This is a genomic window from Bdellovibrio sp. BCCA (assembly GCF_037996825.1).
Lineage (GTDB): Bacteria > Bdellovibrionota > Bdellovibrionia > Bdellovibrionales > Bdellovibrionaceae > Bdellovibrio.
Genome location: NZ_JBBNAC010000001.1, coordinates 570,681 through 684,452, shown reverse-complemented (window position 1 = coordinate 684,452; position 113,772 = coordinate 570,681). Strand labels below are relative to the sequence as shown.

114 protein-coding genes and 1 tRNA gene (1 of these 115 cut by a window edge) are annotated in these 113,772 nt (G+C 44.6%); 52 read left to right on the top strand and 63 right to left on the bottom strand.

The features are described from left to right. The first annotated feature begins 2 nt into the window (after positions 1-2). The gene (locus tag AAAA78_RS03435) at positions 3-296 is read left to right on the top strand and encodes an HU family DNA-binding protein (protein ID WP_295905738.1); all 294 of its coding nucleotides are present in this window, start codon (positions 3-5) and stop codon (positions 294-296) included. A 48-nt stretch (positions 297-344) separates the two neighbouring features. Here AAAA78_RS03435 and AAAA78_RS03430 read toward each other — a convergent pair whose 3' ends face one another. From AAAA78_RS03430 to epmA, 3 genes are all read right to left on the bottom strand, one after another. Next, entirely contained in the window at positions 345-644 is a 300-nt protein-coding gene (locus AAAA78_RS03430; RefSeq protein WP_340590307.1) for a hypothetical protein, read from the bottom strand. A 150-nt stretch (positions 645-794) separates the two neighbouring features. Continuing rightward, entirely contained in the window at positions 795-4,652 is a 3,858-nt protein-coding gene (locus AAAA78_RS03425) for a tail fiber domain-containing protein (protein ID WP_340590306.1), read from the bottom strand. 146 nt (positions 4,653-4,798) lie between these two features. Further along, positions 4,799-5,902, bottom strand: a complete 1,104-nt coding sequence (gene epmA / locus AAAA78_RS03420; protein WP_340590305.1) for an EF-P lysine aminoacylase EpmA — start codon at positions 5,900-5,902, stop codon at positions 4,799-4,801. Positions 5,903-6,246: 344 nt separating this feature from the next. Between epmA and AAAA78_RS03415 the strand changes: the two genes are divergently transcribed. Beyond that, on the top strand, positions 6,247-7,386 hold the full coding sequence (locus AAAA78_RS03415) for a hypothetical protein (protein WP_340590304.1): 1,140 nt from the start codon (positions 6,247-6,249) through the stop codon (positions 7,384-7,386). A gap of 7 nt (positions 7,387-7,393) precedes the next feature. Here AAAA78_RS03415 and AAAA78_RS03410 read toward each other — a convergent pair whose 3' ends face one another. Further along, on the bottom strand, positions 7,394-7,633 hold the full coding sequence (locus AAAA78_RS03410; RefSeq protein ID WP_340590303.1) for a hypothetical protein: 240 nt from the start codon (positions 7,631-7,633) through the stop codon (positions 7,394-7,396). 218 nt (positions 7,634-7,851) lie between these two features. Here AAAA78_RS03410 and AAAA78_RS03405 point away from each other — a divergent pair, with 218 nt between their 5' ends. The 8 genes from AAAA78_RS03405 (at position 7,852) to AAAA78_RS03370 (ending at position 17,990) form a co-directional block, all read left to right on the top strand. Beyond that, complete coding sequence (locus AAAA78_RS03405) at positions 7,852-9,276, top strand: TldD/PmbA family protein (RefSeq protein WP_340590302.1); 1,425 nt, start codon at positions 7,852-7,854, stop codon at positions 9,274-9,276. Positions 9,277-9,295: 19 nt separating this feature from the next. Beyond that, positions 9,296-10,615 (top strand): TldD/PmbA family protein, encoded by a 1,320-nt coding sequence (locus AAAA78_RS03400; RefSeq protein WP_340590301.1) that lies wholly within the window; start codon positions 9,296-9,298, stop codon positions 10,613-10,615. Between the two features lie 8 nt (positions 10,616-10,623). Then, entirely contained in the window at positions 10,624-10,944 is a 321-nt protein-coding gene (locus AAAA78_RS03395) for a DUF4286 family protein (protein WP_340590300.1), read from the top strand. A 177-nt stretch (positions 10,945-11,121) separates the two neighbouring features. After that, positions 11,122-11,589, top strand: coding sequence for an actin-binding protein (locus AAAA78_RS03390; protein ID WP_340590299.1), 468 nt, complete (start codon positions 11,122-11,124; stop codon positions 11,587-11,589). Positions 11,590-12,050: 461 nt separating this feature from the next. Further along, a complete protein-coding gene (locus tag AAAA78_RS03385; protein ID WP_340590298.1) occupies positions 12,051-12,791 on the top strand; it encodes a hypothetical protein in 741 nt (246 codons plus the stop codon). Positions 12,792-12,829: 38 nt separating this feature from the next. Then, positions 12,830-14,008: an MFS transporter gene (locus AAAA78_RS03380; RefSeq protein WP_340590297.1), complete on the top strand. Its 1,179-nt coding sequence runs from the start codon at positions 12,830-12,832 to the stop codon at positions 14,006-14,008. A 75-nt stretch (positions 14,009-14,083) separates the two neighbouring features. Beyond that, on the top strand, positions 14,084-16,957 hold the full coding sequence (gcvP, locus tag AAAA78_RS03375) for an aminomethyl-transferring glycine dehydrogenase (RefSeq protein WP_340590296.1): 2,874 nt from the start codon (positions 14,084-14,086) through the stop codon (positions 16,955-16,957). A 46-nt stretch (positions 16,958-17,003) separates the two neighbouring features. Further along, a complete protein-coding gene (locus AAAA78_RS03370; protein WP_340590295.1) occupies positions 17,004-17,990 on the top strand; it encodes a glycosyltransferase family 9 protein in 987 nt (328 codons plus the stop codon). On the opposite strand, the gene AAAA78_RS03365 is transcribed toward AAAA78_RS03370, so the two are convergent. Beyond that, on the bottom strand, positions 17,950-19,521 hold the full coding sequence (locus tag AAAA78_RS03365) for an FAD-dependent oxidoreductase (RefSeq protein WP_340590294.1): 1,572 nt from the start codon (positions 19,519-19,521) through the stop codon (positions 17,950-17,952). The two genes, AAAA78_RS03370 and AAAA78_RS03365, sit on opposite strands and share 41 nt — an antisense overlap. Positions 19,522-19,662: 141 nt before the next feature. On the opposite strand from AAAA78_RS03365, the gene AAAA78_RS03360 reads away from it, so the two are divergent. The 3 genes from AAAA78_RS03360 to AAAA78_RS03350 all read left to right on the top strand — a co-directional run bounded on the left by AAAA78_RS03360 (position 19,663) and on the right by AAAA78_RS03350 (position 24,302). Then, positions 19,663-20,679 (top strand): small ribosomal subunit Rsm22 family protein, encoded by a 1,017-nt coding sequence (locus AAAA78_RS03360; protein WP_340590293.1) that lies wholly within the window; start codon positions 19,663-19,665, stop codon positions 20,677-20,679. Next, complete coding sequence (locus AAAA78_RS03355; protein WP_340590292.1) at positions 20,676-20,942, top strand: YheU family protein; 267 nt, start codon at positions 20,676-20,678, stop codon at positions 20,940-20,942. The genes AAAA78_RS03360 and AAAA78_RS03355 overlap by 4 nt, the downstream gene beginning before the upstream one ends. A 318-nt stretch (positions 20,943-21,260) precedes the next feature. Further along, complete coding sequence (locus AAAA78_RS03350) at positions 21,261-24,302, top strand: hemagglutinin (protein WP_340593626.1); 3,042 nt, start codon at positions 21,261-21,263, stop codon at positions 24,300-24,302. Here the strand turns inward: AAAA78_RS03350 and AAAA78_RS03345 are convergent. The 3 genes from AAAA78_RS03345 to AAAA78_RS03335 form a co-directional block, all read right to left on the bottom strand. After that, positions 24,296-24,847: a transporter substrate-binding domain-containing protein gene (locus tag AAAA78_RS03345; protein ID WP_340590291.1), complete on the bottom strand. Its 552-nt coding sequence runs from the start codon at positions 24,845-24,847 to the stop codon at positions 24,296-24,298. The two genes, AAAA78_RS03350 and AAAA78_RS03345, sit on opposite strands and share 7 nt — an antisense overlap. Before the next feature lie 185 nt (positions 24,848-25,032). Further along, positions 25,033-25,512, bottom strand: coding sequence for a DUF4423 domain-containing protein (locus AAAA78_RS03340; protein WP_340590290.1), 480 nt, complete (start codon positions 25,510-25,512; stop codon positions 25,033-25,035). A gap of 107 nt (positions 25,513-25,619) precedes the next feature. Further along, entirely contained in the window at positions 25,620-26,123 is a 504-nt protein-coding gene (locus tag AAAA78_RS03335) for an SAM-dependent methyltransferase (protein WP_340590289.1), read from the bottom strand. 61 nt (positions 26,124-26,184) lie between these two features. On the opposite strand from AAAA78_RS03335, the gene gcvT reads away from it, so the two are divergent. The 3 genes from gcvT to AAAA78_RS03320 all read left to right on the top strand — a co-directional run bounded on the left by gcvT (position 26,185) and on the right by AAAA78_RS03320 (position 27,809). After that, the gene (gene gcvT, locus AAAA78_RS03330; RefSeq protein ID WP_340590288.1) at positions 26,185-27,267 is read left to right on the top strand and encodes a glycine cleavage system aminomethyltransferase GcvT; all 1,083 of its coding nucleotides are present in this window, start codon (positions 26,185-26,187) and stop codon (positions 27,265-27,267) included. A 10-nt stretch (positions 27,268-27,277) separates the two neighbouring features. Further along, positions 27,278-27,667, top strand: a complete 390-nt coding sequence (gene gcvH / locus AAAA78_RS03325; RefSeq protein WP_295901474.1) for a glycine cleavage system protein GcvH — start codon at positions 27,278-27,280, stop codon at positions 27,665-27,667. Positions 27,668-27,726: 59 nt separating this feature from the next. After that, positions 27,727-27,809, top strand: a tRNA-Leu gene (locus AAAA78_RS03320). A 65-nt stretch (positions 27,810-27,874) separates the two neighbouring features. Here AAAA78_RS03320 and AAAA78_RS03315 read toward each other — a convergent pair. Then, complete coding sequence (locus AAAA78_RS03315; RefSeq protein WP_340590287.1) at positions 27,875-28,276, bottom strand: hypothetical protein; 402 nt, start codon at positions 28,274-28,276, stop codon at positions 27,875-27,877. A gap of 162 nt (positions 28,277-28,438) precedes the next feature. Beyond that, a complete protein-coding gene (locus tag AAAA78_RS03310) occupies positions 28,439-29,188 on the bottom strand; it encodes a TfoX/Sxy family DNA transformation protein (RefSeq protein ID WP_340590286.1) in 750 nt (249 codons plus the stop codon). Between the two features lie 136 nt (positions 29,189-29,324). On the opposite strand from AAAA78_RS03310, the gene AAAA78_RS03305 reads away from it, so the two are divergent. Next, the gene (locus tag AAAA78_RS03305; RefSeq protein WP_340590285.1) at positions 29,325-29,855 is read left to right on the top strand and encodes a hypothetical protein; all 531 of its coding nucleotides are present in this window, start codon (positions 29,325-29,327) and stop codon (positions 29,853-29,855) included. Here AAAA78_RS03305 and AAAA78_RS03300 read toward each other — a convergent pair whose 3' ends face one another. Further along, complete coding sequence (locus AAAA78_RS03300) at positions 29,856-30,938, bottom strand: DUF748 domain-containing protein (protein WP_340590284.1); 1,083 nt, start codon at positions 30,936-30,938, stop codon at positions 29,856-29,858. Positions 30,939-31,222: 284 nt separating this feature from the next. On the opposite strand from AAAA78_RS03300, the gene AAAA78_RS03295 reads away from it, so the two are divergent. The 5 genes from AAAA78_RS03295 (at position 31,223) to AAAA78_RS03275 (ending at position 37,992) form a co-directional block, all read left to right on the top strand. Next, positions 31,223-31,999, top strand: coding sequence for a hypothetical protein (locus tag AAAA78_RS03295; RefSeq protein WP_340590283.1), 777 nt, complete (start codon positions 31,223-31,225; stop codon positions 31,997-31,999). A gap of 203 nt (positions 32,000-32,202) precedes the next feature. Continuing rightward, positions 32,203-32,796 (top strand): hypothetical protein, encoded by a 594-nt coding sequence (locus AAAA78_RS03290; protein WP_340590282.1) that lies wholly within the window; start codon positions 32,203-32,205, stop codon positions 32,794-32,796. 179 nt (positions 32,797-32,975) lie between these two features. Continuing rightward, positions 32,976-36,152, top strand: coding sequence for an isoleucine--tRNA ligase (ileS, locus tag AAAA78_RS03285; protein WP_340590281.1), 3,177 nt, complete (start codon positions 32,976-32,978; stop codon positions 36,150-36,152). Continuing rightward, on the top strand, positions 36,149-36,895 hold the full coding sequence (tsaA, locus tag AAAA78_RS03280) for a tRNA (N6-threonylcarbamoyladenosine(37)-N6)-methyltransferase TrmO (protein WP_340590280.1): 747 nt from the start codon (positions 36,149-36,151) through the stop codon (positions 36,893-36,895). Before ileS ends, tsaA begins: the two co-directional genes overlap by 4 nt. 2 nt (positions 36,896-36,897) lie before the next feature. After that, complete coding sequence (locus AAAA78_RS03275; protein WP_340590279.1) at positions 36,898-37,992, top strand: DUF2914 domain-containing protein; 1,095 nt, start codon at positions 36,898-36,900, stop codon at positions 37,990-37,992. A 1-nt stretch (position 37,993) separates the two neighbouring features. On the opposite strand, the gene AAAA78_RS03270 is transcribed toward AAAA78_RS03275, so the two are convergent. Continuing rightward, positions 37,994-38,602 carry a hypothetical protein gene (locus AAAA78_RS03270; protein WP_340590278.1) on the bottom strand — a complete coding sequence of 203 codons (609 nt, stop codon included), beginning with the start codon at positions 38,600-38,602 and terminating at the stop codon, positions 37,994-37,996. A 227-nt stretch (positions 38,603-38,829) separates the two neighbouring features. On the opposite strand from AAAA78_RS03270, the gene AAAA78_RS03265 reads away from it, so the two are divergent. Next, complete coding sequence (locus tag AAAA78_RS03265; RefSeq protein WP_340590277.1) at positions 38,830-39,303, top strand: DUF2846 domain-containing protein; 474 nt, start codon at positions 38,830-38,832, stop codon at positions 39,301-39,303. Here the strand turns inward: AAAA78_RS03265 and AAAA78_RS03260 are convergent, their stop codons facing one another. After that, the gene (locus tag AAAA78_RS03260) at positions 39,304-40,572 is read right to left on the bottom strand and encodes a trans-sulfuration enzyme family protein (protein WP_340590276.1); all 1,269 of its coding nucleotides are present in this window, start codon (positions 40,570-40,572) and stop codon (positions 39,304-39,306) included. Positions 40,573-40,676: 104 nt separating this feature from the next. Further along, a complete protein-coding gene (locus AAAA78_RS03255; protein ID WP_340590275.1) occupies positions 40,677-41,243 on the bottom strand; it encodes a HutD/Ves family protein in 567 nt (188 codons plus the stop codon). Between the two features lie 50 nt (positions 41,244-41,293). On the opposite strand from AAAA78_RS03255, the gene AAAA78_RS03250 reads away from it, so the two are divergent. Both AAAA78_RS03250 and AAAA78_RS03245 read left to right on the top strand, forming a co-directional pair. Then, the gene (locus AAAA78_RS03250; protein WP_340590274.1) at positions 41,294-42,214 is read left to right on the top strand and encodes a GNAT family N-acetyltransferase; all 921 of its coding nucleotides are present in this window, start codon (positions 41,294-41,296) and stop codon (positions 42,212-42,214) included. 9 nt (positions 42,215-42,223) lie between these two features. Continuing rightward, the gene (locus AAAA78_RS03245; protein ID WP_340590273.1) at positions 42,224-43,210 is read left to right on the top strand and encodes an alpha/beta fold hydrolase; all 987 of its coding nucleotides are present in this window, start codon (positions 42,224-42,226) and stop codon (positions 43,208-43,210) included. On the opposite strand, the gene AAAA78_RS03240 is transcribed toward AAAA78_RS03245, so the two are convergent. Continuing rightward, positions 43,207-44,103 (bottom strand): aminoglycoside phosphotransferase family protein, encoded by an 897-nt coding sequence (locus tag AAAA78_RS03240; protein ID WP_340590272.1) that lies wholly within the window; start codon positions 44,101-44,103, stop codon positions 43,207-43,209. The genes AAAA78_RS03245 and AAAA78_RS03240 overlap by 4 nt on opposite strands. Before the next feature lie 108 nt (positions 44,104-44,211). Between AAAA78_RS03240 and AAAA78_RS03235 the strand changes: the two genes are divergently transcribed. Beyond that, positions 44,212-44,748, top strand: coding sequence for a TetR/AcrR family transcriptional regulator (locus tag AAAA78_RS03235; RefSeq protein ID WP_340590271.1), 537 nt, complete (start codon positions 44,212-44,214; stop codon positions 44,746-44,748). Positions 44,749-44,755: 7 nt separating this feature from the next. On the opposite strand, the gene AAAA78_RS03230 is transcribed toward AAAA78_RS03235, so the two are convergent. After that, on the bottom strand, positions 44,756-45,664 hold the full coding sequence (locus AAAA78_RS03230) for a carboxymuconolactone decarboxylase family protein (RefSeq protein ID WP_340590270.1): 909 nt from the start codon (positions 45,662-45,664) through the stop codon (positions 44,756-44,758). Between the two features lie 287 nt (positions 45,665-45,951). Here AAAA78_RS03230 and AAAA78_RS03225 point away from each other — a divergent pair, with 287 nt between their 5' ends. Then, positions 45,952-46,281 carry an RNA recognition motif domain-containing protein gene (locus AAAA78_RS03225; RefSeq protein WP_295901529.1) on the top strand — a complete coding sequence of 110 codons (330 nt, stop codon included), beginning with the start codon at positions 45,952-45,954 and terminating at the stop codon, positions 46,279-46,281. A gap of 55 nt (positions 46,282-46,336) precedes the next feature. On the opposite strand, the gene AAAA78_RS03220 is transcribed toward AAAA78_RS03225, so the two are convergent. After that, complete coding sequence (locus AAAA78_RS03220) at positions 46,337-46,585, bottom strand: hypothetical protein (protein ID WP_340590269.1); 249 nt, start codon at positions 46,583-46,585, stop codon at positions 46,337-46,339. Between the two features lie 123 nt (positions 46,586-46,708). Between AAAA78_RS03220 and AAAA78_RS03215 the strand changes: the two genes are divergently transcribed. The 3 genes from AAAA78_RS03215 to AAAA78_RS03205 all read left to right on the top strand — a co-directional run bounded on the left by AAAA78_RS03215 (position 46,709) and on the right by AAAA78_RS03205 (position 49,169). After that, the gene (locus tag AAAA78_RS03215; RefSeq protein ID WP_340590268.1) at positions 46,709-47,908 is read left to right on the top strand and encodes a TCR/Tet family MFS transporter; all 1,200 of its coding nucleotides are present in this window, start codon (positions 46,709-46,711) and stop codon (positions 47,906-47,908) included. 121 nt (positions 47,909-48,029) lie between these two features. Further along, positions 48,030-48,647: a PAQR family membrane homeostasis protein TrhA gene (trhA, locus tag AAAA78_RS03210; protein WP_445291992.1), complete on the top strand. Its 618-nt coding sequence runs from the start codon at positions 48,030-48,032 to the stop codon at positions 48,645-48,647. Positions 48,648-48,749: 102 nt separating this feature from the next. Continuing rightward, the gene (locus AAAA78_RS03205; protein WP_340590267.1) at positions 48,750-49,169 is read left to right on the top strand and encodes a hypothetical protein; all 420 of its coding nucleotides are present in this window, start codon (positions 48,750-48,752) and stop codon (positions 49,167-49,169) included. Here the strand turns inward: AAAA78_RS03205 and AAAA78_RS03200 are convergent. Both AAAA78_RS03200 and AAAA78_RS03195 read right to left on the bottom strand, forming a co-directional pair. Next, positions 49,166-49,693 carry a cytochrome b/b6 domain-containing protein gene (locus AAAA78_RS03200; RefSeq protein ID WP_340590266.1) on the bottom strand — a complete coding sequence of 176 codons (528 nt, stop codon included), beginning with the start codon at positions 49,691-49,693 and terminating at the stop codon, positions 49,166-49,168. The two genes, AAAA78_RS03205 and AAAA78_RS03200, sit on opposite strands and share 4 nt — an antisense overlap. 22 nt (positions 49,694-49,715) lie before the next feature. Next, positions 49,716-49,976: a PepSY domain-containing protein gene (locus AAAA78_RS03195; RefSeq protein ID WP_340590265.1), complete on the bottom strand. Its 261-nt coding sequence runs from the start codon at positions 49,974-49,976 to the stop codon at positions 49,716-49,718. An 88-nt stretch (positions 49,977-50,064) separates the two neighbouring features. Here AAAA78_RS03195 and AAAA78_RS03190 point away from each other — a divergent pair, with 88 nt between their 5' ends. Continuing rightward, positions 50,065-50,709: an NUDIX hydrolase gene (locus AAAA78_RS03190; protein WP_445291972.1), complete on the top strand. Its 645-nt coding sequence runs from the start codon at positions 50,065-50,067 to the stop codon at positions 50,707-50,709. On the opposite strand, the gene AAAA78_RS03185 is transcribed toward AAAA78_RS03190, so the two are convergent. From AAAA78_RS03185 to AAAA78_RS03160, 6 genes are all read right to left on the bottom strand, one after another. Next, positions 50,699-51,682: a hypothetical protein gene (locus AAAA78_RS03185; protein WP_340590263.1), complete on the bottom strand. Its 984-nt coding sequence runs from the start codon at positions 51,680-51,682 to the stop codon at positions 50,699-50,701. The two genes, AAAA78_RS03190 and AAAA78_RS03185, sit on opposite strands and share 11 nt — an antisense overlap. Before the next feature lie 66 nt (positions 51,683-51,748). Then, positions 51,749-52,756: a hypothetical protein gene (locus AAAA78_RS03180; RefSeq protein ID WP_340590262.1), complete on the bottom strand. Its 1,008-nt coding sequence runs from the start codon at positions 52,754-52,756 to the stop codon at positions 51,749-51,751. 647 nt (positions 52,757-53,403) lie between these two features. Beyond that, the gene (locus tag AAAA78_RS03175) at positions 53,404-53,679 is read right to left on the bottom strand and encodes a hypothetical protein (RefSeq protein ID WP_340590261.1); all 276 of its coding nucleotides are present in this window, start codon (positions 53,677-53,679) and stop codon (positions 53,404-53,406) included. Continuing rightward, positions 53,676-54,257, bottom strand: coding sequence for a hypothetical protein (locus AAAA78_RS03170; protein WP_340590260.1), 582 nt, complete (start codon positions 54,255-54,257; stop codon positions 53,676-53,678). The genes AAAA78_RS03175 and AAAA78_RS03170 overlap by 4 nt, the downstream gene beginning before the upstream one ends. Continuing rightward, a complete protein-coding gene (locus AAAA78_RS03165; protein ID WP_340590259.1) occupies positions 54,202-54,564 on the bottom strand; it encodes a helix-turn-helix domain-containing protein in 363 nt (120 codons plus the stop codon). The genes AAAA78_RS03170 and AAAA78_RS03165 overlap by 56 nt, the downstream gene beginning before the upstream one ends. Before the next feature lie 118 nt (positions 54,565-54,682). Next, positions 54,683-55,129 carry a hypothetical protein gene (locus tag AAAA78_RS03160; protein WP_295905691.1) on the bottom strand — a complete coding sequence of 149 codons (447 nt, stop codon included), beginning with the start codon at positions 55,127-55,129 and terminating at the stop codon, positions 54,683-54,685. Between the two features lie 234 nt (positions 55,130-55,363). On the opposite strand from AAAA78_RS03160, the gene AAAA78_RS03155 reads away from it, so the two are divergent. Further along, positions 55,364-57,070: a hypothetical protein gene (locus AAAA78_RS03155; RefSeq protein ID WP_340590258.1), complete on the top strand. Its 1,707-nt coding sequence runs from the start codon at positions 55,364-55,366 to the stop codon at positions 57,068-57,070. Between the two features lie 232 nt (positions 57,071-57,302). Continuing rightward, complete coding sequence (locus AAAA78_RS03150; RefSeq protein WP_340590257.1) at positions 57,303-58,931, top strand: SGNH/GDSL hydrolase family protein; 1,629 nt, start codon at positions 57,303-57,305, stop codon at positions 58,929-58,931. A gap of 83 nt (positions 58,932-59,014) precedes the next feature. On the opposite strand, the gene AAAA78_RS03145 is transcribed toward AAAA78_RS03150, so the two are convergent. Further along, a complete protein-coding gene (locus AAAA78_RS03145) occupies positions 59,015-59,929 on the bottom strand; it encodes a hypothetical protein (protein WP_340590256.1) in 915 nt (304 codons plus the stop codon). A gap of 89 nt (positions 59,930-60,018) precedes the next feature. Then, the gene (locus tag AAAA78_RS03140) at positions 60,019-60,867 is read right to left on the bottom strand and encodes an NAD(P)H-hydrate dehydratase (RefSeq protein ID WP_340590255.1); all 849 of its coding nucleotides are present in this window, start codon (positions 60,865-60,867) and stop codon (positions 60,019-60,021) included. A gap of 25 nt (positions 60,868-60,892) precedes the next feature. Here AAAA78_RS03140 and map point away from each other — a divergent pair, with 25 nt between their 5' ends. From map to AAAA78_RS03120, 4 genes are all read left to right on the top strand, one after another. After that, positions 60,893-61,648 (top strand): type I methionyl aminopeptidase, encoded by a 756-nt coding sequence (gene map / locus AAAA78_RS03135; RefSeq protein WP_340590254.1) that lies wholly within the window; start codon positions 60,893-60,895, stop codon positions 61,646-61,648. Between the two features lie 65 nt (positions 61,649-61,713). Continuing rightward, positions 61,714-62,202, top strand: a complete 489-nt coding sequence (locus AAAA78_RS03130; RefSeq protein ID WP_340590253.1) for a GlcG/HbpS family heme-binding protein — start codon at positions 61,714-61,716, stop codon at positions 62,200-62,202. A gap of 116 nt (positions 62,203-62,318) precedes the next feature. Next, positions 62,319-62,711, top strand: coding sequence for a hypothetical protein (locus tag AAAA78_RS03125; protein WP_340590252.1), 393 nt, complete (start codon positions 62,319-62,321; stop codon positions 62,709-62,711). 246 nt (positions 62,712-62,957) lie between these two features. Beyond that, positions 62,958-63,473 carry a MarR family winged helix-turn-helix transcriptional regulator gene (locus tag AAAA78_RS03120; protein ID WP_340590251.1) on the top strand — a complete coding sequence of 172 codons (516 nt, stop codon included), beginning with the start codon at positions 62,958-62,960 and terminating at the stop codon, positions 63,471-63,473. Between the two features lie 51 nt (positions 63,474-63,524). Here AAAA78_RS03120 and AAAA78_RS03115 read toward each other — a convergent pair whose 3' ends face one another. Then, positions 63,525-64,742, bottom strand: a complete 1,218-nt coding sequence (locus AAAA78_RS03115) for a hypothetical protein (RefSeq protein ID WP_340590250.1) — start codon at positions 64,740-64,742, stop codon at positions 63,525-63,527. Between the two features lie 211 nt (positions 64,743-64,953). Here AAAA78_RS03115 and AAAA78_RS03110 point away from each other — a divergent pair, with 211 nt between their 5' ends. The 5 genes from AAAA78_RS03110 (at position 64,954) to AAAA78_RS03090 (ending at position 68,696) form a co-directional block, all read left to right on the top strand. After that, on the top strand, positions 64,954-65,256 hold the full coding sequence (locus AAAA78_RS03110; RefSeq protein ID WP_295901339.1) for a hypothetical protein: 303 nt from the start codon (positions 64,954-64,956) through the stop codon (positions 65,254-65,256). Continuing rightward, complete coding sequence (locus AAAA78_RS03105; RefSeq protein WP_340590249.1) at positions 65,253-66,152, top strand: SAM-dependent methyltransferase; 900 nt, start codon at positions 65,253-65,255, stop codon at positions 66,150-66,152. Before AAAA78_RS03110 ends, AAAA78_RS03105 begins: the two co-directional genes overlap by 4 nt. Further along, on the top strand, positions 66,128-66,811 hold the full coding sequence (locus AAAA78_RS03100; protein WP_340590248.1) for a flagellar brake protein: 684 nt from the start codon (positions 66,128-66,130) through the stop codon (positions 66,809-66,811). Before AAAA78_RS03105 ends, AAAA78_RS03100 begins: the two co-directional genes overlap by 25 nt. A gap of 69 nt (positions 66,812-66,880) precedes the next feature. Then, positions 66,881-67,171, top strand: a complete 291-nt coding sequence (locus AAAA78_RS03095) for a hypothetical protein (protein WP_340590247.1) — start codon at positions 66,881-66,883, stop codon at positions 67,169-67,171. Positions 67,172-67,640: 469 nt separating this feature from the next. Continuing rightward, positions 67,641-68,696, top strand: coding sequence for an HNH endonuclease (locus AAAA78_RS03090; RefSeq protein WP_340590246.1), 1,056 nt, complete (start codon positions 67,641-67,643; stop codon positions 68,694-68,696). 177 nt (positions 68,697-68,873) lie between these two features. Here the strand turns inward: AAAA78_RS03090 and AAAA78_RS03085 are convergent, their stop codons facing one another. Then, positions 68,874-69,659, bottom strand: coding sequence for a hypothetical protein (locus AAAA78_RS03085; protein WP_340590245.1), 786 nt, complete (start codon positions 69,657-69,659; stop codon positions 68,874-68,876). A gap of 86 nt (positions 69,660-69,745) precedes the next feature. Between AAAA78_RS03085 and AAAA78_RS03080 the strand changes: the two genes are divergently transcribed. Further along, positions 69,746-70,405 carry a hypothetical protein gene (locus tag AAAA78_RS03080; protein ID WP_295901354.1) on the top strand — a complete coding sequence of 220 codons (660 nt, stop codon included), beginning with the start codon at positions 69,746-69,748 and terminating at the stop codon, positions 70,403-70,405. Here the strand turns inward: AAAA78_RS03080 and smpB are convergent. Genes smpB through pal form a run of 6 tightly spaced genes read right to left on the bottom strand, consistent with a single transcriptional unit; the run spans position 70,350 to position 74,172 of the window. After that, positions 70,350-70,802 (bottom strand): SsrA-binding protein SmpB, encoded by a 453-nt coding sequence (gene smpB / locus AAAA78_RS03075; protein WP_295901356.1) that lies wholly within the window; start codon positions 70,800-70,802, stop codon positions 70,350-70,352. The two genes, AAAA78_RS03080 and smpB, sit on opposite strands and share 56 nt — an antisense overlap. Then, entirely contained in the window at positions 70,799-71,626 is an 828-nt protein-coding gene (rsmA, locus tag AAAA78_RS03070; protein WP_340590244.1) for a 16S rRNA (adenine(1518)-N(6)/adenine(1519)-N(6))-dimethyltransferase RsmA, read from the bottom strand. The genes smpB and rsmA overlap by 4 nt, the downstream gene beginning before the upstream one ends. Continuing rightward, on the bottom strand, positions 71,623-72,657 hold the full coding sequence (gene tsaD, locus AAAA78_RS03065; protein WP_445291991.1) for a tRNA (adenosine(37)-N6)-threonylcarbamoyltransferase complex transferase subunit TsaD: 1,035 nt from the start codon (positions 72,655-72,657) through the stop codon (positions 71,623-71,625). Before tsaD ends, rsmA begins: the two co-directional genes overlap by 4 nt. Positions 72,658-72,664: 7 nt before the next feature. Next, positions 72,665-73,333 carry a tetratricopeptide repeat protein gene (locus AAAA78_RS03060; RefSeq protein WP_340590242.1) on the bottom strand — a complete coding sequence of 223 codons (669 nt, stop codon included), beginning with the start codon at positions 73,331-73,333 and terminating at the stop codon, positions 72,665-72,667. After that, positions 73,330-73,641, bottom strand: a complete 312-nt coding sequence (locus tag AAAA78_RS03055) for a DUF4398 domain-containing protein (protein ID WP_340590241.1) — start codon at positions 73,639-73,641, stop codon at positions 73,330-73,332. The genes AAAA78_RS03060 and AAAA78_RS03055 overlap by 4 nt, the downstream gene beginning before the upstream one ends. 24 nt (positions 73,642-73,665) lie before the next feature. Then, positions 73,666-74,172, bottom strand: coding sequence for a peptidoglycan-associated lipoprotein Pal (pal, locus tag AAAA78_RS03050; protein WP_340590240.1), 507 nt, complete (start codon positions 74,170-74,172; stop codon positions 73,666-73,668). A 124-nt stretch (positions 74,173-74,296) separates the two neighbouring features. Here pal and AAAA78_RS03045 point away from each other — a divergent pair, with 124 nt between their 5' ends. Together AAAA78_RS03045 and AAAA78_RS03040 are read left to right on the top strand one after the other, a co-directional pair. Next, positions 74,297-77,230 (top strand): hypothetical protein, encoded by a 2,934-nt coding sequence (locus tag AAAA78_RS03045; RefSeq protein ID WP_340590239.1) that lies wholly within the window; start codon positions 74,297-74,299, stop codon positions 77,228-77,230. Positions 77,231-77,433: 203 nt separating this feature from the next. Beyond that, on the top strand, positions 77,434-77,946 hold the full coding sequence (locus tag AAAA78_RS03040) for a hypothetical protein (RefSeq protein ID WP_284604415.1): 513 nt from the start codon (positions 77,434-77,436) through the stop codon (positions 77,944-77,946). Positions 77,947-77,989: 43 nt separating this feature from the next. Here the strand turns inward: AAAA78_RS03040 and AAAA78_RS03035 are convergent, their stop codons facing one another. Next, the gene (locus AAAA78_RS03035; protein ID WP_340590238.1) at positions 77,990-78,544 is read right to left on the bottom strand and encodes a DUF4423 domain-containing protein; all 555 of its coding nucleotides are present in this window, start codon (positions 78,542-78,544) and stop codon (positions 77,990-77,992) included. A gap of 234 nt (positions 78,545-78,778) precedes the next feature. On the opposite strand from AAAA78_RS03035, the gene AAAA78_RS03030 reads away from it, so the two are divergent. Continuing rightward, positions 78,779-81,025 carry a tail fiber domain-containing protein gene (locus AAAA78_RS03030; RefSeq protein WP_340590237.1) on the top strand — a complete coding sequence of 749 codons (2,247 nt, stop codon included), beginning with the start codon at positions 78,779-78,781 and terminating at the stop codon, positions 81,023-81,025. Positions 81,026-81,053: 28 nt separating this feature from the next. After that, a complete protein-coding gene (locus AAAA78_RS03025) occupies positions 81,054-81,806 on the top strand; it encodes a helix-turn-helix domain-containing protein (protein WP_340590236.1) in 753 nt (250 codons plus the stop codon). A 36-nt stretch (positions 81,807-81,842) separates the two neighbouring features. Here AAAA78_RS03025 and AAAA78_RS03020 read toward each other — a convergent pair whose 3' ends face one another. Together AAAA78_RS03020 and AAAA78_RS03015 are read right to left on the bottom strand one after the other, a co-directional pair. Beyond that, positions 81,843-83,123: a beta-sandwich domain-containing protein gene (locus tag AAAA78_RS03020; protein ID WP_340590235.1), complete on the bottom strand. Its 1,281-nt coding sequence runs from the start codon at positions 83,121-83,123 to the stop codon at positions 81,843-81,845. Between the two features lie 91 nt (positions 83,124-83,214). Next, a complete protein-coding gene (locus AAAA78_RS03015) occupies positions 83,215-84,783 on the bottom strand; it encodes a L,D-transpeptidase family protein (protein WP_340590234.1) in 1,569 nt (522 codons plus the stop codon). A 207-nt stretch (positions 84,784-84,990) separates the two neighbouring features. On the opposite strand from AAAA78_RS03015, the gene AAAA78_RS03010 reads away from it, so the two are divergent. Further along, positions 84,991-85,902, top strand: a complete 912-nt coding sequence (locus AAAA78_RS03010; protein ID WP_340590233.1) for a S8 family serine peptidase — start codon at positions 84,991-84,993, stop codon at positions 85,900-85,902. On the opposite strand, the gene AAAA78_RS03005 is transcribed toward AAAA78_RS03010, so the two are convergent. From AAAA78_RS03005 to AAAA78_RS02995, 3 genes are all read right to left on the bottom strand, one after another. Further along, complete coding sequence (locus AAAA78_RS03005) at positions 85,899-86,333, bottom strand: SRPBCC family protein (protein WP_340590232.1); 435 nt, start codon at positions 86,331-86,333, stop codon at positions 85,899-85,901. The two genes, AAAA78_RS03010 and AAAA78_RS03005, sit on opposite strands and share 4 nt — an antisense overlap. A gap of 63 nt (positions 86,334-86,396) precedes the next feature. After that, positions 86,397-86,621, bottom strand: a complete 225-nt coding sequence (locus AAAA78_RS03000; protein ID WP_340590231.1) for a hypothetical protein — start codon at positions 86,619-86,621, stop codon at positions 86,397-86,399. Between the two features lie 21 nt (positions 86,622-86,642). After that, positions 86,643-87,551 carry a DUF2802 domain-containing protein gene (locus AAAA78_RS02995; RefSeq protein WP_340590230.1) on the bottom strand — a complete coding sequence of 303 codons (909 nt, stop codon included), beginning with the start codon at positions 87,549-87,551 and terminating at the stop codon, positions 86,643-86,645. A gap of 180 nt (positions 87,552-87,731) precedes the next feature. Here AAAA78_RS02995 and AAAA78_RS02990 point away from each other — a divergent pair, with 180 nt between their 5' ends. Beyond that, positions 87,732-88,934, top strand: a complete 1,203-nt coding sequence (locus AAAA78_RS02990; protein ID WP_340590229.1) for a hypothetical protein — start codon at positions 87,732-87,734, stop codon at positions 88,932-88,934. Positions 88,935-89,031: 97 nt separating this feature from the next. Here the strand turns inward: AAAA78_RS02990 and AAAA78_RS02985 are convergent, their stop codons facing one another. From AAAA78_RS02985 to AAAA78_RS02900, 18 genes are all read right to left on the bottom strand, one after another. Further along, positions 89,032-90,393, bottom strand: coding sequence for a hypothetical protein (locus AAAA78_RS02985; protein ID WP_340590228.1), 1,362 nt, complete (start codon positions 90,391-90,393; stop codon positions 89,032-89,034). Between the two features lie 123 nt (positions 90,394-90,516). Then, on the bottom strand, positions 90,517-91,185 hold the full coding sequence (locus tag AAAA78_RS02980; protein ID WP_340590227.1) for a hypothetical protein: 669 nt from the start codon (positions 91,183-91,185) through the stop codon (positions 90,517-90,519). Further along, positions 91,186-92,388 (bottom strand): pyridoxal phosphate-dependent aminotransferase, encoded by a 1,203-nt coding sequence (locus AAAA78_RS02975; protein WP_340590226.1) that lies wholly within the window; start codon positions 92,386-92,388, stop codon positions 91,186-91,188. An 11-nt stretch (positions 92,389-92,399) separates the two neighbouring features. Further along, on the bottom strand, positions 92,400-92,882 hold the full coding sequence (gene coaD, locus AAAA78_RS02970; protein WP_340590225.1) for a pantetheine-phosphate adenylyltransferase: 483 nt from the start codon (positions 92,880-92,882) through the stop codon (positions 92,400-92,402). Continuing rightward, positions 92,875-93,453, bottom strand: a complete 579-nt coding sequence (rsmD, locus tag AAAA78_RS02965) for a 16S rRNA (guanine(966)-N(2))-methyltransferase RsmD (protein WP_340590224.1) — start codon at positions 93,451-93,453, stop codon at positions 92,875-92,877. The genes coaD and rsmD overlap by 8 nt, the downstream gene beginning before the upstream one ends. Further along, positions 93,450-93,803 carry a response regulator gene (locus AAAA78_RS02960; RefSeq protein ID WP_340590223.1) on the bottom strand — a complete coding sequence of 118 codons (354 nt, stop codon included), beginning with the start codon at positions 93,801-93,803 and terminating at the stop codon, positions 93,450-93,452. The genes rsmD and AAAA78_RS02960 overlap by 4 nt, the downstream gene beginning before the upstream one ends. A 3-nt stretch (positions 93,804-93,806) precedes the next feature. After that, complete coding sequence (locus AAAA78_RS02955; protein WP_340590222.1) at positions 93,807-95,690, bottom strand: ATP-binding protein; 1,884 nt, start codon at positions 95,688-95,690, stop codon at positions 93,807-93,809. Positions 95,691-95,763: 73 nt separating this feature from the next. Beyond that, positions 95,764-96,447, bottom strand: a complete 684-nt coding sequence (locus AAAA78_RS02950; protein ID WP_340590221.1) for a hypothetical protein — start codon at positions 96,445-96,447, stop codon at positions 95,764-95,766. Continuing rightward, complete coding sequence (locus AAAA78_RS02945; protein ID WP_340590220.1) at positions 96,434-97,894, bottom strand: glycosyltransferase family 9 protein; 1,461 nt, start codon at positions 97,892-97,894, stop codon at positions 96,434-96,436. The genes AAAA78_RS02950 and AAAA78_RS02945 overlap by 14 nt, the downstream gene beginning before the upstream one ends. A gap of 56 nt (positions 97,895-97,950) precedes the next feature. Next, positions 97,951-99,546 carry a glycosyltransferase family 9 protein gene (locus tag AAAA78_RS02940; protein WP_340590219.1) on the bottom strand — a complete coding sequence of 532 codons (1,596 nt, stop codon included), beginning with the start codon at positions 99,544-99,546 and terminating at the stop codon, positions 97,951-97,953. Then, positions 99,546-100,151 carry a hypothetical protein gene (locus AAAA78_RS02935; protein ID WP_340590218.1) on the bottom strand — a complete coding sequence of 202 codons (606 nt, stop codon included), beginning with the start codon at positions 100,149-100,151 and terminating at the stop codon, positions 99,546-99,548. The genes AAAA78_RS02940 and AAAA78_RS02935 overlap by 1 nt, the downstream gene beginning before the upstream one ends. 9 nt (positions 100,152-100,160) lie before the next feature. Beyond that, entirely contained in the window at positions 100,161-101,225 is a 1,065-nt protein-coding gene (locus AAAA78_RS02930; protein WP_340590217.1) for a tetratricopeptide repeat protein, read from the bottom strand. A 147-nt stretch (positions 101,226-101,372) separates the two neighbouring features. Then, positions 101,373-101,798, bottom strand: a complete 426-nt coding sequence (locus AAAA78_RS02925) for a hypothetical protein (RefSeq protein ID WP_340590216.1) — start codon at positions 101,796-101,798, stop codon at positions 101,373-101,375. An 18-nt stretch (positions 101,799-101,816) separates the two neighbouring features. After that, complete coding sequence (gene fliS / locus AAAA78_RS02920; protein WP_295903247.1) at positions 101,817-102,224, bottom strand: flagellar export chaperone FliS; 408 nt, start codon at positions 102,222-102,224, stop codon at positions 101,817-101,819. 35 nt (positions 102,225-102,259) lie between these two features. Next, the gene (fliD, locus tag AAAA78_RS02915; protein WP_295903251.1) at positions 102,260-103,627 is read right to left on the bottom strand and encodes a flagellar filament capping protein FliD; all 1,368 of its coding nucleotides are present in this window, start codon (positions 103,625-103,627) and stop codon (positions 102,260-102,262) included. 172 nt (positions 103,628-103,799) lie between these two features. Then, positions 103,800-104,177 (bottom strand): hypothetical protein, encoded by a 378-nt coding sequence (locus tag AAAA78_RS02910; RefSeq protein ID WP_340590215.1) that lies wholly within the window; start codon positions 104,175-104,177, stop codon positions 103,800-103,802. Between the two features lie 57 nt (positions 104,178-104,234). Then, positions 104,235-104,462: a hypothetical protein gene (locus AAAA78_RS02905; protein ID WP_340590214.1), complete on the bottom strand. Its 228-nt coding sequence runs from the start codon at positions 104,460-104,462 to the stop codon at positions 104,235-104,237. Positions 104,463-104,636: 174 nt separating this feature from the next. Then, positions 104,637-105,470, bottom strand: coding sequence for a flagellin N-terminal helical domain-containing protein (locus AAAA78_RS02900; RefSeq protein ID WP_340590213.1), 834 nt, complete (start codon positions 105,468-105,470; stop codon positions 104,637-104,639). Positions 105,471-105,917: 447 nt separating this feature from the next. On the opposite strand from AAAA78_RS02900, the gene AAAA78_RS02895 reads away from it, so the two are divergent. Beyond that, positions 105,918-106,556, top strand: a complete 639-nt coding sequence (locus AAAA78_RS02895; RefSeq protein ID WP_340590212.1) for a transposase — start codon at positions 105,918-105,920, stop codon at positions 106,554-106,556. Between the two features lie 179 nt (positions 106,557-106,735). Here the strand turns inward: AAAA78_RS02895 and AAAA78_RS02890 are convergent, their stop codons facing one another. The 4 genes from AAAA78_RS02890 to AAAA78_RS02875 all read right to left on the bottom strand — a co-directional run bounded on the left by AAAA78_RS02890 (position 106,736) and on the right by AAAA78_RS02875 (position 111,682). Beyond that, positions 106,736-107,560, bottom strand: coding sequence for a flagellin N-terminal helical domain-containing protein (locus AAAA78_RS02890; RefSeq protein WP_340590211.1), 825 nt, complete (start codon positions 107,558-107,560; stop codon positions 106,736-106,738). Positions 107,561-108,056: 496 nt separating this feature from the next. Next, positions 108,057-108,983 carry an N-acetylmuramoyl-L-alanine amidase-like domain-containing protein gene (locus tag AAAA78_RS02885; RefSeq protein WP_340590210.1) on the bottom strand — a complete coding sequence of 309 codons (927 nt, stop codon included), beginning with the start codon at positions 108,981-108,983 and terminating at the stop codon, positions 108,057-108,059. A gap of 113 nt (positions 108,984-109,096) precedes the next feature. Then, on the bottom strand, positions 109,097-109,879 hold the full coding sequence (locus AAAA78_RS02880) for a hypothetical protein (RefSeq protein WP_340590209.1): 783 nt from the start codon (positions 109,877-109,879) through the stop codon (positions 109,097-109,099). Between the two features lie 18 nt (positions 109,880-109,897). Then, on the bottom strand, positions 109,898-111,682 hold the full coding sequence (locus tag AAAA78_RS02875; RefSeq protein ID WP_340590208.1) for a hypothetical protein: 1,785 nt from the start codon (positions 111,680-111,682) through the stop codon (positions 109,898-109,900). Between the two features lie 341 nt (positions 111,683-112,023). On the opposite strand from AAAA78_RS02875, the gene AAAA78_RS02870 reads away from it, so the two are divergent. Together AAAA78_RS02870 and AAAA78_RS02865 are read left to right on the top strand one after the other, a co-directional pair. Then, positions 112,024-113,007, top strand: a complete 984-nt coding sequence (locus tag AAAA78_RS02870) for a transporter (protein WP_340590207.1) — start codon at positions 112,024-112,026, stop codon at positions 113,005-113,007. Positions 113,008-113,104: 97 nt separating this feature from the next. Beyond that, on the top strand, positions 113,105-113,772 hold the 5' portion of the coding sequence (locus tag AAAA78_RS02865) for a hypothetical protein (protein ID WP_340590206.1). Its footprint extends 580 nt past the window's final position; 668 of the gene's 1,248 nt are visible here — the first part of the coding sequence; the start codon lies at positions 113,105-113,107; its stop codon lies off the right edge, out of view.

Here is a 113,772-nt window from a genome sequence, read left to right as displayed (position 1 = left end):
AAATGACAAAAGCGGATTTGATTAATTTAATCTCTGAAAAAGCGGGCATCACACGCGTAAAAGCTGAAACCGTTGTGAACACTATTTTTGATTCTATGGTGGAAGCATTGATGCGCGATGACCGTATTGAGATCCGTGGTTTCGGCTCATTTGTAAATCGTCAGTATGGTGCTTATAAAGGACGCAATCCTCGCACAGGTGAAATCATCAACGTCGACGAGAAAAAACTTCCATTCTTCAAAGTCGGAAAAGAACTGAAAGAAGACATCAACAACGGGCCAGAGAAAAAAGGCTAAAAAAACGAAGGGGCTTTTAAGCCCCTTTTTTATTTCTCGAATTTAGATTTATTTGCACTCTGTTTTAACTACGTCGTAAAAATCATTCGTTTTTATAAATGCAGTCACGCACTGATAAGTCGGAACGTTGCCGTTTACGCGATAAAAACCGCGCACTGTTGTTTGGATCGCTAGATCTGCGCCTTCGACTTGCACGAATTTATGGTTTTCAATCGCGACAGCGCCTTCATCAAAACCCAATGTTTCTAGAACGCTTTCGTTCGTCATCGACCAGATTTCTTTCATTTTCCCTGCGTAAGAAGCAGGAGCCGCAGATAAAACTAATAACGCAACGATAAGCTTTTTCATCGAAAACCTCTTTATATGTGATTGAAGATGCAGAGGTTTTAATAAAGAAAATCACAGAATCAAAGTTAGGATCGCGTTGTTTGTTATTTTTACTAACTAAAACCAAGGAATTTTGCGGATCTTCCTCGAAATTCCCTTAATACGGCTTCCTTAATGAGAGCCCACGGAAGTCGGCTGACGAAGATGCGCTTCAATCGCTTGAAGACGTTTTTCCAAAGCCTCATTGTGTCTTTCAAGAGCTTTGTTTTTCTCTTCCAGAATAGCGATTTGAGATTTTTGTTCAGCGAGTTCCTGATGGATTTTTTGGCTGTCATGGAACCACAACGAATAAAACTCTTTAAGACTTTCAATGATCGGCGAAATGAAGCCCAGATAATTCACTTTTTTCATTCCGGCTTTATCTGTTTTTACTAAATCCGGAAAAACTTCTTCCACTTGTTGTGCGATCACTCCGCGCTGAAGACCTTCGGAATATTTCTGAGGCTCTTTCCAGAAGTAGCTAACACCTTCGATTTTCAAAATATTTTCCAAAGATTTTTGCAATGGATGAATATCTTTTTTCAAACGGCGATCTGAGGGATTCAAAGAACCCGTGTAAGTGATATTTCGGGCCATAATGTCCATCGCATAACCACCGCCCCGATTGTAGAACACTAAATTATTGTTGGACGTCTGGGTTGTCCCGATTTCAAGATCACCTGAAGAATCTCCTCCCATATAAAGAACATAACCAAGACCGTTACGACCTGCCACCTCGCCGTTGACGTCGAGTTTGTAACTTGGAGAGGTGTCACCGATTCCTACTTTGCCATCACCTTGAACACGCATCATGGAATTAAATACTCCGGCATTGGTGTATCCCACGGAAAATGCGTCTTGCGCTTGATTGTTATCCGTAAAATTCACACGTAATTCAGATTGGTCAGCTGCAATATTATAACGTGCCATCCAGATCGGATCGGTCACATCACTGTCTGACGTCGCTGGTGCAGGTCCCCCATGGAAATAAAGATAGTTTCCATATCCAGGTAAAGTTCCCGTATTGGCTGGATTCACGGGGCCAAGTTTAATATTTCCTCCCACATGCAAAGTTGCAAGAGGTGCCGTGATACCAATCCCGACATTGCCAGAAGACGTCACACGCATTTTTTCTGTCGATGCTCCATTCGTAGATGTATGGAATGAGAGAGCTCCGTTATTCGTCGTTGCGGTCGTTGTCCAGTTTTCCTCGGCAAGAAAACGCAAACCTGCGACCTCGGCAATTGTAGAACCATTATAGCCTCTGGTTTGAATACTGCTAAGAAGTCCCGCCGTAATAGCTGTTGGTGCCGCCAAAGTTCCTTTGTATCTCGTCAATAAGATCGACGGCGTGTAAGTATCCGAATAAGTCATGATATTAAAATCATCATTAAGATCCGACACGGCATTGTTTATCATCGTCAGAGCGGAAGTCGGAGCGGTTGTACCGATGCCAACATAGCCTGAGCTCGTCATCGAAAGAATCTGTTTTGATGTTGTTCCAATCGGAGCTTCGTAGTTGAATTGCAAAGTATTTGTAACATCGGAACGTTTGAGCGCAAAACCACTGTTCTCTATTTCATTATTGATTTGAAAAGTCGCATCTTCATTAAGACCGCTCGCAGAAATTCTTCCAACAGCACTGGGCGCTGAAACATGAAGAGCCGCGGCAGGAGACACGGTTCCCACACCTAGTTTTCCATCACCTCTAAAAGAAAATTGTCCCGTTGAACTTGAAGAGAAATCCGCGATAACAAGGGCCCCTGCTCCACCCGTACTTGCGGAACCTGTTGAGACTAAATTCCACGTCTTACCTCCGGTGTCCGTATTTGCAAATAGCACGCGAGTTCCAGCGTTGTAACTCGAAGTAAAGCGGGCCGCATTTGAAGACGCCGTGACATCAAGAGGGTAAGAAGGATTGGGATTTCCAAGACCGAAACTTCCGTCAGTCTTAAGAGTCGCACGAACGACACCATTTGTTTTAAATCCTAAATTTTGGGCGTCGTTAGTTCCCAAAGTTGTTGTCGTGCCGAAAATATTTCCACCGTTAACAAAAGCATCTGGAAAAGGACTGCAGATCATCATTCCGGTAGCATCAAAGGTAATCACATAACCCGCAGAACAAGTAAAAGGCACAAGAGCCGAACCCGTTCCATTCGACGCAATCAAACGATTGGCCGTCATGGATGTTGCGCCTGTACCACCCTTACTGACCGGCACTGCAGAAGAAAACGTGGATGGATCTGCACTGATCGTTCCTGATGATACAGAAAGACCTGAACCGATTTGAACAGCACCTTTTGTTGAAGTCGTCGCATCGTTAATTGAAATCGCCGGAGTCGTCGAGCCAGTGGCAACAACAATAGGAGCTGTTCCAGAGACATTTGTGACAGTTCCGTTTGTTGGCGTAATCCATTCAAGTCCTGACGCCTGCGCCGAGTTTGCAGATAAAACTTGTCCATTCGTTCCCACGGGAAGACGAATGTTGTTCGTTGTATCTCTTGTGATAAGGTCGCCTTTTGTCGTCGCAGGAGAAAGTCCGTTGAAAGCCGCCAGAGCCGTAGCTTGTCCGGTGCCACCATTTACGATGGGCAAAACACCCGTGATTTCCGAAGCAAGATTCACAGCGGCCCCATTGCTTGCAGACGTCAAACGACCTTGAGCATCCACCGTGATATTTGCTCTAGTATAAGAACCTGCTGAAACCGCAGTATTCGCAAGAGAAATAGTTCCCGTCGTTGTGATCGGACCACCGCTAAGCCCTGTGCCTGTTGTGATATTCGTAACAGTTCCTCCTGCATTGGAGTCCGCAGCCGGTGCCCACTTCGTTCCGTCGTATTTTAAAATCTGACCACTTGTTAATCCTGTTGTATCAACATCTACGCCTTTAATTTTATTCACAGAAACAGAGCCGATAGTTCCACTCACATCACCTGCTAAAGACACATTGATTGACTGACACTGAAAAGATCCTGAAACCGAACTCCAATAGGGAGTTTGGTGGGCCGCACAGTTGCCACTGCCTACAGCTGAATTGAATGCCGATGTCGTTAGATAATTTGAAAGTGTCGCTGAAAGTCCCAAGACATCACTTGTTGCAACCGCAGAACTTAACCACTGCGACCCATCGTATTTTAGAAAATGACCTGACGTCGGTGCCGTTGATGAAACAGCCACACCTTGAATTTTTGCAACTGTTGGATTTGGATACGAGCCACTTAAATCTCCTCCGGCCGTTCCCGTGGGAGGACGAGCGTCTGTGAAACGCGCATCATTGCCCGCAGCCACGGTGCCCGCAGTTGTTCCCGTCGTAATTCCTAAAGTTGGAATTGAAGCGGTGCCGCTTTTAGTGAGAGGAGCCGTGACATTGATATCTGCCACCATTCCTGCCCCACCGGCGTCGTTTTGACATGTAAAATTTGTTCCATCAAAAGTTAAGTACTGACCTGCCGTACACGATGTTACCGCGTTTTTTAAAATAAAATCGGCCGCCTGCTTGTCGCCGATTCGAGATGCCGAGTAAGCAAAGTTGGCAAAGGGTACTGAACGAATTGTCGTGTTCGGGGTGACGACCTTCCATCCCGTCCCGTCGTGAAATTGCACACGCAGGACGCGCACTTCATCAAAGGCCGGTGTATAAGTCGTATTTCCTTCGCAGGTATGTTGAACAGAGTTATTAAAAACATCGCGCAAAGAATAGCCTAAAGATGTTGGATAAAGTTTTGTTCCTTCACCAATAGGAATATCAAAAATTCCTTTTGAGCCCTGCATGTTCACGTTGTTGCGTTGTTCGCGATAGAAAACACAAGTGCCAGTTTCGTTCGTAACCTCAAACGCGAAGCTCACGTTGTTATACTCCAACGCGGTTCCATCGGATTTTAAGATCCGGCCCTGGTAGTTTAAAGTTCCCGGAGTCGCGAGTGCCGTAGCACCAAACATTAGTGCGCCTAAAAACAATCCGTGACGTGCCATTCTTTTTATGAGTTCCATAATTGATCTCTTCGGAACAGGCTTTCCAAATCCAAAGTAAATACGCAGAAACACGAAGGACTTTCGTTCCACGAAAATCCAAGTGAATCTCAAGTACGGAGTTCTTCTCAATACAGGTCACGAATAAAACAAAGAGATAATGATGATTACAAAGGGAAAAGACGAAGGTCTGAGATACGCTCTTTTCCGAGTATTGCCATAAATAAACGCTCAACACCGAGAGCGATGCCTCCTGAAGGAGGCATTCCTGCTTCTAGGCATTCAAAAAATTCTTCGTCGAGACTGACGACTTCCTTACGAAGGTCTTTCTTTTTTTCTAAATCTTCGGCTGAGCGCAGACGTTGAATTTCGGGATGATTGAGCTCATGGAAAGCGTTCGCAAGTTCCAGGCCCTTCCAATAAACTTCAAAACGATCTCCCCACCCATCTTCTGTTAAACGCGCCAGAGCCGCTTGATAAGGGGGGTATTTTTCGACAAAGATCAAATCTTCTGGCGGAAGTTTTGATTCGATTTTTTCCATAAAAATCAAAAAGAAAAAATCGTCGATGCTTTCGGCACTGCGCACGTCGACTTGCAACTTCTCTGCTAATTTTTTGAGTTCTTCTTTTGTTGTATCAGGGCGAAGATCGAAATCGCTGTAGGTTTTAAAAAGTTCTGCGATCGAATGACTTTTCACACTGCGCGGGCCGGATACCTTCAGAAGCTTCGTCAAAGTGTGCACCAGGTTTTCCACATCTTTTTTAATACTCGTAAGATTATCAAAAGCTCTGTACCATTCGAGCATCAAAAATTCCGGCTGATGTCTTTCCGTGACTTCACCATTTCGGTAACACGGAGCTATTTCAAAAATCTTTTCTGCCCCTAAAGCTAAAGCTTTTTTGAGATGAAGCTCAGGACTTGTCGGCAAATAAAGTTTTTGTGTACGTGAACCTACTTTTAAAGTCGTAGAGAACACATCAAGACTTGGTTCTGTTCCAGGACAAACAACCAAAGACGGCGTTTTTAATTCGATAAAATCTTGAGAAGTAAAAAAATCACGAAGACCTTGCACGTAGACATTCCAAGTCTTTAGCAACTCAGGATCAAACTGACGATGAGGTAAAGATTTTTTTTGCGGAGCCAGCAGAACGATTTCGTTCGAAGAAACAACGGCAACCAGGTCCCCTTCCATCAAAAACTCTGAATACGGCGGAGCTTTTTCAAATTGGATTTTTCGAGTCTTTTGATCGCGAAGGAGAACCAACTTCAAAGAATCCTCGTCCCGTTCGATTTTATAAATTCGACCAGCAGCCTTAGAATTAGAAGGCATTGCGGGATAGTTTGTCCAAATTTGGGATAAATATTCTTGTCTGGTCACAGTTCGGCTATTTTATAAGCCATACCCAAGACGTGCAAGGCATAAAGAAGCCTTTCATTTCTTCCGACAAGCTTACAATGAAGTTTCTATTGATTTTGACAACATTGATTTCTAATTTGGCTTTGGCTCAATCTGAATTTTGTAAAGATCCTGCGAGCTATTTCAGAAATAAATTTAACGGCAAGTACGTTTCCGAAAAACGCAAACAAATGATAAATTCGCTGAATGAAGAGAAATTGGCTTTAGCTAATTCAAAACTCATCAATGAGCGTTTGGCAAAAGATCCAGAATTTATGCAGTTGGCGAAAGATGCGAAGCTCTTACCTGCTCAATGTCGTCTTGCAGACTGTTCAGATGCATCAATGACGGTGAAAAAAATATCTAAAGCCCTTATGTTGTCAAAACTAGACAGCAAGTATAGCGAAGATCCCAGTGTTGCAGAGTTCCTTAAAAAAGCTTCCAATCATGGGTCAGCCGAAGCTTATTTAAAAAGAAAAATCATACGTGCTATATCAGCCGATGGGGCCATGAGCCCCGAAAATGGCGCGGCTCCGTTTCTGAAAGAAAATGTATATGAATACTTAACACAACAAGCGGGCTTAACCAAAAAGGCCGCTGATGAATTTCTTGAAGACACTATTTTGGATCCGGTCCTTAGAGAGAATTATAAGAGCTATGTGAGCTCTTTAAAGGTGCAAGCCAGTGATTATGTCGATCTCGATGATGGCGCCTCGAATGCATACGAAGGTGGTCAGTTTAGGGCGCACTTAAACCGGGTTGAAATTGGTACAGGAAATCTTCTTCTTTCTCGGTCACATATCTCCGTTATTGGCCACGAGCTAGGTCACCGCATAGATCCCTGTTACAACAACAATCTTGAATATACTGCAACAATGAATTCTTCCTTGAGGCCGAACAATGCCGAAGGAAAATATCCTTTTAAAGAGGTGGTCTCTTGCTTGCGCTCGCCGGAATCGATTTACGCTCAACCTGTTGGCAAACCTCGTACAAACGAAATTTGTTTTGGCTTTAGCACCGATCGTATTGCTGAAGCATTCTGTGATTGGTTTGGGGTGGAACTTATGGTTAAGACCATCTTAGATAATCCAAAGTTAACTCAACAGGAGAAGAAAGATCTTCTAGAACAAGAAATGGTTTTTGGAGCGACACGAACGGATATACATTTTTATGGAGATAAGCGAGATGTCCATTCGTCTTTTAAGGACAGAATCAACAAAATATACTTCGCTCACCCTAAGATTCGCGCGATCTACGGTTGTTCTAATGAAGAGGCGCCTCGTTACTGCAAGCCGCCTTCCCGATACGGAGTTTCTCCAACATCTTCGGAAATAAAATCTTTCAGCGGTACAAAATAAGCGAGACTTAGCGGCAAAGTCCCTGAGTGCGCAAGTTTTCAAGTTGGGAGAGGATCGAATCCATGTCGTTTGCGCCGCCCAAAACGTCTTCATTCACAACGATACGGTGCTTCACCCACGCTCCGTTATAAATTCCCTCGCTCGCCATCGTGCAAGACGGCACGGATGGAATGGCTGCTTGAGCCGACGCGAGGTGAGTTAACATTGCGATCATCATTGTTGTTATTAGAGCGTAAAGGATTCTCATAATCTGCCTCTTTTTACTCTGGGTCTTTATGACACCAGAACCTCCCTGCATCCCATATAAAGCAAACGGCTTGCCAGGAAGTTTTGCTACCAGTTCCCTCAGCGGTCCTGCGAAGTATTACTCGATGCGACTTTTCACAACTGGACGTTTCCGGGTTGTATTTTTAGGTAGCATCCTTTATTGGAAGTGTTGAATTACATTAAGGAAAGGGGCCACAGATGCTCGATTTGCAACGCACCCTCAATTCGGTACGAAACGATGCGGACTGGGTCAATTTACGTCTCGTCACTGAAAAAACAACTTGGCGCATGGTTCGTGATGAAAAAACGGATCGCAATCACATCTCTTTCGATCAAGGAATCATGGTTGAAGTTTTGGTAAACGGCCATTTCGGATTTGCAGGAACGACGGATTTGAGTGAAGGCGGTATCAAAAGAGCTCTAGCTAAAGCCGTCACGATGGCGAAAGCTGCGTCCTCTCAAAAAGTCCACGAGTTCTCCCTAGCTCAACGTCCAACGGCGAAGGGTTCTTACAAATCTCCTGTGGTGAAACCGTTGGATTCTTTTTCAGCAAAAGAAATTACCGATATTTTCGTGGACGCCACTCGCGCCATGAAAGTTTCCGACAAAATTATGAATCGTTCCGCAAACACGATGATCGTGGAAACAGAATTCCAATCTGCAAGTTCTTCAGGTTCTGAAGTTTATCAAAATTTCTCAATCGTAAGCACAGACTTTTCTGCCACAGCCGGAGCTGGCGGAGAAACGCAAACTCGTTCAGACAACGGCGGTCTTGCTCGCTGTTTGCAAATCGGAGCTGAGGTTTTCAACCGTGCTTCCATTTTAGAACGTGCTAAAAGAATCGCGGAAGAAGCCGTTGAATTGTTGGGTGCTGAAAACTGCCCTGACACTGCGATGGATTTATTGCTAGCTCCAGACCAAATGACTTTGCAAGTGCATGAGTCCATCGGTCACCCGCTTGAGTACGATCGTATTTTAGGTGACGAGCGCAACTATGCGGGTTGGAGTTTTGTAAAACCAGATGACTTCGGAAAATTGCAATACGGTTCAAAACTCATGAACGTGACGTTTGATCCGACGATCTCTGATGCCATGGCTTCTTATGCGTTTGATGACTCTGGATACAAAGCGACGAAAGAGTTTTTGATCAAGGACGGCGTTTTGGTGCGCGGTCTTGGCGGTTTGGAATCGCAATCTCGCCTGAACCTCCCAGGGGTAGCAAATTTCCGTTCAGCTTCTTGGAATCGTGCTCCGATTGATCGTATGGCGAATATCAACTTAGAAGCTGGCACAACGAAATTTGAAGATATGATTGCTTCCGTTGAGCGCGGTGTTTTCATGATGGCCAACAAGTCTTGGTCCATCGACGACTACCGCAACAAATTCCAGTTCGGTTGCGAGTATGCGAAGTTGATCGAAAACGGAAAAATCACGAAGACTTTGAAAAATCCAAACTATCGCGGAACGACTGTGAAGTTCTGGAATAGTTTGAAAGCTGTCAGTGCAAATCGTGAGACTTACGGTTCTCCATTCTGCGGAAAAGGTGAACCAAACCAAGTGATCCGTGTGGGTCACACAACTCCTTACTGTCTCTTCGGCAACGTCGAAGTTTTTGGAGCGTAGTATGAATTTTACTGAGAATATGAAAATAGCCTTCAACGCTGTTGCTGATCACTTGCTTGGAAATTTGAAAAACGGCGAAGACGCTAATATTAATTTGAATGCAGAAGAATCTTTGTTCGTGCGTTTTAACGGCAACAAAGTTCGTCAGAACACACATGTTGAACAAAGAACTCTGGGTCTAACTTTGCAAAAAAATGGGAAGACTGCGAACTTAAGTTTTTCTATTACGGGCCAAGCCGACGAAGATAAAAAACGCGCGGATCATTGGCTCGAACAAGCTCGCAAAGAGTGTGACCTTTTGCCGGAAGATCCTTACCAAGTGGCTCTTACGAACAACGGCACAAGTGACAACACGTTTAAAGGTGACTTGTTGGCGGATGAAAAAGTCATTGCTGCAATCACGGCCCCTGCTCAGGGAACGGACCTTGCGGGACTTTATTGTGGTGGTCCTCTTTTAACGGGAAATAAAAATTCCAAGGGGCAAAGTCACTGGTTTGCGACAGAAAACTTCTTTATGGATTATTCACTTTATATGGGTGAAAAAGCCGTGAAGTCGATCTATGCGGGCACAGCTTGGAATCAAAAAGATTTCGATGCGAACTTAGCACAAAGTAAAAATCAATTGCGCTTGATGGAGCGTCCAAAGATGACTTTAAAGCCAGGTGCTTATCGCACTTACTTGGCTCCGGGAGCTGTGGCTGAAATGGCTTCGATGTTCTCTTGGGGTTCTTTGAGCTTTAATGGTTACAAACAAGGTGGAAGCTCCATGCAGAAACTTGCCGACAAAGAAAAAACTTTGTCGCAGAAGTTTTCCTTGCGTGAGAACTACGGCATGGGTCTGACTCACCGTTTTAATTCTTTGGGTGAATTGGCTCCGGAAACAATGGATTTGATTTCTCACGGTGAGCTTAAGAATTTCCTGACAAGCTCTCGTTCTGCCAAAGAGTACGGCGTTCAAGGAAATGCGGCGGATGTCGGTGAATATCCTCGTGCGATGGAGATTCTGCCGGGTGGACTGAAACGCGAAGAGATCTTAAAGGAACTCGGCACGGGTCTTTACCTGTCAAATCTTCACTATTTGAACTGGTCAGATCGTATGAATGCTCGTATTACCGGAATGACTCGTTATGCGTGTTTCTGGGTGGAAAACGGCGAAATCGTCGCTCCCATTGCGGATTTGCGTTTTGATGAGAGCCTTTACGACTGCCTTGGCGAAAATCTTTTGGCCGTCACGGACTTCCAAGAGGTCGATCCGATGGTTTCTACCTATGAAAGCCGCGCTTTCGGTGGAAAAAAGGTTCCCGGTATGCTAATCAAGGACTTTAAATTCACGCTTTAGGGAGTCCCATGGTTACGTATATGGTCCACTTGATGGTTCGACACGAAGCTTATGCTGAGTACGTTGAATGGCTTAAAACTGAACACATCAAAGAAATGCTCGCTTGCCCGGGTTTCTTGGGTGCGGAATTGTGCCTGCGTAAGGGTGGAAGCCTCGAAGCCTCGAGTAAAGACGTTAAAATCATCTATAAACTCAAAGATGAAGAGCACCTGAAGCTCTACATGACTGAATATGCGATGAAATTGCGTGAGAAAGGCCTTGAGAAATTCCCAGGTCAGTTCTCCGCCCAGCGCGAAGTTTGGCTGGAAACTATTAAGTTTGAGTCATAAAAATCCCGGGATGGGATTTTTACGCGCCAGCCCCGAAGGGGTTTCGGGCAGGAGCCCGAAACAATTTAAGAGGAGGGGCTTCATTTCGCCCCTCTTTCGGTGTATGGTGCGGCTTGACCGCAGGATGTGGAGCGAGCTCCGCTCGCGGAACTGGACTTAATCAAAAAGGAGGCTGTGATGGCTACAGCAGCATTTCAAAAAATTTTGGAAAATATCTCTGGAGCAAAAGGTGTTCAAAACCTTCTTGAAAGCTTCCAAAAACTCAACGACGAAATTAAGAAAAAAGAGTCTGAGTTGAAAGACCGTTTCGATCAACAAAAAGATGAAAAGATCGAACTTGCTTGGAAGAAATACCAAGAGATCGTGAAAGTCCTTGGCACTTCTGAAGCGAAACTTGAAAAAGAAGTGAACAGCACAATCGCTAAAATTAAAAAATCTGCGGATGGTTTGGAAAAAAACATCGCAGCTTACAAAAAGAAAGCGATCGCGCAAAAGACGAAACTTGAAAAAACTCTTTTCAAGAAAACAATGAAAAAGACTTCTGCGAAAAAAGCGCCTGCAAAAGCAAAACCTGCGACGACTAAAAAAGCAGCTACGAAAAAAGTAGCTCGTAAGACAACAAAAAAAGCGGCTAAAAGAGCTTAAGATTTTTTTGTGGTTTGAAAACAAAAAGGAAGGTGTTAATCACCTTCCTTTTTTATTTTAGACTAGTCTAGTGCTCCCGCAGGTCTAGTCTCCATGAAAATTCCATCCGAGGATTTATAGTCCTGTCCTTTGGACTTCAGTCACGTTACTTGTTGGAGACGCTGTCGCGCAACCCCTTGAACCTATTTCAACTCTTTAATAATTCTAACAATAGTTAGGACGATCAAAAGAATCTGTTTAAGTATTCTTAAGATTGTCCGAAAAGACCTATAGCGTTTGGTCATTTCGGATCTCCTTTCGGACAATCGGATAAGAGATCTTCTAAAAAGCGAGTCCTGCAAGAGCAGAACTCGCTTTTGTTTCCGGCATCCTGCCTCCAACCCCTTCGGGGCTTACGCGAAAAAATATCATCCTGATATTTTTTTGCATTTTTAAAGCCAGATTAGTAAATTCAAGTCTCTATGAAGTTCGCGAAAAGTGTTCTCAAATATTTTGGATTCTTCCTTTTGGGCGTCGTTGTTTGTGCCATCGTCGGACTAACAGGTATTTCTTATTACGCCATCGACCAACTTGTGAAAGCACAGGCTCCTGAAGCCAAGCCCGCGAAGAAAATGCCTGTCGCAAAAGCTTCGATGCTGCCAAGTCTTGAGGAAACTGCGAAAGATCCAGAGACCGTGAATCCGAATTTGAAAGAGGTCACACGCATTGGCTACAACTACACCGCAGAGTTTGCGATCTTTGATCGTCTCGCGGAAGACATTTCTAAAAGATCTTTGCCGGAAATTTGTTCAACGCTTTGCAATCCCTCTAATTTAGATCGTGAACGCATGAGGACCGAGCGCAGTGCTTATCTCGCGTCCTACTACAAACAAGAAGGCACGCGCGCCTTGCAAGATCCTGTCTTCCGAATAAAGTTGGAAGAAATCGATTTTCTTTCTCGCCTTTTCCCACCGTCATTGAGATTCGTTTTAAAACAAATTGAACTCGCGCAAAAACAAGGCAAAGAAGTCGATAAATTCGGTCTTGCTGTGCATTTGGAGTTTGCTGTTCTTAAAGAAATTTCGAGCATGAGTGCGCGCTTCGATTCGATGAAGCAAGACACCGAAAAGTTGAAAGTTCTTCGTGAACTTGTGCATTCTTGCGAAAGAGGAACTCCTCGCAAGAAAATTTTCGCTGATTGCCATTCTCAAATCGCAAACTGAATTGATATTCATCTTTAGATCGTTTACCCCTAAGGCTTATGGGTAAAGGTGTCTCACGCTCTCAAGTTTTATTCATGGTTGTCACTTGCATCCTGGTGATCGGCAACCTCTACTACAATCAGCCTCTTCTTGGAATTTTAGCTCGTGAATTTGGTGTTGCTGAAAAAACAGTTTCTCTTATCCCCGCTTTGACTTTGATTGGTTATGCTATTGGCATTTTGTTATTAGTTCCACTTGGCGACATGATGGAGCGTCGTAAACTTTTGCAAGTAAGTATGACGGCCGCGGGATCTTTGGCCTTGGCAATTGCGTTTAGTCCCAACTTTGCGGTTCTTTGTGCGTTGAGTTTTGTGATGGGTTTCTTCAATGTTTCAGCAACCGTGCTAATTCCATTTTCTGCAAATCTCGCTCGACCTGAAGAGCGCGGTAAAGTGGTCGGCACTGTGCTTTCGGGAATTCTACTGGGCTCTTTGATGGCGCGAACTCTTTCTGGATTCATGGCTCAACACTTAGGTTGGCAGAGTATTTTTATCTTTGCGGGTGCCGTGAACTTGATCTTAGCATTGGTCACTCAATGGGCTTTACCAGCTTCAGAACCACAATTTCACGGTAGCTACAAAGCATTGTTAAGATCGACACTCGAACTGATTCGCGATTTTCAACTCGTGCGTGAAGCTGCGATGATGGGTGCGATTCTTTTTGGTTCTTTCTCTGCATTTTGGACAACATTGACGTTCTTACTTGAAGCAGAACCATTTAATTATTCTCCGCAAACAATCGGACTCTTCGGGGCGTTGGGAATGATCGGCGCACTCGCTGCTCCCTTGGCTGGCAGATACGCCGATAAAAAAGGGACAGCGGCGACAATTCGTTTAGGGCTTTACTGTTCAATGGCGGCGTTTGCGATTCTGGCTCTGTCATCAACATTCGTCGTTGGAATTATCTTAGGCGTTTTAATTTTGGATTTGGGAATTCAGGTGGCGCATATTTCAAATCAAACGCGCATGTTTGAGATCTCGGCTGAAGCTAGATCCCGCCTTAGCTCCATCTATGTCTTCTTCTATTTTATCGGAGGAAGCCTCGGTTCCTATATCGGCTCCCAGCTTTGGAGTTGGGGAAAATGGCCTGCCGTTAGCCTTGGTGGACTCGTTTTCTGCCTCGGAGCCAGTATGATATTCGCAAAAGGCCAAAAAATACGCTATTTCGCCTCGCATTAGCCTACCCGCTCCCCTTACAAAACTTTCATAGACTAGGGGGCGTGTGCTAGTCTCGGGGGCGTCATTGAGGTGCACATGAAAATTGCCGATTTATCTCCCCGTAACGAATTCACTCCCCGTCACATTGGTCCCACAGATGCAGACATCCACACGATGCTGAAAACTTTGGGTTTTAATTCTTTAGATCAGATGGCTGATAAAGTCATCCCTCAACAAATTCGCACGCAACACAAGTACGAAGATGTAGGCCCAGGAATCTCTGAATACGGACTTTTGAATCATTTGAAATCGATGGTTTCAAAAAACAAAGTTTATAAAACTTATATCGGCATGGGTTACCACGACACTATCACTCCGACTGTGATTCAAAGAAACATCTTTGAAAATCCGGTGTGGTACACAGCCTACACTCCTTACCAGCCGGAAATTTCTCAAGGCCGCTTGGAAGCTCTTTTGAATTTCCAAACAATGGTTTCTGATCTGACAGGCATGGAGATTTCAAATGCTTCTTTGCTTGATGAAGGAACTGCCGCGGCAGAGGCGATGTTCATGGCGCACTCCCTTTGCAAAAACAAAGCGAATGCCTTCATCGTGTCTCCAGAAATGCACCCTCATGTGATCGAAGTTCTTGGCACACGTGCTGAGCCCTTGGGTTTTGAAATGATCGTGATGGATCCGGCGAAATATGATTTCGCAAAACCAGTGTTTGGTGTGTTCTTCCAATATCCAAACACAAATGGCGCAGTTGAAGACTACGCTGATCTTGCAAAAAAATATAAAGACCACGGAGCTCTTGTAACTGCGTCTGTGGATTTGCTTGCGATGACACTTCTGACTCCTCCAGGAGAATGGGGTGCTGATATGGCTGTGGGTAACTCTCAGCGTTTTGGTGTGCCACTTGGTTTCGGTGGTCCTCACGCGGGCTTCTTGGCAACAAAAGATTCTTACAAGCGTTTGATGCCAGGCCGTCTTGTCGGCGTGAGCGTGGACTCTCAAGGGAAAACAGCTTTGCGTCTTGCTTTGCAAACTCGTGAGCAACACATCCGTCGTGAAAAAGCGACTTCGAACATTTGTACAGCGCAAGTTCTTTTGGCGAATATGGCTTCGATGTATGCGATTTACCACGGTCCTCAAGGACTTAAGAAAATCGCATTGCGTGTACAACGTTTGACAGGAATCTTGGCTGAAGGTTTGACGAAACTTGGAATGAACGTTGCGAAAACTCCGTTCTTTGACACGATCACAGTAACAACAGACAAAGCCGCTGCGATTGTCGCTCAAGCAGACAAAATGCAAATCAACTTCCGCAACTTTGGTAACAACAAGTTGGGAATCTCTTTGAATGAGACAACAACTCTTGAAGATGTTGAGATGATCTGGGCCGCGTTCAATCTTGGTAACATGGCAGGATTCACAGCGTTGTCTGTGGATGAAGCTCTGAAAGACATTGAGATTCCAACGAAACTCACTCGCACTTCTCCGTATTTGACTCACGTGGTGTTTAACTCTCACCATAGCGAAACAGAGATGCTTCGTTACATCCACGCTTTGCAAAACAAAGATTTAACTTTGACTCACTCTATGATCCCGCTTGGGTCTTGCACAATGAAACTGAATGCGACAACAGAGCTTGTTCCAGTTTCATGGCCAGAGATCAGCAAACTTCATCCGTTTGCGCCAACATCTCAAGCCGCGGGTTTGATTGAAATGATCCACGATCTGGAAAAGAAATTGTCGGACATCACTGGCTTTGCGGGCGTGAGCTTGCAACCGAATGCAGGATCTCAAGGTGAATATGCGGGTCTTCTGGTGATTCGTAAATACCACCAATCTCGCGGTGACAGCCACAGAAACATCTGCTTGATTCCTTCTTCGGCTCACGGAACCAATCCGGCGTCTGCGGCCCTTGCGAATATGCAAGTCGTGGTTGTGGCAACGGATGATCAAGGTAACGTTGATATTGCGGATCTAAAAGCAAAAGCAGAACAACATCGCAATAATTTGGCGGCGTTGATGATCACTTATCCTTCTACACACGGTGTGTTTGAAGAAGGTATCGTTGAGATTTGCAAAATCGTTCACGACAACGGCGGACAAGTTTACATGGATGGCGCGAACATGAATGCTCTTGTGGGCATGTGCCGTCCAGGTGTGTTTGGTCCTGACGTTTCTCACATGAATTTACACAAAACCTTCTCGATCCCTCACGGTGGTGGCGGACCGGGTGTGGGTCCGATCGGTGTAGCCGCTCACTTAAAAGAGTTCTTACCAACACACTCTTTGGTTCCTGAAGCGGGTCCTGCAAAAGGAATTTCGGCGGTGACGTCAGCTCCTTGGGGAAGCGCAAGTATTTTGCCGATCTCTTGGGCTTACATCACGATGATGGGTGCTGAAGGTTTAAGAAAAGCGACTCTTGTAAGTATCTTGAGTGCCAATTACATCGCGAAAAAACTAGAGCCGCACTTCCCTGTTCTTTACAAAGGTAAAAACGGTCTTGTAGCCCATGAGTGTATCGTGGATGTTCGCGAAATTAAGAAAACTTCGGGCATTGACGTGACGGACGTTGCGAAACGTTTGATGGACTTCGGGTTCCACGCTCCGACAATGAGCTTCCCTGTTGCGGGAACTTTGATGATCGAGCCGACAGAATCTGAATCTAAAAAGGAACTCGATCGTTTCATTGATTCTATGATCACAATCCGCAAAGAAATCGCGGCGATTGAATCTGGAAAAATGGATAAAGAGAACAACGCCCTTAAGAACGCTCCACACACGGCTCAAATGTTGATGAAGCCTGAATGGAATCATCCGTATTCTCGTGAAGAAGCCGTTTACCCATTGGAATGGTTGCGCGCTAACAAATTCTGGCCAGCAGTAGGACGTGTTGATAACGCCTATGGCGACAGAAATCTTGTCTGCTCATGCCCTCCGATGGATACTTACCAATAGCGCGGACGCGCCGGATGCAGCGGGCGGTAGCCCGCGGAACTGGACGATGAAAAAAGTTCTCTTAATTAGACTCGACAAAATAGGCGACCTGATCTGCACCATGTGTGTTGATCAGGTTTCTTTTTTGAAAGACTGCGATGTTCGGTGGGTAATCTCTAAGGGTTTGGGATTTGTTCCTGATAATGCCGATCCCAAACGTAAGTACATCGAACTTTCTAAAGAGAATTGGAAAGATTCCCTTCACGTTCTTCGTAAATTTCTTCGTGAGTACAAACCCGACGTCGCTGTGAGCTTTCAAGCTCCGTGGTGGGTGAGTTACGCATTGTGGGCTGAGAATGTTCCTACGCGTGCGGGAGTCAAATCCCAGTGGCACAGTTTTCTGTTTCTCAACCGAGGGCTTCGCCAGCGCCGCAGTCTTGCGACCCAACATGAAGCGGACTACAATCTAGATCTTTTGCTTCATGCTTTTGATATTGAAGAAGATCTTTTGCAAGAAAAGACACCGATTTTAAAACTCACAGCTCCTGAAAACATCGCGCTTTTAGATAAGTACAAACTGGCGATTAAAAAATATGTCGTCGTTCATCCTGGTATGGCGGGATCTGCATTAAATTGGCCAATTCCAAAGTACATCGAATTGATCGAGGAAGTTTCTAAGACGACTCAAGTGGTGCTCACGGGAACTCCGGCGGATGAATCTTGGCTTAAAGACATCAAAGAACATTTTAAAAGCAACCGCCATGTTCTTTCTTTGCAGAACCAATTAAAACCCGCAGAGCTTTTTACGATACTTAAAGATGCCAAGGCTGTTGTTGTGCCAAGTACGGGCGTTGCGCATATGGCAGCTTCTTTAGGTGCTACTGTTTTAGGAATTTATTCTCCGGTGCGCGTTCAACATCCTCGTCGTTGGGCTGCTCGCGGAAAAGACGTTCATATCTTTATGCCGGAAATTCCTGACATGGATAATGTCGACCCGCAATGCATGGAGCAAATCAAAGTCGAAGATCTTTTGAAGGTCTTGGCTCTTCAGTAAGCAAGTCTAATTTTTTTAGATCTGCAATGGCAGGTCCTTCAATCACTTTTCCCGCACAGTCAAAACGCGATCCGTGACAAGGACAGTCCCAAGATTTTTCAACATTATTCCAACCCACGAGACAACCTAAGTGTGTGCACGCTGCTGACATGAAATGCATATCACCGGAGTCATCTTTATAGGCCGCCACCATTTTCGCACCTGCTCGAAAAACGGTGCCTTCGCCTTCTTGCAGATCCGCCAATGGTGTTTTTGGCTTTGTCGTCACCCAATCGCCGTACTGGGCCGCCACGTTTCCGTTCTCTTTGAGAAATTCCGCGGAAGCTTTTAAAGAAATTCGCGATGGATTGTAAAGGTCTTCCCAAGAGTTTTCCCTTCCCATGATGAGATCCGTGACTAATATTGCTCCCAAAGTTGAATGAGTCATGCCATTACCAGAGTCTCCTGTAATGATGTAAACATTGTCTTTATCCATGGGATTACGGCCAATGAAAGCCATTCCATCAACAGGTTCCATGACCTGACCGGACCACTGATAAAGAATATCCTCGACCATCGGGAATCGCGCTCGTGTCCAGGATTCAATTTTTTTAAAACGTTCCTCGGGATGATTCTCTTGTCCTGTTTTATGGTCTTCTCCGCCGACAATAAGAACTTCGGTTTCTGCGGAAGGTCCCTTTTCTAAGCGAATGTAGTGATAAGGATCGAGAGTGTCCCAGTAAAGAGCTTTCGGAACAGATCCCGCAGGAATTTGAAATCCCAAAACGTAAGTTCTGTAAGGAGCTTGCTTCGTATGAATCGCGACAAGATCATTCACAGGAGTATTCGTCGCAACAACAACGGATTTACAATAAACGCGATGACCGTATTCTGTTTTTACAAAAGCTTCATCGCCACCGTGAACTTCGGTGACATGAGTTCCGGTGAAGATCAATCCGCCGCCTTTTGTAATCCGTTCGGCAAGAGCCGCTAAATATTTTAAAGGATGAAGCTGCATCTGATTTGCAAACTTCAAACAAGGTCCTGTATCAAACGAAAGGAAAGGAACTTTTTCAAGAAGAGCTACGTCTTTAAGACCCGCACGCTGAGCTGCTTCGATCTCACGACGTAAAACATTCGGACGTGGATCGTCTTGCGCAAACAAAAAGCCATCTAAATTTTCCATTTCACAATCGATTTGTTCCGAGGCGACGATCTGTTCTACTTTATCAATAGCGGCACGATGACTTTGTGCTGCGGTGACAGCTCCTTTTTCTCCGTGGTATTTTTCAATATCAAAAAATCTATCGTCTAAAGCCGTGACGAAATGAGCTGTCGTCCGTCCTGTTTGGCCACTGGCCAGTCCATAGGCTTCAACCACACAGACTTTTTTCCCTTCCTTCATCAGCAAGTAAGCCGTGGTCAATCCCGCCATTCCGCCTCCGACAATACAAACATCCACATTGAGATTGTCGGAGAGCGGAAAAAAATTTGGCATAATTTGAGTGTCCATCCAAATTGACGTTGTCTCGCGGCGGTCTTGAGAATTCATGTTCTTTCCTTTTGTTTTTCCTATTCAGATATAGAAAGAGCTTCTAGCCTTAGCCATTTTTACTTGGATTTTCTGCGGGAATACACCGCCGATGCGCCGAAATCTTTGCCTGAATCGCACGGATCCGTTAGTATTTTAACAATGCAAAGACAATTCACATACCCGCCTTCTTTTGAGGATTCTTTAACGAAAGCGCTGGCCAGTTATCAGCTCACGTTGAAAGAATCCAAAACTCTCGCAAAATGCGTGCAGGCCTTATCGGATTTTTTTATTCATAAGCCTGACGACGCGACACCGTGGCACGAGACGTGGGCTCAAGTGGCTTATCTTTGTTATTATCTTCCTTTAAATGCGACCCGCCTTCGCGGCATCATTGAAGAAGCAGAAAAAAGAAATTTCTTTTCAGGTATTGAGCGTGTGATTGATTTTGGAGCAGGATTAGCTACGGCGTCTTTGGCACTTTCAGAAAAACGCTCGTTCAAATTTCAACTCATTGAGCGAGCGGCAGAACCGCAAAAGATTATTGAAAAATTCTTTCCGCAGTTTCAGGCCGAAGAATGGCAGCGCACTTTCAGTGCTCCTAGGCTTAAAGATCCTCAAAAAACGTTAGCGGTTTTTTCTTACTCACTGACTGAATTGAGCGATATCCCCGATTGGGCTTATCAATGCGAAGCCTTGATGTTGGTAGAACCTTCTACTCAGCAAGATGGCAGAAAACTTTTGCAGCTTCGTCAAAAGCTTTTAGACAATGGCTATCACGCCTGGGCTCCGTGCACACACGAAGGGCTTTGTCCTTTGCTCACGCAATCTAAAACGGACTGGTGTCATGATCGAGTTCATTTCGCCGCTCCTGAATGGTTTAATAAAATGGAAGAACAGCTTCCTATGAAAAATCGCACACTCACAATGAGTTATCTTTTGATGCGAAAAACCCCGGCACAAAAAATAAATGCCGCACGTGTTGTCGGAGACCAGCTTCAAGAAAAAGGCAAAGACCGCCAAATGATCTGCCGAGGCTCTGAGAGAGAATTCCTTGCATGGATGCATAAATCCAAAATCGAGCAAGAGATTCCTCGCGGTGTTCTTGTTGAAATTCCGGAAGACATCCAAAAAGTTTCCAATGAACTTCGCGTGCAAAAAGAGATTCAAACACTATGAGTTTTGACAAAGAAAACCAGCAACCGCCCATCGAAGTTTCCGCAAGCGACATCAGTCCTGAAGCTCTGCATGGGATTATTGAAAATTTCATTCTAAGAGAAGGAACCGATTACGGTCGCGAAGAAGCCGCGTTTGAAACCAAATTCAAACAAATCAAAAAGCAGTTAGATAACGGTGACGTCAAAATCGTTTTCGATCCAAATACAGAAACTGTAGGTATTGTCACAAAAACAGAGTGGCAAAGAATGCAGAAGAAAAAGTAAACGTCGTCTCCTTGTCCTACACATGTACCATATGCAGATTACCGTGACTCGAAATGAGTCACGGTAAATGACCCACATTTCTTTTATTCGAAATGGGAACATTTTGCTCAACTGAGCGAACATTTATGCCGATATATAAGTACATGTTTAGGAACCATAAAGATGAATACCCGGGACGTATCTGTAACATTCATATTTATACTCCTGTTTATTTTAGGAGGATGTACACTGAGAGGCGATATCAGTGCGACCTCTCTTATTCCTAATCTTAAAGCTGCAGACTCCCTTGCTTATTACACAAACAATTCAGATATCAAAGTGACCTTGAAATTCAATCGTGCGCCTCAAACGTTGGTTGAAAGTGAATTTCAATTGATGAACGCCGACATCACGAGTATCACGAAAGTCGATGAAACAACTTACATTGTTCACCTCACTCCCAAAGGACAAGGACTTGTCTCTTTAAATCTTCCTAAAGGTGCAGCCTTAGGACAATACGGGGAAAAATCAGAAAGCTCAGACACCTTCGAAGTGATTTTTGACGACATTCTGCCCACCATTGGCACGGCAACCATTCTTCCTGCCGCCGTCAGTCCTGATCCACGTCCTATTATTGACGGGGTCACGGAGCCTAAAGCCATCGTCACACTTTATAATTCCATCACCTGCTCAGGACAGATATTAGCAAACACCACAGCAGATAAAGATTCCGGAGAATTTCATTTTCCTATTGGCAATGCGCTGACAGCAGAAGGCTCTTATTCGTGGAGCGTTCTTTCTGAAGACGCCGCAGGAAATACATTTTGTTATCCTTATCCTCTCCCCTATACGCTCGATCAAACCAACCCTTCAACACCTTCAATCAGCTTGGCGTTCGGTTCTATTCAAGACAGTCCCGTAGGGGTTGACATCGCGTCTTGCGATGATCTCAATCAAAATTCGGATTCGTTTTACAAAGTTATTTTTAGACAAGACGGAGCTCCGGCACCTGCTTTGACTGATGCCGACTGGATGAACTGCGCGACAGGTACAAACTACGTTTCAGTCGCCGGGCCAGATGGCACTCATACTTTGACGATGTGGGTGCGTGACGAAGCCGGGAATATTTCTCAAAGCAATCAAGTGACATTCAATCTGGACACTTCTGTTCCAACTCTCACAGTTCCAACAACCGCGTCCTTAAATCGCAATGTGAGCGCGACAGTTTTATTTGTAGACGCTCAAGTGAACTCTAACGAAGAGAGTCGCGGCACTTATTCTTTGCCAGCAGCTTCGTCACCAAAGTGTTCTGATTATGGAACTGTGAGTATCGATGCCACAACGGGCGCTTTGACATTCCAACCGACCGCCCACTATTTCAATCGTTACAACAGTTCCGATTACAATGGCGGACCTTGTAAGGTGAAAGTGCAGTTCTCTGACAACGTTGTTCCCACTCCGCATTCGGCTTCTTCAGAAGTTGCCATCACTGTGAATTTTGTGAATGAAGTTCCACAAATCACCGCATGGCCTGGAACGAATGGCACTGTCGCAGAGAAATGCGGTAACAAATGTTTTGCCAATGCGATCTTTGATTTAAACTTTACGACAAATCCTGGTGGAGCAACTTTTCCAGATCCACAAACTCTCACTTGCTCCGCGACGACAGCGGATGGTTATTATGTAGATGTCGCAAACTGCAGCGTCTCTGGAACGACGGGAACTTTGTCTTTGCAAATGGGTGCAGCCCACGCTTCTGCTTCCGACACGACTCTTATCACGTTAACAGTCAGTGATGGTGTTACTACAGATACAAAAACTTTTGGAGTACACGTCGATAACTATGTAATGAGCATGTACCCAGCTTTAGCTGTCAGCAGACCGCTTTCCTGTATTTGGTGTCATGCGAATATCCAAGCCGACCTTGTGACTGATTTCGGAATTGCCCCAGCCAACTATGGAAACGCCAATAACATTCTTGGTGCAGCACCGATCAATGGCTCTCACATGTTCCACGTCGACAATAACTCGGTACCTTTTTCGATCACAGGTTCGATGTACATGCCTGATATCACCATCACCGATAAAAACTTTATTAAACAAGCGACAACAAATCCTAACGCCGCTCCTATCAATTTAAAAAATTTCTTCACGAATCCTTGGAACTATTACGCCCCTGTGACTGATGCGCAAGGAACGATTCAAATGGATGGCGATGGTTTTGTGCAAGTCAATCCCGCACCAACCGCCATGCCTGCTTGGCCGGTGGCAAATATCCAAGGTGGAATCACTCTTAAATCCGCTGTCAAAATCAGGGCTCCTTCCGATGCCGAAGTTCTGGCTTTGGATTCTTCATTGAGTGCAGGCACAACAGCCTTTGTCTATAAGGGACCAAACTCAAAACCGGGATTAAGTGGTTTGCAAATTCATGATTACGGTTATGGCAGTTTCGTGAGAAATAGCGGAACGATTGTGTGCTATGGAAGTATTATCATTAGCGGAACTCTTCACCTTGTGAATCCAGATATTCAAACAGATGACGTTGGCTGCTCGATTTATGTCGCGGGTCACGTCTTCATTGAAACCACTCGCAATCCTGCCATCAGCTACGTTGGTGGAGCGACATCACCCACTTTACAAATCACGTCTTCTCGTAATTTGCATATGGGGATTGGACTTTACGATCTTTATGCGATTCGCAATTCAAATAATGCGTATAACGATGCTTTGAAAATTGCAAATCCTGCAAATCCTAGCGGGCTCCGTGACGCTTCAGATGCAGCTCTGACAATCAAAAGTAACGACGATGCTGGAGCTTTTGAATACATGAAGTGTCCACTTCGCCCTGAGCATGTGACTTATCTTGAAGCCCACTATGTGTCGAATGGAAACTACACCGCTTGTGATCCGGCGACGGACAGTGCGAAGTGTGCTTGGGCGAATGCGCTTTTTAATAATTGGACTGGCACAGTGACAGGCTACAATCACTTAACAACAGCTCCGGTGATTTATCGTCCGTCGACAAATTCGCTTATCAACATGGTCGAAGCTTACGAAACAATGTGCCGCTATAATGGCGGTTATCAAATGACAAACTATGCAAACTACGGCTGGACGTGGGCGGGTTATTGGGGCGAACAACCTACGAAAGTGGGAGCTGCAACTATCAATACACTTCGTATTTCAACGGTTTTCGATCACTTGCGCGTGAATGCTCAAAACGTTCATAGCCGCTACTATGGAGAATTCCGGGGCTCCGTTATTTCGCCTTACGCCTTGTTTGCTGTCGGAAATTTAGTTTTCAAATACGACACCCGACTTAACAGTGTCGTGCCTTATCCGAAGTTGATGGTCCCGAATCCTATTTTCGATGTTCAATAAGAACAAACCAGCATGCGCTTCCATTCTTTGCTACCGCGAAGATCCAGAACCGCTTTTTCTAACCACTTTTGCAAATCCGTGCGACTTTTTGGATTGATCAAAACTTTGCGCGAGAACTTTTCTATCGGTTTTGCAGAAACATACAGTTCTTTTTGCAATCCCAACTCATCAACCAAAGATCCATAAAGCATACGTCCAAAAATCGCGAAGTCGATTCTTTCGGAAGCCAGCATTTTTAAAATATTCTCGTAAGAACCCGCCTCAATTCTTTGCACCTGTTTGTGAGTGATCAGATCTTCAACCATCGCGTTTCGATGGCCAATCACATCGGACGTTTTTTTACCCACCAAAGACTCACGATTCAAAAATTCCACGGGTTTTTGCGACGGAGAGATCAAAAGGTTCTCATCCTCATACAGCGAAGACATCCATAAGAATTTTTCTTGATAAGGATCTTTAAACCACTCGGGTGCGACCAAAGGCACTACATACGTTTTTTTCTCTTCTAAATACTTTACCAACCGAGCACGAGGAACGACTTCCACTTTGAAAAAATAGTGAAAACAATCTCTTCATAGTTGCATTCTATCATGAGAATTTTTGAGGCAAGAAGACAGTGCTAAAGTACAAAGAAAACTTTAAAATTTCTCAGATTTTTAAATAAAAAAACCGAGTGATCCGCAAAGACCACTCGGTTGATCGAGTTTTATTTTAAATGATACTTCAACGCTTAGTCGTTAACGCCGAAGCCTGACACAGGAAAAAGAGACACAGAAATTTGATATGTCTTTCCTTGTGAAACGCCTGAATCAAGAAACTGAGCCAATTCCTTACGGAAGGCTTTGATTTTCTCTTTCGCTTCAGGAAGGCGGTTTTCATCAACTGTGATTGAAATAGTTGATTGTTCACGCTCTTCCGTTGGCATTTTCTCTAAAAGACGCTCAAGCTTGCGCTTCATTTTTTTCTCGCGGCTGATTTCGCCAAAACGAGAAAGCTCTTCCGGAGTCAGGTTCAAACGCTCCCCGAACATACGGATTGTTCTCATTGTGACAGTTCTTTTGCCGTTTAGAATCTTGGACAAGAAAGACGAGTCCACTTCCAAATGACGAGCGAACGCACGCAATGAATAACGGGGATAGTTTTGGCTACGACGAGCCAATTCATCTTCAAGAAACTGTCTAAAATCTGAGTTATTATTTACATCCTGCATGAGGACACAATTATTTGCAGGTACCCTAATAATCAATATTTTGTTCACAGCCTTACAGACATTTAATACTGCCATTCCGGGTGCGTCATGAAAAGGCCGAACATTACTTAATTTTTATCAAAAATCAATAACTTACGAGTGCGTCCCCGTTCGGCAACTTCGTAATGTTCGTTGCTCAATTCATATCCAAAATTCGATCTCTCGGCGAAAAACTGAAGCAGTTTTTCCTCGTCTCTTTGAGGACACAAGATCAATCTCTGAGCCTCTAAGTGACCTTTTTCATGAAGACTTTGGATAATTTTAAAAATGGTAAACGCCCCCACTCCGGCAACGACAACGGAACCTCGCAAAGGACGCGCAATTTCCTCCCCCTGTTGAGCAAGAAAGTGCGCTTGTGCAGGCGAATCTGCACGATGATATTCATTTTCAAAGCGTGTCTTAAGCTGGGCTATGATGTGCTCCACCTTGTCAACAAAATACACTTCGGGAAAAAGGCCGCTTTCATAGGCGTTCAACCCCATATAGCCATGGTCGCAACAGAAGTCCCAGACGGGTTTTCCGGGCAAAAGAAGATCGTAAATAAGCTGCATTCGGCGAGAAAGTTTAAACATGGAGCGAGTCAAAATAGAATCCTCATTGACTGTCTGTCCAGAGGAAAGGACACTCGGGCCCATGAAAAAGACACCTCTCGCAGAAACACATGAAAAAATGGGTGCCCGCATGGTCGATTTCGCCGGCTGGTACATGCCTGTTCAATACATCGGCCTTCGTGAAGAGCACAACAACGTGCGCACGAACGTGGGACTTTTCGACGTCTCTCACATGGGAGAAGTTCGCGTGAAAGGCCCGAAAGCTCTAGAGACTCTAGAGTGGCTGACAACAAACGACGTTGCTAAATTGAACGATGGCGAAGCTCAATACTCTCTTCTTCCGAATGACCAAGGCGGTTTGGTTGACGACATCATTGTTTATTGCCTTAAGAAAAATGAAGACTACCTTGTGTGTGTAAATGCCTCGAACAAAGACAAAGACTTTGCGTGGATGACAAAACACAACAAGGGCGCCGACATGACTGACGAGAGTGATCGTTGGGGTCAGATCGCGATTCAAGGACCGAAAGCTTTGGAACTTTGCGATCGCGTTTTCGGATTCAAAGTGAGCGAGATGAAATCTTTCACTTTGAAAACCGGCGAATTCCAAAATTATAAAATCATGGTGGCAACAACAGGCTACACAGGCGAAAAAGGCTGTGAAGTTTTCGTTGAAGCTGCAGGCACAGTGGCTCTTTGGAATGCACTTCTTGAGCAAGGTAAAGATTTGGGAGTTATGGGCATCGGCCTGGGCGCTCGCGATACTTTGCGCACGGAGATGAAATACTCTCTATATGGTCATGAAATTGATGACACGACGAATCCATACGAAGCCGGTCTTGGTTGGGTGATTAAACCCGCTAAAAAAGACTTTATGGGAAAAGCCCAAATTGTAGGCAAAAAAGAAGCGGGTCTTAAGCAAAATCTTGTGGGATTTAAGATGCTTGAGAAGGGTATCCCTCGCCAAGGTTACAGCCTATTTTCTTTTGACAACAAAGAAATCGGCAAGGTAACAAGTGGTACACATTCTCCGACTTTGGATGAACCTATTGGGATCGCTTTTATCGACGTGGCTTATGCGAAAGAGGGAACAGAATTCCTTCTTGATATTCGCGGCCGCAAAGTAAAAGCCGTTGTGTGCAAGACCCCATTTGTAACGAAATAAGGAGCCGAACATGGCATTTCACATCCCTGAAGATTATTACTACACAAAAGAACACGAGTGGGCTCAAGTTGACGAGAACATCGTAACTGTTGGAATCACTGAATTTGCTCAAGATCAATTGGGTGAAGTCGTGTACGTTGAGCTTCCAGAAGAAGGTCAAAAAATCACTCAAGGCCAAACTTTCGGCGTTATTGAGTCCGTTAAAGCCGTGAGCGACCTTTATGCCCCTGTTTCAGGAACTGTTATCGAAGTAAATACAGCTTTGGGAGACGATCCATCTGTATTGAACGACGATCCAGTGAATGAAGGCTGGTTGGTTCGTATCGAAATGGATACTGAAAAGGAACTCGCAAATCTTATGAGAGCTCCGGACTACAAAAAATTGATCAGCGAGAAATAGTTTTTTCTTGCAAGATAGCGCAGAACTGCGCTATCACTGTGTTTCAAATTTAAGGTGTTGCCCCGCTGGTGAAATTGGCAGACACGCTAGACTTAGGATCTAGTGCGCAAGCGTGGGGGTTCAAGTCCCTCGCGGGGCACCAATTCTCGAAAGAGAAAAAATCAAATAAAAAAGCGACCCAAGAGGTCGCTTTTTTATTTTCTACACTTAGTTCTCGTTAGGGGCCTGTGCGGGACTTCCCAGAACTCTGGACCAGATGAAACCTCCGCTGACTAAACTCACCATGTAGGTTCGATTCGGAGAAGCACCCACTGATAAGTCATCCAACTTTTTACCGCGACAATCTGCTGTGCTCATCATTTCAGCCCGAACAGTGTAAGGCGCCATAATGGAGATGTAATTTCCTGAACTCCAGGTTTTAGTTTGTCGTGGCGGCACACAGCCATAGTCGGCATGCCCACTATCGAAAGGATCGTAGATAGTGATCCACATTCCGTAGGCCGTGTCGTTCACTGTCGTAATTGGCGATATGTCTGCTTTTGAAACTGATGATAACGTCAAGCCCGTCAAAGCTACCAAAGCTGCCATTAGATATCTTGCGTTTTTCATATTTTTCTCCTTAGTGATTTGTTGTTAACATTCACTAAGGCAAGAGCAGTGCCAGCTAAAACGGACTCCCAAAATCAAGCTATTCGCTCTCTTTCAACATTTGCCGAAATCCCGGCGAAACCTGGCGCCGGATTTTCAGCAGGAGCCGAGTTATCAGCAAACTCACTTGGATTTCTTTTTCTTCGCATCCGGTTTGGGAATAGATTTGATAAAGGCTTTCGCCTCTGCTTTTTCTTCATCGGAAATGTGCGTGAATTCAGTGTTGGTCAATGCTCCAATGAGAGCGTAAGCATAAAGAGAATGGCGATATTTGGGATTATACTCGATCAACTTCTTCATAGTCTTTTTCCAGCCAAGCTTAATAAACTGCTGAGCTGTCGTGATGCCGATTTTCGCGAATTGCTTTTCCGTCACTTCACCAAGATTTTTTAGGTCAGAAATTTTCTTGGCTTTCTTTAATGCGTCTTCAGCAGGTTCATCTGAAAAAAGTCGCGGCTTTCGTGTGTCGATCTTTGTTGAAATTTCGTCTTCGACATTCTTTCTTTTTCTGGAATTTCCTTTTTTACCTTTAGGCTTCGGGATACTTCCCCAAAAACTGCGAGGTCTTAAAACTTCGCGGAGAATATCGGGAACGATTTCGTCGAAACCCTCTGTATGCAACGGCAGATAAAGCCACTTTGGCAAAATCACATGCGGAGATAATTCTGGAAATTTTTTAAGAGCTTGTGGTTGAAACTCACGCTCGACAGGAAACATAGTTCCGTTCCAGCGTTTGTCATCGGATTCAAAAATCAAGAGTACGATTTTGTCATCGATATAGTAAGCAAACCCACCGAACATGGATTTGCGCCGATACCCTTCCTCGGGTAACAGTTCCTCAATCCACTTAAGCTCTCCAGGTTCTTTTGCCATGACTCTTAGTTAACATGTTAGGACTGAGCATTCAACCGCATTACATTTTAAGTTTCATGGTCGAATTGCTCCAATATGAAACGAATTTTCCAATTTTTAACTATACAAAAGAAGGTTTGATACCGAAAAGATAAGTATGCTAAAAGCGGTACGTTTCTTCTTAGTTTTCCTGTGGGCCACGGTCAGTATTTTATTAGTCTCGCTATTGAATGGGGTTCCTATTTTAAATGCCCCTCCTCCGGGCCGATGGGTGCTTACTCACGTAATTGATTCAGCCACCGCCGAGGACCAAAGAATTCTTGATTATCTTCTTAATAGAAAATCGGCCAAAGTTTTTGATGAACTCGTAATTCTTCTCGAACCGAACGAAAATCTTCAAACTCAGTTACGCAAAAAAGGATATATCGTGACGCCGGGAAGCCGACAGGTATTGGCCCAAGCGCTGCCTACTTTACAGAGCCCTTATTTTCTCGTGACTTCTCCCAAAGGGGAAGGCGTTTATGCCGGAGCGTACACAGAAAAGATTCAGGATCTTGAAATTGCGCAAAGTTATTTCAATCGTAAAACACTTTCCAACTTTCCTATCTCGGGCTGTGGCAACAGCGTTCGCGCCCAGAAAGTTTTCGATCCGCAGTCTTTAATCCTTGCGCAACGAAATGAACTTTGATTATTTTTTCTTCGGCACGTCCTTAATTGTGATCTTCTCATCAAGCTGCTTTTTCAAAGCCTCGACAAATCCATTTCTTAAAGACTCCCAGAATGCGCCCCATTTATTGATACTCGGCGCCTTGGAAGCTCCTTCAAATTCAATCTTGGTAGCAACAGTGTGATCTTTGCTATTTCTTAAAAAAACATTAGCCCAGGCGATAGCGACTTCATTAAAAAATCTTTTGGGGCTTTCGAACTTTTCTTTCGGAGACATGACGTCAAGATTTTCAAAAAAAGGTTTTACATAACCTTTCACCATATTTTCTTTGGTACTGACCTCTCCATAAAGACTGAACTTCCCGGAATGCACGTTGAAAGAACCGTAAGCCAAGAAAAAATCGTTCAGCTTTGTGACATCTAACTTATCAAGTTTAAACTTGGACTCAAAAGCAGGAAGACGAGAGAGCAAATTGATTTTAGCCTCAGCATGAAGCTTCGCACTTTTTTGCAGTCTTGCTGAAGCCTGCACCGTGCTGGGCAAAAGTTCTTTTCGGTCGTCGGTGTTCTTAATATTCGTGGCTTCAGCGTTGATTTCATCCATCACGATTTTCACAGGCACTTTAAATTCTTTATTAACGAATAGAACTTCACTGCGGCTGAGTTTAAACGATTCAAGCTCGATAGGAATTAACTTTCCGACTACGGTCTTCCAATCTTCTCCGCCCCCGAACTGTTGTTTCTGTTTTTCCTGGCTGTCGACGAGGTTAAGCAACACGCCATCCACTTTAAGATCTCCAAGCAACTTTCCTTTGAACAAGGCCCGCCAGGCCAAGGACAGGTCCGTGTGTTTGATTTCAATCAATGGGTCTTTCGCACTTTTTCCTTTTTTCCATAAACGAAGTCCTTCAAACTGGTAGGCACCTCGATATAAAGCCAGACCGAAGTCGTCAAGATGCCCCTCATAGTTCTGGAGCTTCTGACCAAGGTACCAATTAACTCCATACTTCACTCCAACCGGAAGAAAAATACGGACGAGGATCAAAACTAAAATCAGGACCCAGATCGCAATAGGAATTTTACGCAAGAGTGGTTTTGCATTCATGGCGCAAGCTTATCAATGTAAACCGCAAGCGCATCTTTTTTCGATTGAAAATGGCCCTTAACAAAAACACCTAATTCCATTAATCTAGAAAGAACTCTTCCAAAGGACTTTTTTTGTTTCGCAGCTTTTATTTTTGCTTGGGCTTGTTATTCATATTGTGTGTTCAAGCACCTCAACAAGTTTTTGCAGAGACAAATTGTTATCTGATAAACGAATGCAGTCACTTTCGCAGAGATCCTTCGAGTCCCTCCCCCAGTACTCAAGTCAAAATCAATCCCTCTGCCGTGCCGACAGATAAGGGTTTTGGTGTTGAAGCGATTTATTTTAGCGGCGGAGGAGATTTTTCTTTGGTGCGCGGAAATGGCCGTATGGGCGCTGCACTTTCTCCTTCAAACAGTGAAGATACTTTTTTTGGGGCTCCCGGCTTTGAAACCACTGAAGATTTCTTAGATAGAAAAATAAATAAGAAAAAGTTCCCGAATCAAAAATACACTTTGGCAGCGGCCTTCGACTTGGCTGACAGAAAAGGCAGCGGTTTTAATCGCTACAGCCTGAAACTGGGAGCCATGGCAAAGTACAACACTCTCACCACGGCTGTGAGTCCGGGCGCAGGTCTAAATGGAATCTGGGGTCCCTTTGCGGTAGGTTATTCTCTTTACGGAGATGAAACGCAGCTGGAGTCTGGCGGACAAAAGCTGGTTATCAAATATCAAGTTCAGACTTACAACGTCGGCCTTTATCTCAATTCTTTGATTTTAAATTATGCAAATCTGCGTTTGAAAACCGCTGAAGATTCTTCTTTTGGTGAATACATAGCCACGGTTCAGCTCTACACTGCGAGTTTAACTTTGGGAAAATTTATTCTGACGGCCTCAAAGCGTTTAGAAGATTCAGACGCGCCGGCTTTCAATTACGATACTGAACAATTGGAAACACGAAAAATCAAAGAAGAATATTTTGGTGGAGTTCAGTATTCTCTGTCGAAAAATTTTATGCTGGGTGTGCTCTACAATTACTATCTGCTGCGAGAAGCGTCCGCGACGGCGACGTTGTTTTTTTAGTGGTTTAAAAAGCACGATAAACAATCAATTGATTTTAAATATTTTAGTTTGGTAATGACCTCCCCTGAACGGTCTACAGCCTTTTCTCAAAACGATACGCTCAGAAGAAAATAATCAACTGTTCAGCATTTACTTAGTTATGCTTCCTAAATTTTTCTCCGAAAAGTTCTCAACCCCGCGCCTAGAAGGCGCACAAAAATAAAATGGAGATACGAAGCCGTTATAGTTCTTGTGTTGCGATTTCGAGCGACTCAGCTTTCGGTGCTGCTTTTAATCCCACATCTTACATGCAAGGTCTTACCTTCAATGCAGATGGAAGTTATGTTCTGACTACATTTTGGTTTACGGGTGCGAACTGCCAAATGGGTGGAGCACAAATTTTAGCCTATACGCAGGGAGGGGTATTCCAAACAGGTGGAGTGATGACTTCTCCAGCAGGCGCTACAGAAGTTATTATGACAGTAGGGACTTCTCTATTAACGACATACGGTGGCACAGCGGGAGACTCTCAAACATGGGCCGGTTATTTCAATGGTTCTCCTGGCAGTCCTGGATTTAGCACATCTGCGAATGACACTAAAACTGTGTCAGGGTGGCAGAGCTCTAAGGTCACAGCCCCTGATTTCGCTCTCCCAGCATTTCCAACAATTGGCGACGTTTTGTATAACGCTGTCACGTTGGACACATCGGCTGCAAAAACATCCGTCACTTCATTTCACCAAACAAGTACGATTTGGAATGCCGGACAAGCGGGATCATATCCGACAACATCGAATACGACTTTTACAGAGCCGTAGTAGTTAGTTGATTTATTCATTTTTGCGAAGAGGAGCCTCCGGGCTCCTCTTTATTTAGTACAGTTCCATTAGCTTTAAGCTAACTCACAATGTTGCCTCGCATTATCGCTACATCTGCCTCTCCGGAGGGCCTGAAAAGGATGCATGTTTAGGGAAAACCTGATAGATATTGGGGACCTATGACAAATGCAAAAAACACCCGTTCAAATCCCTACAATCCCGTAAAACCCGATGTCCAACTTGCAAAGCAAGAAGAGACGATTTTAGATTTCTGGGATCAAGAGAAAATTTTTGCGCAGTCTTTAGATCCAAAAGGCAAAAAGACTTACAGCTTTTATGACGGGCCTCCGTTTGCAACAGGTCTTCCTCACTACGGGCATTTGCTTGCCGGAGTTTTGAAAGACGTTGTTCCTCGTTACTGGACGATGAAGGGCTATACAGTTCCGCGCCGTTTTGGTTGGGACTGCCATGGTCTTCCGGTAGAGTATGAAATCAACAAGACTCATAAAATCGAAAGTCGTAAAGACGTTTTCAAAATGGGTGTGGCGAATTACAACGATGCTTGTCGTTCGATTGTAAAACGTTATTCGACAGAATGGAAAACAACGGTTCGTCGTGTCGGCCGTTGGGTTGATATGGAAAATCCATACTTCACAATGGACGTTTCTTTCATGCAGTCTGTGTGGTGGGTGTTCCAACAACTTTTCCAAAAAGGTTTGATCTATGAAGGTTACAAAGTCGTTCCTTACTCTGTAGGGATTTCGACGTCTCTTTCAAACTTTGAAGCAAACCAAAACTACAAGATGGTTCAAGACCCTGCGATCACAGTGATGTTTAAGCTGATCAATCAGCCTGACACTTCTGTTCTTGCATGGACGACGACTCCTTGGACTCTTCCTTCGAACTTAGCATTGGCTGTCGGACTTGAAATTGATTACGTCAAAGTTCAGGAAAAAGCGACAGGTCGTAAACTCATTCTTGCACAAGCTTTGCTTCCTTCTGTGTTTAAAAAACCAGACGAAGAAGTTGAAGTTTTGCAAATGATGAAAGGCCAAGAACTTGTTGGTCTTACTTACGAACCTCTTTTCCCTTACTTTGGTGATCGCGCTGATAAAGGAGCATTCCGTATTATCTCTTCTGATCACGTGACGACGGATAGTGGTACAGGTGTTGTTCATATGGCACCTGCATTCGGTGAGGAAGACTACTATGCGTGCGCAAAAGCCGGCATCCCGTTGGTGAATCCAGTGGATGATGACGGTATGTTCACAAATGAAGTTCCGGATTACGCTGGCAAACGCGTAAAAGATGCGGATAAAGATATCATCGCGGATTTGAAAAAACGCGGGAATCTTTTCAAACAAGATACGATCCAACATAGTTATCCGTTCTGTTATCGTTCAGACACTCCATTGATTTATCGTGCGGTGTCTTCTTGGTTTGTAGCGGTTGAGAAAATCAAAGAACAATTGATCGCAAACAACCAAAACACAACATGGGTTCCAGATCATCTTCGTGATGGTCGCTTTGGTAACTGGCTTGAAGGCGCTCGTGACTGGGCGATCTCTCGTAACCGTTTCTGGGGAACTCCATTGCCAATCTGGAGAAATTCAGAAGGCGAAGTGATCTGTGTCGGTTCTCGCGCGGAGCTTGAAAAACTTTCTGGTCAAAAAATTGATGATCTTCATATCGAGTTCGTGGATAAGATCACGATTCCTTCTCCAACAGGAAAATCGCCGTTGAAACGTGTTGATGGCGTTTTGGATTGCTGGTTTGAATCGGGCTCTATGCCTTACGCTCAGTGGGGTTATCCTGAAACTTCTGTTGAAGATTTCAAAAAAGCTTTCCCGGCTGATTTCATCGCGGAAGGTTTGGATCAAACTCGTGGCTGGTTCTACACTCTTTCAATCATTGGAACTGCGTTGTTTAACCAAGCTCCGTTTAAAAACGTTGTTGTGAACGGTCTTGTGCTAGCGGAAGACGGTCGCAAGATGTCGAAGAGCTTGAAAAACTATCCTGATCCAATGGAAGTTTTAAATCAGCACGGTGCGGATGCTTTGCGTTTATATCTGATTGATTCTCCGGTGGTGAAAGCACAAGAGCTGAAGTTCTCTGAAAAAGGTGTTTACGATATTGTTCGTAAGATCTTGCTCAGATGGTGGAACTCTTATTCGTTCTTTGCGAATTACGCGAACATTGATGGATTTGTTCCAAAAGGTGATGCGAAAAAATCTCCAAACATTTTGGACCAATGGGTTCTTTCTCGTTTGAATGGTTTGATTGCGAACACTCACAAAGAGATGGACGCTTACCGTTTGTACAACGTTGTTCCTCATCTTCTTCAGTTCATTGAAGATTTGACGAACACGTACATCCGCTTTAACCGTTCATTGTTCTGGCAAGATGGTATGCCTGAGACAAAACGTTACGCTTACGAGACTTTGCATGAAGTTCTTGTGACCTTGTCACGTTTGATGGCTCCGTTTGCGCCGTTCTTGTCGGAAGTGACTTATAAAAACTTGGCGCAGGTTCTTCCTAATAAAAAAGACTCTGTGCACTTGGAAAGCTTCCCGAAAGAAGATCTTTCTATGCTTCGTCCTGAATTGGAAGAAGCTGTGAAGGCCATGGATACTCTTGTGACATTGGGACGTAATCATCGTGAAAAGATCGCCGTGAAAGCGAAGATCCCTTTGAACGAAATCAAGATCATCCACAGAAATCCAGAGCTTCTAAAAACTTTGCAGATGTTTGAACATCTTTTCATTGATGAGTTGAACTTCCGTAAAGTGACTTACGATTCTCACGAAGACCAATACGTGCAAGTGACTGCGAAAGCAAACTTCCCTGTTTTGGGTAAACGTTTGGGACCTAAGATGAAGGCCGTTGGTGGCGCGATCCAAAAATTGGATTTAGCTGCGATTTTGAAACTTGAAAACGGTGAAACGATTCAAGTGGAAGGCGAAGACATTCAATTGTCTGATGTTGAGATCCGCAGAGCACCAAAAGGTGATAATGCGAATTTGTCTGTTCATCAAATCGTTTCAATCGAAGTTGATCCAACAGTGACTCCGGAGCAAGAGCGTGAAGGTTTGGCTCGTGAGATCATGCGTAAGGTTCAAGTGGCGCGTAAGTCTGCTGACTTTAAGCTTGATGATAAGATCACGCTTGAGATCGCATGTACGGCGGCTTTGCGTGAAGCTCTTGAAGCTCACAAGGACATGGTTGTTTCTGAAACTTTGACGATGAATTTGAACATCATGGATGTGGCGGCTGATCCAAAAGGCACGCATACAGAAGCTTCAGATATCGACGGCGAAGTTATTAAAGTCGGTGTGACCGCTCTTCCTCGCGCGTGAAAAAGCTCGGGGAAGAATTCTCATTTTCTGCCATAGGCGTTGTCAGGACTCCGTTCAAAGACAAGTTCGGAGTTCCTCGCCAACCGGGTCTTGCCGCTGAAGCCAAAGGCGTCATTAAATTAAATCCTGATCCTGATTTAAAAACTGCACTTAAAAGCCTCGAAGAGTTCAGCCACTTGTGGATTGTTTTTGTTTTCCACGAGCACGGCGGAAAAAATTGGAAGCCGAGCATTCGTCCGCCAAGATTAGGCGGCAATCGCAAAGTGGGAGTTTTAGCTTCGCGTTCTCCTCACCGTCCAAATCCCATTGGGATCTCTGCTGTTTCTATAGAAAGAATTGATCTTGATGCCGAAGGTGGAGCAGAAATTTATGTCGGCGGAGTTGATTTGATAGATGGCACGCCGATTTTAGATATTAAGCCTTATATTCCTTATGCTGATGCGATTCCTGAAGCGAACGCAGGTTGGGCTTCGGGAGATATTCCTCGTTATCCAGTCAATTTCACAGAAGAAGCTGAGGCGGAAATTGCGAAGCGTGACCCTAGCGGAGAAAAGAAACTGCGTGCGTTGATTATCGACATTTTAGAACTTGATCCCCGCCCTGCATTTCAAAAGCGTCAATTGCCTGTGGAAGACGAAAAAAGCTGGGGCACTAAATACGGCTTTGATGTCGTCGGCAATGACATAAAGTATGAAATCCGCGAAGGACATTTTTTGGTCTACGCTTTGGGTTATCAAAAGTAAGTATGGAAAAAATTAAAAACCGCCTTTTGCAATTTTATGAAGCTAACGAAACTAAATTGGATATTTTGTTCTTTCTGGGCGGTTTCTTTTTTGATGTTTTAACTTTATCTGATGTCGATGATATTTTAGGAGTCGCGCAGCAAGTTGCGTATCTTTTGATTCTGGGGTCCATTCTTTATTTTGATTTCTTGGGCCGTCATGGCGCTTTTCAAATTCCGAAACGCTTGGAAAGAATCTGGGAATATCGACAGCTTGCTTTGCATTTCCTTTTGGGAAGTTTATTAAGCCTTTATTCTCTTTTCTTTCTTAAAAGCGCTTCGCTTTGGTCGTCGATTGTCTTTATTGCGCTTCTCATGGGCTTGATGGTTGCCAATGAGTTTAAGCGCGTTCGCGAAAGCGAAATCAACATCAAGATCGGTCTTTATGTTATCTGTGTGTTTTCATTCTTCTCGATCCTTGTTCCTGTTATTTTAGGCTTTGTCGGCATCGTGCCTTTTCTTCTTTCGATTTTACTCACAGGCTCCACTCTTTACGGAGTGTATGGACTGCTTAAAAGAAAGATTTCAGACAACAAAGCTTTGCTTCGTGGCTTAGCTGCTCCTGGGGCCGTCGTTCTTGTTTTGTTCTTTGCTTTTTACTTTATCGGTTGGATTCCTCCAGTGCCGCTTTCAATTCAAAATATGGGTATTTACCACATGATTGAGAAATCCGAGGGTAACTACATCGTTTCTTCAGAAAATTCAGGATGGATGTTCTGGCACACCGGCGATCAGGATTTTATTGCAGAACCTAACGATAAAATTTATTTCTTTGCGCAAATCTTTTCTCCAGCGCGTTTTAGTGATTCGGTGATTTTACATTGGTATTTTAAAGATCCTAAAACTGGATGGCAGACCACTGATCGAATTCCTATGAATATCTCAGGAGGTCGAAAAAGCGGTTATCGAGGATTTGCTTCAAAACAAAACTATTCAGAAGGAAAATGGCGCATCAGTGTCGAGACGACCGATGGCCGCGAGATTGGTCGCATTTATTTCAACGTAACCAAAACGCCCGAGATCAATCCCGAGCGAACATTTTATAAAACGATTTATTAAACTATTTTCTTCCGCAAGTGATATGCGTGAGACTGTAAAGCTCTTCACCACGAAGGTCTTTAAACATCTTCAATTGAATGGTTTTTTCCAAGCGGCTTGCTTGAGGAACGCCTTTAATATCAAAAGTAAAATAGATGTTGTTCAGATAAGTGTTTTCAGCAAAAGAAATTCTTGCGCGGGCTTCTTTAGCAAGATCTACTTTCGCCATTTTAAAATCCACCGCCGAAAAATCTTTTGATGAACTCATCTGCATGCAAACTGCATCCGCAATACCCATAGCTACTGCGTCAACCGCCTGGCTTCCACCTACACCGAAAAATAAGCGCTGACGGGTCCCGCTTTTTGAATCCGCCATCAAAGATTTCAGATAAGGATTTGTGATCATAGGTCCTTTGATAAGATACTGCTCCATCTCAGAATTTCGATCACTTGGAATGACGGAAATATCCACTGCTCCTAAGGACAAGGAGTTCACACCCATATCACTTTTAAAAATAACAATGTCCCCTTTAAATTCGCTTGAAAGGTTCATAGGAAGGGACTGAATGTCTGTCATGGCTTGCGCAGAAAACGAAAGAGCCAACAGGAACAACACCAAAAGGCTTTTCATAAACACTCCCAAATAAATGAATTCGTTCCATTTATTAGCAATAAGGGCACCATTTTCCTCTCAAATATAGAGAAACTGCTCCCTTAAAACATGTTTATGACTTAGGCAGCGCTCTAAATTGTCACCGTCCTCAAGACTAAGGCTGAGTCTTCATATTTATAAACTCAGTTTTATTGACTCCGGTTTTTGATTAAATTCACAATAACAATAAACTTTGGGAGCTTATTATGAACAAAATATTTTCACTGACATTGCTGACATTCGCATTTTTCTTTATTGGTTGCGCATCGATTCCTCAGGCAGACAAAAAACTCGATACTGAAGCCAAGCTATTCAAAGCGCATCCAGAGAAATCTATTCTCTATGTTTATCGTAACGAAGCTATAGGCGGCGCTGTCAGAATGGATGTCATGGTCGATAACGAACTCTTGGGTGAAACAAGAACGGGTCATTACTTGTGGATTAATATGCAACCCGGCGTCCATGTTATTTCAAGTCGAGCAGAAAACTCTCATGATATCGAACTAAAAACAGAACCTGGAAAAGTTTATTATGTATGGCAAGAAGCCAAGATGGGCATTATGTATGCGCGTACGAAGCTGAACGTCGTCGATGAAAAAACAGGACAGACAGGAGTTCGCGAGTGCAGCTTAGTGCAACACCGCCAACCCCGTGGCAACGTCAACGCAAGACTTCATTAATTAGATTTTCTTAAGGGCTTCTTCCAAATCGGCGATAATGTCTTGGGCATTTTCTAAACCGATCGACAAACGAATCGCGCGCGGATCGATACCGCTTTCTCCGCGCTTTTCCGTTGGAATCGCAGAATGAGTCATGAAGCCCGGAACCTCGATCAAAGTTTTTGTAAGCCCCAAACTTACTGCCAATGTGATTGCGTAAGAATTCTTTGCAATGTCGTCGACAAACTTCTGACACTTTTTCATGTCGCCTTTAAGCTGGAAAGAAATCATTGTTCCCGGAGCAAATGTGTTCTCTGGAGATTTTAAATATTTTTTTGCGAGCTTAAACTGCGGATGAGTTTTCAATCCAGGATAAGTGACACTTTGAACTTTCGGATGTTTTTCGAGGAATTGGGACACTTTCAAAGCCGTACTTTGTTGTTGCTCAAAACGAATGGCTTGAGTGGAAATACCGTATACAAGAATATGCCATGCTGAATACGGATGAATGATGGCACCGAAATCTTTACGAGCTACACGCAACATGCTTTCGTGTTCTTTCGGCGCAATGACAGCTCCACCCATCTCTGTTCCAAAGCCTGAGATATTTTTCGTCAAACTTTGAATAACAAAATCAATACCCCACTCGACAGGTCTTAAAGCCCACGGAGTCGCAAACGTATTATCAACCACCGTGTAGATTTGATTCTCATTTTTGCGTTTCTTATTAGCCGCTTTAACAAGGCTTGCGATTTTTTCTAGATCCGCAATTTCCAGAATCGGATTAGAAACAGATTCAAAGTACACGACGCGAGTGGCAGGGTCTGCGAGTTCTTTTTCCAAAACTTTAAAATCGTTGACATCGATCAAAGAGTTTTTAATTTGCAAACGAGGAAGCCAATTCGTCAAAAGACTGTAAGTACATCCATACAAAGTTTTGTGAGCGACGACCTTGTCACCCGCTTTGAGCAGCGACATCAAAGTAGAAGCAATCGCGCCCATACCGCTTCCAAATGTCACGGCACACTCGCCTTTTTCTAAAAGTGCTAATTGGTCTTCCAACATTTTCGTCGTTGGCTCTTCCAGACGGTCATAAATCCAAATTGGCGAATCTGTTTTTTGCGCACCGAACGTATTGAAGCCTTCCGCACCACGCTCTAACGATCCCAAACGGAATGTTGTGGAAGCAGTCATCGGAGGAATCAAGTGATGAGAGAACTCCCAAGATTGCGATAAGAACTCACCGTGAATGGCTTGTGTCCGCGGTGATTTAGATGACTTTTTTTTCATGGATTCCCTCACTTTTATAATGGAGGAAATAGAGCACACATTCTAAAACTTGGGAAGAAAAGAGCACTGGAGCCGCACAGCGCTTTCATGCTGCGACGTATCTTTTAAGCCGTTGCGCGAAGAGTGATGAAAAAGTATTGCGCGCCCGATGAAGAATAAAGTTCCAACGAGCCTGCTCCTTGGATTTTCAATGTAGAACCGGTTTCCACAGAGTTTCCCAGAGCGGAAAACGTTCCCGCAGCGCAAAACAAATAATGAGTCCCGGAATCCAGAAGTAGTTTCGAGGACTTCCCTGCTTCAATTTGGTTTGCAGTTAAATTCGCAGACACCTGATCGCGGCGATAAATCACGCCAAGATCAATCACTTCGCCACTCACCAAATGGCAATCCATGGGAGTTTCTCCTGAAAAACGCAAAGGTTCCATAGGCTCTAATTTTTCATTATTTAAATAAAGTCCCGCCCCTTTCCACACCACAAGCAAACGATCAAGACCTGGAAAGTTTGAAAATGGAGAAGAAGTTCCCACCGTTGCCGAACTCACACGCCACAAAAAATCATCGCCAGGAAATACCAAACCTTCCGGAAAAATATCAATCTGTGCGGTTGAGCCCAAACCATTTTTCCACGGCATAATCTGGTATTCGGAACTTTTGATTAATTTTGTGTCCATATGCATTCTTATAGCCAAATGATCTGCCAGTTGAAAGAATTCTTTTCAGTATGAAGATTTTAAATTTGCGCGATCTTAATCATAAAGAATTAGAAATCAAAAAAACCGGCGAAAAGCTTTCGCATTCATCTGTTTTAAGTGATCTCGTGGATTTTTCAAAATTCTTTACGTCTCATGAAATCATTCCCCCAGGACGAAAAGCTTCTTCGCCTCATTCGCACAGTCACGATGAAGAAATGTTTTTGATTCTTGAAGGACATCCCACACTTCATCACGGAGAAAAATCTTACGAACTATCTCCAGGAGATTTCGTGGGCCTTAAGCCTCAAGATCCGTTCCATCATCATCTTGAAAATAAAACCACCGAAGAAGCACGCGTTCTTGTTATTCGCTCTAAATCCGGGAATGACGAAGTCATTTATAAAAATAATACCGAGAACCCTATTCCAAGAATCGAAACGGACCGGCTTGTGTTGCGTCCTTTCTCGCTCAGCGATGCCAAAGAGGTTCAACGCATGGCTGGAAATATCAAAGTCGCCGAAATGACAGCTCTGATTCCTCATCCGTATCTTGACGGCATGGCTGAAAGTTGGATTGCGACTCACGCGGAACGTTTCTGCAAAGGCCAGGCTGTCGACTGGGCGATCACGCTTAAAGACACAAACACGCTTGTGGGTTGTATCAGCCTTGGTATTTCCCAAAACCACCAGCGTGCGGAAGTGGGTTATTGGATCGGTGAAGAGTTTTGGAGTCGAGGTTTTTGTTCCGAAGCTGCCACTGCGGCCATTGACTTTGCTTTCACAAGACTGCGCCTTAAAAAAATCACGTCGTGCCACATGGCTATTAATCCAGCGTCAGGAAAAGTCATGCAAAAAGCGGGAATGGAACAAGAAGGCTATCTAAAAAAGCATTTCAATAAAAACGGACGTTGGATGGATATGGTGCTTTACGGGATCCTCAATCCCGATTAAAATTTTTCTATGAAAAGAATAAATATCCTTCTCTGGTTCGTTCTATTAGCTGGATGTTCAAGTTTTCAAACACGCGCACCCCAATCGGAGCTTTCGCGTTCCCCGTGGTTCTTTGAGCAAACCTTTTATGAAACTCATGATCCTTTCGTTCAAAGCGTTTATCTGCGCACGGGATATTATTTAGAAGCTGAAGCAACAAACTTTAAAGGCTGCGTGCTTTACCTTGAAGGACTTGCAGACTCCGTTGCGAACCACAGTGCTTTATTCAGTAAATTGAGTAAAGCCGGATATCGAGTCGTCTTTTTTGATTACATGGGACAAGGCGGCTCGCAAGGTTCGATGAACAACACCCGTATCGTCGCACCTCTTTCGTCTTCTTTACAAATTTCTACACAAGCGAAATTTATTTGGGACCGTTACTCCAACCGCAAAGACGAATACTTCGGTCGCGATTGTTCACAAAGTAAAAAAATGGTGATGGGTTGGTCCACTGGTGGACTTGCAACTTACGGTCTTGCTCATGAAGGATGGGCGGATGCTGTCGTCTTAATTGCTCCGGGAATTCACCCTAAGAAATTTGTAGGTGAAGCTGCGACTTCGCCCAAACTGATGTTCACGTTAGATCAGGTAATTTCAGAAAGAACTCTTACGCGTAATAAGTTTGAGAAAAATTTTAATCCCCATGTCGACCCGATCAAACCGGTTTCTCCAGCGGTCGTGCCACTCTTTGCAACCAATCTGCTTTTGTCGTCCGAGTTTTCCCAAGGTTGGGAGATCGCTAAAAAAACTGACGGCTTGGTTTTTCTGTCGGGAGTTGAAGACACTTACGTGGATCGCCTTGCCACAGAAAAAACTCTAAAAAAGAAAGCGCCCCACTTTAAAGTTGTCGCCTACAACGGAGCCCTTCACGAAATTGACAATGAATTACCGGAAGTTGCCAAGGACATGCACGAAAAAACAGTGCAGTTCTTTGATTCTTTCTTAGCAAAGCATTAATCAATCACTTCATCAATAATCTGAGCGATCGCCAATTCCCGAGGAGGGATTCTTTGCCCTCCTTCAAAACTCCAAGCTATCGACAGCATTGTTTTCGCAAAAGCCCAAGCCCGAATTCTTTGGGAATCAAACGGCAGCTCTTCATAAAGCACATCCAACCGACGCAAAATAAAGGCCTTTAAAGATCCTGATGGAGACCAATCCAATGGATTGTAAATCATCGACCCCACTTCAGACACTTTGTCACCGATATAACCGTGCGGATCAATGATCTTCCACTCAGTTCCCGAAAGCAGAATATTGTCGTGGTGAAGGTCGCCGTGCAAAAACACATCTTCGGATGAAGGCTGTGAAAGTTCGCGGTAGATGGCAATGCCTTTATCTAAAATTTTTTTCTCCATGACTCCGTCAAGAAAGCGGAACGACGAAATAAGTTCGGCCAAATGCTGAATATGCGGAGGCACATTCACTTGATGATCAACGTACAATGATTTTATCAGGCGAGCCACACCCCGTGTCGCTTCCTCATCATGTCCTGAAATCGTAAGCCCTTGCAAAGTTTGTCCTGGATTGAGTTCTTCCATGAAAAACGCATTTAAATCATGATCAAATACCAAGACTTGCGGAGCTAAACCTTGATAGGAAGAAAGCCACAACGTTTCCCGAGAGTAATCAGCGCCCGCCGGACCCATTTTCAAAATGGCTTTGACACCATTTTCCATTGTCACCCGCGCGACAAAGTTAAAACTGAGATTATTGACGAGCACAAGCGACTGCAGTTTCCACCTTTGTGAAACCTTTTGCAATAGCAGTGGCAGCTCCGCCAGCCACGCTTTTCCTTCAGCGCCGTAAACCTCAAGAATATTGCTCGTAAAATCTTTTGGAAATTCCATCAAAACTAGACTAGCAAAGGAATTCCTGAATCGTCATGAGAATTTTTTGTCAAAAAACTTGCTTTCAAAAATAATTTATGAACTAATTAGTACATAAACGGAGATGTCATGGCCAGACCCAAGGATCTCGAACGCCGGGATGAAATTTTGAAGAGCACATTAAAAGTGTTAAGAAAACACGGCGGCTGGGATTTATCCTTAAATGAGATTGCGCGCCAGCTTCATACCTCCACGCGCATGCTGGTCCACCACTTCGGCACAAAAGAAAATTTAATTAACGAATGTAAAAAGAATTTAGAGTCCCGCCTGCACAAGGATCTTTCCAGCGCCCCTCCCCACAAAAACTGGAAGGGTCTTGTTTGCTCTGCTTGGGAAAGCTCTTTGCAAGATTCTCACAAGGATGACCGCAGACTGAGTTTGATTTCAAACCTTCAAAGTCCGCGCAAATCGCAGAATCAAAAAGACAATGAACGTGTTATCGGCTCCCTCCGCGAACTTCTCCCCTCCCGATTGAAGAAGTTCGCGGAGGATATATTTATCTATGCCATGGGCTTAGATCTTTACGTTCTTTCGGGAGGCAACATAGACAAAGCCCTTAAGAATTTGCAAAATTATTTACGCCACCTTGAAGACAAAGCGGCTTAAATAAAAACTATTCTTCTTTGTAAGAAACCTTTTTCGGAGCCAAGTTTTTTCCGCGTTCAAGATGTTTAATGATTTGATCGACCTCTCTCTCGAACGCTTTGTCTTCCTGACGAAGTCCATTTAAGACAGTGCTCCAGTGACGAACAAGTCCCGCCATCGCCACAGCCTCTTTGATTTCTTGAGCTGTCGCTCCGTCGGCTTTCGCAAATTCAGTGTCGAGATAAGTGCAATACTGACAAGGAACTTGCGATGAAACTGCAAGACTGACCAGGTCTTTGGTTTTCGCATTCAATGCCGTGTTGGGATTCATCTCCAACCCTTTAAGTTCATTCCAGGCCCCTGCGATCCCGGCTTCAGGATAGGCCTTTATAAAATTCGGAACAAAGCCCATGGTATTTTCCATGTCTTTGAAAGCGGAACTTGCATCTGTGACCGTCACGGGCTCTTTCCCCTTTGGTGGATTTTTCATCGATGTAACCATCTTATCAACATCCGCTTTGAAACTTGCCATGTCTTGCTGAGATCCGTAGAAGTAAGCACTCCACTTGCGTGTACTTGCAGCAATAGCGATAGCTTCCTTCAACTCAGAGGCTTTAGCTCCATTGAAAGTGGCCGTTTTTTTGTGGAAGTAAACACAGTAACGACAAGGAATTTGTGACGCGACGGCAAGAGCGATCACCTCTTTGATTTTTGGTTCCAGCGCCGTGTTGGGACTAAGTTGAATGGTCTTAAACTCTTCCCATGCCCCTGGAAGCGCTTCCGGCGGGAACTCTTTCATGAATGTCGGCACCATCCCAAACGTGCCGCGTATCTCTGACATGACTTTACTATTATCCATTGATGTCTGCGTCTTTTCCGCGGCAAGACTCAGGGAACCGGCAAAAAACAAGGCCATAAAAACAATCCGTGTCTTCATAAATCACCTCTTTCTAAGAGGTATTTGGAGCGGCTCGGGTCGTCTTTTCAAGATTTTTACAGGGTACCTGCAGACAGTCAGGGAGCCCCGACCAGCGCCCAGCTCGATTATATCCGATTTGAAAGCTATTATAGGCGCCCTTAGAGAGTTTCTACACAATTGAGTTTTTTCCTCTTTATATCGCCTTTTATTTAGGCTACAACCAGGGCTCCAATATCGGTCTCTCTTGAGTTAATAGCGTAGGGCTCATTTCTCTTTAGTAGTACCCCCATCCTAAGGAGGAATACATGGGCAAAAAATTATACGTTGGAAACCTTTCTTACCAAATGGACGATCAATCTCTTGGTGATATCTTTGCTGAATTCGGTACAGTTGAATCTGCACGCATCGTAACTGATCGTGAGACTGGCCGTAGCAAAGGTTTCGGTTTCGTTGAAATGTCTTCTGATGACGAAGCTCAAACAGCGATCACAAAATTGAACGGCACTGAGCAATTGGGTCGTAACATGAACGTTTCTGAAGCGAAACCAATGGCTCCACGTGAAAATCGTGGCGGCTTCGGCGGCGGCAGAGGAAACTCTCGCGGTGGCGCAGGCGGCGGACGCCCTCGTTACTAAGATTTTTCTTAGAAATTAAGAATGCTAAAAGGGGATCTTCAACAGATCCCCTTTTTTATTTTTCCTGAGCTTGAACTAAACGTACTGACATCGTGTTGTTTTCTAAAACATCCTTGGCTTGAATTTGTTCGATCCGATCGTTGTAAGCGATCGACACTTGAGTTCCTTGAATCGCATGTAAAAGTTTGCGATGAAGTCTTTTTTCCTGCTGAGTCGCCTCCTTCACAAGTCCGTTAAAGTCACTTACGGCCGCCATTGAAATCGAACTGCTAACAAAACTGATTAAAACGATAAAGAAGCGCATCCTTGCCCTCCTGTTTAAGTTCCTATCTATAGGAGTCCCGGGAAAGGCCCGTCGGTTAATAATTTGCGGTCTTAGAAAAAAACAAAGCTGACTTTTTGCCGCACCTCTCTTAATTTTGATTTCATGAAGAATTTAAAAGCTGGAATCCTTTTCATTTTTATTACAGTGACTTTGGACATGATCGGGATTGGTCTAGTTATTCCTTCCCTTCCCGATATCATGAGACGTTTTGTAACGTCAGAAGCCAGCGTGTCGGAGTACTTCGGATACTTTATTGCGCTTTATGCTTTGATGCAGTTTATTGCTTCACCGCTCTTAGGCGCTCTTTCAGACCGCTTCGGTCGACGTGCAATTTTGTTGGTTTCGCTTTTTATCGCGGGATTTGATTACATCCTGATGGCATATGCGCCGACGATTGAAATTCTTTTTATCGGTCGAGTGATCTCGGGCCTTACGGGTGCTAATATCACCGTCGCCATGGCCTACATCGCTGACGTGAGTGATGATAAAAATCGTTCAGCGAATTTTGGTATGATTGGTGCGGCGTTTGGTTTGGGATTCATCATCGGTCCTGCGATCGGCGGTTTGTTAGGACACATGGGACCGCAGTATCCATTCCTTGTTGCAGCTGGAATGAATTTGCTCAACTTCCTTTTTGGTCTTTTCATTCTTCCAGAATCTTTACCAAAAGAAATGCGTCGCAAAGTGGATTTGAAAAAAACAAATCCGCTGAGCTCATTGAAAAAGATTTTTCAAGCCAAACACATTCTGGGTCTTCTTGTTGTGTATTTCTTCTTTCAATTGGCAGGGCAAACTCATCCTTCCATTTGGACTCTTTACACAGAGACGCGCTTTGGTTGGACGACAGCAGAGGTTGGAATTTCTTTGGCTCTTGTCGGAGTTCTTTCTGCAATCGCACAAGGTTGGCTCACTCGCATTGTGATTCCAAAAATTGGTGAACGCCGTGCTGTCGTTTACGGAGCTTTCGGATATGGCGTGACGTTCTTTCTTTTCGGAGCGGCCACTCAAGGTTGGATGATGTATGCCATCTTGATTGTGTCTTCGATCTTCTGGGTGTCTCAACCGGCGCTGCAATCTATGATAACTCACAAAACTCCTTCGCAAGAGCAAGGTGAGCTGCAAGGTACGCTCGTGAGTTTGGCGTCGCTAGCTGCGATCATCAATCCTCTTGTGGCGACAAAACTGTTTGCCGTTTTTACCGCGAATCCACAGGGGGTTTACGTCCCAGGTGCTCCTTATTATTTCGGAGCCTTGATCTGCGTCATCTCGTGGATCATTATCGCGAAACAAAAGACGGCTTAATTCGAGACCGTTCAATAATTTGAAAGCTCATTTTTCTCAATGATTTTCATTCTAGCCTCTCGTACCTTCACGGCTTTGTGATAATATCAAAAAGTCAGATGCAAGGCGCGAGGAGGTCGTTATCTATCACGGAGAACGTTTTAACAGCATTACTCATCTCATCGGCGCAGCTCTTTCTGTGGCTGGCACTTCAGTATTAGTAACGATGGCGACCATTCACGGTGACGTTTGGAAAATCGTCGGGACCAGTGTTTATGGTGGCATGCTTGTTCTACTTTATACGATCTCGACTTTGTACCACAGCCTACAAGGGCGCGCGAAAAAAGTTCTGCAAAAATTAGATCACATCGCGATTTATCTTTTGATCGCAGGCACGTACACGCCATTTACGTTAATCACACTGCGAGGACCTTGGGGCTGGTGGCTCTTTGGAATTAATTGGTCGCTGGCATTGATCGGAATTATTTATGAGCTGACCATGGCTCATCGCACACGCATTCCTTCGATGATTATTTATGTCTTGATGGGATGGCTTGTCGTCGTGGCGATGAAACCTCTAACGGCGGCGCTGCCAACAGCAGGAGTTGTTTGGCTAGCATTGGGTGGATTGTTATATACAGGAGGCATCGGTTTCTTTTTGTATGACGAAAAAGTCCGACACTTTCATGGCATTTGGCATTTGTTCGTGATGGGCGGAAGTATCTGTCAGTATTTCTGCATTCTCTTTTATCTTGTCTAACTCGGCGTGATAAAAAATTTTTGAGTCGGAGTCATTTTGACTCCTCATCCATTGGCATCGTCTTTGTATTGTTCCTTCTTGTTACCAATTAGGAGGGAAACAATGAAATCACTAACCACCATTCTTTTGATCACACTTTTTTCTTTCAACACATACGCAGGAATTCTTGATTGGATTCGCCCTGATCCTCGTCCAGGCGATGGCCGTGGCGGCGGCCGTCCTCAAGTTACGTGCACAGCACATGATACTGGTTGGGAAGAACACTGGGGTGCACACAGAGATTGTCGTGAGTGTTTAGCGAAACACGGAAACTGTATTGAAACTTGTGAATCAAAATACTTCACATGCCAAGCAGAGGGTGTTGATTATCGCGGATACAAAATGACAATGGAAGCTCGCGGAGAATCTCGCTACTACACAGAACGCGAAGCCATCGACCGTTGCCAATACCGTTACGACAACTGCCGCATCGTGAGCTGCAGCGAAAATTCAGAGACAGTGTCTCGCCGTTCTTGCCGTTAATTTGTACGATCTTTTTTATAACCGTGAATCATGCCTGCCACGAGATTTTGCTTCTCGTGGTAGCTTTCATATAAAGCGCCTAAGACGTGAACAAAAACGGCAGCCATCATAACATCAGCGATGGTACCGTGAAGTTTTTCAACCCACTCTTCACCAAAGAAACGATCCGTTCCCATCATAAAACCTGTGAGCCCCAAACCAATCACACAAAGCATAAGAAAGATCATCATCCATCCCGCAATCGGGTTGTGGGACATATACACGCGTCGTGATTTAAAATTGCGAAGATAACGAAAGACGGTACCAGGACTTGCGAGCCACGTGCTGAACCGTGCGTAATAGCTGCCGAAAAATCCCCAGATAAAACGAAGAATCACAAAAGCGGTGGCAATATAGCCGATAACGGCGTGAGGTTTTTCACCTTCTTCGGTAACAAAAAAATTTAAGAAAATGCAAAGGACCAGAACCCAATGAAATATTCGAACAAAAAGATCCCAAACGTAGATTCTTTTTTCATCCTTCATTCTTCTGGTCCCTTTGATGAAACTATTTTTTATTTTCTTTTACCACAGAGCCGTCAACCGGATTATAATAGATCTCAACTTTTTTGCCTTCTTTATCCCAGCCGTAAATTTCGTAACAATTGCCAGCGATTTTAAAGATTTTTATTTTGTAGCCTTGAGAAAGAATCATCTCCTTCATTTTGGCTTCTGACATCCATTTGTCTTTTGCTTCTTTTGTACACTCCGGTGCTGCGAAAGAAACAGACCCAGCTAAAACAACGAAAATAACAAAAAGAGCCTTCATTTGAACCTCCTAAAAGTGACTTCCTTTTCTCGAACTCTTAGCTCCTTGTCCAGAGTCTAGACTGCTCCTGCGTGTCATTGAAAACAAGATGAAAATTACGGCTCCTTTTGAAAGTCATGATATTCTAAGCAAAGAGGACAAACGCTTGAGAAATTTACTTTCTTCGCTTTTAGAGAATCCATCCCCCCTTGACTTGCAGTCGCGCCTATCAAGGCACGCTTGTGTTTCGGTGATTCTAAAAGGTGAAACTCTGGATAACCTAGAAATTGCTTTTATACAAAGAGCCTTTAATCCCGAAGACCGCTGGTCCGGCCAAATAGCCTTCCCTGGCGGAAAAAGAGAAGACATAGATAAAACGGACCTCGACGCCGCCCTCAGGGAAACGAGAGAAGAAGTGGGTGTTGAATTAAATCGATCCGAACTTTTAGGACGTCTAGATGATATTCAAGCCCGTAAAGCGGGAACGCTTTTGGATTTTTACATTCGTCCTTTTGTGTTTCACGTGCAACGGGATTTTGGCATCACGCTGGATGCTGCTGAGGTCGCCGATTTTTTTTGGATTCCAATAAAACATATCAAAGATCCGCAAAGACAAACTCAGTATGAAGTAAAACGCGAATCAGGCATTGCTCAACTGCCTGCTGTCTATTTGGATCGCGAGCCCCCGCTTTGGGGACTCACGTATTTGATGGTGCTGAATCTCTTAGAGAGATTTCGCGGGGTCATAAAATAGGATAAGCACTTTCAAGTTTGAGCGCTTTGGCCGTCCAAGGACTGTTCGGCAGATTGGCTTTCATTTGCTCCACGTAGTTGCGAGCTTGCTGACGTGTCTGTTCAGAAAGTTCTTTACGTTCTTCCATAGTACTGACTGTCGCAAAATCCCGTTTTAAAAACTGATTTAAACTAAAATCACTCAAAAGAGATTTATTCGTCAGAAGCCAGGATAGTTCAAAGTGATATTGAATCATTTCGTACAGAGCTTCTTCAAAAACTCCGACGGCCGGACCCCACTTTAGAATCACATTGTACTTTTGAAAGGCCGTTGGGTAATCGCGTTTTAAGATAAACATGCGCGCTTCATTTAAAACATTTTTTCCGTACATTTGGCGCGAGTCATTGAGCATTCCTAAAACTTCATTCTTCCAAGGTGATTGAGGATACTTATCTAAAAAAGCACGGTACTGAAGATTCATCAAAAAAGGCGCATCTTCGGTTTGCGCTAAAGCCGCCCCTAAACTGAAGGCTACAAATTCCATTTGACGGTTTTTATCGCGCCAAGATTGTTTGATCTCTCCATCCACCGCACGCAATAAAAGCAAATGAATGTATTCGGAGTCATTCATGCCTCTCCAGTTTGTGATGTACATGTTAGCTTCGTTCATCGCCATGATAAAATCTTGCGCATTCAGAAAAGTCTCAATGTAGCGGCGAAAAGCTTCGCGATAGCTGCTGGGATAATTCACATAAAGACTTCTGTAGTATTCAGCAGGTTTGCATTTGTTATAACCCGCTTCCGCTTTGCGGGCACTCGCCCACAATTCAGCTTCTGTCGCTTTGTAATCGATCTTTGTATCTTCAGGGCAAATTTGAATGTAAGGATCTTCGATAAAACCAAGTTCGAAAAGAATACGTTGCAAAGCGGATGTGCGAGCCGAAGCCGCTTGAGAAACCATAATCATCGCAAGAATCAAAAAAACCTTTTTCATAAAAATTTCCCCTCAAAATAAGAGGGGCGCTTCCCCCTCCGAAAAGCGCCCCAGGATCAGATCCAATTAATTTTTCTTACCAGTGAGCAAATTGTGACGAACTTCTTGATGTGCTTGAAGACGTGCACGGATTCCTACAACAGTGTCGTCAGTGCCGGAACCAGTGCGGTCCATACGGTGACGGATCTCTGGGCTTAACACCAACCATCTGCCGACAGGAAGATTGTAAGCTACAGCCACTTCGTGCGCTTGCTTATCAAGATATTGATACTCAACAACGATCGCGCCCGGACCTACTTTGTAAGATCCACCGATTTGTCCACCCACAGTCGTGTCTGTGTAGACGGGATTATCAACGATCACGAGTCCCTCAGCCCAAACTTTCCAAGAACCGTCTTGAGATTTGAAAACAAAGCCAATGCTGCCGCGTTTTTCTTTAACGTCAGTGCCTTGATTTTCTTTCATCATTCCTGAAATCTGTGCAGAAAGTTGGCTCGTCAACTCTTTGCTCAGACGGATGGAAGCGCCCTTTTCATCAGAGATTTTTAGGTCTCCAGCACCCGCTTCAAACATAGAGATCGCGACAGAGTCGACAATCTTAAAGAAGTTCATTGGAAGCTCGACAGTGAAACCAATCACTTCATCTTGCTTAGAAAGGTTGTATAAAAGAGAATCTTTGAACATTGGCAATTCATGGTAATTTTGACCAAAGGCCATTTGGTGTTTACCGGCTGTGATGATGGCGCGAGGCAAACCTGAAATCTTGTCTGTCTCGATTTGGATATAGGCTTCTTCTAAGAATTTGCCGATATCAAATTTATCATCCATCGTGGCTTTATTTAGTTTTTGCTCAAGCTCTGTTTTTACAACGAGCTTGATACCTTCACGAACCAAGAGTTCGAACTTGATTTCCGCATCTTGCACGCGAAGAGTTCTTTCATAATCTTCTGAAGAGCTACCAGTAACGTCGAAATTCGCTTGGCCATCTACCTTAAGCCAAGGTGCGCCTTCTGCTCTCACTGTTTGTGCGCAAAACAATGCTGCTAGAACGGCTGTGGTTAATTGTACTTTCATGATTTTCCCCCTTGTATTGGTTAATTGTTACCGCACTCTTTCCCCTATATTGTGAATGCGGCAGCGATTGGGGTTATTCCAAGGAAGATGCCAAAAGATCTCCGCGTGAGCGGGGAAAAAATTCAAACTCCCAAGATCACTTCGCTTTTTTCCCGCGCCAGGCTTGGCCCCGCGGGCAACTGTGACAACAATTGTTCCTGAATGTCTCAAAAGCAGAGACCTATTTTGTCTCAACACCAAATGTCATTTTTTAAGCATTTAAAGAAGAGCAAAGTTATTTCGGTAAGATAGAAAGATGTCACAGCTAGAAGAACAATTTATGGCTCCTCTAAGAGAGAACAAAAACTGTGAATGTAATTTGACTGACCTCGTTCCAATCTTGGACGGCGCCATTTTTTTCGAAATATTTGCAAAAACACCCTCAACTATCCCAAGGTCCAGCCGATAAGCTTACTACCTTGAATGAAAGGAGCCTTGAATGGCGAATTCAAAAGTAGTACGTCACGAACTTGTTTTATCAACGGAGATTCGTGAATTGGATCTACACAGGGAGACGGGGCCACCATAACCCAGATATCAATTTAAATATTGGTGATTAATAAAACCAGAATCACAAGGGATTCTGGTTTTTTCTTTTTTGAAAACGCTTACCACCAGGGCCAGCGAATTTTTATCGGCTTCGGCTTAAATGGAATCCACTTCCCGTTCTTACAAACAACCGTGACAGCCCTAGATCTATCACCACTCGAATCTTCCATTGTCCAAATTTCACGACGACCTTCCTTGCAGCGGATGTGGGGGTTGTAAATATATTCGGCGTTGCGATCTCCGCGCAGACCGCCGCCGCCAGAGCCTCCTCCTCCCACACTTTGTGCGTATGAGTTTAGGGAAATAAGTATAAAAAACAAAATCAATAGCTTCATTGTTCGTTGTCCTTTTGAGAATTGTGTTCAAGTTCGATGACACCTGTGTGGCTCCATGAAAAAAGACAGTCCTTAACGACGCGCGCCTCGTGAGATTTTTCATGAAGCTCTTTTAAAGCCTGATTTACCTTCACAATAAAATTGCGAATCAGTCCTCTGTTGGTCACCACGGACAAGGTGTCATATTCATAAGACTTTGAATCTGAAAGATGAGAGATAATACTCACAGTCATCGCCAGATAGTCTTTCACGGAAATATCACCCAGGTTTAAAAATTCAAAATTTGTTTCAATGCGATCTTCGGTTGCGGTCCATAATCCCGCACGCAAAAGACGATACGAAAAATCATTAGCGGTCACCGGATCAATTCCCAATTTTTTTGAAAGCTTTTTTAAAGTATTCAGATCAGAAGCCAATCCTGGCAGAATGCTAAAAAGAGCGAACTGGTAGTTCTGACGGATGTCGGCCTTTACTTTCTCCAGAAAGTCTTCGGCACCGAGATCTCCGTCAGTGGCCCTCGATTTATTTTGATCCCAGAATATGAATGATTCTGAGTAAAGACTGTCTTTTGTAGTCATCCAAGCGTCCTATTTTCGCGAGCACTTTGTTTTCGGTTTCCTGAAAAGACCGAAGTTCTCCTCCCAGTTCTTTGATTTTTTCTTCAAGCTGGAGCTCAACATCGACGCCGAGAATTTCAAGCAGTGGGAGCAGACGCTCGACTCTCATTTCTACTTTGCCGTTAAAATATAAATTCATCTGACTTGGCTTCAGCTGCAGACTCTGGGCAAGATCTTTCTGACGAATACCCATAAGCAAACAGACTTCACGAATTCGTGACATTAAGATTTCACTACGCTCAAGTCTTAGATCCGTCGTCTGTGACATGCGTTTTTTCTAATGACAGAACTTTACGAATACAAATTTAAAGGACGTAATGAAGAGGAAATAAAGAAGCGAGAAGGTCCGCCACAAGAACCTTCTCGCTTGGTGGATTTTTCGAGAATCAATTTCCCGCATCCACCCATTTGCCGTTGCGGCAAACTTTAGAAACGTTCACTGTGTGATCATTTACAGTGTCATGAACAGCCTCAATACGGCGAGACCCTTCTTTACAACGATTCTTTGGAACACGAACATAGGCGGCTCTTTCTTCATCCGTCATGTAAGAGCCGTTTCTACAAATACGCATTTCGGTATAAGAATGATCGTTATCGTCATACAACGTCACCCAACCTTTTGATCCTTCCACACACGTCGTGCGCGGATTGTGGATGTACTTCGCTCTTTCTTCAGGAGTCATGTACGAACCATTTACGCAGGTACGAACTTCGGTGCGTGAATGATCGTTGCTATCGCGAACGGTGATGATACTTCTGCGCCCTTCTTTACAAGCCGCCGAAGCCACCCCTGCGACACCCAATAAAGCTAAAACCAAAACTACTGTTTTCATAAATCCCTCCTAAGGATTGTTGTTATGGGAACCCGTGCAGAAGGATTTATTTCGAGTAAGGCCCTCCTCGCAAACCAAGCCGCTCAGCCGCAAAATAAACGATTTCGTTAATTCCCTTGGTGTGCCCTTTGCTTTTTGTCAAATCAACCGAGGAATTGATCCTTAGCGATCATTCCGTTGCAGTTCATCGACCAAAAGATGAACGCCTGTTGAACTTTTATCGGAGGTCTCAAAATGAGATGGTCTCGCGCGGTGATGACACTTGGAATCTGTGCTTCAGTTTTGAGCCTTGTTGCTTGTAAGACGGACAGCTCTGATAAAAGCTCTGTGCAAGCTCCTAAGAAGGTGCAGCAGACAGCGCCGTCACCAGGGAAGCCTTTGTCACCTGAAGAACAGAGCCGCCGTGCCTCCTATTCGCCAAGCCAGCTATGCTACGCGGATCTTTGTGTTGCAAATAGCGAGCTGTCGTATCCCACAATGATTCAACTTGCGACTACGGCCACAGAGGAACAAAAGAAATACTACGCTGATTATATTTCCGCTCCTACTTTGCAAATGATCGAAAAAAAGAAAGCCTCCACTCAACTCTTCGCGGATCTTTTATCTCAGCACGAAGGCGAATTTAAAAACGCCAATCTTTCGGAAGCTCAACAACGCATGGTTAAAGCCATGCTTTTGGTAGTAACGTCCAATCAACTGAACACTCAAATTCATGAAAATTTCCGCAACAAAATTTCTTCTTACGACTTTATGAAGGCTTATTCGTTAAGCCGCGTGAAAGGCCCTCAAGGATATTTCGACACTCTTTACCCTGGTGTTTCCACGCTTCAGGCTGCAGGTCTTGAAGTGCAAAAGATTTTGGACCTTGAAAACAAAATCAATGATGTCATGAAGGCTCGTATTATTGATCTTGAGAAAGCTTCTTTGACCCGAATTCAAAAAGGCGAAGGAGTTGATAACGATGATCTCATGCGCATGATCAATAACGCGTTGGCGCTTCGTATGCTTGATGTTTTGGTTATCAGAGACACCGCTTTGACGGACTCCCTTCCGCTAAGTCAAGAAAGCATCAAGGCGATCTTTTTCCAATCTAAGATTCGTGACACACTTTTAGCTCGCATTGAAAAATCTAAAGATCTTGCTGGAATCTGCGAAAAGAATTTCTATAGAGCTATCAATCTGTATCCGCAAACTAGCGAGATCGGCTCTTTTAAAGAGACATCGGAAAAAGTGCGCGCTCAAGTATTGCAAGTTCTAAGTCAGCAAGATCCAGCTTATAAAGTCGTGCAAAAAGCTCCTCTGTATATGCCTCAAGATGCAAAAGCGATCGCCGCTCGTTGGTCGAAAACAGTTAAGGACAGTGCAGAAGATGCGCGCCAAGAACAAGAGAACTTTAAAAAAATGGACAGCTCATCTTTGATCGTCTTAGGAACGATTTTTTCTTTGATCTATACCGTAGACGATAAGACTTGTGATGAGATCGTAGATCTTGGTATTTCCGATGCAACCAACACTCTTGATAAAGGTATTAAAGTAAGTTGGATCTCGGTTAAAGCCCCAGCTTACGGAGCTTCCATCCTTGCTCACGAATTCGGACATTTGATTTCTAAATACAGCAATGCTTACGGTTCACAAAAAGCGTGTCTCGCGGACAAGCAAGGTGCGACAAAATATATTGAAGAAGACTTTGCGGATGTCATCGCTTCGAAAGTAAGTGTTGGTTTGCAAAACACGCTAGGCAAAAAACAAGGGAACTTTGGTTGTCTTCTTGCTTCAACCGACGCCCTGCCAAGCCTTAAAAATCAAGATCCTACGGATGTTCACTCCGCCACTCTTTACCGTGCGATCCAAGTCGCATTGATGCGCAAAGAAAGCCTGCCAGAGAGCTGCAAAACCGCCGTCCAAGCGGAAAACCCAAAGGCCATGAACTCTTGCGAGTAGACGTCTGTTCACATAGAGATCATAAGCAAGAATCCGCGCATCCAAATGAAATTTAGGGGGTGCGCACGAAGCGGACCACCACACCTCTTTAGCTCACCTTAAATGTCTCCGAAAAGTGTTAAGACACCGTATTCTGGCGGAGGGGATGTTGAGATATTTCAGACGCTCAGTCGCGTTTATTTTCATTTTCCTTATAATTCTATTATTCCAGAACTGCGGTGGTCTACAGCCTTTGGAAGTAAAGACCCTATCTCCAAAGGATGATGATCTTTCCCAGGTTCCTCCAACAAATAATAAAACTTGCAACCCACTTAAAAAATTTATCTATACACAGACCAACGCTATTCCGCTTCAATGCTCTAACGGTAGCAATGACGTAGTCCTTTTCGATGTACAAGTTCCCGCCAACGGACGTGCGTTTGCCAGAGCTACGTTTAATATCTTCAACTTTGCTTCTGCAGGTGATCCCTTATTGGGTGTACACTCATGGGCGGGTTTTGGCTCCACAGGAGACACATCGTTTTCACAGCGAATCGGAGGAGGTGCAGGACAAACGATTTGTCCTGCACAGTCATTGCAGTCACAGCAGATTCTTTCGTATGGAATGCTCAATGCAAACTCCAAAACCGTGCGCATGCAGGTTCATCAATACACAAGCTTGAATTGCACTCATGGTTCGTTGATTATTCAACCAGGAGCGCAACTTGAAGTATGGGTGGAAGATCCCGACTGTCCGGGTTCGAGTCTTATCACTGCAAGCTACTTTCGTGATGTGCGATCCAAGTTCGGCGTGGAAACGCCTTTTGCTCTGACAACAGCAGCCCAAGATGTCGTCGCCGCGAATATCACGACGACAGAAACAAAGAATGCCCTTGTGTATGGTCAAATGGAGGCCTCTCTGCCTACCACGACAAACCGTTGTGGCAGTCAGTATGAAACTGCGTCTTCCGTCATCGGTTTTAATGGAACTTATCAAAGTGCTTCTGTCGGAGCCTGGCCGGCTTCGGGCGGTGAAACACACATCGCTCTTTATCCTGCGGCTTCGCTCAATTTGCCTGCGGGTACACACCGAATTCACTTGGCAGCGGCCGTGAATCAAAGTGTGAACTCTGGTCAAGCCAAGGCCGGATTGGATCACTCAGCAGATACGATCCTGGGAGTGATTCTTAATCCTTCGTCCGCTGTAGTCAGCGGCACGACTCAGTTAGGGCGCATTCACAAAATTATGGCTCTAGGTGACTCCATCACTCTTGGTTACGAAGACACCAGCGAAGCTACAAGGTTGGGTGCAAATGGTGGGTACAGATATTTTCTTTATCACCACCTGACCAATCGTGGTTTCAAATTCAATTTTGTAGGTAGCGGGTCAGCAGGGCCCTCAGATCTTCTTCAAAAGTCTCATGAAGGACACTCAGGATGGAAGATCAGTGACATCTTGGCTGGCGTTCAGCAATACGGCTGGGTACGCACTACTCAACCCGACGTGATCCTTCTGCATATCGGAACGAACGATTTTTTCCAGAACTACGATTTACAAAACACCCCTGGCCGCCTGAGTTCACTGTTAGATCAACTTCACGCCGATGCACCTCAAGCTAAAATTGTGGTGGCGAAGATTGTCCCGATGCCTGTCTATCAGCAGTACAACGCCTACGTTGCCGACTATAATAATTCAATTGGTCTTGTCGTCGCGCAAAAGCAAGCGCTGGGACGGGCTGTTTATGTTGTGGATATGAACAGTGCCTTGTCGAACGCGGTGAACTCGCAGGATTTCTGCGCCGATCAAGCACATCCTAATACTCAAGGATACGCCAAGATGGCCAACGTTTGGTTGGCGGCTTTGATTCAATTATTATTGTAAATATTTAGCAGAAATAGCCGAGCCAAAAAGTCCCAAATCTTAAACACTACTGCCTAAAATTTGGGACCGCTGTAGTACACGCTCTACAAGATCGAGAATGTCGTCGAAAGATTCACAGTTGTTGAATCTGCTGTGAAGCTCTTAGGATAGAAATTGAAATAAGGTGCGAAATAAATATCGCGGCTGAAAGCATATCCGAAGCCCAGGCGTTGGCTTAAAGTTCTGTTCCACAAAACTGTGTGATCTTCAGTGCCACGTGGATTATTAAAGTTGATAGCTAGTGACGTGTAAGCATTGAACTTGTCCGTGAAGTTGTACTTCACTTGTGGGTAAAAGCCCAAGCTATAACGACCTGCTGCTGCTTCTTTTCTGCTTTTCGGTTTAATACCGCGCTCAAACAAGTAGTAGCTCAAAGAAGAATCCAAACCGACGGCAAAACCAGAAGCGCCGATGTTGTAAACCAAAGAGTTGTCGTAGTTTAGACCCGCATACTCACCGATATCGCGATAAGCTGGATTTGTAACTGCAGTCACACCAAAGCTGTTACGCATTTGCACATCACCAAGACGAGCATTGCGATCGTAAGACAGAAACGGATTTTTAACGTCATAACGTTTCACACCTTGAATCGGTGTTACAGCGTTCACACCCGTTCCCAAAGACAACGCACTTTTTGTATCGAAGCGATAACGGAAACCAATCGAACCACCCAAAGCCGTTTCATAAGTTCCGACAGAACCGTCTGGGTTTGGTTGCATTTCATTAGAAAGATCGCCTACTGGAGGACCGAAATAAGAAAGAGAGAACTTTAATGAGTAACGAGAAAGAGAACCTGAATCAGCTTTAAGTTTGGAGTCTGTGATTTCTTTATCCTCTTCAAACTTTTTATTTTTAAGAACATCACCCACAGTCGTTGTCGATTGTTGAGTTGTGGTTGAAGATGTCTGTGCGTAGACTGAAGAAGTCACACATACAAGAGCCGCGATCAAAAGCTTCATGAATATCTCCCTGGTTTCGGGAGTTTGTACCTGTCCCCTTACAAAAAAGAAAGTCAAGGTTGGGTCAGTAGGCCTACTTAGTAGTTTTTTCAAGCCCCGCGTCGAAGAATAAAGAGCACCTTAGGGAGGTAATCCAGGACATCCGAGGCCGTCATCGACAGGAGATCGCGTTTATTTGCTTTCCACAGATTGGCCGTCGCGCCATGCACATAGGCTCCCAAAAGAGCGGCCCGCATGGGGGATAAGCCTTGCGCCCTTAAAGCCGTGATAACCCCCGCCAAAACATCCCCGGTTCCCGCCTTAGCCAGAGCCGAGTTTCCGGAAGCGATTTTATAAATTCTTTTTTGATTAGCGATCAAGGTGCCGTGACCTTTCAACAAAACCACACACTGAAAAAGAGCCTGCGCTTTTTCGATAGCCGCCACACGGTCTTTTTGAATTTCTTCTGAAGAGATTTTTAAGCAACGAGCCAGTTCTCCTGAATGAGGCGTCACAATCCACGTCGGCAAAAGTGGAAAAAGATTTTTCTTTGCACACACTGTCAGAGCGTCAGCATCTAAAACCACGCGCTCGATTTTTTTCTCTTTAAGTTCCTGAATCACGGACGCCGTAAAATCATTCACCCCAAAACCGGGACCGATCAAAACGGCATCACTTGGCACGTCCCTCCAGGATTTTTTGTTGAGGTCGCACAATAAAAAATCCGGATTTTCTAACAATGCTGCCGGAATATTTTTCTGTGCGAGTGTTACATACCCGCTCCCCATTCTTTGCGCGGCTTTGGCGGCAAGAATCCCCGCGCCCGGATACTCAGCACTTCCCGCTAAAAGCAGGCTTCGTCCACGTGATGCTTTGTTATCCGAAGGTGAAACAGCCGGTAAAAGTTTCCGAGCGCTCTGTTTCTTAAAGATAAATGTGGGAGCAGTGGATTTTTGCATGCTTTTAAGTGTATAACCAGCGTCTATGATCGTAAAGACGGAAGCAGACTTAGAAGGTCTAAAAAAGATTGGCAAAGTTGTCGCGAACTGTTTGCAGTACATGGCTCGAAAAATGGAGCCCGGCATGACAACGCGCGAGCTTGATGAACTGGGTGGCAAGTTTTTAGAAATGCACGGCGCCCGTTCCGGACCGAAACTCACTTATAATTTTCCAGGCTATAATTGCATCAGTCTTAATCACGAAGTCGCGCACGGTGTGCCGTCAGACAAAGTGATTCAAAAAGGGGACTTGATCAATATCGACGTGTCGGCAGAACTTGGTGGTTATTATGCTGATAACGGAGGATCTTTTATTGTTCCTCCGGTGAACAAAGACTATCAACGCTTGCTCGACGTCACTCGACAGGCCTTGGATGCGGCGATTGCGGCAGTGAAAGCCAAAGAGCTTATCAACGTCATTGGTTACAACATCGAAAAAGTGGCCCATGCAAATGGTTACACTGTGATTGAAAACTTAGGAAGTCACGGTGTGGGTCGCGGACTTCACGAAGAACCAAAATTTATTGCCGGTTATTACGACAAAAATGACAACCGCAAACTCAAAGAAGGACAAGTCATCACGATTGAGCCTTTTGTTTCGACAGGCGCTCGCTTTGTCGATGAGGAGCCTGACAATTGGACATTGGTTGCCGGAAAAAATCATAGAACTGCTCAGTTTGAGCATACGATGGTTGTGTTGAAAGACCGCGCGCTGATCATGACAATTCCTGATCCTGTTTAAATACACGGGCGCTTGCTTTAACGAAGTGCCTCGCTTTATGCTTTCTCCACTTTGAAGGAGATTTTATGAAGCACTTATCTGTTTTCGCTGTTTCCTCTCTTTTTGCTTTGAACTCTTTTGCAGCGGGAGTTCTGACTCAAAAAAATATTTCTTTGGAACTTGCACAGATGGCGGCCGATGCAGCAGTGGAAAACTGTTTGCGTTCGGGTTATCAGGTCACAGCCACAGTGGTGGATTTTGCCGGTGATGTGAAAGTCTCTGTGCGTGCGGACGGTGCTGGCCCCCACACCATCGATGCAAGCCGACGCAAAGCTTATACTTCGGCCTCCGCAAAAAATGCGACGTCAGCAATGCTTGCGACTTCGCAAACAAATCCCACGGCACAAAACCTCGGACAGATTGATGGCTTCTTGCTTTTGGGCGGCGGACTTCCCATTCGCTCTGGAAACGCAGTTATTGGCGCCATTGGCGTGGGCGGTGCGCCGGGCGGACCTCTTGATGAAGTCTGTGCTCAAGCGGGTATTGATAAAATTAAAGACAAGTTAAACCCTTAGTGTTTCCGGAAAATGGCGTAACAGGCTGGCCTAACTTTCTTTGTAGACACGCTGCCTAAAGGCTTGAGCTTCGCTGAAAAGGTGAAAGGCTAAACGGGTCTAATAACGGAGGATTTATGAAACTATTTTTTGTTCTAGCTACAATGTTGATGGCTTTCACTGTTCACGCTGCGGATCGCAAAGTGGGTAACGTGATCGCTGTTGAAAGAGAAATCACAGACCTTTACAACACTTGCCTTGGCAAAGTGGAAGATACAACAAAGCCAAAAAGCTTTTTCTCTTGCGGTATCAAATACACAACTGACGGAGAACTTCCAGTGAGCAAAGGTCGCGTGATCAAATTGATCGACGACAAATGCTCTGTTGTTGGTGAGACAATGAACGGTGTTCTTTTAATCACTTTCTCTGGTGCACAAAATCCTTCAACTTTCGAAGCGTCTCGCGCTTGCTTGGAAAAAGCAGTTATGCCGAAAGACTCTGTGAAAGTTGTTTTGTACACTCTTGAGTAATCGCGACTGAAATTTTTAAAGACCTCTTTCAATTGATTTTCAATTTGATGAAAGAGGTCTTTTTTTTTGCTCTGAAATTCATTCTTTGACTGAATCTTGATGACACATTCATTCCACAATTTGCGATATTCTCTCATACATGTTTTTTATCGCTAAAGCTGCGTCCTTTTTCTTGCACTCTATTGGGCCCCTCACTTAAGCTACTTCAGTACTTAATCTGGAACCCTAATTAAGATTGGAGTAAGTATGGCGAAGCTCTTCTTTACCGAGATTCCAACTCGTGAAGAACTCCAAGAGAATGCAGCCCTTCTGTATCCTGAGTTAGATCACCTCACTTTGTACTCACACATTTTGTTGAGAAAAGTCACAACGGATCTGGAAATCAATCTCGATAGTTTCTTCTCGCGCTTTAGCCTGTCTTCAGGACGCTTCACTTTGATGATGTTGTTGCAGAAGACTCCAGGAGGTTTGATGCCTTCTGAATTGGCGCAAAAAGTAGGCGTCACGCAGGCGACGATTTCGGGACTGATCAACAGTTTGGAAAAGGCCGAGTTGGTAAAAAGAATGACTCACGAAAAAGACGGTCGTTCTTTTGTGATTCGTTTAACAGAAAAAGGCGAGCGTCTTTGCAATGAGATCGTGCCTCTTTACCATGAGCGCATCAGTCACTTCTGGTCCGCATTCAACGAAGGTGAAAAACACACATTGAATAACTTCATGGAAAGAATAATTAAAAGCATTCACAAAATTGGCGAAAAATAAAAAAAGGCCCTTCGATGAAGGGCCTTTTGCTTTTCATTTTCGATTTAAATCTTAGTACTCGCCATTAAGTGTACAGCTCAAGATATTATCCAACGTAAAACCAGAACCGTTTTGGAAAGGTGCAAAGTGATTGTACGAGCGACCGACTGCCATGTGCGGGCTCACGCAACGCTCTGCTGGCGCTTTCAATGTACCGTTGGCATTCACGTTATAAGGATGCGTGTTATACGCTTTTTGAGCATTCACTTGCACGGCAAACATGCCCGTGACTTTCGCCGCCGCACAGAAAGCATTGAACGTTTGCAAAGAGCTTCCCAATACGCGAATCATTTCAGACTGACTTGCCGTTTGTGAGATACCGCATTTTGGATAAAGGATATTCCACTCACGAATACATGCTTGGATATTTCCGCCCGCATCCGGAGTGAATTGGAAAAGACCGATATTTAAACGCGACTCTGGTGGTTGCGCTGGGTCTTCATAGAAGTTTACACCAGCTGGACGACGATAACCTGATGGAGCATATTTCTCAGCCACGCGTTGCGCTTTTGCAGAATCCGCCGTCGTCAGTGATTCCATGTACGACAAGCACATCATGTATTTTGACCAAAGCTTTGAAGCTTTCACGTAACCTTCTCTGCTGCCAGAAAGAGCTTCGCGACGATAGGCATTCATCTTGTTGGCAAACTCATTGGCTTTTTTGATTGTCGCTGCGGAAGGAACGTTTTTACCGTTCAGTGTTGTATTCAGCGTATCACTTGTGACGTTACAAAGAGGATGCGAAATCAAACTGTTTGGCAAATACGTGTTCACATCTTTATTCAAAGCAAAGTAGGAAGCGACATAACCTAATTGCGCTTTTGACGGCTGCATTTTTAATTCAACAGCGTAAGCGATGCGGTCTGCAAAGCGATCGTTCTTATCAAGATTCGCATCACAGTTGTCAGTGCGGTAAGACTCTTGCGCATTTCTTTGCGGCAAAAGTTCGCGGTATTGTTTGTAAGTCGTATCAACGATGTTTCCTACTGGGTAAGCCACTTCGTTGAAAGCATCAAAACCAACTGGCGTGATGGAATCAGAAATTGCCGCCGGTTCACGTGGTGCTGGTGGAGTTGTCACCGGAGGAGTTGTTGTTGGAGGCTTCGGCGCTGGAGTCGAGCTGCCTCCGTCATTCACCGGGCGCTTGGACATTGCCAAAGTCGCGCTTGAAAAAAGTGTTGCTGCTACGAAGGCCATCAGGATGTTAGTTTTGTTTGTTTGTGTTTTCATACCTCCCAGATCGGAGGTAGGTCTTAAGACTTAAGATCAACTGGACTTTACCTGGACCATTTTTCCCCGACTTTTTCTGGAAGAAGGTAAAGTCTGAAAAACTGAAAAATTATTGTTCAGCCACACTTAGGACGTTGGTCGGAAAACGGTGTTTAAGAACTCTTTCGGTCTAACCGATAATGTTTATGTCACCAAAAAAGGGAGTATCAAAATGAGTCAACAATATGATGTACCGAACCTCTACAACTTCTTACTTCACACACCAGAGGGCGGGCTCAGAAAAATGCTCGTAGATAACAAACCTTTCACTGAAGCTCATTTCAACTTGATGTTGAAAGTCGTGCGCGCTTGCAACGAGACTCAATTCACTGAGCATTTCGATAAGCAAGACTTCCCAAAAGTAAAAATGGGACCGGCAGAGGTGAAGCTGAAAGAAAAGTTCTGGGCCGATTGCATGACAACCTGGAACAACCGTGGACTTCTTACGCCAGCTGTGGCAACTAAGGCAGCGTGATCGCTTATCTTGCAACTGAACAATTTCTACCAGAGCTTCTTGAAGAACTTAAAAATGTGAAGTCCGTTCATGGAAGCCTGGTTCTTACTGATGGGCCCTTGCAGAACTCTGTATGGGCCCAAAATATTTGGCTTAACCCCGAAATCATTTCTTTTGAATCTATCAGCCAAGCCGCAAAAGCTTTAAAGGGTCTCGGAAAACTCTGGGCGCCCTACACTTTTGAAAATCATCGTCGCGCGCAGCTGATTCAAGATCAACTTCCTAAGCTCAAACCCCGTGTGATGGAGTTTTTAGGACCTCTTCCTGAAGACAATCTGGGCGCTTGGACTTTGATTGATAAAAATACTTTGATTGCCTCCAGCAAAACCAACTCGCCTTTTCCTTTGGGAGAAGTGCAGTTCCATGAAGACAAAAAGAATCCTCCTTCGCGCGCTTACCTGAAACTGTGGGAGCTTTTTACAGTCTATGGCATTCGTCCTGAGGCCGGGCAAAGAGTTGTCGACTTCGGAAGCTGTCCTGGAGGATGGACGTGGGTATTGCAAAAAATGGGATGTGAGGTCGTGAGCATTGATCGTGCTCCCCTAGAGCCGCACATTGCTAAACTCCCCCGCATTCATTTTATGAAGACTAATGCCTTCACGGTGAAACCCGAGGACATTGGGGCCATTGATTGGTTTTATTCCGATATCATCTGTTATCCAGAAAAACTTTTTGAGCTGGTGCAGATGTGGCAGAGTTCAGGACTTTGCTCAAACTTCGTTTGCACGATAAAATTCCAAGGTAAGACGGACTTTGCGACACTTAAAAAGTTTCAGTCGATGGAAAATGCTCGGATACAACATCTGCATCACAACAAGCACGAGGTCACGGTATGGATAAAGACATCTTCGCCCTGATTAGCCGAGACGAAGAAAAAATCAAGCTGTGGCAGGATTTGGCACAAGCCAAAGGCGAACTTCTTTGCAAAGGCCAAGAAGATGCCGTTTGTAAACTGCGTGTCTCCTCTTACAACTCAAAATCACAAAGCTTAGAGTGCGTGTTTGAATCTTCAACGACTTTGAAATCTCAAGAAGAATACTTGGGTCATTTCTTTTTAGGCGGAGAAAAATATTACTTTCAAACTAAAGCTCAGATTCACCATGGCCGCGTTGCCATTCCCATTCCTAAAGAGTTGTATCACCTGCAACGTCGTCAAAATTATCGCGTGCGCATTCCTGACGGTTATCACGCGTTTTACAATATTATTTTAGTGAATGGACAAGCCCAAAAAATCACAGGACAGCTCGCGGACTTAAGCAGCCAAGGGTGTCGTGTGGTGTATCGCATGGACAATCCCTTGATGAAAGTGGGTGACCAAGTCACGGGTCACTTGATTATTGCGAAACGTCCGCCGATTGAAGTGCAAGGTGTTGTCCGTCATATCAAAGTCGATGACGGCAATAAGGTCATTCAAACTTTTGGTATCGAGTTCACTCCCCTTATTCCGATTATCGAAAATAAACTTTTTGCAATCACGATGGAAATTCATAAAGAAGTTTTCAAGCGTCCCAGCTAGGCTCTGTTTCATTCTGAGACTTTAGAGTCGTTCACGATATTCCGATAAGTTCTTCATACCGGAGACGTTATGGGACTTTTCAGCAAAGCACTGATGATCGCTTTAATTGGCAGCAGCCTTATGGGTTGCTCTATGGAAGCGTCGTTGGAACAACTGGTTGGAGAAGTCAAACCACCCGAAATGAAACTGCAAAAAGGTCAACTCACAGGATTCGTGTCCGGTTCTTCGCAAGGTTCACCGACATCTAATGGCTACACAGTAGAAAGTGCGACAGGAAATTACACCAATAAACTTTCCGCAAAAACCAATGGCGGTTACAAAGTCTTTATTTCCGTTCAGGGGAATATTGTTTCAAACTAATAGTCTTTAAAATTAAGAAAAAAATTTATCTTGAGCCTCACATTGTGTGAAAGGTGAAATCTATTTTATAAAATTTGAAATTCGCGCTTTCAAGAAACTTGGCGTTAATCCAGCAGAGACAATTGCACGGTCTTCCGCCATCCATGTGCTAGCCGTTTCCCGCTCCTCCTGAGCGGGAAAGAATATTTATTTTAAATTCATAATCATTGAATGCAGAAAATGCTTGACGGTATTTCGTACTTTTTTAAATGCGTGAGGATAAACGATTATGCGAAACACACGGTGGATCTCACTTTGAATATTTTGTCTGTACCACGGAATGTTTATGAGCATTAACAGCTTACCGAAGACTCTCTGCTAATTTAGTTCGTTCTTTCAAAAAACCGCAAAAATGGAAATTTAAAACCTGTGATACAACTTTTTCCGAAAAGAAATCTACCTAAACTAGATTTGCAATGTGGGAGCAATTATGGATCTTTCAAAAGTTACTAATTCTGAATTGTTAGTTCGTTTGGAAAAACTCGTCAGAACGGAAAGGAAAATCACACACTTGATTTTATGCCACATCAACGAAGTAGAAGCTCGGAGGCTTTATGCCGAGCTAGGGTTTGATTCTATGTTTAAATACCTCACGAAGCACTTAGGTTATGGCGAAGATAGTGCCTATCGCAGATTGCAGGCCGCTCGAGTATTAAAACAAGTGCCGACAGTCGCGGAAAAGCTCGAAGAAGGTTCATTGAATTTGACTCAGCTCACCCAAGTTCAAAAGTGTATTAAGCAGGAAATCAAACTTGGCAATAAAGTTGATATTCACCAAACAACTCAAATTTTAGAAGAGATTCAAAACAAGTCCAGCTTTGAAACTCAAAAGTATTTGGCTCAGGAATTTAACCTGCCGATACAAATTCACGAAGTGATCAAACCTCAACAAGATAATAGTGTTCGTCTGGAGATAACTTTCACAGAAGACCAAATGAAAACTCTGCAACAGGCTAAAGATTTGTTGTCTCATGTTTTACCGGATGGAAATTGGGCAGAGCTAATTACCCTGCTGGCCGAAAAGCATATTCAGAAAGAAATGGGAAAAATATCGAACCAAAGGATAAAACCGCCTAAACGAATCATTGAAGCTAACGAATTGGAAAAGTCAGAAACTAAAAATTTTAATAACGCCGACATTCGTGAACTAAAGCTGTCGAACCATTCGGATGCTTTACTAGGGATTACTGGGTCCTTAACCTCAACGCACAGTTTCTTGGCTCAGCGAAAAAGAAAGAATCTCAAAGTCACTCTAAAAAGAGCGCTCTTGAAAAAAGCGAATCAACGTTGTGAATATACGCATCCTCAAAGCGGAAAGAAATGCGAAAGTACTTATCAACTTCAGATCGATCACCTTATACCATTGGCCGTTGGTGGATTGGATACCTCAGGAAACTTAAGAGTGCTGTGTCGAGCCCACAATCTTCACGCAGCTCAGCGCTGGGGATTATTGGCAATCAAAGATGGAAATGGAACTCGGACTTAAGCTATACGTGTGTTTTCCTTTCCCGCTCAGGAAGAGCGGGAAACAGCTTGCTCACGGATGGCGGAAAAACGCGCAACTGTCTCTGCGTTTATATTTAACAATTTACTATTTTACTAACCCATAAAAATCAAAGGTAACCACAAAATACCAGATTGAAGAACATAGTTTCGATCTAAGTTATTCACCAATCGTATTCGGCTCTAAAACCGTCGGATCTTTCTTACGGATCACTTCGTATTCTTGATCCAGATTCTTTTGCATGTTTTTACGTTTTTCTTCCGCTTGTTTTTTTAAGTCCGCTTGAGCTTTTTTGTTTTCTTCAAAGCGTTTTGTGTAATCGCGGTGAAGCTGGTTGAATTCATCGGTTTTTGCGCGTGTGTAGTCTTCAAAGTTTTTTCGTTTATCGCGCATATCCGCTTCAAATTCATCGCGTTTTTCTTTTTGATCGGCGTAAAAGTCTTTTCTTTTCGCTTCGATATCTTCAAAGAACTCTTTGCGTTCGTCTGAACTAGATTTTTTCTTAGCAAAATCTTTGCGGGTTTCAGCTTGTGCTTTGGTGAAGTCTTCGCGCTCTTTCTTTTGGACTTTTGAAAACTGCTCGCGCGCTTTATTCATGTCTTTGTTAAAAAGCTCTCGCTTCTTGTTCATGATGCTTGAAAACTTGCTGCGCACTTCGGAAGGGTTGCGCGAAAGATCTGACATCATTTGATCCATGAAGGCTTTTTCGTCGTTCTCTTTTTGTCTTTCAGGAGGAATGTTTTTACGAAGAGCTTCCAGAGCTTCGCGGTCGGCTTTCAAAGAATACTTATCATCGACCAAGGTCGTGTCTTCATCCGCGGCAAAAACAGGAGTGGCAAAAGCTGCTAACAAAATCAGACCTCCCACAAAGAACAACAAAGACTTTCGTCCGTATGTTTCTTGAAGGCAGGACCTTTCGACTGAAGTTACGCGTGTTAAGCTCATGAAGTTCTCCTTAGCTGTCTGGAAAAAGTCTACTTTTGAGAATAATTGGACTCTCTCGAAAACACAACCGGCCGATAAGAGACTATATGTTATATGGACGAAGAGTGATCGAACCACAACGAGTACCCCAGGGAGAAGGCTCCCGCCGATTTATTCTGAACAAAAGTTTTCAGTATAAATACTGCTGGTACATGATCACGGCGGTGGCCGGTGGTGCGATTTTATTTCTTTTGCCGGCGTTTTATTTTATCAATCAAAACTATGATCTCTTTAAGAACTTGGCTTACGATACCCACCCTCACTTGGTCGAGCATCTTGAGCGTGAAGTCACGTGGCTAAGGATTTTCTTAGGCGCAAGCTTCGTCTTTCTGACAGGTGTGACGTTGTTCTTAAGCGTTCGTATGACAAAGAATCTTTTGGCTCCGCTAGTAACGATGGAAAGACACATGCATCAATTGATGTTGGGTCAGTGGCATATTCCTGATTATCACTTGCCGGAAGAAGATGACTTTAGAGACCTTGCGATGACTTACGATTATTTCTATCGCGCTCTCAAAGCCAACACAGAGACAGAATTAAAACTTTTGGAAAAATTAAGCATCGACCCACAAAACCGTGAAGCCTATGCCGCTTGGAAACATCTTTTGGCGGAAAAGCGCGCTCGTCTTGGTATTAAAGAAGAATTTATTACTAACGAGAACGTCTTAAGCTTGAACGAATTTGATCAGAAACGTCGCGTTTCTTAATCGCTTCACGCTTGTCGTGAGTTTTCTTACCCTTCACTAAAGCAATCTCTAATTTTGCACGGCCATTCTTAAAATAAATTTTGAGTGGCACGCAAGAGTAACCTTTTTCTTTCAAAGCTCCGAAAATTTCATCAAGCTCTTTGCGATTCAGTAAAAGTTTACGAAGACGCTCTGGCGCGTGATTGTTGTAACTAGAAGCTTTGTATTCGGCGATGTGCGCATTCTGCAAAAACGCTTCGTCACCACGGAAACTGATATAAGAGTCTTTCAATTGCACGTCTTTGTTACGCAAAGACTTCACTTCGCTTCCCATAAGCTGAAGTCCCGCCTCGTAGGTTTCTACGATCGTATAATCAAAGCGGGCTTTTTTGTTCTCTTGAACAATTAAAATGCTCATGGTTCAAATCCAAAGTTCTTATAAAGACGGACAAACTGCGCAGGGCTGAGTTCTTCAGCACGAGCAGTTTCTTTAAAACCCATCTCGGCCATCCAGCCCACCAATTGCTCTTCAGTTAGCTTTTTTTGACTTAAAAGACCAGCTAAATTTTTCTTGAGGAGCTTACGGCGCTGAGCAAAGGCCGCCTTAACAAAGTTTAAGAAAGCTTTACGGTTTTGCACCGGCGACTCAATACGTGAGAACGCCAAAACACGGCTTGCCACGCGCGGAGGAGGAGAAAAATCCCGAGGTCCCGCCTCGGTCACCATTTCTGGTTTCCAGAAGGTCTGCGCAATCACGCTTAAAAGACCGTAATGCTCGGACTGCGCGGGTGCTCTGATTCTTTGCGCGACTTCTTTTTGAAACATGAGCACCATGTGCTCAACACCTTTATCTTCCAACGAGCGATCAATCACAATGCTAGAAGAAATTTGGTAAGGAAGGTTGCTCACGAAAACTAATTTTTTATCAGAGTAGAATTGGGACCAGTCCAAGCGTAAAGCATCTTCTTCAATCACTGGGATGTTTTGTTCTCTCCAATAAGCGGCAATCACACGATCTAATTCAATCAAAGTCAGCGGCACATTCATTTGGCGCAAGAAATACGTCAAAGCTCCCGGGCCGGGTCCCACTTCGACTAAAGCTTCGGGAGTAAATTCTTTGACCTTGTTGATGATGCGCTCAATGACCAAATCACTGACAAGAAAGTTTTGACCTAAAGATTTTTTAGCAAGAATCCCTAGTTCTTGAAGGGTCTGCTCTAAACGTTCACGGGATTGACTCATCTAAAATCCGTAACTAATGGCTGCGGAGAAGGTCCCAAATCCAAAGAAGAAAATTCACCAGCGTTCATTCTTAAAATACCTGCATAACCAATCATCGCCGCATTATCTGTGCAATAACGAATTGGAGGAACCACAAGGCTTAAACCTTTTTTCTGCGCCCACTCTTCTGCACGCGCACGTAAGCGAGAGTTGGCACTCACGCCTCCCGTGAGGATCACACGTTTGGCTCTATAAACTTTGGCGGCACGATCCAGTTTTGCAATGAGGACGTCAACAATAGCTTCTTGAAAAGAGGCACACAAGTCCGGCAATTGTTCTTGAACTAATTCAGGGCCTAATTGTTCGAGCATTCTTTGGCCTGATGATTTTAATCCTGAAAAACTCATATCAAAAGTTTCATCATGGATCATGCTGCGAGGAAACTCGAAAGCTTCGCGATTTCCCGTTTTTGCCATCTGATCAATGCGCACGCCCCCTGGGAAACCCAAGCCTGCCATTTTTGCGAATTTATCAAAACACTCCCCGGCCGCATCGTCTTTGGTGGCACCAAGCACGCGGTAATCACCAAGTCCTTTGATCTGATAAAGACTTGTGTGGCCTCCGCTGATGGCAAGGCCCACATAAGGATAATCAAAATCTTCGGGAGGTGCGTATTGAGAGTCTTTTAAAAAAGGCGCAAGCAAATGACCTTCCAAATGATTCACACCCAAGAAAGGAATTTTTTTAGCTTGAGCTAAGGATTTCGCCGTTACTAAACCCACAATCAAAGCCCCGATCAAACCCGGGCGGTTTGTCACGGCAATGCCCTGAATATCAGACCATTTCATATTGGCTTTTTTCAAAGCTTCTTCGATCAACGGAATTAAAGCGATGGAGTGATTGCGGGCGGCGATTTCGGGAACAATACCGCCGTACATTTCGTGTTCAAGATCTTGAGAGGCAGCCACCACAGAGTGAACCCATCCGCCGCGATCTACAATCGCTACAGAGGTGTCATCACAACTGGTTTCAATGGCTAATACTCGATCAATCACAATCTTACTTTTTTAAACCCTTCAAACGGATCTTAGCACGACGAGCTTCTTCTGACTTCGGAAATTTGCTCACAACTTCATCGTAAAAGGTTTTTGCTTCGTCTTTCATGCCCAATTCTTGGAAGGATACTCCGATTTTGTAAGTCGCATCGGCAAATTTGCCGCCTTTCGGGTTCTCATCGCGGTATTTTTGATAATTCAGGATCGCTTGTTTCCAATCCTTCTTTTCAAAATAACCTTGAGCCGCTTCGTAGATATCTTTTTTCGAAAGTTTTACAGGCACTTCCGCATGAGCCGCCTTCTGCGCTTTCACGGCTTGAAGTTCTGCATTCAAAGCCAGGATGTCTTTTTCCATTTTTGTGAGGGCTTCTTGCAAAATCATCACTTTTTGATTCAAGTCACGGTTTTGCTCTTGAGAAGATTTCAAAGCGTTTTCAACACCAGAGTTTCCTTGACCGATGCGATTTTCAACCACATCCACGCGACCATTGAGTTCACGGATGGATTCTTCGAGATCAGAAACTCTTCCCGCCGCATCCGCATTGGTTCTTTGCAAAGTAACGACTTGTTGTTGCATCACTTGGCGCTGTTCATTTTCACGAACATCGTTACGAGTTTTCAAACAACCTGTAAGGAATAATGTCGTTGCAACAAGAGCAATAGCGAACTTCATAGAACATCTCCAGTTCTTTGGCGAATCAAACGAGCGGAGTTTTCTGCTTTTTCAGCAGCAACTCGGGCACGAACAAACTGTTCTTTGGCTTTTCCAAAATCACGATCTTCAAAATAGATGCGGCCCTTGCGATAAGCCTCTTCCGCCTGATGCCAGTATCCGGGAGAGTGACGGGCCGCTTGAACAGAACGAGCCGCATCTAGTGCAGCTCGTGCGAGGGAATAATCCTCAATGGGTGCGGGAACTGTCTGACAACCAACGATCACCGTGAAAAGTAAAATTCCGATGAAAAGTCTTTGTAGTCTCATCCGCACCTTTCTTTATTTTAGAGATTACTGAGCAGGAACGAAGTTTGCGCGGCGGTTTTTCGCCCAAGCAGCTTCAGAGTCACCCATCTCAATTGGTTTTTCTTTACCGTAGCTGATCACGCTCAAACGATCTGCTGGGATACCAGAGCTGATCATGTAAGCTTTCACTGCGTTTGCGCGTCTTTCGCCCAAAGCTACGTTGTACTCAATTGTACCACGAGAATCACAGTGACCTTCAATTTGAACTTTCACACCAGGGTGAGCTTTCATCCATTGGATGTTTGTCGCAACGTCTTTTTTAGCTGCAGCATCTAGGTTTGATTTATCGTAGCCAAAGTGAACAGTCACAAGACCATCGATTTTTCCAGAGTCAGAACCCATTGGATCAAAACTAAGAGGTGCAGAGTCAATCGCTGTAGATTGTCCACCTGTCGGCATTGTTTCAATTGATTGATCTGATTGAGTTTGTTTTCCTTTGCAACCAGCAACAAGTGCGCAGGCAACAAGACCTAGAGCTAATTTACGAACCATGATGTCCTCCTATGAAGTTCCTATAGTTATCATTAACAAATAAAAACTTTAATTTATAGCGGCTCATTGTCAAACCTTAGATTTCCTAATTGATGTTGCGTTGCTGTACGGGCTAAGACGACTTATGAAAAAACATCTTGTTTATCTTCTTTGGAGCGCCATTTTTCTTTTTTCTCTCTCGGTAAAAGCACAACTCGAAGTGCCTCCCGAACTTGAATGGAAAACTCTTACGACTCCCCATTTTCAAATTATCTTTAATGCCCGGCAGCAGGACCTAGGTCTGCTTTACGCTGAAAAGCTAGAGAAAGCCTACTACGAACTTCGCTCTTACTTTCACACCCTTCCCGAAACAACAGTGGTGATTATAAATGACAAAACGGATGTCACAAATGGGTATGCGACTCGCATTCCGTATCCTCACATTATGGCGTACCCCGTTTTGCCGGGTCCGGAAGAGAGTCTTGCCGACACAGGGGATTGGGCGTTTGAGTTGTTGGCGCATGAATACACTCACATTCTCAATTTTGAACCCGCCAACGGAATCATGAAACCTTTGCGTTCCATTTTTGGAAATATCATCGCACCAAATATTCTTCTGCCGAATTGGTGGAAGGAAGGCTTGGCGGTGGAGATGGAAACACGCCTGGGAAATCACGGCCGTCTGCGTTCGTTTTATCAAGACGCCACCATCCGCGCGATGGTTGAAGACGGCACGCTTCATTCTTATGACATCGCTGAAGCCAATGAAGTGATTCCAACATGGCCCGAAGGCATGCGTCCCTACCTTTTTGGCTCTTTGATGTGGAGTCAGATGCTGGCCGACAAGGGCTCTGCTCTGGCTGGAACTCTCAATGAGCGTCACGGCGGACGAGTTCCTTATTTTATTGAAACTCCGGCGCGCGAACACATTGGGAAAAGTTATCCCAGTGAATACGAGCGCATGCTTGAGGAAACCACTCTGCGTGCACAAGAACAGATGAAAACCTTGCGGGAGGCAACAGTCACCAATGTGATTGTCCCTAAAAATGCCTTTACTTCAGTCACCGCACCTGCGATTTCTCCGGATGGAAAACACTTGGCCGTCGTAACTGAGGATGATGCGAACTCTCGCTCTGTGAAGTTGATCACCAAAGAAAACGATCAACAAAGTTTCTTGGACGCTAAAGCTGCTGACACGGTGGAAAAGTTTAATCAAACTTTTGAACCTTCCACTCCTCAAGATGGCCCTCCAACGGGAAGTATTCAGCGCATCAGTTGGTTTCCGGATTCGCAAAAAATCGTCTATGACAAAATTGATTACACCAATCGCATTGAGCGCTATGCGGATTTGCACGTGTACAATCTTACGACAAAGAAAACAGAGTCTTTAACAAAAGGCCTTCGCGCCCGTGAGCCTTCTGTTTCCCCGCAAGGCGACTTCATCACTTTTGTAAAGCTTGAGGGCGGCAAAACACATTTAGGTCTTTTAAAAATTTCTGATAAAACCACCGAAATTCTTTTCTCCGGAGAAATTCAGCAGCGTATTTCTTATCCCCTTTTCTGGGATCAAGACACGATCTTGTTCTCTTTGAGAAAAGTAGACGGCAGTGAACAGCTGCAGCGGTTCACGATTTCTTCAAAAAATTTAGAAACGATTTTTACAGATTATCCCAATGTCCGTTTTGCTAAAAAAACTTCGGAAGGTTTGATTTTTACTTCGAGCAAGAACGGCGTTTTAAATCTTTATTTAGCTGATCGTGAGCTGAAAACCGCCCGTCCGATTTCTCACACTCTCACCGCTTTTTTCACAGGCGACATCGATCCTGTTCGCAAAGAGGTTTTTGCCACTCACATGACTTCTCAAGGCCCAAAGGTCGCAGCGATCTTGCCTCAAGACTGGCAAAACACGCCTGAAGAGCTTCCTGTGATTGCTCCTTTGATGGCTGATCGTTATCAAAAGGTCAGCAAAAATGAAGAAGCTCTCGATGCGGCCCGCATGGCGATGAATCAATCCAAGATTGAAGATTATTCTCCGTACGGATATTTGTGGCCTCAGTACTGGATGCCATTTATCTCGGGTTCTTCAAGTGAAACAGGCGTTGTTTTAACTGCGCAAACTTCAGGATTTGATCCTCTAAAAAAACATTTCTACACTCTGATTGGATCTTGGGACACGGGACTGAATCGCGGAAGCCTTCAAGGAACCTACTTGAATCAAACAACGTCCCTGCCTTTTGCCGCCATTGCTTACAAAAGAAGTTCTTACCTTGGCACAACCTCCAACGAACTAAACGACTACGGGGCCGCAGCCGCCGTTCTTCCGGATGTCTTTTGGCTTTCCCGATACGCCAGTTTGCAAATCGGTTGGCAGTATTTGGAGCGCTCAACAACAAATTCAGAAACAAAGCGCACCGGTCCATTCACCATGTTTAATTACACCAATTATTCAAAATCAGGAGCGCAGATTTCCCCTGAGTCCGGCCTTGGGGCTTACCTTGGCGCTTACAATTACATTCACACAGATGGCTACTTGAACCATTCGCAATTTTTAGCGGGCGGAGAAGTTTATTTTTCTTCATTTCTTCCCAAACACAACGCCCTTATGTTGCGTGTGAACGGCGTTTATACTCCGGAAAAAATCGCGTCTATCTATGGCGTCTCCACAGAGCCTTTGGTTTTCATCCCTGACAGTCCGTTGCCTCAATATATTTTGCGCGGCTACAAACGCGGGCAGCTCTTTGGGCGTAATCTTGTGTCGGCCAATGCCGAGTACCGATTTCCAATTGCAAATATTTATGCGGGCTCAGGGACCGATCCGCTTTTCTTACGTCGATTTTCGGGAGCGATTGTCGCCGATGGAGCGGCCGCGGATGGACTTTTCGTCAATGACAAGGACTTGGTTTACGAAGTCGTAAATATGAGGCGCTCTTTCTGGAGTGCCGGGGCTGAGTTGAAGCTTGAAACCACCATCGGTTACGTGATCCCCGTCAGTATCATCTTTGGTTACTATGTCGCCTTCAATACACCGACAGGAAACGAAGGCACTTTGGGAACAACCTTACAGATCGTCGGGTTTTAACCTTTTTTGCGAGGCCGCAAGTCTTAAAGATGACGGTTGCGGCCCATCGCCCGTCCCAAGGATCCCCCTCCTGAGGGCGATGGGAGTCCCCCTTTCGCGCCGAGCCAAACTTACCAATCTTGACAAAGAGCGAGGCCCTCGAAATTATTGAAGATATCGACAACTAGCGGCGAGGACGTTGCGTTGTAGACCTGGAGGGGTTCATGGAAAAAATCAGCTGGATTAAAGAACTTGTGAAGGCTGAACAACAGATGGAAGAGTCGGGACTCGTGGACATGAGTTTCGGATTTGATTCAGAAAAAATTCTGATCAATGAAACGATTCAGTTTCTTTTGGAACTAAAGACAGAATTCGTTGATGCTTCCACTTCGTTCAATGAATTAAAACCTTCCGCACTTGGCCGTATTAAAATCTACGGTATCGCAAAAACTCACGCGGACTTCATGCTTTTCCGTAACGGCTTTAAAATGATTTTCTCATTGAAAGCTCCGGGGCAAATCAGCATCCGTTTTAATTTTATCGGAACAAACTACATTCCAACTCCGGGCTCCACAGAAGCTCAGCAAACGGCGACCAATGTGATGGACGAGCACATCGTCGAAGCAAAATGGGGCGCGTTCGGAGAACTTGTGTGGACGTACCAAGGACTCCCAGTGAAATTGGAATACATGGTTCGCCACTATCTGACTCTTTTCATTAAAGAGAGTTCAAAATAAATCCAGCGATGGAACAAGAAAAAGGCTCCAACAGGAGCCTTTTTTATTTCTCAATTCTGGAGGTCGGCACAAGCTGTATGCTTAAACAATAAGTGTCCTCGACATTTTCTTCGTGCGCGAGAGCCGCTAAGTTGAATTGAAACTGTCTTACGAGAACTCGAATCTGATCCAACTTCTTTGCGCTCACAGGGACCGTGACGGAGGTAAAGTCACATAAGTCGGTGTCGCCAGACTCTAAAATCTTCAGCGCTTCTTCCAAAGATTTTTTCGTGTCTTTAAGAAAGATCACCTGCTTATCAAAATTGATTTTGCGACGGCGGTCCATTTTGTGAACTTGTTCATTGCGCACAAGATTTAAAAAGTGCTCTTGATCTTCGCTGGTGACATCAAGTTTTTTATAAACCAGCAAAGCCATTTTTTCGCTCAGAGGAATTCGTTCATTCATGAGATCGGCAAGTCGACCACTGGAGATTCCCAGAAATTTCGCGTAGGACCTTTTTGAAAAACGCGGGTTGCGTTGCCTTCGCGACTCGTAATCGTATTTTAGAATGTCGACGGCCCTGTTGAATCTCTTCATCTGCTTAAGTAGCAAAATCATTTCCCGAGATTTTCTCAAGCACTAGTTCAAAGAAGGCACCTCAAGCCTCCTGCGAGGCAGATTAAGTCCGTTTGTCCAGAGTGTTCCAAAATGCATTTCTTTTTTGGAGCACAACTCTCGTTCAAACTTTATTGCGCTCTACAAAGTGCTCTAAAGAACTTATGCCTCTGACTTTTCAAACCGAAATAAAAAAACGGAACGTCTAACGATGAGGTTAAAGCGATGAGTCTTTTCATGAATAGGTATCGTCTTCTTGTAGCACTGCTAAGTCTCGCCTTGTCCCTTCAGCACACCGTGGCCTACGCATCACCTTCCACTCTCACGTATCAAGGTCGTATCGTTAAAGATGATGGATCTCCGCTGGAATTCGGAAGCGTGAGTTTTATTTTTAAAATCACAGACCCTTCCGGTGCCTGCATTATTTATCAAGAGCAAGTGAACGGTTATGATATGACAAATTCCAACGGTGTGTTTGACGTTCCGATCGGCAATGGCACGGTCACTTACCCGACGGATGGATCTTTAAGTCTTCTGGAAGCTTTCAACAATTCCCGTTCTTTTACTTGCAGCGGAAGTTCCACTTATGCCGCGAAAGCTGACGACGGAAGAAACTTGCGCGTGCAGTTTTTTGATGGCGTTGGTTGGAAAACGATTTCTCCTGACAACGTCATTCGCACGGTGCCTTTTGCGGGTTACGCGCTTTCTGCCCAAAAACTTGGAACTTATGCTGCAAATGATTTCCTGGTTAAAGCGGGGCTTCCGACATGTGCTTCGGGAAGTTATCTTACTTGGGACGGCAGCGCTTTAACTTGCGCGACTCCAGCGGCTCCTCCTTCAACAAATCTTTCCGGAGACGTCAGTGGCACTTTATCTGCCAACACTGTGGATAAAATCAAAGGCGTGAGTGTTAATTTTAGCTCCCTTAATTCAGGCGAAGTTCTTAAATACAATGGCAGTGCTTGGGTGAACGGAAGTCTCTCCTCATCGAGTCTTTCTGACGGTTCAAGTTTACTAAAAGCTTCTCAGATGCCGACGAACTGCTCTGCAAATCAAACACTGACGTTTTCTTCGCCCACAGGCAGTTGGACTTGCGATAACATCACTGTTACAGCCGCAAACTTTGGATCTCAGTCTGCGAATACTTTTTTAGCAGCACCTAATGGCTCCGCAGGGAATGCTTCCTTTAGAACGATCGCCGCGGCGGATTTACCTGCGGGTGTTGCCACACAGTGGACAACATCTTCATCCAATATCTATTATAACAGTGGAAATGTTGGTATTGGCACAAACTCCCCGACTGCCAAACTGGAAGTGGCGGGAACTGTTTATTCCACAACAGGCGGATTTAAATTCCCTGATGGCACGATACAAACAACGGCGAGTACAAGTTCTTACGTCACCGTCGGCACCTTTGATGGATACAGTCGCAATGTCTTTGTCGGCGCGGGCCACAGCAATGGCACCGCGACCGGATCTTCCAACGAAGCCTATGGAGATAGCAGTTTAAACTCACTGACAACAGGTTACCGCAATATTGCTATCGGCATTAACGCTCTGGATAGTGTCACTTCGGGCACACAAAATATTGGTATTGGTGAGCACGCCGGTGATAACGCGAAGACAGGTTCAAATAATATAGCCATTGGCCATCACACCTCTTTTGCTTCAGCGACCGGAAGCAATCAACTGAACATTGGAAATTGGATTTACGGAACCAATGGAGATATTGGAATTGGAAATTCCAGTCCCACACAAATCCTTGAGGTCAGTTCATCGGCAAAAGTGCCGTTGATCACCTCAACAGGCGGCTACGGAGGAGATTACGTCGGAGGCGGATTCCTTGCGCAAGGAATGCCGAGAGCCAATGGATACTTCGCTTTCAATACCGCCCATGAATGGTTTGCGGGGATTCCTTATGGTGGTGATGGTTATGCCATCAACTACAAACCAACATCGTCTCACTCTAACTCCACATCGGATATCACGGGCATTGGTGGCAACTTGAATTATTTTTATATCTCAACGAATGGCAAAGTAGGTATTGGTACAACGTCTCCGAATTACAACTTGCACGTCATCGGAAATGCCGGATTAAGCACGGGAACATCTTGGACGAATGCCTCAGATATTCGCTTAAAAGACATCCAAGGTGACTATGAATACGGCCTTAAAGAAGTTTTGCAGCTTCACACCGTGAGATATAACTATAAAAAAGGAAATCCATTGGGACTTCCTTCGGACTACTCAAAAACAGGTTTCATCGCGCAAGAGGTTCAAAAAGTCATTCCTGATGCTGTCAGCGTAAGGGATGACGGCTACCTCGAACTCAATGTGGATCCCATCCATTGGGCGGTTGTCAATGCTGTGCAAGATCTCAATAAAGAAATCACGCGTCTGAATACCGAGAATCAAGAACTTCGCCAACGACTCGATCAGCAAGAAAAAGAATTGGTAGCCATCAAAGCCAAGCTGGGTCTTTAATAGAAAGAAACCGCTGGGGATGGTCCGCATGAATGAAAAAGAAAAAAGCCAAGCGTCTCCGATGCTTCACGCTCTTCGGGGTCTAGTGAAAAGTTCCGACATCACATATGAAGATCTTGGAAAGAAAATGGGACTGAGTCCTGACACCATCAAACGTCTTTTGAATGGTCGCATTCCTATTACTCTGCAAAGAATTTCTGAAATATGCGACATCTTAGAGATCGACTTGTACGAACTCGCCCGCCTTTCAAAATTTGGCAGCAAAGGACCGACGACGTTTTTAACGCTGGAGCAGGAAAAAGCCCTGGCGTCTGACGATGAACTCTTTGCGGTTTTTTATTTGGCCGTGATGGGATTTTCTTTTGATGAAATTTCCAAAAAATTTAAATTCAGCCAGGAAAAAATCCTCAAAATTGCGCTTGAGCTTGAATCATTTGGTATTTTGGAACTTCATCCGAAAAATAAATTAAAGATGATGGTCTATCGCAAAGTCCGTTGGAACATGAATGGTCCGCTTCACAAAAAATACATGGTGCCAATGACCGTGGATTTCGCGGCAGATGTTTACCAAACACCGGAATCCTTTAAATTCTTTTTCAACTGTCCTCTATCATCGGATTCCCAGGAAATTGTCTTGCGCAAATTAAAAGAACTCGGACGCGAGATTGAACACATGTCCGAAATGGATCTCAATATTCACGGTGCGATGGATTCAAATATCAATATTCTGATCGGCGCAAAAACCTGGATGCCCGAAGTCGTTCGCAAACTGATGAAATAAAAAAGGCTCTCTTGCGAGAGCCTTTTTCGTTCAAGCCTATTTAAAGATCGGCAGATACAAGTTTTGATCTGACAAGATCGCCAAGTAGCGACCCGCCACAACTTGTGGGAAGTCGGCGTTGGCGTTGTACTTAGCTTGATACTCTACGATCAGTTGATATCTTTGTTCGATATCCATGAGTTTCACTTCTTTTTGCAGGGCTTGTTCAGCCACCACAAATGCGTAAGCGCTCATATCACGATGAGTGGTTTTTAAGAACGCATCATCTTTAGCACCGACATAAAGTTTGTAGTAGTTTGTGCCTTCTGTATCAGCTTGGCGGAAGTTCCAGTTCGCAGCAGAAATTTCTTTGCGATATTGTCCAGGAATCATGTCACGCACCTTCGTCATGATAGAAATATAAAGAGGACGCGCACGGCTTCCTTCTGTCATAGAAAGCTGTTTCTTATTTAGATCCAACGCGATTTGGATTAACGAATCACTTGGAAAACGACGGCATGGCAATTCGTTTTGGATCGCCAACTGTAGAACGTCATAGGTCGCCGTTAACAATGTTTTATAAGCGGGTTCAGAAACGCCGCCTGATCTCACAGCATTGTATTGATCTGCAAAGAAATTCAATAGTGTTAAAAGATAAGTTGTCGACGTATAAGCACCACCCATGCGCAATGTTGCAATGTAGTCGTTCACTTGATCTTTCAATTGATTGCCTGCGAATTTTTCTTGTACTGACCCAGGAGCCGCGGCTTCCGCACGAGACACCCAAAGCTGAACCGGCTCTAGCTTATCTTTAAGAAGAGCGTCGATATTTTTCTTACACGAAAACTCCGGCACACGACTGCCCAAAGAAAGTTTCGGCGCTTCCTTTGTCGAGAACGCTTTGATTTCCAAAGTCGCTTCCCCGCCCATCGCTTCGGCAAGAACTTCAATGGCTGCAATGCCTGTCGGAATATTCAGCGCCTCCGAACTGATCGCAGGACTTGGCTCATCAACAAGAACTCCTGCTAATTGGCGCACAGGAATTTTATCACCTTTATCAGTTACAACAGTTGTCGAATAGATCTTAAGACGACCCATTTTTGATTTTGCTTCAAGGCGCACCAACGGCAAAGCACGAGCAAGATCCAGACGGTAAATCTCTCCTCCCACTTGGCGCGTGACCTGGTCAATACGACCGACGCCTTCATACTGAGCCTGTCCCGGCGGAGGAGACGGTTGTACCGGAGGAGCCGGTGGCTTCGGTAATTCCGCCGCAAACGCTACTTGTGCGCCCATGAGAACTGCGATGAGAACTTTCTGAAAAAAATGAAGAGACATTTTGTGAACCCCTTTCTTAGTTTAATCATTCGAACTCGTGTTAAAATTTGTATTGGACTCGCTGAGCTTTCGCAATTTACGAATTCGTCACCTAGAAGGAGTTTGTTAAATTGCGTCGGACCGCCGCGTTCTGTCCGTAAATATCGTCAACAAAGCGAACAACTCCGTCTGAACTGATCGTCGACGTCAAATACGCCGTGTAGACAGGTGTGATCTTGGCTTTGGGAATTGGCAGCTCTGTGGACTTCGTAAGAACTTCTCCTGGGCGCGCCATCACCGCCTGAATCGTTGCGCGATCCCAAGGCGTGTCTTCAAGAAGAAACTCTGCCAGATCCAATGGTTTTTCGAGACGAATACATCCGGAACTTACTTGGCGCATCGGCGTATCAAAAAGTTCGCGCTGATTTGTATCGTGCAAATAAATCGCAAACGAATTTGTTAAATCAAACTTCAAAACTCCTAACGCATTCCCCAAATGTGGCAATTGTCGGATTTGAATATCAGGAGGAACGCGTCCTTCACTAATGCCCATCCAATCCACAGTCGTTGGATCAATTTTGCGGCGGAAACTACTGTCCCACACTTCGTAATTATGTGATGTGAAATATTCTGCTACTTGCGCTTTGGAGAGCTTTTTCAGGTCGTTGACCTTGTCTTCACTAAATATCGTTGGTGGCACAACCCAGAATGGATTGATAATCACACGCACAACCTCATCTCGCATCGTTGGAGATTTGCGTGCAGGGCGACCATTCACCGTTCTGAAGCTCATCATACGTGGCCATTCATTGGTGCGATCGACGAGCATAAAATAAGACATCGCCAAGTTCACAAAGATATAACGATTTTCAAAATATTGCGGGAACCAGCGCATTTTCTCCATATCCACCTGCAACTGGCGCACGCGATCCATACAAGAGACGTTGAGAAACGCCCACACTTTTCCATTCGGAGAGATTTCGCCGTCAGGATTGATACGCATATTCCATTGAATGTCGCTGATAGCACTCAACATGTCTCCATCAAAGGCATCATCCATTTTGCTAATGCGATAACCTAGAACAACCAGGCGTTGTTTGATATCGACGACGGTTTTGTGACGTGAGTAAAGACGGATCGGCGTAGTTAATGGTGTGATAGGCTGCCACGAACCGTCCCGACAAGCAGAATAGATCTTCTCAAAGGCCTCTTTCACCGCCAGATACGGAGCATTTTGCGGAGCCACCATGTCCGCTAAGGCGGCACTTCTTCTTCCTGCAGTGACAAACAAAGTCATCAACTGTTGCGGTGACAAAAAATCTTTGCGAATGAATTTGACGTCTCTTCCGACGCTTTGCGGATCTACACTGCCCCGATGCAAATCATTGAGCATCTTTAAATACGCTTGATCGGCAAGTGGTTTTAACGTGCGCGAAAGATTTCCTCCAGTGACGTAGATGTTCTCTAAGCGTTCTGTCCAGTACGCTTGAGGATTTAAACCGTGGCGCCAAACATTCATTATAGCGTTTCTCATGTCCAAAATATCAATCTGCGATAACACGTTGGAGTAATCAGCTTTATTTCCCGACGAAGCGTTTGTTCTCATTTGAGCCCAACCGTTCACAACGTAAAGCTGAGACACGAGAGACACAAGAACCATAAAACGTACAACTTTGATCATGGCATTCTCCTAAAAGTCATTTTTAAGATGTGCCTGAATTCTCAAATGCGAGAGTAATTTTCCGGAAGGAAAAAACAAGTTCCTGCCTAAAATCAGATGTGGTTTGTTTCGGGGTCCGGTGGCAAGAGTATTGACAGTCCTGTCTTTATTTCACGGGGTTTCGTTTTTTCCCTCTGTACAAAACATCGAGGCTATAAACAGTGTCTTATGCGTAGTTTGTTATTTGTTTTTACATTCTTAGCGTTTGCCAGTGTGTCTTTTGCCTCGAGTGAAAACCTCTCATGGCCTGTGAAAGATCCCGAAAATCTTCGCCTTAAAAAACTGATTTCCTTAGATCACGAAAATCTTCCTGTTTCCGGAAAAGACGTGGTCGTTGCGGTGATTGATACGGGAGCTTCCGCTATCACGAAACCTTTAGCCAAGCACTTGGTTCCCGGTTGGAATTTTATCGATGACAATGCTTCGACGATGGATCTTGACGGCCACGGAACTCCTGTCGCAGGAATTGTGACCTTGATTGCTCCTTCCGTTAAAATCATGCCTTTGTTGGTGATAAAGGAATATGGTTCTCAAGATGACATCGTCGATGCCACGGTTTACGCAATCAAACACAACGTCCCTGTGATCAATCTTTCAGTGACGTTCACGGAAGAGATGTTAAGACGCGTGCGTGATACTGTCGGTGCTGAAAGTTTTAAGAAAAGTCTTTTGGTTTTAGCTTCCGGAAACTCCGGGGAACGTTACCCGAGTTTACAAGAAAGATGGCCCAACGTGATTGTTGTCGGCACCATCGGTCTGGATCTTCCGATTCATTCTACTTCGTACTCCGTTTACGGTCCTGATGTGGATATCGCAGCACCGTCGGGAGATGCCGAAGATGGCATTGCCACCTACAGCCCTTTTTCAACTTCTTTGCATCCTTTCAATGGAACTTCGGGAGCGGCTCCCGTCGTTGCCGGAGCTGCCGCTTTACTAAAAGAAAAATTCCCGAAGGCACAAGGTGCCGATCTTAAGAAAATGCTGATAACAAAGACCTGCCACTCTAAAGAAATCAATGTTTTTGAAGGGCGTCTTTTGAATATTGGTCGTCTCTTCGATAAAGCCTACAAATGTTTTTAAGGACTGAGATCAATAAAAGATTTTAATTCTTTGAGATGAATTGCCCACGCTGTCTCAAAATCTTTGATCACGTTTTCGCGTTTATCTTCGGGAAGATGCTCCCATCCGTCATGCGTGACAGTAAGCACGCGTTCTTCACCATTATCATCAATCTTGAAAGAGCACTCCGTTTCCCACTCAACGGGCCAGTCTTTCTCGTGCCAGGTGAATTTAAGTTCTTCTTTTTCGCGGGCCTCCAGAATTTTTCCTGTAGCCACTTGCGCGACGCCTTCGCTATCCACCCAAGGTTCCTTAAAAAGTCCGCCGATTTCAGGCTCGATAACGACGCCGTCATTCCACCACTCTGAAAGCTCCTCAGGAGTCGTTAAAGCCTCCCAGATTTTCGAAGGTTCTGCATGCAAAGTTATGGATTTCTGAATGACTTCACTCATACGCCACCGCCTTGATGAGGTTGTCTTCAGAATAAGAGAATGCGCTTAAAGGGAATAGATAATTTAGACGACCCGTTCAAATTTCAAATTACGGGGATCGAAAATGTGAAATTGCAGTGGGTTGACGCTCTTCACTTGCAGGCGAATCGGGTCCCCTTTTTTAAAAAGATGTCCTGTATGATTGGCAACTAACAAAAGCTCTCCTTGAAAATTGCAGAGAGCTTCTGAAGGTGACGCGGCTTCCTCCACCACGGCGAGAAGGATTTGACCTTTCTCAAGAGATTTCAAAAATGCTCTTGAAGCCAAGGTCTATCCCAAATCTTTCGCCATATCGATGCGGCGGAATTCCACCGGACGAATCACAGCTTCTTTATTTGTATTGATGGGTTTTGCAGTCACCACTGGAGCCGCCGTCGGTGCTGCAGGAATTGGTTTTTCACCCAAGAAGTTTTGCGCGATATTTTGAGTGACGTTGAACAACGCAGAAACGTTGTTTGCCGTTTGTTGAGCGGCGTCTTCTTGTTGTTTTACTTCTTGGCAAGCGGCTTTGAAAGCTTCGCCTAGTTTTTTCAGCGCATCTTGATCTGCTTTGGGAACTTCGAAAACATTACTCATGTCTTGCGGAGCCTCTCTTTGCAGTGGAGTCATAAAGCTAATGTTATCGACATCGCTTAAATCAGATGCGGATTCGACTTGCGCTTCTTCTTGCACCCACTCTGGAAGACTTTCTTCACAGAACATCAACTGATCGCGATTCACTTTCGCGATAAATTCAATCTCGCCCATGGAAAGATCCACTTGTTGTGCGATTTCTTCTGCACTCAAACCTTGATGGGCTAAGCGCGCGGCCTTCACATACTTAATTGTATTCTGGCGTTCAAGAATTTCAGTATGCGGGATACGGTCTTGGAAAATCTTGGCGACTTCCAAACTTTTTTGCATGCTCTGTTCAATTTTTGCGAGCTGCTTATCCGAAGCTTGAATTTTTGTTTGAATGTCTTTGACCTTCGATTCAAGCAAAGCCGTCAGTTGGTTCACCTGAGTTTCCGTGCGATCTGAGAGATCTTCAAGAACGGCAATCTTGCTTTGCAAAAGCTGCAAGCCTTTGCTCAAACGAGGATCATCTTTGGGAGGACGATTAAGGCGAACCCACATCCCTACAACGCCTGCTAAAAGAATCAAATTCACTAGAACTTGTAGTAAGAACCAAAAGCTCACCCGGCCTCCTCGCCTAATATGATTTAATTCTAAACTGCCGAAGGTCTGTCTCACAATGAGACCTAGGTCTTAAAATGCCGGGAATGCCTGTATTTACGGGTGTTTCAAATCAGGACTAGACCCCGGACCGCTTTGGTACACAAAAAACGGTGTGCTATCCTGCATGAAAGGGGAGTGTGTATGTTCCGTGCATCAGTATTGGCGATGGTGTTGTTGTTGTCTGCCTGCGGGCCTGTGAAGTTTTCAGCATCATCAGAAGAAGACGTCAAAGTCGATCCGGAATCAACCCCTACTCCTACTCCCACAACGACTCCACCGACAAGTTTGCGTGACGTTCACTACAATAATACGGTGACGGCGACGAACAATAAGCTTGATATCGTTCTTGTGGTGGATGATTCCAACTCCATGTTGCCTGATAACCAAAAGCTTGCGGCGAATCTTGCTGGGTTTGTGACGAAGCTTCAAAATTCAAATATTGATTGGCAGATGTGTGCGACGGTGACGCGTGAACTTCCAATTACAAAAGATACGACTGCTTGGGGCGCCTCAATTTACTGGCAGCAATCGTCGACTCCGTCCTCAAGCTTAGGAATTGTTCTTAAAAAAGGAACTGCGAATCTTTCCTCGATTTTTACAAACACCATCAACTATATCAATGCAGGTTGGATCGGCTCTGATGATGAACGCGCCATCAAAGCAGCTTACCGTCACGTCTACAATGGTGACCTCCGTTACAATCCAAATAGCGGCTGTTATCGTCCAGACTCTGCGATCGCCTACATCATTATCTCTGACGAAGACGAAAGAAGTATCGGCGGTGATGCTTCTCAACAGGTTTACTCTGGCGAGCTTAAACCTCTTGAAAATGAAGACAAACCGGATGTATTTGTGAATTACGTAAAAGACACATTCGGAGCCACTCGCCGCTTTACTGTGAACTCCATCATTGTGAAACCGGGCGATACATCTTGTAAATCAGCCCAAGACAGCGGCGGTTACAAAAGCCATTACGGATTTAAATACGCCGAACTTTCAAACCTCACAGGTGGTGGTGTTGGAAGTATCTGTGATTCTGACTTTTCTGCGAACATGAACTTGTTCTTTGACCGTATTCAAGATTCTTTGAGTTCTGTTCCGTTGGAGTGCGCTCCCTATAACGGAAACCTCACTGTGACGATCACGCCGACAATTGGTGTTGTGCAGTCTCGTATTGAGGGTATGAACTTGGTCTTCGATACGCCGGTTCCAGCGGGCCGTACAATCGATATTCAATATCAGTGTGCTGATGATCGCGCGCCAAGCTCAGTGGACAAAGCCACTCCTCTGAAAGAGGAAGGTTTCTTTGCCCGTATCTTCGCATTCTTCAGAAATCTATTCTAAGATAAAGATTAAAAATAAAAAAGGCGAACACTCGGTTCGCCTTTTTTATTTGTTCCGGGCCTTAGCCCTCAACCCTTATCGGAATTGTACAAACCAATTAGTTTGCGGAATTAAAGAATCCATAAGACTGACGAGGCGCAATTTCATAGATTTGGCCGTCGATCGCCGTTTGGATCGCTGTTGTTTTCGGTCCATCGATTTGGAACAAGTGACCGTCGTAAGTCAAACCCACAACGATATTGCCCACTTTGTGGATGCGTTTGAAGTTCTTATCAAGCTTCATAGAAGAAGCGCGTAGGAACGGTCTGAAAGACTCTGTGCAACCGAATTCGTAAACGTTGCCATCGTCCGCCATCAAGTAATTCAAACGAGACGTACGGTCGTAACCATTCACGTACAAGATGCCAACGGCTTTTGCGCCATTCATTGGAAGCTCATTCACAGTCGCCGCGCGCGGATCACATGTGAACTTCACTTTATCAGCGTAAACTTTCGCCATCCATTGAGCACCGATGTGCAAGTCAACAAGCTCTGCTCTTTGTGCCGGAGTTTGTGAGTTGTACTCAATCGCCGCTTCCCCTGCCGCTTGAGAAATCTTGCCTTCATTTTTAGTGAAGAGATATTCCGCAGGAAGATTTTTATCTTCAGGGAACAAGATCAAGTGCTGAGCACGAGACACAATGTGACCCAAAGCTGGAGTGCTACCCAAAGTTTCTACACGGTTGCTCTTTGTCACATCCAAAGAGAAGAAACCTTTTGTGTTGCTCATCAAAAGAAGCTCATCCTGACGGTCTACACGTGCCGGAGTTTCAAACGCTTCATCCGCATAAGTCACAGCCGACGCCAAAGAGTAAGCTTTCAACGCCGGATGAAGATCTGTCGCGTATTTCGCAAGCTGAGCGTAAGTTTCAACAGTCACCGCATAAGAGCCACCGTCAGAAATACGCACGTCGCAAGCGCCTTGCAAACCTTTGCGGGCACCACGAGAGCATGTTGTGTGAGGATAACCGTCAATGTGACGAGCTTCGTGCATGAACACGCTCGCACGATCCAAAGCCGAGAAGGCATCCGTCAACATCATTGGGCAGATGTACATGGTGTTACCAAAACCGTAAACGTAAGCGCCTACACCTTTTGGACAGCTGCTTTGTACATCAAGATCATCGATACGACCGATGAAGTAGTTGTACCAGCTTTGTGAGAAACGGCCTGAGAAAAGTTCATCGGAGCTTTTTGGCATATCGGCTTCGAAAGCCGTTTTTCTCATGAACATGATTGTGGCAATCAAGTTCGAAGTTTGTGAACCATCAAAACAGAAATCTTTGTTTGCAAGGTTTCTGAATTGTGTGAAGTGAGAAGCGATCTCTGACATTTCTGCTTTAGAAACGCAGTCCGCTGCAAGAGCCGTGGAACCTGTGAAGCCCACGATAAAGCTTAATAGCAAAACCAGTCTTTTCATAATTTCCCCTCTGTTATGAAAACTTGCAGGGGATCTTAGTCAAAAGATTCAAAAGATCACGAAAAAAGACTAATAATGCAGCAGTACAAAATTATTATAAATATCTTTAATCTCAGCTATTACTTATTTGAGCTTGGTAAAGCTTCTTTCCGCATATTCGCGCAAAGAGCGGTCTGTAATTTGACTGATGATGTTCTTTACTTGCTCATGGCGGAGTTCATCCTTACGAGCCTGCTCAATCAAGGAATCGATCGCCATGCGACGCAAAGACTTTTCTTGAGCCGCCAAGGTCTCTTCCGGAGAATGCACGGGGTGTTCCCCTTGCATTGCCAAGGGAGTTTCGACGATTTCACCCAAAGCCCCCGACGTCACCTCAGGGGCCAAAGTCAGCAAATACACTGCAAGAATGCGATTATTCGCGGATTCCTTCATATTTAAGGATGTATCTTTAAGGAACTGAACTTCGAAAGGCTCCATCTTTTGAACGGCTTCTTTAAGCTGTGCCTCTTTGACCTTCGGATCTATCGAGGATTTCTCCATATCTCGGGCTTCGTTTTCAAACCACTGAATGAAGACAGCGCTGACTTTAGGAACATTCGCGGCTTCATTCCCCTCAGAAGATCCACCTTGAACTTGTGAGGCCGTGTCTGCAGTGATCGCAATATTTTTTGAAACACTTTTGCGAACGGATGGGGGAACCCATTTTTCTTGAAAGTCATCATCGCCCAAAATCAGAAATAAAATTCCAACGGCGATCACAATCAGTAAAAAATAAAGATTCCGTTTTTTCATCTAAACGAGCTGTCCTACAAAGTCTTTCATTCTCACAATCGCTCGCTTCATAGTCTCTTCAGAAACGGCGAAACTTAAACGCATAAATCCTTCTGTCCCGCACTCAGCGCCTGGAACCGTCGCCACGTAAAAAGTTTCAAGCAAGATATCGCAGAAATCTTTCGAAGTGCGGATCAAACGATCTTTGTATGTTTTGCCAAGGCAGGAACGAATATCCACCCAGAAATAAAAAGCTCCTTGTGGTTCCGCCACTTTAAAATGCGAAACGGAAGAAAGCTCTTTCATGCCGGATTCTTTTCGCGCGATTAATTTATGAACCACTTCAGAAATATCTGATTCGCTGACTTTAAGACCCGCAAGCAATGCATGCTGTGAAATGCTCGAAGGAGATCCCGTCGACTGGCTTTGATAATCCGCCATCGCCGTGATCAATCTTTCAGGTCCCGCCGCCCAACCAATACGCCATCCCGTCATCGAGTAGGCTTTAGACCCGCCGTTCACCAAAACCGTGCGATCACGTAAGTCCGGTGCCACCTGTAAAATATGCGGCGCCACTTTGGTGCCATCGAAAACCAGGCGGTTGTAAATATCGTCAGAAATAATCGCCACCTGCGGATGTTTTCTTAAAACTTCCGCGAGAGCTTTCAATTCTTCAGCGGAATATTGAAGTCCCGTGGGATTGCTGGGAGAGCAAAATAAGAACGCTTTCGTTTTTGAGTTGATCGCTTTTTCCAACAAGGCCGGAGTGATTTTGAAATTTTCCTCTTCACCACACTCCACAATGTGAGGCACGCCATCGGCCAATTCAATCATCGTTGGATAGCTGACCCAGTAAGGTGTTGCGACAATCACTTCATCCCCAGGCGAGCAGAGCATTTGCAAGGCGGCGAAGATAATATACTTCGCTCCTGAGGCAACCGTGATTTCTTTGGGCGTATAATCAAATCCCAACTCGGTTTTAATTTTTTCAGAAATGGCTTTGCGAAGTTCGACCGTGCCATTCGCAGGAGTGTATTTCGTAATTCCTTTTTGGATAGCTTCGATACCTGCATCCGAAGGAGCTTTGAATGTCGGCCAGTCAGGCTCGCCGACAGTGAGGGAGATCACGTCATGTCCTTGTGAAGCCAGCTCACGAGCTTTGGCGACCAGGAACAATGTTGGAGAGGTCTTCAAATTTTGGGCTCTTTTTGAAAGCTGAATCAACTCTCACTCCTTTATTTTTTAATCTTCTTTTCTAACGCATCGATCACACATTCAGGAACCAGATCTTTTAAAGCGCCCCCGTTAATGGCCAACTCTTTCACGCCACGAGAAGAGATGTAGTAGTACTCGGGGCTTGCAAACACCAATAGAGTTTCAATTTCCGGCGCGATCTTTCTGTTCATATTTGCCATCGTCATTTCGTATTCAAAATCCACCACGGCGCGAAGGCCTCTGACGATGACCTGTGAGTTCGCTTTTTTCATATACTCTACAGTGAGTCCACCAAAAATATCGACCTTTACATTCTTTAAATGCGACAAAGATTTTTCAATCAAAGCTTTGCGTTCTTCGGCTGTGAACATGGATTGTTTTTGTGAAGACTGCGCCACGAGAACAATCACTTGATCGTACTGACGAGCAATGCGGTTGATGATATCAACATGTCCCATCGTGATCGGATCAAAACTTCCAGGATAAACCGCGATTTTACTCATTGCTTTCGCCTTCCTCCAAAGCGCTTTCGTGACAGAACAAATTCAGATACTTGTCCCCGTAGTCCTTTTGGCTATAACGAACCAAAGCGCCATAACGCTCTTCCATGCGTTCTTTTTTCTCAGACTCGATTGCCATAATTGTATGCGCGCCAAAACCTTCGCTTTGACTAGCAGCTTCCATTACGGCGTGAGCCATTTTTTCCGTGAATGGAGGATCGGCTAAAATCACATCAAAGGCTTCGCCCTTGTAGGATTTCAAATACGCAATCACATCCATGTTAATAATTTTATACTGATCACTGGGAACCTTGAGCTTTTCCAAATTCTGACGAGTGATCGTCAATGACTTTGGATTTTTTTCCACGAAAGTGCAAAAGGTTGCATCCCTGGAAAGAGCTTCAATCCCTAAGTTGCCTGTGCCGCAAAAAAGATCGACAACTTTAGCCCCTTCGATATGAAACTGAATTTTATTAAACAACGTTTCTTTCACGCGGTCTGTGGTCGGGCGAATATGATCCGCCTTAAACGCCACCAGTTGATGTCCACGATACTTGCCCGCGATAATTCTCATGCTAACAATTCCTCAGCCATTTTTACGATGGCGAAAATATCCTCAAAAGGTTTCGGCACAAAAAGGTTGGCTCCCATCTGCTGAGCCGTTTGCATATTGTGCTCTCCAGAAAACGCTGACATCAAAATCACTTTCGCGTTTCCTTCAGCGCCGATTTCTTTCAGCACTTCAGGTCCCGTCAAGCCCGGCATCAAAACGTCAAGAAAAACCAAATCCGGATGCCATGTTTTCCAGGACTGCAAGCCTTCGGTTCCATTCACAGCTTCCATCACATCATAGCCTTTGCTTTTTAAAGCACGGCTTAAAGAGCGGCGAACTAAAGCTTCATCATCAACGATCAGAATTTTCAAAACTTACTCCGGACGCTTTTGTGGGAGCACGATGGTGAAACAACTGCCATGAGGTTCCACGTTACGAAACTGGATGGTGCCCCCGAATTTTTCAATGATGGACTTAGACATACTTAACCCAAGACCCGTTCCATGTCCCTCTTTTTTTGTCGTAAAGAAAGGTTCAAAGATGCGTCGTTGAATCTCAAGCGGAATGCCCGGTCCCGTGTCTTCAATCTCAATCAAAATTTTTCCTGATTCCGCTTTTGTCACGACACGCAAACGACCTGGGTCTTTCATTGCCTGACAAGCATTGTTAATCAGATTAAACACGACTTGTTGTAATAGATGCGGCTCAACGAAGACACTGCTGCCTAAAGTTTCTAAATCCACTTCCAAACGGTGCAGGCGCAAAGCCGATTTCAACATCGGCAAAGTTCTTTCGATCACTTCATCAACGCTGATGTATTCCGAAGGCTGATCTTCCCCTTTTGAAAAATCGAGAAGATTTTTAATAATTCTTTGCGAACGTGCCGTGGCCTTTTCAATTTCCAAAAGATCGGCGTGCAAATTGCCCTCTTTCGGAGATTCCTGCAAAAGAACTTGCGTTAAAGAGCGAAGCCCCGTCAGAGGGTTATTAAGTTCATGGGCGATATTTCCTGCGAGCATTCCGATCGCGCCCATTTTTTCACTTTGAAGCATTTGCAAATAAAGCTCGCGCGACTGCGTGATATCCACATATTGATTCACAACATTCGTGGGACGACTGCCGTGATCAAGCAAAACCGGATAGCTGTGCACCTGGTACACGCGACCGTCGACTTGAATTTGCCCGGCTTGTGGACGACCGTCTTTCAAAGCTTGCGGCACGGGACATCCTTCGCAAACTGATTTTTTATGCGCAAAACTTTCGTAACACTTATGTTGCAAAAACTTATCCGTGAATTTGCGATTGGCGCGCACCACGTTGTATTCCACATCCACAATCGCAATGGGATCGCGCATACCATCGAATGTTTTTTCCCACCGATATGAAAAACTGGAAAGCTGATTCTCTAAAAGCACACGGTCTAAAGCCATGCTGAGCGGGCGCATACGGTCTGCCATAAAATCGATAAACGGTCCCATCTCTTTATCGGAAAGGGAGTTTTCAATACACAAAATGGCTTCACCTTCGCCACCAACGAAGTGACTGGTCAGACGAAGTTCCATCGGAACAACATAAGCTTTAATAAAAGGACGGCCGAAATGATTGGCAAAGTATCTCACAAGCTCTGCACTGGGAACTTGCGCCGCTTTTGGAAACTCGAAATGAGTCATAGTTTCAGTCTGCGTAAAATGCCCCAACTGAAAACTCAAAAAGAAAGTCTTCCCACCGCCCAAACGATACGCCAGGATCGGATCACCCATTTTATGAAACTTGCGCAACTCTTTTCTTAAAATTCCCAAGATGTCTTCAAAAGAAGTTTGCGTCGCGAGATCTTTAATAAAACGAATAAGCTGTCTTTCGCGATTGAGCTTTTCACTTTCTTCACGGTGAGACATCTCGATGTACTGCGTGCGCTCTTCCACCATTCCTTCAAGAGAATTGGTCAACGCTTCAAGCTGTTTGTTTTGATACGAAGATTCTCTCAAAAGCAATGAACGAGACAAGTACGTGGAATGCTTTTGCAAAGCATTTTCAAGCTGTGTCCATACTTCTCTTTCACTCAAAGGCCAGCGCATAAATCGGAACACCTGCGCTTTATTGATCCCCTCACGCACCTCTTGTTCTGTGAGATCAGCGGCAATTAAAATTCTGGGAGCCATAGGTTGATACAGACGAGCTTGGACTAAAAATTCCAAACCTTCGCCCACACCAATGTCCTGGACTAAGATCGAGGAAAATTTCTGGGTTTTTAAAAGCAAAAGGGCCTCTTCGCACGAGGCCCTAAAAATAATTTCCACTTCCCGCTTTTGAAACGGGAAGAAATGCGGAAGTCTAATTGGCGATACGTTTCCGACCCATAGAATGGGATCCAGTTTGTTCGGAATCGATATGAGACCCTGCGTATTCCCCATGAAGTGACTTCTCCAACACCCGCAAATGATCTAACCACATTTGCAGAACATTGTTCAAATCATACTCTAGGACATCCGCTAAAAGAACAAAATCCTTGTTTTCCAAGGCGCGCAAAGCCTCGGTCACAGTTTTTTTGCTCTCTTCTTCGGCCTTGAACCAGTTCACTGGACTAGCGACCAAGAATTGATCGCCCATGGTGGCCTTAATCGTCATTGTGCTGTCGATAAGGAACTCACAGTTTTGCACAAGATCGTGAATCGGTTTTAAAAGACCGCTCAAACCTTGAGCGCGCATTCTTTGCGCCAAATGTTCGGTGCTCTCGATCAGCTCCGGCAATGCTTCGATCCAACCTTTTAAAACAATGGCTGTGATGTCACGGCTGTTTTCCGTAAGGTATTCCAGCGTTTCAATTTCCGCCAAGGTCACAGTCGAAAAACGAGCTTCGTCAGACTCGGCGATTTCCAAACCATTGATGACGTAACGGCACACCACTTGGTTTGTTGAACGCAAATCCTGTTCGATATCACTGAACACACGGCCCAATGCTACGTTCTCTTTATAAAAATTGCGAAGTTCCTGACCTGATACTTTAAAGCGTTCCATCGACACCCTCTTCTTCCTGCATAAGAGCTTCGTGAGGAATGTAGACTTCCAAATGGCGAGCCCAACGATCATGAACATTCAAAGCAGCGGTACAGATTTCCTCTAAAGTCCCTGGACCAATGCGGACTTTCTCCGCTTGATACCAGCTAATAAGAGGACTCAATTCGGGCACCATCTGGCTAATATTTTGAATAACTTCTTCCGCACGATCCAATAAAGGCCCAATAATTTGCAAACCTTTCTCAGGTACAAGAGCAATTTGCTCCATTGCAAAGGCATTGATGTCCTGAAGCTGGATAGCTCCTTGAATAATTTCCATTCTTTCGGCCATGGGATAAGCGCCGCCCAAATAAAGAGCCTGCACCAGGTCCCACTGAAAACGCTCAAGAACCGTGTCCGGTCTTTCATAGCTGACAAGACCCCCTTTACGATTGATAAGCTCGGGAGCCACTTGTCCTTCTAGCAACATAGCTAAAATTTCGCCTAGACGCTCAGGAACCAATTTTGTTTCATCTTCAATACGATAGATAAAACCAAGCGTGGCTTTCGGTCCCGTCTCCCAGAAATTCACATTTCCGATACTCAGATTAAATGTCGGAGTATCCGTCAATGAAGCCATGTGAATCGGAGCACTATCACAACCCACTAGAATTTCCGCCTCTTGAATGACAGAAAAGAGTTCAGAAATTTTCGTTTGTCCTACAAGATTTACGAAATGCGCATCCGGAGCTGCGTTTTGAATTTCATTTGCCAACGCGATTTCGTTAGGAGCACCAATCAAAACGACCGGTAAACCTTGATAGCGTTTCGCAAAATAATTAATCGCACGTCCCCAAGCTTGCGGAGTTAAAGATTTGTGCTTTTCACTGGCACCGACATGCACCGCCATATAACAATCCGGCAAAGAGATCGCCGCATTGCCAAGCTGAGGAGCCGCCCAATCTTCTTCGGTGTATTGCAGATCTAACATCGAAGCAAAGACATCCGACAAATGCACGCGGTTGGCTTTACCAATTCCGACTTGAGCAAAGAAATAAGAACTCACTTCATCAGGCAAACACAAAGTGCCGTCGTTGTAGCGAGAATATCCCGTCACTGTCGTGTGCAGCTGACTGATCGCATGGGTCAGATAGCTCGACACCGGAGAAAAAGTAAAATTGATGATGTGATCATAGTTTTCTGCACGCAGATCTTCGATGACACCGTTTAATCTTTCCAAAGAAGTATCGATATCAGCATCTTCTTGCACAAGAGGAGCTAAGATCGTGCTCACTGGCAACGACTTATGACAGTCAATAGCGGTCAACCCCTCAACAGCGCCTTCGAAGCGAGGACGTGTCAGGAAATGAATTTCGGCATTCGGATGCGTGCGGCGAAGAGCGCGCAACGCAGGCCAAGTCATGTAAATATCGCCAAGTCTAGCGAGTTGTATTACTAGAATTTTCATTCTTCACTTGTTCCTTTACGAGTTCTTTTAAAAGCTGCACTCTCTCGGCTTCTTGATTATAACTCTGCGTCTTCAAGATTTCGTTGTACGCTTTTTCCAGCCTCTTCAAAGCCACTGATAGGTAATTGTCCAATTCCTTTTGCATAGTAAGCTCCTTCCGTGGAGAGTGTTTGCAAATGATGAGTGAAATTTTCACGAATCGTTAGTAACTCTTCAACCTCTTGCAAAGCTGCATGAACACGGTCATAGATTTGCACCGGTTGACTAAAACGAGAAAGCAGGGCTTCCACAAAGGATTGGAAGTAACCAGCGTCGTCCATTTTAGATTTGAGAATATCTTGGGCACAAAGAATCATTTCGGCAATGTCTGAGGACTGAAAGGTCCTGTGTGTTGCCAAAACTTCACGAGCCGGCAAAGCCGCTGTGGCCTTTGCTAACCACGAACGGTACAACGACGTCTTTGCGTTCCAAACTGCCGAGTTTTCCTGCAAAGAGTTGATTGACACTTTTTCTAGAAGATTTGCTGCAGCTTCACCGTAAAACGGCTCCACCGCGCTGTTGTTTTTATCTAAGAAAAGACTCCAAACCGCTCTTTCCATTTGATGATGGAAATTGCGTTCAGCGATTTTTTCACCGCTTAATTGATCCCAGACAGCTCCAAAGACTTGTTCAACGGTGACGTCATCCGCGCAGATGTGACTGCTTTGCGAACAATCCTGTGAGTGATTGCAAGGAGCACACGGTGCCGCCGTCTTTAGGACAACAGATTGTGTTGAAAAGGCAGCCGTCTTCGTGGGATCGCTGCTACCAATAGCGATTTCTACAATCGGGGTCCCCGCTTGCGCCGCCATGTGTTTGATGCTTGTGTCACCACTGACGAGCAACGCTGCATTTTGCAAATGTTTGCGTGCTTCAAAAAGATCACAGATCAAAAGATCTTTTTCAGAGAAAACTTTCAATAAGGAGTCCCTTTCAAACGAAGCTCCTAAAACCAGAACCTCGTAGTCCACCAATGAAATTTCAATTGTGCGTTTGAGCTGAAAAAACTTTTCTAAGCCCCAGTTCTTTTTCTTATCACTGGTAAGGCATTGCAAAAGAACCAATTTGGACCGGCGGGTTGCAGAGCCGGAGCCTTGAGACACCAAGGCTGTAGCAGGACCCACCGGAATATCAAAAGCATTTCCCAAAAGTTCAACGTAATGAAATAAAGATTTTTGATTTCCGGAAAAACGGTCGTTGAAATAACGAATCCAACGATTTGAAAGTCCTTTAAAGCGTCCGTCCTCTTGGTAAAGGCCTCGCTTATCGGCAATATTCAAAGCTCCGATAAGATATGCACTCAGTTTATTGTGAGTGAGGTTGATCGCCGTATCGTAAGCTTCTTGGTTGAGTCCCTGTACCAAGTTTTCCACCTGAGTGTAAGACCACAGAATATTGTAAGAAGCTTCTCCCATTCCTTTTTGCAAAGCCTCACGGTCAAAGAAGATGTACTTATCTACGACACCTTCCAAGATGCGCTCGACATTTGCAAATTGACGATTGAGCAATAGATGAATTTCCGCTTGCGGATTTTTTTCGCGAAGGCCCTTTAGTAAAGGAACCTGCTGAATAATATCACCCAATCTTAGCAATGAGACGGCAAGAATTTTCATTACTTCACCAATTCCCCAAGAACGCGGAAAATTTGTTTTTTATTTTCTGGCATCACCGATGCTTCTACAACAGGCAAAACATCTTTAATAGAAAGCATCTTGTTTTGCTGAAGATATAAAGCCTTCATATTGATACCGAACTCTTCAAAGTGGTATTTGACCGATTCTGTCGTACGACCCGTAAGGTGAGCAAAAATCTCCGAGAAGAAATTCACTTGCTCTCCCCAGCATTCACGGAATGAAAGCACATAAGACCTTTGTTCTAATACTTCCTGAAAAAGATCTGTTTTGAAGATATCTTGTCCCTGTTGCACAATGACGACTTCAACACGGTCGGCAAGTTCCGGAAATTGCGAACGAAAAACGGGAAGCAAAGATTCTCTGGATTCCACGACTGTGATTTTAAGATTGGGATCTACATCCGCTAAAGCGGCAATATGAAATCCAGAACCCAATCCCACCACAACAACGTTGGAAGCCGGGATAACTCCCAAAGAGTAAACCCATTTCAATCCTTCTCCGCGCGGATCACGCAAAGAAGCCAAAGATTGACCTGCTTCAAAAGCAATTAAAGACGATTCGTGATTTTCAGAAAAAGTGACCATCGACATAAGTTAAGCAGCCTTTTGTGATTGAAGGATTTTCTTTTTGAGATTACGAACTTCGGTGTGATTCGGGTTCCACAAAAGAACTCTTTCCATTTCAAGGAGAGCCTTATCAACTTGCCCCGCTGTACAGAACAGATTGATTAAAACCAAAGACATATCTTCGTCTTCTTCAACTGACGCCAGATAAGATTGCAATGCCTCGATGGCTTTTTGAATTTTTCCATCACGCAATCCCCAGTTGGCTGCCAAATGAACCGCTGTTCTATTTTGCGGATTGATATCAATTGCCGTTTCGATATTTGCCCACGCCAGTTCGTTGTCACCAAACTGGTTGTGAACCATGGCAAGCCCCACCCACGCTTTGTCGTTGTTGGAATTGATCTCAACAGCTTTGCGGAAGCAGAAAAGAGACTTGTCGAAATCGTTGCGTTGAACTTCCAAAGTACCGAAGTTCACAAGAAGCACGTCGGATTGCGAATTCATTGTGTAAGCTTTATTGTAGTACTCTTCAGCACCGTCAAAATCGCCCTGGCGAACGAAGATATTTCCCATGTTCTTATAAACTTCGAAAAGCTGATCGTTTTCTTCCGTGATCACGGCCAACGCTTCATAGTATTTATCCAAAGCTTCTTGATCGCGCCCCAGCTTATATAAAGACGTTGCGTACTTATAAAGACTTTCAAAACCGTAATCGACTTCAATCAAAGTTTTGCGCGCGATCAATGCCTCTTGAACACGAGAAGAGCGTTCTAAGCACGTTGCCAATAAATCCAATGTCACAGGATTGCGCGAATCAAAATTGCTCGCTTGACGGAGAAGGCTCATCGCCAACGGAATTTCTTTATGCTTCATAAGCACGCGGGCATTTTTGATGAACGTCGCTACACGCGCATCAGTAATAGAGACTTCTTTTTCCGTTTGAGATTCTGCCTCGAATTCGGCGATCGCTTGTTGCGGGTCGAAGTAAACTCTGCCGGTCACTTCATTTTGAGCGTCAACATTATGAGCTTCGGCATTTGAATTGATTCCAGAAATATCACTGGACTTTTGAACGATCTGATTTTCCAACATCTGAATTTGTCTCCCTCGAAATTTCTATAGGAGCAACACAGATGCCAATGGGTCTTTTTGTGTTTTATTGAATCTGAGGCAAGTTCAGCCCGTCAGTTTGACTCTTTTGCTGAACTCGCCGTCATGATTTTGTCAGGAAAATTTTTCCTAGACCTCTTCGTTCAAGCGTTGATTGAAGGTCTTGCTTTTGTAACCGCCAACCGCTTGACGACCGCGACGAACTTCCTGCAATTCTTTGATGATGGAATTCTTCGCCATCTCAATGCAGGACAGCACTTGAATGTCTTGCTCAATGATACGCGCCACGTATTCATCCTTGATCGCCAAAGCTTCTTTCACTTCACGGCGTTCAGATTCTTGAATCAGGCCCCCTTGCGCGACTTCCCCATGAGCTTTTTCAATTTGCGCGTCGACGTATTTTAAGACGTCCAAAATTCTTTCACGCGTTTGATAAAAATGCTCGAGGTTGTCGAATTGCCCTTGGGCAAAATTCGCCAATTCTACTTCATTCAAAGAGTAGAATTTTTCGAGGTAATGATTTTTTTCGTTCAACAAGGTGATAATTCTCGTCATGTTCCCCTCCGTGGTAAATCAGCCTGCTTTTTGCCCAGAGCCGTCTGTTTCTTTTTTCAATTTTTCAACTGCTTGCACCCATCCATCATAAAGCGTCTGAAGCAGCTTCAGATTGGCCTTTAATGGTTCCGGATCTCCAGAAATATTGGCTTTCGTGTATTGCTCCATCATGAACATATAAAGCTGTTCAAGCTGAACCGCCACGTCCCCGCCCACTTTGTGATCGAGAGTGTTGTTCAACTCCATGATGATGTCGAAAGCGCGACCGATATTCATACCGCGATCCGCGATCTTTTTTTCCTCAGCCGCTTTGATCGCCAGCTTCGTGAATTTGATGGCTCCTTCATAAAGCATCAAAAGAATTTTTTCCCGGCTCGCACTTTGCACCGAGGTGGTCTTATATTTCTGATAAGCATTTTTGTTCATAGTCCCTCACTACATCCTTAAAAAAATCAAATCACTTATCCCGCTTTGGAGGCCATTGCCGCCACACGCGCCTGTTGCGCATTCATGTCGGACATCTTCTGTTCAAGGTCCGCGAATTTCTTGCGCAAGCTGTCTTCTTTTCTTTCAAGTTGGCGCTCCTTCGTCTCAATCCGCGTGTTTGCCTGATTGATTCTGTCTTGCAGACCTTTCTTACGATTTGAGATCGTTCCGAATTGTCCGTTCACCAAGTTGCCAATTTCTCTTTTCAAAGTAGAAACAAACCCTGTGTTAAAACCATCTCCACGGAAGAAGGCCGCAACACCTGCGGGATTTGTGTTCAATACTTTGTTGAACTTGTCTTGGCTAAAGTTCAAAGTACCGTTTCTGTTAAACTCAATTCCCAATTCACCAATACGACGGATCGGAGTTTCCACACCCATCTGCGGGTTTAAAATCACGCGACGAAGGCTGTTTTCCACCGAGCGAAGCATTCCGTCGCCGCCCAAAGGCCCCAAGCGCGGATTCTTTCCGTCACTGCCCTGCAACTTGCTCTGCTTTTGAATGAATTCCAAAGCAGCGTTGTAAGCATCGACAAAGCTTTTTACTTTGCCGCTGATCACTTCCAGATTTTCTTTTACACTCATACGGATCTCACGGCCTGGAGCTGCCGCTTTTAAATCCAATGTCACTCCCGGAATGATGTCCGTCGCTTTATTATCCGGAAGCTCAATTTCAAATCCGTTCACTTTCACTTTCGCGTTCTTAGCTTCACGCGATTGTTCGAAGTACATGTCCTGATCCCCGTCCAAAAGATAAATCTTTGGAAACGTAACCTGGTTGTCATTTCCTGTTGAAAGACCCGAGATCATAATCTTAAAAGGATTTTCTGCATCCTTACGGTCTTCCAACACCTGAGCCGTCAATCCAACATTGGCAGCATTGATTTGTTTCGCAACGCCTTCCAATGTTGAGTTCGAACCGTTGATGTAAACTTCCTTTACTCCCTCCGGAGTATCAAACTTGATGTAACCCACACCAATTTGCGTTTCGTTCTTATCCGGAAATCCATTCGAAATCGCTCCCGGTTTTTGCGCCAATTGCACAACTTCCAAAGAGTAATCTCCAGGCACCGCCGTTTGCGGGTCCACTTGTCCATCAATCACGTTCGGATCACCGCTTAAGAATTTCTTATCGATGAATCCTTTTGTCGAAGTCAGCTCTGAGAGATTTTTGGTGATGTCATTCACCTTGGTCTCCAACTCACCCACAAGTTTCAGCTTGTCTTCTTGCTGAGTCTTCTTGGCTTCCATTTGTTTCACAGGAATACGCTCAGCATCCATCAGCTGATCGACGATATTCGGTGGGAGCCCAGAGGCCATGCCTGTGATACGAAATCCTGCCATGAATTCATTGTGTCAAAATGATTCACCAATCGTGAGTCAATTAAATGTCTCTCAGAAGGGCCAGGAGAGCGGATTTCAAGGCTCAGCTACGTTTTAAGCCACAGGAATTTTGACAGAAGGGCATTTCTCTAGACGTCGATCTAGGAAGCAAATGCTTGGATTACTAATAAATTTAAGCAGAACGCTTGAGCAACTGTCCTCTTGGAGAGTTGTCAGAGGGAAGAGTCCACAATTCCAATTCAGGAATGCGGCGAATGATTGCGCCAAGGTTGTCTTTCACGATCACGAACTTTCCGCTGTCTTCGACTTCAAGATGCACGGTCCACTTGTGCTCTTTCATCGCAGGTAAATTGCGCAGATGTTCCATTGCTTTCTCAAGCTGTTCATCAGACATCGGCTCACGGTGTTCACCTTGGTTTCCACTGTAAGTTTCCTGTCCATTCGCATCGCGATCATGAGTCTCATCAGACTTAATAGTCTTCCCGATGTTCTCTACCGAGCGCACCTTCGTTTCTGGAAGAATGTTGGAGATAAGTCCTTTGATATTCATACGAGGAACTTATCGGAATTCTCGAAATGGAACTTGAATTTCGGGATGTTGGTCGGGCTATTGCTGCCAAGGATTGCGAGGATGTCGATTGAGATGCACACGATGTCCTTCGCTATCAAGAATCTCAGTGATCTGAGGTTCTTCTTCCTCTTCGCGCTTAGGCTCCTCCACTTCATTTCTCTCGGGAGGATGCTCGACTTGAGGCTTCTGCGGGACCGTGGCGTGAGTCAAATTTGAAACGACCTTTTTAAAAAAACCCTGCTTTTGCGGAATCTTCTCCGGCATACAAACCTCTCTTGCGAGTTGTTTCACACCGTCTATTTTATCAAACTTCGTCTGCCGTGTTACATGCAAGTTGGCAAACTTAGTACCCCAGGAAGATCGAAATCCCCCTGGGTAGGTTGGTACCGAGAGGGAACGGAGGTGCCCTCTCAGATCAAACTCTTATTTCAATTCAAATTAACCAATCAATTTCAACGCTGAGTTTGGCATTGAGTTCGCTTGAGCTAACACGCTTGTGTTCGCAGCAAGAAGAACTTGGTTACGTGTAGATTCAGCGCTTGCCAAAGCTACGTCTGTGTCGCGGATACGAGAGTTCGCAGCAGAGATGTTCTCATGTTGCACACCCAAGTTGTCCACTGTGGATTGCAATCTGTTTTGAAGGGCACCGAGATTTGCGCGGTAACCGTTCACTTGAGTTTGCGCTTTATCCACCATTTCCAACGCTTCTTGCGCGCCTGCTTTAGAACTGAAGTCGAAACCCGCAATTCCTAGACTGTCGATCTGCGCATTCGTTTCGCCTGCGTTGAAAGAAATTCTGTCTGCTTCTTCAGAGTTTCCGATACCGACTTGGAAGTCGAACTTATCACCGGAACCATCAAGAAGTTTAGTTGTACCGAATTTAGTTGTTTGCGTGATACGTTGCGCTTCTGATTTCAATTGCTGAACCTCTTTATCGAGGAAGCCGCGCTCAGTATCACCTACAGTATCAGAAGAAGCTTGAACACCTAGTTCTCTCATACGAGTCAAGATGTTAGAGATTTCACTCAAGCCACCCTCTGCTGTTTGCACCATTGAGATACCATCGTTGGCGTTTCGGCCCGCTTGGCTCAATGATCTGATTTGCGATTTCAAGTTTTCACTGATCGCCAATCCCGCAGCGTCGTCCGCCGCTTTGTTGATACGTGATCCAGAAGACAATTGCTCCATGGATTTACCGATCTGACGTTGAGAATTCACAAGAGTTCTCTGTGCATTGATCGCTGATACGTTAGTAGAAATTCTCATTCCCATGTGGGACCTCCATTTATGAGCATGCCTTATACCTACTTAGGTCATGCCACGTGTTACTTGTTGGTGACTCCACTTTTGTCTTGGCTCCCTGCAAGCGAAATCTCATCTGGCAGTCACTCCATTTGAGCTTCTCAAGAGCGTTCGACTTAGTTTCGTCGTTGCTTGTGACATACCTTTCGGCGAGGTCCTGGAAGGCTTTAGTCGCGTCCTGCAAAACTAGACCATCATCCAGCAAAAGCTAGACTAAGGTTGTGAAATCAGGCCCATCGCACAGCAAATTTCAAGACCAACGTCCAGCCCAGAACAAGGTCCACCCCGACAAAAGGTGCCTGCTTCTTTTTTCTGGCTACACCGCAAAAAGAAAAAGTCGATGATCGGACACTGAATAGTGCGAAAGAAATGAAAACATAAACGGAGCAAGGTCTTCGTCTTGCTTCACGGACAAATATGCCTAGAAAAATTTTTGAAAATCACACCGAACTTCCGTATCACGTCACAGCCCGATGTATTAACAGAGATTGGTTTTCACTCGAAATGCCACTTGTCTGGAAAATCATGTGCCTTCATTTGCACTTTACTCATCTTGCCTTCAACATTCGCGTGCACTCATTTGTGCTAATGAGTAATCACTTTCATATGATTGTAAGAACTCCCGAGGGAAATCTCAGTCAAGCCATGCAATTTTTCATGCGCGAAACAAGTCGTGACATCACTCAGCTGAGTTCGCGAATCAACCAGACTTACGGATCTCGATTCCACAGAAGTCTTTTAGGCTCTCCACAGTACTACCTTCACGCTTATAAATATGTTTATCGAAATCCAGTTGAAGCAGGCCTTTGTCAAAAGGTGGAAGAATATCCCTACTCGACAATACAGGCACTTTTAGGAAATTCGCGAGTAGAAATTCCGGTTCTTGACGATTGGAATTGGGGAAATTTATTGGCGAGAGAAGAAACATTGAAATGGCTCAATGAGAAGCCACCAAAAGAAAGCTGGGAAGAAGTGCGTGTAGCCTTGAAAAAACCTGTCTTTAAGTTACGCAAGAAAGACAGCCGTCTTTCGCCCCTTGAAGATACCGCGCTGTAGCCAGAAAAAAGAAGCAGGCACCTTTAAAATCCCTGGGAGCGGGTGCTCCCAGGGTGGGCTTAAGACACGAGAGGTTTATGTGGGCGACCCCTCATTCTCGAATGAGGCCATATCCCAGAACAGGCCCCATCCGATATCCGTAGTTTGTACGAATGGTGATTCTTAAATTATGTCTTTGATTAAACTAGTTTCAATGCAACGTTTGGTAATTGGTTCGCTTGCGCGAGAACCGATACCGCAGTGTTTTGCAAGATACTTGCTGATGCCATTTCTGCTGTTTCTTTCGCAACGTCTGTATCACGAATGCGAGAGTTCGCAGCTGACAAGTTTTCGTAAGAAACGTCGAGGTTACTTACTGTAGATTCAAGTCGCGACTGCATCGCACCGAAGTTCGCGCGCAAAGCACCGACTTTTTGAATGGCTTTATCCACCGACTCCAGCGTGTCACGAGCACTGCTCTTGTCGTCCACCGCGATTCCACTGATACCCAACGAACTTGTCGTTGCGTCGGCATCGAAATCGAATGCGATGATGTTTTCTTCTCCACCGTAGGCACCGACGTGGAATTCTAATTTACCACCGGAACCATCAAGGAGTTTTGTGTTACCGAACGTAGTGGTTTTTGCAATACGGTCCGCTTCTTGGATAAGTTGTTGGGCCTCGTTGTTGAGGAACCCGCGTTCCGTATCACTGACAGTATCGGAAGCTGCTTGTACTCCGAGCTCGCGGAGACGAATCAAGATATTTGATACCTCGCTGAGACCACCCTCACCCACTTGCGAGAATGAAATCGCATTATTCGCATTGTTACGCGCTTGCGCGATACCTTTTAACTGTCCTTTAAAGTTTTCTGAGATCGCCAAACCGGCAGCGTCGTCGGCGGCGTTAACGATGCGAGAACCCGACGCTAATGCTTGCGCTGAGTGCTCTGCACGTTTTTGTTGTTTCGAAAGCACGCGTTGTGCTGCGATAGATGCAGTATTGGTAGCGATTCTTAAGCCCATGAGAACCTCCTAAGGGATTGAGAGATCACTTCCGCTGATTTTGTATGGAATTGAGACATGAACCTAGGTCGCACCACTTACCTTCAGAACACTCTGTAATCCCGTCAACGTACTATGATCCGATTTATTTTTTTGTACTAACTCACTAACAAATTATTTATTTAAGGTTGGAAAAAGCTCCTCGGGATCAAGGTGACTGAAGTCTCGATCGTCGAGGAACCCTTTGCCACGGAGGTCTCTTCTTTGAGGAACTCTCTCTGGGAGAGTTTTTCTGGAGGAGGTGACCGCAACATTATTTCCCAACAAGTAACAGCAAACTCTTCGGACCATGGTCCAGAAAACTTTAGGCCCTTGGTCCAGGAATTTTTATTACAACTTTCCTAGTGCTTGATTTTACTGGATATTAAGGATCAAAAAATATTGCGACAAAGGTCCAGGATGACCTCGACTAAGGACGTGAAAGCGACGTTTTATCAAAGGGTTATGTTACGCAAGATCAGTGCGCTTGAATGCGAAGAATATTGAATCCCGCCATCGAAGGCGACTTCATCATCACGCGGGAAATGTACTCACGAAGAGCTTCCTTCTTCACGCCTTTATAGTCTTCCCCACCATCACGAAGACCGTTGCTGGCGTGAACCATGTAAAGCACTCCATTTTCACGAATAAAAAAACCTTCGTGAGAAACATCGAGCTCAGTGCCAATGGCTTTTTTCAAATCCCAATTAGGACGAACCACATGAAAGATCGCTCCACTGGGAATACGATTTTCCAGAGCGCGGTTGTTAAGAAGATCTTCTTTAGAAAGATAAGGAATTTTGCCAAGCTCTTTGCCAAACTCCGTACTGAGTTGAAAAAAGTCAGGACCCTTCATGCGGAACCAATTGTCTTTTTCAATCCACGTTTGTGACCATTTCGTCTTTTCACCACCGACTTTGCCTGTGATGTCTTCCACAAATCCCGCTCGAGTATTGTTGGGAATCCAATCCACACTCGGAAAGTGATTGCGTGTTTGGTAAGAGACTTCGCCATTCTTATAGCGAATTTGATTGATCGTCTGTTTAAACTGTTCAGGAGTTGAAGAAAGCGATAAAGCCAAAACCGTTTCAACGAAGGTTGTGCAATCAAAACCATCAAAACGATACAAAGGTCCTTTGTTGAATTCGCCGTTTTCCCCTTCGCCCAAGGGCTCTACGACATAAGGAGATTTTTTCGCTAAAAAGATATTCGCGTAGTACTTCACACGCGACGTGACCGAAGTCGACAGAATATTGGCTGACGTCGAATTTGCGTAAATAGAGGCTAAGGTTTCATCAGAACGAACAAACAAACCTTCCTTCGGGGCATCACTTCCCGCAGAAGAAAACGCTGATACGGGCAAAAGGCTCACAGCCATCAGCATCGCTAAAAGAGTTTGTTTCATAGACACCTCAACACAAACTCACAGAGCAAAAAGAAGGCTCGCCAAAAACACATATAGGGGCCAAAGAGGCCCCTATACTGTGTATCATTTTGACATTGCGACAGTTTTTAGACTTATCTGAGATCTTCAAGAGCGTCAGGAAAATAAGCTCCAAAACGCGTGAGGAGTTTGCCTTTGATAACAGGACTTTGATTGACCCTGAGGCTGTCTTTCATGTACTCGACGACGTCTTCCCTTGGTGCATTGTTATTTTTCAAGAACACAAGAGCCGTCGTGATATTCAAAGAATCAGGACTCCATCGTCCCTCGGCATCGAGGGACGCGGGACGGGATATTTCTTTTCCAAAAAAATGAACTTTGTCTTCCGGCGGGACACTCATTTGATTGACGATATTAAGAAGCTGACTTCTTACAAAACTATCGTCAGGAGTCAGAGATCTTGTCGCGTTTTCAAAAATGGATAAATTCACCCGCGAGTTTTCGTTGATCTTATTCATCGAGTATTCCAAGAGTTCGCCGTATGCCGGGTTTGAATCCATAATATGACCCATGGCGATCCATACCGCGATCTGTTCCGCGTTCGGACTTTCTTTAAAAAGATCTTTGGCCTTATAAAACGACTTGGCCACTGATTCATCACTCATAAACGGCTTAAGGTAAGCATTGTGAGCATAGTAAGGATCAGCGACGGTCATTTCCCGAAATTCTTCAATCCTTGCTTCACTCGCCACGGCGACGGGCGCTGGATTTTTCTGTGGAGATGAGTTTGCAAAAGTGTGCGGAGTGTAGGACTCCTCTTCTTCTGTGGATGCTAAATCAACACTGGAGTTCATTTTGCTGATGGCCAAATAAACTACGCCCAAAATCAAGACCAAAGCTATCAAACCTTTTTTCATTGCTGTCATCCTTTGCCGTTACTTGTTCTTCGCTTTGCCGACGAGACCTGTCTGATATCCGTAAATGGCGATGTAAAAATAGTTGATTGCCCTTCTTCCCACAGGGGCCGGTGCGCCTTTAGCCGTGACCATTTTCTGCGTATAACCTTCCAAAGAATCATCCATCAAACCGCTGTCCCTAAAATAACCGGAATCACCCACAGGAATGCCCAGCGCCACTTTCATATTGAGTGTCGGCACCTGCGCATTTTCAATGATTCGTAAGTTATAAACTTTTCCCCAGGGATCGTAAATCTTCACATAACCGTCTTCGATCCCATTCACACTCAGCGCGTGAGTCATGCCCGATCTTTTCCACTCACATTGGAAGTTCGACATCTCCCAATAGTCGCGTTTATCGTCTGAATTCACCTTCTTCACTGTTTGGGCGTAACAGTCTCTGATAATGCCGGAACCACGAGCGAAGTTATTGTTTTGTCCCACCGTCAATCCTTGCACGAGCGCCTCTTGGCTCCATTCGTCGGTGAGAACTTTAAATCTTTTGGTGAGAACCTCACCTTCATAAGAAGCTTTATTCAAATTACCAATGGAAGGATCTTGGTGACTTAAAATAACATCCAAACCTCTGTCAGTGAGCGTGCCGCCTTTCGCCCAATTCGTTCCCGCGATATTTCCAATCTGATAAACGAAGTTCGCATAGTGCGCCGTTCGTTCATATAAATCCGTGATCGCAAATCCCCTTTCTGCTGACGGCAAATTACGTTTCCAAAAAAACGGATCTTGCAAAATTTCACCCGGAGAAGAATAAATCACTCCCAATGTGGACATCGTCAAAGACACCGCTCCACACCATCCCATATCTTTTTTGATCGTGCTGTCACCCGTGGCTTTGGCTATATAACTGGCAAGCTGCGGAGACGACTGGGATAATAAAGGAACGGAAGGATTCACGCAAAATTTTGTTTTTGCATAATTGCAGGAGCTGACTTGGCTCCAAAGAGTTCCTTTGTTTTTTTGATACTCTTCAGAGGTCACGCACTTCGAAGCGCCCATTGCCACAACGCTGCTTCCCTGTTGCAGAGAAATATTTCTAAGGCCACCGGCCGTATTAAATTTCAAAACGCCATCGGCCGTGTTTTTTAAAACCCCAACAACGGACCAATATTTATTATCGACAGCACCAACACCGCAACCCTCGTGCGAAAGATAGTACTTTTCAATAAACTTCTTGCAACTAGCGACACTGGCAGTGGCCTCTTTAGAAAAATCTTCGACAACATACATATTGTAACTAGGTGAAGAGTCATAAAACTTATAGAGAGCACAAGATCTCTCCGCCGAATACTGACCGGCAGGGCTTTGCAAGAAAGCCTCGGGTCCCAACTCCTCTAAACCTGTAAGATCAAATGGAGCCGGCGTCGGAGTTTGTTCTGCGGCCGTCGCGAACTGCACGGTTTCGATGGCACTGGTGACTTTGTCATTCACACTTTGGCAGGCAATATAATAAGTATAAGACTTTTTCGGCGTTAAACCGGAAAGACCATGACCATGAATTGTTCCGCCCGTTGTCTTAAAGCCGAATGGCATCTTCGCGAAATCCTGCTTTACTGTTGAATACCTGCAGGTCGCGTTTCTCGCAGTTTGCAGATAAAAAGTGGCAGAGCGAGGGCTCGAAATATCGCCGCTGGGTTTTACATATTTTAAAAGCAACGGTTCGGACACCGTGACTGCGCTGGCAGAAGTACAAGCCAGACATAAAAAGAAAACAGTAAAAATGGATTTCTTATTTGATCCCAAAGACATTGATTTCTCTTTTCCCCAAGTACATGAACGGTTAGGAATTAGATCGAACGTCTGGGTGATATTCTTTAGCAAATACTCAAATTGAGACAGCACTCGACAAACAAAGTGTTTCTATTTTTTTTCGAACTGAGTATTTCTCTTGCCGCCCCATATCCAATTTTTAATGTTTCAAAATCAGACAATGCAAAACACAGAGAACCTCCTCTAATCACAGTGGAAAGTGCATTTTCTCCTCGAGGATTAGTGTTTTTACTCTAACATCTGTAGTTGCATTTTGATTGACTGAATTTAAAGAAGAATTCAAATCGAACCTTGAAGAAAACATTCAGGAGAACTTTCGTATGAAAAAAACAGTTTTGGTTTTGAGTGCTTTGCTTGCAACTCTTGCGATGCCGACGGCGTTCGCACAGGAAGAACAAGCAACTCAACAGATTTCGACTACGGTCAAAGCGCCAAGTTATTTTCTCACTTACAGTTACTACAAATATGATTTGCAAGGAACGAACAACGCCAACACACGCATCTATGGATTTGATGCTTCGACAGTTGATTTGAACATGATCACAGCGACCTGGCTTTACAGCCCACAATGGACATTGTTAGCTTTCGTTCCGCATATCAAAAACATGGTCGAGACAAAATACGAACCCATTCCGGGTGGTTTGAATTTCAAAACTCGTGACTACACCGAAGGCCTTGGCGATGTGCGCTTGATGGCGATGACGGCTCTACACGCCGCTGACAGACATCTTGTCTTAGGCGATATCAGCGTGACTTTGCCAACAGGAAGCATTGACGAGACTTTCACTTCCAATCCTTCCCAAAACGCCGCCTACAATATGCAATTGGGTTCAGGAACTCCGGATTTGATCTTGGGTTCAACATACACTTACACACCTGTAGCAAAATGGGTGAACTCAGCACGCGGGCAAATCACAGTTCGAGGAGGAAGAAACTCCAGCGGTTGGGCTTTGGGAAATGAATTTGTCACGACTCTTTCAAGCAAATACCAAGTCGCAAAATATTTTGAATTTGGTGTGGCTGGAAACTACAAAGCACGCGATGCCGTTCAAGGTCGTGATGCAAAATACGAACTCAATAACAACTGGAATGGCACAGCCAAAGGCGACGGCCATCAGTACTACCATGCTCCGCAAATCAATTGGGATACAGAGCTTGTGGCAAAGCTGACAAGCCCTGCCTATTACGGCGTTAATGGCGCTCTTGAAGGAGGCGTCTCCTTCTGGAGAGATGCCATCAATAAGGACGATATTCGCTTAGATATGCCTTATTGGGTCTCAGCATCCGTCACTGGTAGCTTCTAACAGTGAAAGATTAACACCCCCCTCGGGGGCTCTATTGACAGAAAATAGAGTCCCCTTTACAAAATGCCTTCAGTCTAAAAAACGGGAGGATTTTGTTATGAAATCTCTGGCTTTTTTCCTGCTCTTTGGTGCCTTGTCTGCACATGCGGCTGTTCTGTCTCCAAGCTCAATCGAAGTTAAATTTTCTTACTCCGCTGAATTTCAAACGACCGACACTTCTGATGCCGTGACACTCGCGAACTCTCACATGCAGCATCTTTTTGGATACTTGCAATCTCATTCCATGGTCATGAAGTACAATATCAACTCAGAGACTCCTGGAGTCGGGGCTCCCCGTTTACCGTTGAGTTATGACATTTTAAAAAATAAAAAGCGCGCAGGTGTTCGCACGATTGCTTATAAAACTTCCGGCGTTTTGCTTTTAAATAAAAAAGTGGCGCAAGATCTTTTAGCGCAGGGCACTTGGCAGATTACTTTGCCTTCAGACCTAGATAATTTCTATGACGAGAAATGCACGGATGAGCACTACAATAGCTTCGGTGATTTCTGGTATTTCTATGACCCTTTCCGCTTTGGCTGTGAACAATTGCGTGAAGCTCCACTGGCTTCCCCTGTGGTTGTAAAGATCTCTGCTTTGAAACAAATGGACGATGCCGATGCGCAATTAGATAAAGTTCGCGGCGACAATGGTAACGGAGACCTTTTCCAAATCACAACGATCAATGGTTTTTCCGAAGATGCTACAAATCCTGGGGACGATGGCCG

What these genes read in the sequence shown, in the direction of transcription:
- AAAA78_RS03435 (WP_295905738.1), top strand. Translation starts at nt 3, where the DNA reads ATGACAAAAGCGGATTTGATTAATTTAATCTCTGAAAAAGCGGGCATC.
- AAAA78_RS03430 (WP_340590307.1), bottom strand. Translation starts at nt 644, where the DNA reads ATGAAAAAGCTTATCGTTGCGTTATTAGTTTTATCTGCGGCTCCTGCT.
- AAAA78_RS03425 (WP_340590306.1), bottom strand. Translation starts at nt 4,652, where the DNA reads ATGGAACTCATAAAAAGAATGGCACGTCACGGATTGTTTTTAGGCGCA.
- AAAA78_RS03410 (WP_340590303.1), bottom strand. Translation starts at nt 7,633, where the DNA reads ATGAGAATCCTTTACGCTCTAATAACAACAATGATGATCGCAATGTTA.
- AAAA78_RS03405 (WP_340590302.1), top strand. Translation starts at nt 7,852, where the DNA reads ATGCTCGATTTGCAACGCACCCTCAATTCGGTACGAAACGATGCGGAC.
- AAAA78_RS03400 (WP_340590301.1), top strand. Translation starts at nt 9,296, where the DNA reads ATGAAAATAGCCTTCAACGCTGTTGCTGATCACTTGCTTGGAAATTTG.
- AAAA78_RS03395 (WP_340590300.1), top strand. Translation starts at nt 10,624, where the DNA reads ATGGTTACGTATATGGTCCACTTGATGGTTCGACACGAAGCTTATGCT.
- AAAA78_RS03390 (WP_340590299.1), top strand. Translation starts at nt 11,122, where the DNA reads ATGGCTACAGCAGCATTTCAAAAAATTTTGGAAAATATCTCTGGAGCA.
- AAAA78_RS03385 (WP_340590298.1), top strand. Translation starts at nt 12,051, where the DNA reads ATGAAGTTCGCGAAAAGTGTTCTCAAATATTTTGGATTCTTCCTTTTG.
- AAAA78_RS03380 (WP_340590297.1), top strand. Translation starts at nt 12,830, where the DNA reads ATGGGTAAAGGTGTCTCACGCTCTCAAGTTTTATTCATGGTTGTCACT.
- gcvP (WP_340590296.1), top strand. Translation starts at nt 14,084, where the DNA reads ATGAAAATTGCCGATTTATCTCCCCGTAACGAATTCACTCCCCGTCAC.
- AAAA78_RS03370 (WP_340590295.1), top strand. Translation starts at nt 17,004, where the DNA reads ATGAAAAAAGTTCTCTTAATTAGACTCGACAAAATAGGCGACCTGATC.
- AAAA78_RS03365 (WP_340590294.1), bottom strand. Translation starts at nt 19,521, where the DNA reads ATGAATTCTCAAGACCGCCGCGAGACAACGTCAATTTGGATGGACACT.
- AAAA78_RS03360 (WP_340590293.1), top strand. Translation starts at nt 19,663, where the DNA reads ATGCAAAGACAATTCACATACCCGCCTTCTTTTGAGGATTCTTTAACG.
- AAAA78_RS03355 (WP_340590292.1), top strand. Translation starts at nt 20,676, where the DNA reads ATGAGTTTTGACAAAGAAAACCAGCAACCGCCCATCGAAGTTTCCGCA.
- AAAA78_RS03340 (WP_340590290.1), bottom strand. Translation starts at nt 25,512, where the DNA reads ATGCAGGATGTAAATAATAACTCAGATTTTAGACAGTTTCTTGAAGAT.
- AAAA78_RS03335 (WP_340590289.1), bottom strand. Translation starts at nt 26,123, where the DNA reads ATGTTTAAACTTTCTCGCCGAATGCAGCTTATTTACGATCTTCTTTTG.
- gcvT (WP_340590288.1), top strand. Translation starts at nt 26,185, where the DNA reads ATGAAAAAGACACCTCTCGCAGAAACACATGAAAAAATGGGTGCCCGC.
- gcvH (WP_295901474.1), top strand. Translation starts at nt 27,278, where the DNA reads ATGGCATTTCACATCCCTGAAGATTATTACTACACAAAAGAACACGAG.
- AAAA78_RS03315 (WP_340590287.1), bottom strand. Translation starts at nt 28,276, where the DNA reads ATGAAAAACGCAAGATATCTAATGGCAGCTTTGGTAGCTTTGACGGGC.
- AAAA78_RS03310 (WP_340590286.1), bottom strand. Translation starts at nt 29,188, where the DNA reads ATGGCAAAAGAACCTGGAGAGCTTAAGTGGATTGAGGAACTGTTACCC.
- AAAA78_RS03305 (WP_340590285.1), top strand. Translation starts at nt 29,325, where the DNA reads ATGCTAAAAGCGGTACGTTTCTTCTTAGTTTTCCTGTGGGCCACGGTC.
- AAAA78_RS03300 (WP_340590284.1), bottom strand. Translation starts at nt 30,938, where the DNA reads ATGAATGCAAAACCACTCTTGCGTAAAATTCCTATTGCGATCTGGGTC.
- AAAA78_RS03290 (WP_340590282.1), top strand. Translation starts at nt 32,203, where the DNA reads ATGGAGATACGAAGCCGTTATAGTTCTTGTGTTGCGATTTCGAGCGAC.
- ileS (WP_340590281.1), top strand. Translation starts at nt 32,976, where the DNA reads ATGACAAATGCAAAAAACACCCGTTCAAATCCCTACAATCCCGTAAAA.
- AAAA78_RS03275 (WP_340590279.1), top strand. Translation starts at nt 36,898, where the DNA reads ATGGAAAAAATTAAAAACCGCCTTTTGCAATTTTATGAAGCTAACGAA.
- AAAA78_RS03270 (WP_340590278.1), bottom strand. Translation starts at nt 38,602, where the DNA reads ATGAAAAGCCTTTTGGTGTTGTTCCTGTTGGCTCTTTCGTTTTCTGCG.
- AAAA78_RS03265 (WP_340590277.1), top strand. Translation starts at nt 38,830, where the DNA reads ATGAACAAAATATTTTCACTGACATTGCTGACATTCGCATTTTTCTTT.
- AAAA78_RS03260 (WP_340590276.1), bottom strand. Translation starts at nt 40,572, where the DNA reads ATGAAAAAAAAGTCATCTAAATCACCGCGGACACAAGCCATTCACGGT.
- AAAA78_RS03255 (WP_340590275.1), bottom strand. Translation starts at nt 41,243, where the DNA reads ATGGACACAAAATTAATCAAAAGTTCCGAATACCAGATTATGCCGTGG.
- AAAA78_RS03250 (WP_340590274.1), top strand. Translation starts at nt 41,294, where the DNA reads ATGAAGATTTTAAATTTGCGCGATCTTAATCATAAAGAATTAGAAATC.
- AAAA78_RS03245 (WP_340590273.1), top strand. Translation starts at nt 42,224, where the DNA reads ATGAAAAGAATAAATATCCTTCTCTGGTTCGTTCTATTAGCTGGATGT.
- AAAA78_RS03240 (WP_340590272.1), bottom strand. Translation starts at nt 44,103, where the DNA reads ATGGAATTTCCAAAAGATTTTACGAGCAATATTCTTGAGGTTTACGGC.
- AAAA78_RS03235 (WP_340590271.1), top strand. Translation starts at nt 44,212, where the DNA reads ATGGCCAGACCCAAGGATCTCGAACGCCGGGATGAAATTTTGAAGAGC.
- AAAA78_RS03230 (WP_340590270.1), bottom strand. Translation starts at nt 45,664, where the DNA reads ATGAAGACACGGATTGTTTTTATGGCCTTGTTTTTTGCCGGTTCCCTG.
- AAAA78_RS03225 (WP_295901529.1), top strand. Translation starts at nt 45,952, where the DNA reads ATGGGCAAAAAATTATACGTTGGAAACCTTTCTTACCAAATGGACGAT.
- AAAA78_RS03220 (WP_340590269.1), bottom strand. Translation starts at nt 46,585, where the DNA reads ATGCGCTTCTTTATCGTTTTAATCAGTTTTGTTAGCAGTTCGATTTCA.
- AAAA78_RS03215 (WP_340590268.1), top strand. Translation starts at nt 46,709, where the DNA reads ATGAAGAATTTAAAAGCTGGAATCCTTTTCATTTTTATTACAGTGACT.
- AAAA78_RS03205 (WP_340590267.1), top strand. Translation starts at nt 48,750, where the DNA reads ATGAAATCACTAACCACCATTCTTTTGATCACACTTTTTTCTTTCAAC.
- AAAA78_RS03200 (WP_340590266.1), bottom strand. Translation starts at nt 49,693, where the DNA reads ATGAAGGATGAAAAAAGAATCTACGTTTGGGATCTTTTTGTTCGAATA.
- AAAA78_RS03195 (WP_340590265.1), bottom strand. Translation starts at nt 49,976, where the DNA reads ATGAAGGCTCTTTTTGTTATTTTCGTTGTTTTAGCTGGGTCTGTTTCT.
- AAAA78_RS03190 (WP_445291972.1), top strand. Translation starts at nt 50,065, where the DNA reads ATGAAAATTACGGCTCCTTTTGAAAGTCATGATATTCTAAGCAAAGAG.
- AAAA78_RS03185 (WP_340590263.1), bottom strand. Translation starts at nt 51,682, where the DNA reads ATGAAAAAGGTTTTTTTGATTCTTGCGATGATTATGGTTTCTCAAGCG.
- AAAA78_RS03180 (WP_340590262.1), bottom strand. Translation starts at nt 52,756, where the DNA reads ATGAAAGTACAATTAACCACAGCCGTTCTAGCAGCATTGTTTTGCGCA.
- AAAA78_RS03175 (WP_340590261.1), bottom strand. Translation starts at nt 53,679, where the DNA reads ATGAAGCTATTGATTTTGTTTTTTATACTTATTTCCCTAAACTCATAC.
- AAAA78_RS03170 (WP_340590260.1), bottom strand. Translation starts at nt 54,257, where the DNA reads ATGACTACAAAAGACAGTCTTTACTCAGAATCATTCATATTCTGGGAT.
- AAAA78_RS03165 (WP_340590259.1), bottom strand. Translation starts at nt 54,564, where the DNA reads ATGTCACAGACGACGGATCTAAGACTTGAGCGTAGTGAAATCTTAATG.
- AAAA78_RS03160 (WP_295905691.1), bottom strand. Translation starts at nt 55,129, where the DNA reads ATGAAAACAGTAGTTTTGGTTTTAGCTTTATTGGGTGTCGCAGGGGTG.
- AAAA78_RS03155 (WP_340590258.1), top strand. Translation starts at nt 55,364, where the DNA reads ATGAGATGGTCTCGCGCGGTGATGACACTTGGAATCTGTGCTTCAGTT.
- AAAA78_RS03145 (WP_340590256.1), bottom strand. Translation starts at nt 59,929, where the DNA reads ATGAAGCTTTTGATCGCGGCTCTTGTATGTGTGACTTCTTCAGTCTAC.
- AAAA78_RS03140 (WP_340590255.1), bottom strand. Translation starts at nt 60,867, where the DNA reads ATGCAAAAATCCACTGCTCCCACATTTATCTTTAAGAAACAGAGCGCT.
- map (WP_340590254.1), top strand. Translation starts at nt 60,893, where the DNA reads ATGATCGTAAAGACGGAAGCAGACTTAGAAGGTCTAAAAAAGATTGGC.
- AAAA78_RS03130 (WP_340590253.1), top strand. Translation starts at nt 61,714, where the DNA reads ATGAAGCACTTATCTGTTTTCGCTGTTTCCTCTCTTTTTGCTTTGAAC.
- AAAA78_RS03125 (WP_340590252.1), top strand. Translation starts at nt 62,319, where the DNA reads ATGAAACTATTTTTTGTTCTAGCTACAATGTTGATGGCTTTCACTGTT.
- AAAA78_RS03120 (WP_340590251.1), top strand. Translation starts at nt 62,958, where the DNA reads ATGGCGAAGCTCTTCTTTACCGAGATTCCAACTCGTGAAGAACTCCAA.
- AAAA78_RS03115 (WP_340590250.1), bottom strand. Translation starts at nt 64,742, where the DNA reads ATGAAAACACAAACAAACAAAACTAACATCCTGATGGCCTTCGTAGCA.
- AAAA78_RS03110 (WP_295901339.1), top strand. Translation starts at nt 64,954, where the DNA reads ATGAGTCAACAATATGATGTACCGAACCTCTACAACTTCTTACTTCAC.
- AAAA78_RS03100 (WP_340590248.1), top strand. Translation starts at nt 66,128, where the DNA reads ATGGATAAAGACATCTTCGCCCTGATTAGCCGAGACGAAGAAAAAATC.
- AAAA78_RS03095 (WP_340590247.1), top strand. Translation starts at nt 66,881, where the DNA reads ATGGGACTTTTCAGCAAAGCACTGATGATCGCTTTAATTGGCAGCAGC.
- AAAA78_RS03090 (WP_340590246.1), top strand. Translation starts at nt 67,641, where the DNA reads ATGGATCTTTCAAAAGTTACTAATTCTGAATTGTTAGTTCGTTTGGAA.
- AAAA78_RS03085 (WP_340590245.1), bottom strand. Translation starts at nt 69,659, where the DNA reads ATGAGCTTAACACGCGTAACTTCAGTCGAAAGGTCCTGCCTTCAAGAA.
- AAAA78_RS03080 (WP_295901354.1), top strand. Translation starts at nt 69,746, where the DNA reads ATGTTATATGGACGAAGAGTGATCGAACCACAACGAGTACCCCAGGGA.
- smpB (WP_295901356.1), bottom strand. Translation starts at nt 70,802, where the DNA reads ATGAGCATTTTAATTGTTCAAGAGAACAAAAAAGCCCGCTTTGATTAT.
- rsmA (WP_340590244.1), bottom strand. Translation starts at nt 71,626, where the DNA reads ATGAGTCAATCCCGTGAACGTTTAGAGCAGACCCTTCAAGAACTAGGG.
- AAAA78_RS03060 (WP_340590242.1), bottom strand. Translation starts at nt 73,333, where the DNA reads ATGAAGTTCGCTATTGCTCTTGTTGCAACGACATTATTCCTTACAGGT.
- AAAA78_RS03055 (WP_340590241.1), bottom strand. Translation starts at nt 73,641, where the DNA reads ATGAGACTACAAAGACTTTTCATCGGAATTTTACTTTTCACGGTGATC.
- pal (WP_340590240.1), bottom strand. Translation starts at nt 74,172, where the DNA reads ATGGTTCGTAAATTAGCTCTAGGTCTTGTTGCCTGCGCACTTGTTGCT.
- AAAA78_RS03045 (WP_340590239.1), top strand. Translation starts at nt 74,297, where the DNA reads ATGAAAAAACATCTTGTTTATCTTCTTTGGAGCGCCATTTTTCTTTTT.
- AAAA78_RS03040 (WP_284604415.1), top strand. Translation starts at nt 77,434, where the DNA reads ATGGAAAAAATCAGCTGGATTAAAGAACTTGTGAAGGCTGAACAACAG.
- AAAA78_RS03035 (WP_340590238.1), bottom strand. Translation starts at nt 78,544, where the DNA reads ATGATTTTGCTACTTAAGCAGATGAAGAGATTCAACAGGGCCGTCGAC.
- AAAA78_RS03030 (WP_340590237.1), top strand. Translation starts at nt 78,779, where the DNA reads ATGAATAGGTATCGTCTTCTTGTAGCACTGCTAAGTCTCGCCTTGTCC.
- AAAA78_RS03025 (WP_340590236.1), top strand. Translation starts at nt 81,054, where the DNA reads ATGAATGAAAAAGAAAAAAGCCAAGCGTCTCCGATGCTTCACGCTCTT.
- AAAA78_RS03020 (WP_340590235.1), bottom strand. Translation starts at nt 83,123, where the DNA reads ATGTCTCTTCATTTTTTTCAGAAAGTTCTCATCGCAGTTCTCATGGGC.
- AAAA78_RS03015 (WP_340590234.1), bottom strand. Translation starts at nt 84,783, where the DNA reads ATGATCAAAGTTGTACGTTTTATGGTTCTTGTGTCTCTCGTGTCTCAG.
- AAAA78_RS03010 (WP_340590233.1), top strand. Translation starts at nt 84,991, where the DNA reads ATGCGTAGTTTGTTATTTGTTTTTACATTCTTAGCGTTTGCCAGTGTG.
- AAAA78_RS03005 (WP_340590232.1), bottom strand. Translation starts at nt 86,333, where the DNA reads ATGAGTGAAGTCATTCAGAAATCCATAACTTTGCATGCAGAACCTTCG.
- AAAA78_RS02990 (WP_340590229.1), top strand. Translation starts at nt 87,732, where the DNA reads ATGTTCCGTGCATCAGTATTGGCGATGGTGTTGTTGTTGTCTGCCTGC.
- AAAA78_RS02985 (WP_340590228.1), bottom strand. Translation starts at nt 90,393, where the DNA reads ATGAAAAGACTGGTTTTGCTATTAAGCTTTATCGTGGGCTTCACAGGT.
- AAAA78_RS02980 (WP_340590227.1), bottom strand. Translation starts at nt 91,185, where the DNA reads ATGAAAAAACGGAATCTTTATTTTTTACTGATTGTGATCGCCGTTGGA.
- coaD (WP_340590225.1), bottom strand. Translation starts at nt 92,882, where the DNA reads ATGAGTAAAATCGCGGTTTATCCTGGAAGTTTTGATCCGATCACGATG.
- rsmD (WP_340590224.1), bottom strand. Translation starts at nt 93,453, where the DNA reads ATGAGAATTATCGCGGGCAAGTATCGTGGACATCAACTGGTGGCGTTT.
- AAAA78_RS02950 (WP_340590221.1), bottom strand. Translation starts at nt 96,447, where the DNA reads ATGGAACGCTTTAAAGTATCAGGTCAGGAACTTCGCAATTTTTATAAA.
- AAAA78_RS02945 (WP_340590220.1), bottom strand. Translation starts at nt 97,894, where the DNA reads ATGAAAATTCTAGTAATACAACTCGCTAGACTTGGCGATATTTACATG.
- AAAA78_RS02940 (WP_340590219.1), bottom strand. Translation starts at nt 99,546, where the DNA reads ATGAAAATTCTTGCCGTCTCATTGCTAAGATTGGGTGATATTATTCAG.
- AAAA78_RS02935 (WP_340590218.1), bottom strand. Translation starts at nt 100,151, where the DNA reads ATGGTCACTTTTTCTGAAAATCACGAATCGTCTTTAATTGCTTTTGAA.
- AAAA78_RS02930 (WP_340590217.1), bottom strand. Translation starts at nt 101,225, where the DNA reads ATGTTGGAAAATCAGATCGTTCAAAAGTCCAGTGATATTTCTGGAATC.
- AAAA78_RS02925 (WP_340590216.1), bottom strand. Translation starts at nt 101,798, where the DNA reads ATGACGAGAATTATCACCTTGTTGAACGAAAAAAATCATTACCTCGAA.
- fliS (WP_295903247.1), bottom strand. Translation starts at nt 102,224, where the DNA reads ATGAACAAAAATGCTTATCAGAAATATAAGACCACCTCGGTGCAAAGT.
- fliD (WP_295903251.1), bottom strand. Translation starts at nt 103,627, where the DNA reads ATGGCAGGATTTCGTATCACAGGCATGGCCTCTGGGCTCCCACCGAAT.
- AAAA78_RS02910 (WP_340590215.1), bottom strand. Translation starts at nt 104,177, where the DNA reads ATGAATATCAAAGGACTTATCTCCAACATTCTTCCAGAAACGAAGGTG.
- AAAA78_RS02905 (WP_340590214.1), bottom strand. Translation starts at nt 104,462, where the DNA reads ATGCCGGAGAAGATTCCGCAAAAGCAGGGTTTTTTTAAAAAGGTCGTT.
- AAAA78_RS02900 (WP_340590213.1), bottom strand. Translation starts at nt 105,470, where the DNA reads ATGGGAATGAGAATTTCTACTAACGTATCAGCGATCAATGCACAGAGA.
- AAAA78_RS02895 (WP_340590212.1), top strand. Translation starts at nt 105,918, where the DNA reads ATGCCTAGAAAAATTTTTGAAAATCACACCGAACTTCCGTATCACGTC.
- AAAA78_RS02890 (WP_340590211.1), bottom strand. Translation starts at nt 107,560, where the DNA reads ATGGGCTTAAGAATCGCTACCAATACTGCATCTATCGCAGCACAACGC.
- AAAA78_RS02885 (WP_340590210.1), bottom strand. Translation starts at nt 108,983, where the DNA reads ATGAAACAAACTCTTTTAGCGATGCTGATGGCTGTGAGCCTTTTGCCC.
- AAAA78_RS02880 (WP_340590209.1), bottom strand. Translation starts at nt 109,879, where the DNA reads ATGAAAAAAGGTTTGATAGCTTTGGTCTTGATTTTGGGCGTAGTTTAT.
- AAAA78_RS02875 (WP_340590208.1), bottom strand. Translation starts at nt 111,682, where the DNA reads ATGTCTTTGGGATCAAATAAGAAATCCATTTTTACTGTTTTCTTTTTA.
- AAAA78_RS02870 (WP_340590207.1), top strand. Translation starts at nt 112,024, where the DNA reads ATGAAAAAAACAGTTTTGGTTTTGAGTGCTTTGCTTGCAACTCTTGCG.